We start from the raw sequence: 115,343 nt of genomic DNA on the forward strand, positions 1-115,343 counted from the left end.
TGCGATCAGTGCTGCGGTTGAAGACTATTTGAGTAAGAAATAAATTTAGTTAAATATAAGCTTTAAGTGTGATGAGAGGCCTGCAGTTTTGCGGGCTTTTTTATTGTGTTGTCCTAAAAGGTAAATAAATGAGCGGATGCCTGAATTTTATATGTGGTATTTAGTCAAAAATTTTATAGTGCATTGATATCACACAGGAAATAACGCTCAGCAACAGGTATACTATGCGCCAAATATTAAAACCTGATTTATAAGGAATCTATCGTGCTCGAAGCCTACCATAAACATGCTGAAGAACGTGCTGCAGAAAGTCTACCTCCATTAGCGCTTGATGCTCAGCAAGTTGCTGATTTAATAGAATTAATCAAAAATCCTGGAAAAGAAAATCCAGAAGAACTGATGGGGTTACTGGTGCATCGTGTACCACCTGGAGTTGATCAGGCGGCTTATGTTAAAGCAGCATTCTTATCAGCTGTGGCTAAGGGAGAGGTTAGCTGTGATCTAATTTCACGTGTAACAGCGGTTGAAATACTGGGTACGATGTTAGGTGGTTACAATATTCAGCCATTAATTGCCTGTCTTGATGATAGTGCAACGGCTACTGCGGCTGTTACTGCGCTTTCTCATACGTTGCTTATTTATGATGCGTTTCATGATATTGCTGAAAAGGCTAAAACCAATAAGTTTGCTCAGCAGGTAATAGAATCATGGGCGGCGGCGGAGTGGTTTGAAACTAAATCTGAAATGCCTAAGGAAGTTACGGTAACGGTTTATAAAGTACCGGGTGAAACTAATACGGATGATTTATCTCCAGCAACAGAAGCCTGGAGTCGTCCTGATATTCCATTGCATGCCAAGTCTATGTTAGTTGCTAAAATGGAAAACCCATTAGAAACAATTGACGAGCTTAAAAAGAAAGGTCACCCGATTGCATATGTAGGTGATGTTGTAGGTACAGGTTCTTCACGTAAATCGGCGATTAATTCTGTGTTATGGCACATGGGTGAAGATATCCCTTTCGTTCCAAACAAACGTGAAGGTGGTGTTGTATTAGGTGGCAAGATTGCACCGATCTTTTTCAATACTGCTGAAGATTCAGGTGCATTACCGATTGAGTGTGATGTTGAATCAATGGAAACCGGTGATGTTGTTACGATATTTCCATATGCCGGTAAAATCGAAAAAATGGATGGCACTGAAATTTGTAAATTTGATTTACGACCTTCAACGATGCCGGATGAAGTGCGCGCAAATGGCCGTATTGCATTAATTATTGGCCGTGGTTTAACAACCCGTGCACGTGAACATCTGGGGCTTCCTGCTAACGATACATTCCTGAAACCGGTAGATCCTGTAGATACAGGTAAAGGTTTTACACAGGCGCAAAAAATTGTGGGTCGAGCATGTGGTGTTACGGGTATTCGCCCCGGCACATATTGTGAACCTGTTATTACTACAGTTGGATCACAGGATACAACCGGTGCAATGACACGAGATGAGTTAAAAGAATTAGCCTGTTTAGGTTTTTCAGCTGACTTAGTTATGCAGTCTTTCTGTCACACTGCAGCTTATCCAAAACCGATTGATATAAATCTACAACATAACCTGCCAGACTTTATGCAATCACGTTCCGGCGTTTCACTTCGTCCAGGTGATGGCGTAATTCATTCGTGGTTAAATCGAATGATTTTGCCAGATACAGTGGGTACTGGTGGTGATTCACATACTCGTTTCCCAATGGGCATTAGTTTCCCGGCGGGTTCAGGTTTAGTTGCATTTGGTGCAGCATTAGGTGTTATGCCATTAGATATGCCTGAGTCGGTATTAGTTAGATTTAAAGGTGAAATGCAGCCCGGAATTACATTACGTGATCTGGTTAATGCAATTCCTTATGTTGCTATTCAAAAAGGATTATTAACGGTTGAGAAGAAAGGCAAAAAGAACGTCTTTAATGGCCGTGTATTAGAAATTGAAGGTTTACCTGATTTAAAAGTTGAGCAGGCATTTGAATTATCTGATGCATCAGCTGAGCGTTCAGCAAATGGTTGTTCTGTTCGTTTGAATAAAGAACCTATCATTGAATACTTAAAATCAAATATCACTTTATTAAAGTGGATGATTGCAAATGGTTACGAAGATCAGCGTACATTGCAGCGTAGAATTGATTCAATGCAGGCCTGGTTAGATAATCCTGAATTAATCGAACCAGATGCAGATGCGGAATATGCAGAAATTATCGAAATCGATCTGAATGAAATTAAAGAGCCGATTCTAGCCTGTCCAAATGATCCGGATGATGTGAAATTATTATCTGATGTTCAGGGTACAAAAATTGATGAAGTTTTCCTTGGCTCATGTATGACAAATATTGGTCATTATCGTGCTGCGGGTAAAGTACTTGATGGTATTTCAAATATTCCTACAAGAATGTGGATTGCACCGCCAACTAAAATGGATGAGCGCCAGTTAACCGAAGAAGGTTACTACAGCATTTTTGGTAAAGCGGGTGCGAGAACTGAAATGCCGGGTTGTTCATTATGCATGGGGAATCAGGCGCGAGTTGCAGATAACTCAACGGTTATTTCAACTTCAACACGTAACTTTCCGAACCGTTTAGGTAATAACGCAGATGTTTATCTGGCCTCTGCAGAATTAAGTGCGGTAACTGCAACACTGGGTTATCTGCCAACTGCGGCGGAATACATGGAAAAAGTAAAACACCTTGAACCGATGGCAGATGATATTTACCGTTATCTTAATTTCCATGAGATCGCTGAATATAAAGATGTAGCAGATAAAGTTATACCAGTAACATTGGCTTAATCTAATCTACCTATGAAAGCATTACTCTTTGTAGCAATGGGCGGGGCATTGGGTGCAGTGCTCCGCTATTCGATTTCATCAGGTATTTATAACTGGTTTGGTCGAAGTTTTCCTTATGGTACTTTGGTTGTAAATGTTATTGGTTCATTGGCAATTGGTTTGTTATCAGTATTGTTAATTGAAAAATTTAATGTGTCACAGGAAGTTAAACTGGGTTTAGTTGTAGGTGTGCTGGGAGCACTAACTACATTCTCTACGTTTTCCTGGGATACGGTTGATTTATTACAACAAGGATTAATTCAAAAAGCGTTGTTAAATGTTTTATTGAATGTTGTGGTTTGTATTAGTGCTGTTTGGGTCGGTACTGTTTGGGCTAAATCGATGGTTTGAAATGTTTCGTTATTCTCGAATGCTTTTGTCGGGAATGATGAATTAAATTAATATTTTTATAAAGAACAGAATTTAAAATGCTAGATCAAAAATTATTAAGAACAGACATAGACACTATCGCTAAAAATCTGGCGAAACATGGTTATGAATTAGATGTAAATAAATTTAATGACCTCGAAGTAAAACGTAAAGACCTGTCTGTAAAAACACAGGACTTACAAAATGAGCGTAATACAAAATCTAAAGGCATCGGTAAAGCCAAAGCTAATGGTGAAGATATTGCACCATTATTGGCAGAAGTATCAACATTGGGTGATGATCTTGATGCAGCTAAAAAACAGCTCGATGAAGTGCAGTTGCAAATTCATGAAATGATGATGGATATGCCAAATCTTCTGGATGATTCTGTTCCAGCGGGTAAATGTGAAGATGATAATATCGAAATCAGAAAATGGGGAGAGCCCGTTGTTTTAGATTTTGAAGCTAAAGATCATGTGGAGTTAGGCGCGCCTAACGACTGGTTAGATTTTGAAACTGCAACGAAACTTGCAGGCTCACGTTTTGTGGTTATGCATGGTGCTATGGCAAGAATGCATCGTGCGTTAATTCAATTTATGTTAGACCTGCATACTTCTGAGCATGGTTATGAAGAAGTTTATGTGCCTTATATAGTTAATACAGATAGTTTACGGGGTACGGGGCAGTTACCTAAATTTGAAGAAGATTTATTTAGCTTTACTGGTGAAAGTAATTATTACCTGATTCCAACAGCTGAAGTGCCTGTTACTAATATTGCAAGAGGCACTATTGTTGATGCCAAAGACATGCCGGTAAAATATACTTCGCATACCCCCTGCTTTAGATCAGAAGCAGGATCTTATGGCCGGGATACCCGTGGTATGATTCGCCAGCATCAGTTTGAAAAAGTTGAAATGGTACAACTGGTGAAACCTGAAGATTCCTGGGCAGCATTAGATGAATTAACAGGACATGCGGAAAAAATATTGCAGAAACTGAATCTGCCTTACCGTGTATTAACACTATGTGCAGGTGATACAGGTTTTTCAGCAGCAAAAACGTTTGATCTTGAAGTCTGGTTACCCGGGCAGCAGGCTTACCGTGAAATTTCATCCTGTAGTAATTTTATGGATTTTCAGGCGCGTCGTATGAGTGCCAGATGGCGTAACCCGGAAACAGGTAAACCTGAATTACTACATACGGTTAACGGTTCTGGTCTGGCAGTTGGACGTACATTAGTTGCGGTGCTGGAAAACTATCAGCAGGCAGATGGCAGTATTCATGTGCCTGATGTCCTACAGCCCTATATGGGTGGTGTGACGGTTCTGCAGCCCTAGGGCTAGGATGCCCCTGATTTGTTGATTTGCGCTATTATGGGATAAGAAAATAAGTTTTTATCCTTTATCAGGAGATGGGCGTGTTAATTATTAAATTAGACAAAGAAAATTCAATTGTTCTGATTGAACCTACTGGTTCACTGGATGTAAAAGACTTTCAGGCGGCAGCGGAAACTATCGATCCTTTTATTGAGAAGTGCGGCAAGCTCAATGGTCTTATTATTCACCGTGAGTCTTTTCCCGGGTGGGATTCGTTTTCTGCATTAGTTTCGCATCTTAAATTCGTAAAAAATCATCATACTCATATTAAACGTATCGCATTTGCTACTGATTCGGTAGTAGGGACGCTGGCCGAGTCTCTGGTTAGTCATTTTGTTGATGCTGAAATAAAACATTTTACTTATGCTGAGCTTGAACAGGCAAAACAGTGGATTCTTTCCTGAAATTAATTGTCAATTTTAAAATCAAAATGCAGTTTGGATCATTTATTGCTATGTTTAATATATCAATAAGCTATCTGTAATAAATGTGACTACCCATGATTAAAACAAATAAAGGCCGCTGGTATATAAAACAGGGAGAAAGTGTTCAGGGGCCATTTCCAAATAAACTCATTGGTTCGTATCTGATACTCGGCAGAATAACGCTGGATACATTAGTTAGTCAGGATAAGAATAACTGGTCTCCAGTTAGTGAATATTCTGCCATGGTGCCAGAGGTGGTAAAAGAAGCGGGCACCAAGCAGGGTGACCGTGCACTGATGCTGGCGCGTATTCGTGAAGACGAACGTAGCTCAAAGGTTAACGAAGATGATGATATTGATAATCGTCGTGAAGATGAAGAGCAGTTAATGCAATTACATCGTCAAATTCGAGACGATGTAATGAAGAGTTATAAAGTTAATTCGCATAGTCGTATTGTTTATATAGGTATAGTCGGTTTTCTATTGCTCACGTTTATTGGTTTATATATAAGTGATAGCAGAGATGATTTCAAACTGGCAGACTGTGATGCTCCAGCAAAACCGGGAATTAACTGGTCGGCCTGTAATAAACAGGGTGAAACATTGCGAAATCGTGACTTAAGACAGGTTAATTTCCGCAGTGCCAAGTTGCAGATGGCAGATCTGTCAGCGACTCAGTTACAGAGTGCAAATTTGGCTTATGCAGATCTCTCCCAGTCAATTCTCATTTCTGCGCAGTTACAGAATGCTAACCTTAAGGGAGCTAATTTACGCAAAGCAAATTTACAGGGAGCAGACCTGTCTGCTGCCAACCTTTCTTATGCCGAGTTGGTTGGCAGCAAGTTGCAGGGGGTAAATTTAAATCAGGCGATATTTGATCATGCAATCTGGGTAAATGGTGAGAAATGCCTGCCTGGTTCAGTGGGTGCCTGCCTGTTACCTGTTGAACAATAACATCCTTCCGGTGGCAATTAATTGCCGCCAACTTTCTGTCATTACCCGTTAATTGTATTCTTTTTTTGTAAAATTATACTAACAATATTCATTATCTGTATGTCTAACTTGTTGATAAATATTGATTAATTAATATACATGTTCGAGTTGGCACAATTGTCGCTTTATTGGTGATTAAGACTAAATCGGGAATTACCAACATGCAGAGCCAAACCTCAACACAGGAAATGATCAAAGAACTGAAAGAGGTCAAAAATATTTTTACAAATATTGAGAAGTCGGAGTCAAAAGGTTTTAGCCGTGAGCTAGAACAACAGGCAAGACTTGATCTGGCCGTTTCATTGCAAATGTCACTTGATGTGGACTGGGTGATTAACAAATTCATGGAACACATTCATTCATATCTTCTGTTTGATGGTTTTGCTTACAACTGTGCCGAACCTAATACACAAATTAAATATTCTCGTCAAAAGGGTCATCACTGTTCATATAATTTACATATAGAAGATGTTGATCTGGGTAAGTTAGAGTTATTCAGGGGACGTAAATTTGCGGAGTCTGAATTAGTGCTGCTGGAAAATATGCTGACTCTTCTGGTTTATCCGCTGCGTAATGCAATTGTACATAAACAGGCAGTGTTGTTAGCTCATTCAGATGCTTTAACCGGTGTAAAAAATCGCTCTACATTTAATGAATCTTTAGACCGTGAAATAAGCCTGGCTCAACGTCATGGTCAGGACTTCACAATGCTGGTAATCGATATTGATTTCTTTAAAAAAGTAAACGATATATTTGGTCATAAAGTGGGTGATGATGCATTGATACTGGTTGCCGATTCAATACAGCAATGTATTCGTACTACGGATATGTTATTCCGTTACGGTGGTGAAGAGTTTGTTGTTTTATTAGGTAATACGGATTGTGAAAGATCTTATATTATAGCTGATCGTATTTTAGAATCAGTTAGAGAAATTGAGCTGAAGGTAAAAGACATGCTTGTAGATCTAACAGTGAGCATTGGAATGGCATGCCTGAATATTCAGGATAATGGTGAAAGCCTGTTTAATAGAGCAGATACGGCAATGTATTCAGCAAAAAATGATGGCCGTGATCAAATTATAGTAGCCTGATGAATATATCGATGTATCATACTGATGCATCGATATGCAGTTTATTCTACTAACCCACTCTCGAGAAATATCAAAGAAGACCAATACAGGTCAGCTGGTTCAACAGCTCATTCCAGATACACAAATAATAATCTGGCAACGTACACAGCCAGATAAAAAATTATTACAATTAATTAAATCAGGTGCTACAGCACTTGTTTACCCCGCAGAAGAAACAACATTATCTGTTGATCCACAAAGTTTTGAAAATTTTATATTAATAGATGGTACCTGGCAGGAAGCACGAAAAATTTATAATCGTAGTCCTTATTTACATCCGCTTCCAAGAGTGCAGTTATCATCTGAAAAGGTTTCTAATTATAGTTTAAGGCGAAATCAGATTGAAGGTGGTTTATGCACGGTAGAGTGTGTTGCTGAACTGTTGAGAGAGAACTCATGCTCAGGTCTGGCAGACGAGCTGGATGTTTTATTTCATCAGTTTATGGCTAAAATTTAGTTGTAAACTATTGTCTGGAAACTATATCTTTACCTTCTCCCTGAATCGGATGTCTGTGTTTTTAATCCGTTAAAGTTTCTGATTTGATGGTTGTAAAATCGAGAGTAAAAATTATCTGATTGATTTTAAATCTTATATTAAGCATCATAAACAAATGAAATCTACTCCAGTGAATCCTGATCCAATTAAATTATACAGCGCTGAAGCGACGCGTAATCTTGACGCTATTGCCATTAATGAATTTAAAATTCCCGGTTACGAGTTAATGAAACGTGCTGGAAAAGCCACAATTAATCATTTGCAAAACACCTACCCTCTGGCAAAAGAAATACTTATATGTTGTGGTGCTGGTAACAATGCGGGTGATGGTTATGTCATTGCCAAGCTAGCCAAACTTGCAGGTTTAAATGTAAAAGTGATTAGTCTGGTAGAAACAGGCAAATTAAAAGGAGATGCAAAACTTGCCTGGCAAGACTGGAATTCTCAGGGTCAGCAATTAAGTCGGTTTTCAGATAAATTATTACAAAAAAGTGATGTGATTGTTGATGCCTTATTAGGTACCGGTTTGAAAAGACAGGTTGAAGGTGAATGGGCTAGCTTAATTAAGGCGATTAACAGTAGCGGCAAACCGGTCATTTCAGTTGACATACCTTCAGGGCTTTGTCCGGATACAGGGGCAATTGCTGCTCATGCTGTAAAAGCAAATTCGACGATGACGTTTATTGCTTTGAAAAAAGGCATGTTTACTCACCTGGCTGTGGATTATTGCGGAGAAATTTTATTTGATAACTTATCACTTCCGTCAGGTGTTTATAAGCGTCAGGATGAGCAGGCTCATTTACTGGACTGGGAATATCTGAAAAGACAAATTAAGGTTAGAAAATCCAGTTCACACAAACATCAGTTAGGGCATGTATTTATTCTGGGTGGGGACAAAGGAATGCCCGGAGCGATACGAATGGCAGCAGAAGCAGCACTCAGGTCGGGTGCAGGTCTTGTGACTGTTGTGAGTCATAAAGAGCATGTGGGTGTTTTACTGGCAGGGCGCCCTGAATTGATGTTAAGTGCAAGTGATGATGGCCATGTTTCACCAGATCTGCTTTCTAAAGCATCTTCAATTGTTATTGGGCCGGGGTTAACTGATAGTTTGTGGTCTCAGAATTTATTGTCTTCTGCACTGGAAAGTTCTGCCCCAAAAGTAATTGATGCCGGGGCTTTGCGTTTGTTAAGTGTAGAGGATGGACCACGTAATGACTGGGTATTGACGCCTCATGCGGGTGAAGCTGCGGCTTTACTTATTGACCATAACGCAGAGAAAGAGAGTTTGAATGCCAGTGCCATTCAGGAGTCGCGTTTTACCAGTATCGAAATGTTACAGTTAAAGTATGGTGGGCAAATTATTTTAAAAGGTGCGGGCAGTTTATTGTTATCACCTGATCAGCTGATTCAGCTGTGCCCCTATGGAAACCCGGGAATGGCATCTGCAGGAATGGGTGATGTATTAAGTGGACTCGTCGGCAGCTTAATTGCTCAGGGTTATGAGCTGTCGCTGGCAAGTAGTCTGGCTGTTTGTATTCATAGTATGGCCGGGGATATGGCTGCAGCAGATGGACAAACCGGTTTACTGGCAAGTGATTTATTTCCCCATATTCGACAGTTGATGAATACATAAAGTCATGATAAATAAACTGGAATTTTTTTTAAAAGATGAAACAGCGCAGCTAACGTTAGCTGCTTCTATTGCTACCAGCACGCAGCCAGGCACTGTCATTTTCCTTGATGGTGATCTGGGAACAGGCAAAACAACACTGGTTAGAGGCTTTTTGCACTCACTGGGTTTTACCGGGAATGTGAAAAGTCCAACTTATACGCTGGTAGAGCCATATCTTATTGGTAAACAACAGATATATCATTTTGATTTATATCGCCTGAGCACACCTGATGAGCTGGAATATGCGGGTGGCCGCGATTATTTTGACGGACAGTCTATCTGCTTAATTGAATGGCCTGAGAAAGCGGAAGGTTATTTACCCGAAGCGGATTTACTTTGTCAGCTTAGTTATAAAAATCAGGCAGGATTTCAGGGTAGAAGCTGTGTTCTCAGCGCAATTACTGACAAAGGTTTGTTTACCCTTGATGCTCTATCTAATTAATTAGATTAGAAATATCTCCTATCTTATTAAAATTGTTAATAAAAACATTAATTCATACTTGCATTTCTCAGGAAACTTGCCAAACTAGGTATTAGATTGATTAATATCCCGATGTGTATTTTTGTTGCATCGAAAAAATGAACAAATCACTTAACTCAGATGTTTTGAGGTGCAAGATGGAAAAACAGCGAAGAAAATTTTTATCACAGCTAACCAGCCAGCTTGCTGGTATAGGTACACTCGCTGCTGCACCGATTTTAACAAACGCTGCAAGCTCTTATACACAAGTTCAAAATATTCGTATTTCACGTGAGCCGAGTAAAACACGTCTCGTATTTGATCTTGATGGCGCGGTAGATTATTCCCTTTTTAGTATGCATAAACCAGAAAGACTGGTTATCGATTTAAAGCAGACGCGTTTAATGAATGCAGGCGTGCTTGAAGAATTACACAGTACACAACTTAAAGGTATTCGCACAGGTGTGCGTAAAATGCACGATTTACGTATCGTGTTAGACCTTAAATCTCGCACTACCCCTAATAGCTTTCTATTAGAACCGAAAGGTAATAATGGCTATCGTCTCGTAATTGATGTTAAAGAACAGGCGGGAAGTAGAAAACGAGAAGTTGTTCAGAAGAAAAAATTGAGAGATGTTGTTGTTGCAATTGATGCCGGGCATGGTGGAAATGATCCGGGTGCAACAGGTCGTTTAGGTACTCATGAGAAACAGGTTACCCTGCAGATTGCTAAACGTCTGAAGAAAGCGATTGATGGTACTAAAGGTATGAGAGGCGAGTTAATTCGACGCTCAGACCGTTTTATGCGATTACGCGAGCGAATTAAAAGAGCACATGAGCTGGATGCAGATTTAATGATTTCAATACATGCGGATTCATTTCCGGATGTGCGTGCCAGAGGTGCTTCCGTTTATGCATTATCAGTAAGCGGTGCAACATCTGAATCAGCTCGTTTACTTGCTGAAAAAGAGAATAAAGTTGACCTGTTATTTGGTGATGTGGATTTAAACCATAAAGATAAAATGGTGCGTCAGGTATTGCTCGATTTATCTTTAACCGGAACAATCGAGTCCAGTCTGGATATTGGCGATGAAGTATTAAAAGAGTTAGGTCGTGTTGGGCGTGTACATAAAAAGAAAGTACAGCAGGCAGGTTTTGCTGTATTAAAAGCACCGAATATTCCTGCTATTTTACTCGAAACGGCTTTTATCTCTAATCCTAAAGAAGAGCGTAAGCTGCGTAGCAGTGCGCACCAGTCCAAACTGGCAACAGCCATTTTACGTGGTGTGAATGATTACTTCTCTCGTAAAGCACCTCCTGGAACCTGGTTGTCTGAGGCACAGGAGCATTACACCATTAAACGCGGTGATACACTGGCCGGTATAAGTGATAAATACCATTTGCCTGTGTCGCATCTGCGAACACGTAATTCATTGCGTAATGATGAATTACGTGTAGGTAAAAAACTCTATATACCTGTTAGTTAATCAGATTTATTTCTTTGGTATATTGTGTCTTGTTAAGGAACGTCTCCCTCGGGGAAAGAGCATCTTTCCCGCTCTGTCCCCTTAACCCATACCACCAAGAACTGACAGAGTAGCCGACTCCGTTAAACTATTGATGGCATCACAACAGGGGACAGAGCGCCAAAAAATGGCGTTCTTTCCCCGATGGAGATGTGCCATAACAGTGTAAGCTTTGTCAGTACCCCATAATTGTTGAGGTGGGTATTAGCAACGCATCTTCTGTATCTTCATCTCCATTTTCTTTTTCTTATTCTCAAAACCTTGTTACACTCGCATTTTTCAAATGTAGCCTGTTATTCATGTCCAGTCGTATCCAGCAAATGCCTAACCAGCTTATTAACCAGATTGCCGCGGGTGAAGTGGTTGAGCGCCCTGCATCAGTTGTTAAAGAGTTACTGGAAAATAGCCTGGATGCAGGTTCGACTAAAATTGAAATTGATATTGAACAGGGTGGCACCAAGTTAATTCGTATTCGTGATAATGGTCAGGGTATTCATAAAGAAGACCTGGCACTGGCTTTATCTCGCCATGCCACAAGTAAAATTCGTAATCTTGATGATTTAGAGCATATAAAAAGCCTGGGTTTCAGAGGTGAAGCTCTACCCAGCATTGCATCGATTAGTCGAATGAGTATTACGTCTCGTCAGGTCAATTCAGATGGGTTCAAAGTTCAGGGTCAGGATGAGCAAAGTGCTGAAGTCTCACCCGCAGCACATAACTTTGGTACGACGATTGAAGTACGTGACCTGTTTTATAATGTACCCGCAAGACGTAAGTTTTTACGTACAGAAAAAACCGAATTTAATCATCTTGAAGATGTTGTTAAACGGATAGCGCTAAGTCATTTTAATGTTGAAGTGAGTCTAAGTCACAATCAACGAGTTATTAAACACTGGCGTGCGGCTAATGATCAGAAGTCGATGGAGCAGCGTATTGCTGAAGTATGTGGCAATGCGTTTATCGAACAGTCGCAATATATGTGTTTTGAAGCGGCTAATCTGAAATTACATGGCTGGATCGCTTTGCCCAGTTTTTCCCGTTCACAGGCCGACATGCAGTACTTCTTTGTAAACGGTCGTATTATTCGTGACAAACTGGTTACTCATGCAGTGCGTCAGGCATATCAGGATGTTCTTTATCACGGTCGCCATCCGGCGTATGTCTTATTTTTACAGCTTGATCCTGCCATGGTCGATGTGAATGCACATCCAACTAAACATGAAGTGCGGTTTAGAGAAGGGCGTCTGGTTCATGATTTTCTGTTTAGGGGGATTCATAAAGCACTGGCTGACGTGCGTCCAGAGGCTATTAATTCAGGGGAGCCTGATTCTGTTTCCAGTGAGTTAAATAATGTAAATTCAGTTATGACTCAACCTTTGCAAACATCACTTTCCGGTATTTCAAATTATGGCGGGCCAACTCGTCAAAATAGCATGTCGTTAGAGGTTAATGAGCAGATCCGGGCTTATGCAAATCTATCCAGTTCTAATATGTCAGGTGCTTTGCCTGCTAATGACTCACAACAGAACTCAGATGAATTAAATGAGATTCCACCTCTGGGTTTTGCGATTGCACAATTACACGGCATTTATATCTTGTCACAAACGGCAAATGGAATGGTGATTGTTGATATGCACGCCGCTCATGAGCGTATTACGTATGAGCGTATGAAGCAGGATATGCAACAGGGTGAACTGGCTTCACAGCCGTTGCTGGTGCCAATTAGCATGAGCCTGAGTGAGAAAGAAGCGAATTTAGCTGAAGAGCAAACAGGTATATTTACCGAGCTGGGTTTTGAGTTAGATCGTAGTGGGCCAGAATCTCTGCGTATTCGTCAAATTCCTGTTGTTTTAGCTCGAGCAGATGCTGAATCGCTGGTAAGAGATGTATTATCTGACTTATTAAGTTATGGCAGCTCGGAGCGTATTCGAAATGAAATTAATCATGTGCTTGGTACCATGGCCTGTCATGGTTCAGTGAGAGCCAATAGAAGTTTAACCATTCCAGAAATGAATGCATTGTTAAGAGATATGGAAACAACGGAGCGTAGCGGACAATGTAATCATGGCCGTCCGACCTGGACAGAATTTAGCTTAGATGCCATAGATAAATGGTTTATGAGGGGGCAGTGAACATAGTCGTAAGTCATCAGTCTTAAGTCGTAAGTCAAAGCCGGGGCGCCGCAGGCGCCTGAAAAAAGCTTTTGATTTTGACTTAAGACTTAAGACTTAAGGCTTAGGACTATTTTGTATGACCGACCTAATCATCCAGCGCCCAACCAACGCCCCGACTGACAGCCCGACTGTCATCATGATAATGGGCCCAACCGCTGCAGGTAAAACCGAGTTGGCGATTCGGTGTGCAGAACAATTCGGTTGTGAACTGATCAGTGTTGATTCGGCACTGGTTTATCGTGAAATGGATATTGGTACGGCTAAACCCAGTGCTGAGGAACTTGCTCGAGCACCTCATAAACTCATTGATATTATTGACCCCTCTGAGTCTTATTCTGCAGCCAGCTTTCGCGAAGATGCATTAAGCCAAATACAGTCCACCATCAGCCGGGGTAAAACGCCGGTGCTGGTGGGCGGTACAATGCTCTATTACAAAACTTTACAGGAAGGTTTGTCAGAGTTACCTGCGGCTGATGAGAGTATTCGAGCCCAGCTGGAAGAGGATGCGAAAGCATTTGGCTGGCAGGTAATGCATGATCGTCTGAAACAAATTGACCCGGTTTCTGCTGAGCGCATTCATCAGAATGATCCTCAGCGTATACAGCGAGCCCTGGAAGTATATGAAATAAGCGGTCGGACTCTAACTGATTTCTGGCAACAACAAAGCTCACAGTCTCTACCTTATAATCTTGTGAAAATAGCCTTTTTTCCTGAAGATCGTGATTTATTAAAACAGCGTATAGCAATGCGTTTCCATCAAATGCTGGAACTGGGTTTTATCGATGAAGTCAAAGCATTAAGACAGCGGGGGGATTTAAATCTTGAAATGCCATCTATGCGTTGTGTGGGTTATCGTCAGGTCTGGGAGCACCTTGATGGTTTAATGTCATATGACGAAATGACGGAGCGAGCAATTATAGCAACCAGACAACTGGCAAAAAGACAGCTGACCTGGTTACGTAAAGAGAAAAATGCTAACTTTTATGATGTAAATCAGGCCATTTATCTAAAAATACTGAAAAAACTTAAAAATTTACTATGATCTACATTCAAGGGCTTGAATTATGCATCAACGTCATTATATAAGTGCTTATTAATAATAAATAAACACGCTTCTTTAGAGCGTGTAAATATAAAATTACAACAAATTTTTGGGAGAAACACCATGCCAAAAGGGCAATCATTACAAGAACCCTTCCTTAACGCGCTACGTAAAGAACGAGTTCCCGTATCTATCTATCTTGTAAATGGTATTAAGTTGCAGGGGCAGGTTGAGTCATTTGATCAATTTGCTGTTATGTTGCGTAATACAGTCAGCCAGATGGTATACAAACACGCTATTTCTACTATTGTGCCTGCAAGAGCGATTCGCTGGGCTAATACCCATGATGATGACAATGGGGACAGTGGGAGCAATGGCGGCGGTAATATGTAATTACTGGATACAACCGCGTTATCTAAACGGCTACCTATGGGTAGCCGTTTTACGTATTGGTTTAAATAAAATTATTTTTATGTTTCATATCCATGGCGCGTCTCCCTCGGGCTCAGATTCGGCTTTTACGAGTCTGACCCCTGTTGTAAAATCACCAATAACCATACAGAGTCATTAACTACTCTGCCAGTCTGACAGGAATCAACACAGGGGTCAGACATTAAAAGGCGATATCTGACCCCGACTAAATCAGCTGGTAGTTAAGTAATACGTGTATAATGAACCCATCCTTTCTATATCTTAAAGAGAATTAACATTGTTCGATCGTCCCGGTATTGGCGAGCAGGCCATACTTGTTCACCTTGATCTCAACGCGGAAAGTCAGCGCGAATATATAACTGAATTTAAAGAGCTTGCGTTATCTGCAGGTGCGACTGTGCGCGATATCATTACTTCGCACCGTAAAACACCGGACGCCAAATACTTTATAGGTAAGGGTAAAGCAGAAGAAATAGCGCATTTAGTTGAAGCGGAAGAAATAGAGCTGGTGTTATTTAACCATGCTCTTAGTCCATCACAGGAAAGAAACCTGGAGGCATTGTTTCAATGCCGGGTATTAGATCGAACCGGCTTAATATTAGATATTTTTTCCCAGCGGGCGCGTACCTTTGAAGGTAAGTTACAGGTTGAACTGGCTCAGTTAAAGCATTTATCTACCCGTTTAATTCGAGGCTGGACTCACCTCGAACGTCAGAAAGGGGGTATTGGTTTACGCGGACCGGGTGAAACCCAGCTGGAAACGGATCGTCGTTTACTGGGTATGCGTATCAAGCAAATTAAAAAGCGTCTGGAGAAAGTGCGTAAGCAACGTGAGCAGGGCAGAATGGCCCGGCGTAAAGCAGAAGTGCCTACCGTTGCGTTTGTTGGTTATACCAATGCGGGTAAATCAACCCTGTTCAATGCCCTGACAAATGCGGAAGTTTATGTACAGGATCAGCTGTTCGCTACACTGGATCCGACGTTAAGAAGACTCAAGATAGATAATAGCTCCGAGATCATTCTGGCAGATACGGTGGGGTTTATTCGTCATTTACCTCACGATCTGGTTGATTCATTTCGCTCTACTCTTCAGGAAACAGAGCAGGCTCATTTATTGTTTCATATTATTGATGCCTCGGATGATATGCGTCTGGACAATATTCATGCGGTGGAAACGGTGCTGCAGGAAATTGGTGCGATGAAAGTGCCTCAGATTCAGATCATGAATAAAATTGACCGGCTTGAGATTGAGCCTCGTATTGATCGTGATGAGCAGGGGAAGGTTAAACGAATCTGGGTGTCTGCTATTGAAAATCAGGGGCTGGATCTGATACATCAGGTACTAGCTGAGCACTTTAAGCAGGATCTGGTTAAAGGCTCGTTATGTCTGTCACCGGCCGATGGAAGGGTAAGAGCGCTGCTCTATGGTATAAATGCAGTTGATGACGAGAAGGTGGATGAACAGGGGCAGTTTGTTCTGCAAATTAATATACCCAGACGAGATCTTCTTCAAATGGCCAGTCGGGAGTCAGTGCCTGAGCATTTACTACTACCGGATGATTATGTGGCACCGCTAGAAGATGTCTATTAACACCTTTATCGTAGGCTCTGCATCAGTTACATAGCTAAGTTCATAATATCTAATATGAAAATTGTCTACAACTCGTGGCCGCGAAGTCTCTATTCTTAAATAATTGCCTCACTCATGCCTTCTGTTTCTGTTACAGACAGGTTACAATCCGCTCTCTTAAAAATTGATTATAGCTGGAGTTGCTGATGGCTTGGAATGAGCCCGGTGGAAACAAGAATAAAGACCCATGGGGTAACCGTGGTGGTAACGATGGTCCGCCAGACCTTGATGAAGTGTTCAAAAAGTTCATGGATAAACTTAATGGTATATTAGGTAGTTCAGGTGGTTCTGGTCGCGGCACCTCTTCAGGTAGTAGCAAGGGTGGAATCATTGCATTAGTCGTCATTGCAGCGATCATCTGGTTAGCTACAGGTCTTTACAAGATTGCAGAGGCTGAGCGGGGTGTAGTATTAACATTCGGCAAGCACTCTTATACGGTTGAGTCTGGTCTGCACTGGCATATTCCAGCTCCGATACAGCAGGTACTTAAGGTGGATGTGAGTAATATTCACGAATATTCACTTAAGGGCACAATGCTGACTCAGGATCAGAATATCATTGATATTGAAATCACCGTGCAATATCAGGTAGGTAATGCTGAAGATTATTTCTTCGAAATGCGTAGCCCGGTTCGAACTCTTGGAGAAGCGACTGAAAGTGCATTACGTCAACACGTAGGCCGTAGCACCATGGATTATGTGTTTGGTGATGGTCGTGAAGATATCGCGATCAGCACACAGGAAACCACTCAGCAGATCCTTGATAGTTATAAATCAGGTTTACAGATTCTTCGTGTAAACATGCAGGAAGCAAAACCACCTGAAGCGGTTAAAGCCTCATTTGATGATGTAACCAAATCTGTGGAAGACGAAGACAAGTTAAAGAATCAGGCAGAAGCTTATCGTAATGAAATTTTACCTACCGCTCGTGGTGAATCTGCAAGAATGTTAGAACAGGCTAAAGCCTATAAGCAGGAAGTAGTTGCTCGTGCAGAAGGTGAAGCTAAACGTTTCACAAGCCTTTACAAAGAATATCGTAAAGCGCCTGCTGTTACCCGTGACCGTATGTATATAGAAACGGTTGAAGCAGTTTTATCTCAGTCCAGTAAAATTATGGTGGATGTTGAAGGTGGAAATAATATGATTTATTTACCACTGGATAAGATGTTACAAAATAGTGATGTCAGTGGAAATGCGGTGAAGAGAGCTGGTCGTTTAATTGATAATACACGTAGTAGTAATTTTGATAACACTGACTTTACAAACCGTTCGTCACGCTCAAGGGAGGCAAGATAATGAATAAAATAATTGGCATTATTGTAGCCCTCGTATTAATCGTAGCTTATACCTGCACATTCTTTGTTGATGAGCGTGAAAAAGCAATTCTTCTGGCATTTGGTAAAATTGATAAAGTGGGTTATGAACCCGGTATTCACTTTAAATTACCATTTCCATTTAACGAAGTTAAAAAGCTGGATGGTCGTGTTTTAACGATTGACCAGCGTCCGGTGCGTTTCCTGACTAAAGAAAAGCAACACATGGTTGTTGATTCATTTGTTAAGTGGCTCATTGTTGATGAAGCAGTTTACTTTACGGCTACATCTGGTGGTCGTGAGCAAAATGCAGCTTCATTGCTTTACCGTATGGTGGATGATGGACTTCGTAGTGAGTTTGCCAAGCGTACCGTGCAGGAAGTAATTGCTCAGGACAGAACGAAAATAATGACTGTCTTGACCAGTAATATTAATGCAAAAGCAAAAGAGCTGGGTATTAAGGTTGTTGACGTAAGAATCAAGCGAATTGATTTTCCTGAAAAAATTAGCCAGAACGTATATGAACGTATGCGTACAGAACGTGAACGTTTAGCCCGTGAAAATCGCTCACAAGGTGAAGAAGCGGCTACTCGTATACGTGCAGATGCAGATGCTCAAAGTCAGGTTCTGGTAGCAGAAGCTTTCCGTGATTCTGAAATTATGCGCGGTGAAGGTGATGCGCTTTCTACTGAAATTTATGCAAAGGCTTATGGCCGTGATCGTGATTTTTATCGCTTCTACAGAAGTATGGAAGCGTATAAGAGAACTTTTGCGAGCAAGGGTGATGTAATGCTGATTGACCCGGATTCGGAATTCTTTAAATACTTTAAGAGCGCCAACGGTAAATCAAAGTAATAAACGTTATTACCTGAGCCGGACAGAAATGTCCGGCTTTTGTGTGCATGGATGCACGGTATCTTAAAAATGCAGGAGCAATTTTTAAGGTGTGTGCATGAATACACGGTATTAACTTGTAGGAGCAAGCTTTAGCTCGCGATCAGGAATGCAATAATCTTATGTAATGGCATAAGAGTGAAGGGACTTAAAACAGCTAAATTTAAAGGTTTACAATGATAGCCTGGAACGAACTGCTTAGCGCGTTGGCACTGGTGTTAGTAATAGAAGGTATAATGCCTTTCATTAGTCCGAAAGGCTGGCGAGATACTATGTTACAGGCCAGCAGGTTAGAAGATAAAACACTGCGAACAATTGGTTTTGCCAGTATGTTGATAGGCGTAGTGTTTTTATATTTAATGCGTTAGCTAGAATTAAATCGCATTAACATAATGATTAGTATTATTTATTTTATTAAGAGATTTTTTAGAAATAATGAGTAACACAACATCAAATAATAGTTGGTTATTACCTCAGGGTATTGAAGAAGCCTTGCCTGCTGAAACTGCTCGTCTTGAAAGTTTGCGCAGAAATATACTCGATATATATTCAAGCTGGGGTTATCAGTTAGTGATGCCACCGATGATCGAGTTTCTTGATTCATTATTAACGGGTACGGGGCATGATCTTGATTTACAGACATTTAAATTAATCGATCAGTTAACCGGTCGTTTAATGGGTGTGCGAGCAGATATGACACCTCAGGTGGCACGTATAGATTCACACCAGTTAAAAAATGACGCACCGAATCGTCTTTGTTATGTAGGTACAGTATTGCGTACGCTACCAGATGGTTTTGGCAGCAGTCGTAGCCCGTTTCAGGCCGGTGTCGAATTATATGGTCACGGTGGAATAGAAAGTGATGTTGAAGTTTTATGCTTGATGGTAGAAACATTAAGGGCTTCTGGCATTAATGAAATATCAATTGATATTGGACATGTTGGTATCTATCGCGGCTTAACAAAGCAGGCTGGTTTTAATGACGAGCAGGAAGCAACTCTGTTTGAGATGATGCAGCGCAAGGCGATTCCTGAAATTCAGGCGTATCTTAATGCCCAGTCTATAGATAAGAAAGTGGCTGATATGTTAAATGCTTTGCCTGAGTTACATGGTGGTGAAAGTTGTTTACAGGACGCAGAAAAACAATTCTCAAATGCAGATGTTTCAGTTAAAGATGCGCTGAGTTATCTACAGCAGGCAGTTACAAAATTTAAACAGCGGGTTGGTGATGTTGCTATTCATTTTGACCTGTCTGAATTACGCGGTTATCACTATCACACAGGTTTATTGTTTGCAGCATATACACCGGGTGAAGGTCAGGAAGTGGCACGCGGTGGTCGTTATGATGATATCGGTGAAGTGTTTGGTCGAGCGAGACCTGCAACCGGTTTTAGTACCGATCTAAAAACGTTATTAAATTTATCACAGCAAAAAGTCGCATTAACATCAAATGCTATTTTTGCACCAGCTGATGATGACCCTGATTTATGGAGTGCGATACAGGAATTGCGTGCACAGGGTGAAAAAGTAATTCAATCTTTACCAGGTCAAAAAGGCGGAGCCAAAGAGCTTGGGTGTGATCAGGAGCTTAAACTGGCTTCTGGTAGATGGATTGTTGATTAATTGTATTATCTCAATGAAGGTTTAATCTGATGGGTAAGAATGTAGTTGTACTAGGAAGCCAATGGGGCGATGAAGGTAAAGGCAAAATTGTTGATTTGCTAACTGATCGCGCATCTGCGGTAGTTCGTTTTCAAGGCGGCCATAATGCGGGTCACACACTGGTAATCGGCGATAAAACAACCGTTTTACATTTAGTACCGTCAGGTATTTTACGTGACAATGTAATGTGTTTAATTGGTAATGGTGTGGTGTTATCACCTTCAGCATTATTTGAAGAAATGAACATGTTAGAAGCAGAAGGTATTCCTGCTAGTCAGCGATTGAAAATTTCAGAAGCCTGCCCTCTGATTATGCCGTATCACATTGCATTAGATCAGGCGCGTGAAATCGCCCGTGGTAAAAAAGCTATCGGTACTACCGGTCGTGGTATTGGCCCCGCATATGAAGATAAGGTTTCCCGTCGTGGTTTACGCGTAGGTGACTTATTAAATATGGAAACATTTGAAGAAAAATTAAAAGGTGTAATGGAGTATCACAACTTTGCACTGGTTAATTATTTCAAAGCAGAAGCGGTTGATTACCAGACGGTATTAGATGAAATCACGGGTATGCGTGACAAGATCGTTTCTATGATTGCTGATATTCCTGCAATGTTACATAACCTGCGTAAAGATGGCGCAAACATCATGTTTGAAGGTGCGCAGGGTACATTGTTAGATATCGATCAGGGTACCTACCCATATGTAACATCATCAAACTGTACTGCGGGTGGTGCATGTACTGGTTCTGGTGTTGGCCCATGTGATCTGGATTATATTTTAGGTATTACTAAAGCTTACACGACACGTGTTGGTGCAGGTCCATTCCCGACAGAGTTATTTGATGATATTGGTCAGTACCTGGGTGAAAAAGGTCATGAGTTTGGAGCAACAACTGGACGTGAGCGTCGTTGCGGCTGGTTCGATGGTGTAGCAATGCGTCGTTCTGCACAGGTTAATAGTATTACCGGTTTATGTATTACAAAACTGGATGTACTGGATGGTCTTGAAAAATTGATGATTTGTACTTCATATAATTACAATGGTGAATCTTTAGAGTTACCACCTGTAGGTGCTGATGCCATTGAAAAATGCGAAGCGGTTTATGAAGAAATGCCTGGTTGGTCTGAATCTACCGCTGGTGTACAAAATAGAGATGAACTTCCACAAAATGCACTTAATTATCTAAAGCGTTTAGAAGAAGTTGTTGGTATTCCTGTTGATATTATTTCAACCGGACCAGAGCGTGATGAAACAATTGTTCTGCGTAATCCGTACGAATAAATAAAAATTCATCATGTTGTTACAAAAGCCCTTTTTTAAGGGCTTTTGTGCGTTTAGGGGCGGCTGAAAGTGTCGTGACCTGATGGTGTATTGTCATTAAATGACCCGATCTAATTGTATTATTTATTTATCCTTATTCCAGTTAATAGAAACTGGAGCAAGTGAATGAATCTGGCAATCCAATATTTCGATCAAAATTCACCAGGTGTTATTATCGCGGGTCAAAAGGACGGTAGTGATGATCTGGGTGTTTATTACACAGGTGATCGACGTAACCTTGAAATACTTCGTGACCTGATTAATGAAGCAATTGATCAGTTGCAGGCAAAAGAAGACAAAGATTTGAATGAATTGTCATCGTGAATAAGGCGGATGCTGCTGTTATGGTACATATCCACCGGGGATAGAATGCCGTTTTTTGGCACTCTGTCCCCTGATTGATACCACCAAGAAATGATAGTGTAACGAGTCGGCTTCGTAGTGCTTTTGATGGCATCACAACATGGGACAGAGCGGTAAAGATGCTCTTTCCCCGAGGGATATGTGTCAGGGCAGTGCATGCTCTTAACAGTTAATGTTACTGAGAAATGTCTATTGAAGAGTACAAATAAAACAAACCCTAAACAAACGCTGCAGTAAATCTCTCAACAAACAAATCATAATCAGATGCAGGTAATTTGTTTATACCCGCAGCCGCTTTTCGGCCACCACCGGTTTCAAACTGCCTGCACAATTCATCTGCACCGGTTTTGTTATTCAGTGGCGCTCTCACGCTCACCAGAAAACTATCATCATTCTGATGGGTTAACATCGCGTGCGCACGGTCCTGATTTTCTGTCGCTAACTGATTGGCATACACACCACCTACTCGACGCGCCCATTTCTCATTGGGTAAAATAGTTATACTGTGATTATCTGTTTCATAGGCTGGTTTACAGCTTTCAACCTGTGTGACATCTTCTTTATAACCGCTTTCCAGTTTCTTATAGTTGTCGTTTGATTGAATAAATTCAAATGGGTTTTCATAATGGCTAATTATTCTATATAAATCATCGGGTGTGAAAATAAGGTCATCTAGTGATGAGCCATAACCATTGTAATTTATGCAGGTTCCTAGTAGCTCTAGCTGTTGCAACTGGGTGTCTGACAAGTTTAACGGTTTTGCAGCGCTGATGGCTGACTGGTGTAAATTATCACCAAACGCAGCAGTTACTGCCCAGGGTAAAAATCGATTGTTTAAATATGAATTTACTAACAGACTGGTGCATACATTCGGGTCGGTATTAATGTTTGCCTGCAGGTTTTCATGCTCTGGTATATCACCTGCAAAATGATGGTCGAAATATTGAATATTACAGCCGGTTTCCAGTAGTCGGTTTAAATCATCACGATTCTTATCCAGAGAGATATCCAGCACCAGAACCTGGCTTGCAGATTCAGTTTGCACTTTTTTAAGCAGATTAATGTCTCGTTTAACTCCTGTTACAAGCGTGCTTTCCAACGGGTTAGCCAGACGCATTTGGTGCAGGGCGCAGATGCCATCTGCATCACCATTAAAAATATCGAAATATTGCATTTGAAAGACTCTGTTTAAATAATTATTTTAAGTAGTCTATCAAAAATATGGATAGGAATTTACTTATATCAATAACTATTTTTATTCAGCTTATTGAGGTTTAACGGCCAATGGAAGCTGTTTTATAACTGAGTCAGCTATTTCTCCTTTTGCAGCCATGCTTAAAGCGCTTGATTCAAGAAAGAAATTAATCATTACCATTAATAATGTTGGCATGATTGCGATTCGTATAAATACAGTATGTAAAATATCCTGCATATTGGGATCGGGAGAGGCTGTCGATAACAGTAGCCCTAGTGTCATTAAACCTGCTGTTACGGCATATGAAATGAGTAACAGACGGTAACGGTTTAGGGCCAGTTTCCAGTGAGCATGTATAAACCAGTGGTCACCTGCTTGCAAATTTCTACTTTTAGTCAGGCTATAAAACATAATAGCGAGAGAAAATATTAAAGGTACTAATAAACCTGTAATACCAATTTCCAGTATCAGGGTTGCCGGTGTCATCAATAAATGAATTAACGCAAGATTTAATAAAAATATATTATGAGGTGTTTTTGCCTTATCAGCGGTGTATTTATCTAATTCTACTTGCATGGTTCAGAGATGCCCTGATTAACTTTATGAGCTTCGCTCTGATTATAAGGCTAAAGTAGTAATAAAATAATGATAAATGGCATTTTTACTGGAATTGATTCTGCCTCATGTCTGAGATAACTATAAAGTCATGAAGATGTTATAACCAATTACACAGGCTGTAACCATCAATATAACGTTCCAGAATCCTAGCGCTTTAATTTTTGTGGTTTTAGGTTTAGTTTTAATAAAACCAACTACACCAAGACCAGCTATAACCATGCCAATTTCTGCAAAAAATAACGTTAATAACATAGCTATCGGTATGTCGCTTTCCACGCCCCACTTAAAAGTATATGCGCTAAAGACGAGGGTTGATCCCAGTAAAATAACAAAGTTGGGTAAAATCGTTAAAAAAAACCAGACTTTTGATGAAGCATGAGTTTGCATGTTACTGTTATTAACCTTTATCCTGAGATTCAATTTGCATGTCAAAAGACGGAATATTCATCTTCGATATAAATACAAGTACAAAACCAACACTGATAAAGAAAAACGTTGATGCTAAAAAAGCAACAGCGATGGGATCGTTTATACTGTGTGTCTCAATTTTAAGATAAAGCCCGACTACACAGGCTATAGCGAGTATGAAACTAATAATGCCGACTACAAAAGATGTTTTTTGAAAGATGCTTTTTGTGTTCTTCATGTTAGACCTTTATGGTTAGATGCCAGTACTTTTTTGTAAACAGGCGTCGTGTTAAATTATTGACTGGTTAATTGCGCATACAGTAAGGGCAGGCGCTTGGGTAATTCAATTGGGTTTTTAATTACAACATAACTATTACTACCAAACAGGTAAGGTAAATATTCATTACCTTTTGTATCGATGGTTACACAAAATGGCTGTAAACCGGCTCTTCTGGCTTCAAGTATTGCCTGTCGGGTATCTTCAACTCCATAACGACCTTCATATTGATCAAGATCGTTGGGTTTTCCGTCGGTTAGAATCATTAGTAAACGGTTGCCCTGAGGTTGTTCAGTAAGTTGCTGTGTGGTGTAACGTATGGCAGCACCTAAACGTGTGTAATAGCCGGGTTTAATAGCATTAATTCTTCCACGGGTTATGCCGTTATATTTTTCATTAAATTTTTTCAATTGATGAATTCGAATCGGATCGCGTCTTCTTGACGAGAAGCCACATATTGAAAATTCATCACCGGTTGCCTGTAGGCTTTCGCCAAAAAGTAACAAAGTGTCTTTGATTACATCAATAATACGATAGTCGTTATTAAGCCAGCTATCGGTTGATAAAGATAAATCTGCAAGCAGGGTACAGCACATATCACGTTTACCGCTGCGCATTTCTCTATATAACTGATCGGCACTTGCCTGGCCGGCTTTTTTATCACTGGCAAACCGTATCCAGCGGTCGATATCAATTTCCTGGCCATCCTGTTGTCCATTACGCCATTCTCTTGCAGGTGCTAAAGCCTGAAACTGATTTTTGAGTTTTTTTGCGGTTGATTTTAAGTGGTCTGGCAGTTCGCTACTGCCCGGGTTTTTTATCTGTAGTTCTAGAATTCGGCAGTGGTCCTGTATCAGTTCTGCTTTTTTAAAATCCCATTCTGGTAGTAAAATTCCGTCGTTAATAACAATGTCATCTTCAGATGCTGATGGTAAGTCCAGATCAAATTTCAAACGTGAAGATGAAGCGCGTTGATTGTTAGTCACTGCAATTTCATCCATTTCTTTTGCAGCCGTTTCTGCACAATCTAAATCATCTTCATCATCAAGTGAACGATCTACAGCTGCATGTTCTCCCCAGGAAAAGATATTTTCCATTCTTACAGCAATTAACCCGGTGGTTTCTTCACTGGATTCAACTTCGCGGGCTTTTTTCCGCGCCATGTCTTTTACTTCTTTCTGTTTTTTGCTGTGTTGATTGTTATTGTCATTATCCCTGTTAATTGATTTTTTGTTTTGTTCCTGAGGCTGGTATAACCAAAGGGGTACATGTGCCGGGTCAAATTCTGTTTCGGGTAATTGCTGTATTTTTTCGGGATTTAGCAACGCATCACGAATGATTTCTTCTGCCAGTCGATCATTTTCTTCCAGTGTCTCCAGATCAGGGCGATTTTTAATGTGAGCTTTAACCAGACGATGGTATTTTGTTTTCAGTCCATTGTGTTGTAAAAGAGTTTGTTGACATAAAACCTGGTTGTAACTAATCCAGCTATCTATCTGAGATAATTTATCTTCAGGTATTTGAGAGCTAAGTCCTGCAAGCCAGAAATAGAGATCTTCATTTAATTTAGGATCTTCATAAACAGCAATATCTGATGGTAGATATAAAGAATCTTCATTACGCCAGCATGCCGTAATATAGCGGTGATTGCCCGCCATTTTTTGAACCCAGTTACGCTTATTGGTATGTTTTCGTTTATCTGCCAGTTCAATAGATAAACCATTATCTTTATTTAAGGCGCGTAAATAAATCAGTAACCGACCTTTAATATTACTCAGTTCAACCTTTGCTTCAGGAAAGGTCTGGTCAGTCACTTTATAAAGAATCTTATGCCAGAGTTCGCCTATTTGCTCTTCCATTACTTATCCTTCTTTATTTTAAGGGGCACAAAAACCGGACTGGTGCTACGTGCATTCTCATCGGGTTTTTCCCAGCTGAGTAATGAGTCTCCGCTTTGTACCTGTTCGCATGCTGATACACAGGCTAAACAGGTGGTGCAGGTAAATTTTTTACGTTTGCTGGTGCGGGTTTTAAGGCGCATAGGGCAAACGTTGTCACAGGCCTCATTGCAGTCTTTGCATTCGTCAGCACGAGTGCCATCAAATTGAATTGCTCTGGCGCTGTTGTTGCTCATCCAGGCTAAGCTTTGAAATATGCCCACAGCACAGGCAAAACGACAGAAAAAATGTCGTGCAAATGCAAATTCAATAGATAATAAAATAGTCGCTACACCAATAAATAATGACTGGTTAAATGTAAGCTGAAAATTAAATAAATTATGGTAAATCATTTTCGGCGGTAACAGGTATGTCATAAAACTGACTGCCCACAAAAAAGCAAAACCGATAATGGCTAAAAATGTAAATATTTTAAAAACTGGGTTGGTTTTTTGAATGCTGCCATCTGCCTGTTTCTCAGGGAGTTTTTTATTTTCCCATAGAGACGGTTTACCAATGGCACGGGTCATTAATTTGTTAATGGTTTCTACTACTGTGTAATGGGGGCATAACCAGCCACAATAGAGTCGGCCCCAGAAATAACTACTGATAATAAATGTACCGGCAAGTGCAAACAGGGGAATGAATACTCTGATGAGTATATTTAGTGCTGCTTCTGCTGCGCTGGCATCACCCTGTTGCCATTCAGTTAAACCCAGAGTCCAGTTAAAACCCAGTAAAATAAAATTACCCTCAATCAAATCAAGGCGAAAAATATCTAATACAGGCGCAAACATAAACAGAGCGAAGAAAGCTATTTGTCCTAAGTTTCGATAAGTTTGCGTTTTAGTTGTAGGGGCTAACATAATGTTTCGTATCCTGTCGTTCCTGCGTAGGCAGGAATCTAGTGCCTCTGGGTGAACTTAAGGCACTGGATACCTGACCTTGCAGGTATGACGGAAATTTATTTAATCCACAAATGCATCAACAATATCGTGTAAGGCTTTTAATGTGTCTTCATCATCGGTTAAAGGTTCAATAATGGCTGCTGTGCAGGCATCTCTAAATGGGAATCCGTCTTTAACCAGAGTTGCACAATAAATCAGTAATCGAGTAGATGCTGCTTCATCTAAATCATGATCTTTAAGTGAACGAAGTGCGCTGGCTATAGCAACCAGTTTTTCTGCATGTTCTCTTTCAATCTTTGTTTCATTAATGATGATTTGTGTTTCTAAATCTTCATTCGGGTAATCAAAGCTAATAGCGACAAAACGTTGTCGAGTTGAGGGCTTCATTCCTTTTAATAAATTCTGATAACCCGGGTTGTAAGATACAATCAGCATAAAATTATCAGGTGCATGTAAAATCTCACCGGTTCTATCTAAAGGTAAAATACGTCTGTCATCAGTTAGTGGATGTAATACCACAGTGGTATCTTTTCGGGCTTCTACTACTTCATCTAAATAACAGATTGCACCTTCACGCACTGCACGGGTGAGTGGGCCATCGTTCCAGTAGGTGCCAGACTCACTAATTAAATGTCGACCGGTTAAATCTGCACTGGTTAAATCATCGTGACAGGCAACGGTATAAAGTTGCTGATTCATTTTGGCCGCCATATGCTGAATAAAGCGGGTTTTACCACAACCGGTCGGGCCTTTTATTAAAAGAGGTAATTTGTTTTTAAATGCATATTCAAATAACTCCATCTCATTACCAGTTGGCTGGTAAAAGGGTATTTCATCATGTGAGTTTATAGATGTTGCTGCTTCGGTCATGATTGTGTCCTCTTAAAATAAGAATGCGATGGCGATAAAACCGCCGGTTAGTATTACCCACAGGGTAATAATCCAGCGCCAGAATCCTGAAACTGTATTCAGGTGCATAAAAAAATCACCAATTAACTGTACTTTTATAACAGCGATAGTTAGTAAGATAAGGAAAAATGTTTTCCCATCTATTTTTTCTGATATATCACCAACTATATCGGTTTGACCTAATAGCCAGGTAAATAAAGTAAGTAATAATAATGTGGTAAAGATAATATTATTAGTGCGATAGCTTTTTCCCATTGTTTATCTCCCGTTATCTCATGATATAAATTAATGGAAAAAGAATGAGCCATACCAGATCAACCATATGCCAGTATGCACCGCCCGATACCAGACCATCATGATTGTCAGCCGTGTATAAACCTTTGCGTGTGTTCAGCCATAAAACTACAAGAATCATAATGCCCAAAATTACGTGCATAAAATGGAAAAATGTAAGTGATAAATAAAACATATAAAAAAGGTTGGTTGTTAGATTAATGCCTTCACTCATATGGTGTGAATATTCTGTCATTTTCATAATTAAAAATGCACAACCACCAATGATAGATAAAAATAGAAAACGGGTGGATTTTTGTTGTTTATTTTCTTTTATTGCAATGATTGCACTAACCACAAAGTAGCTGCTGGTCAGTAGTGCAATGGTATTAAGCAGTGCAAGATCAGTATTCAATGTAGCCTGATACTGATTAAATAATTCGATGTTGCTGGCCCGTGTAAACGCGTAGGCGGCAAAAAAAACGGCAAATACCAGAAGTTCAGCGCAGATAAAAATCCAGAGTGCGAGATCGCCGGGTGGGTATTTGGTCTTGATGGTTTCTTGTATATACATGATTGTCTCGGTCAAGGGGGTAGACAGGGGTGGTGAGTTGATCGGCTTTTATTAAGCCGATCAACTACCTGTACTTCTTTTTACACTTTCTCTTCTACTGTTCTTTCTTCGCCTCCGATGAAGAAGCTATAAACATAGAGCAGTAGTCCGATAAGGAAGACAACACCTGCGCCTTCACGTAACCAGTAGAACAGTTCGATCTTGTCCTGTACTACCATGAATGACATGGGTTCATCTGAGAAACGTTGTAACCATACCTGCAGAATACCAGCACCTGTTAAGAACAGAGTGATGAATACCATAGAGATAGTCATTAACCAGAAAGACCACATTTCAGCTACCTGAGATGCTGCACTATTACATGCTTTACGACCACGTAGTAATGGCATTGCATAAGAAATGATTGCCAGTACGATCATTACATAAGCACCATAGAAGGCCATGTGACCGTGTGCCGCTGTAATCTGCGTGCCGTGAGTGTAATAGTTAACTGGAGCCAGTGTATGCATGAAGCCCCATACGCCTGCACCCAGGAATGCCATTACCGCTGTACCCAGTGCCCATAAAACTGCAGGCTGATTGGGATGATTTATGCGTCGTTTGTTTACCATATTGAAAGCAAACACGGTCATCATAAAGAACGGTATCGGTTCGAGTGCGGAGAATATAGATCCCCACCATAACCAGTACTCAGGTGCACCTATCCAGAAGAAGTGATGTCCAGTACCAATTAATCCAGTGATCAGTGCCATTGCGATAATGATATATAACCATTTTTCGATAATTTCACGGTCAACACCGGTAGTTTTGATTAATACAAAGGCCAGAATTGAAGCCATGATTAATTCCCAAACGCCTTCTACCCATAGATGAACAACAAACCACCAGTAGAACTTATCTTTAACCAGGTTATCTGGGTTATAGAATGAGAACAGGAAGAATATTGCTAAACCAGCTAAACCAATTAGTAGTACCAAGGTGATAACTGTTTTACGGCCTTTCAGAACTGTAAAACCAACGTTATACAGGAAGGAAAGAGCAACAATTACAATACCAATCTTGGTAATGGTCGGTTGTTCGAGGAATTCTCGACCCATAGTAGGTAATAAGCTGTTACCAGTCATTTCCGCAAGAGTTGAGTAAGGAACAAGTAAGTAACCTAAAATGGTTAAAGCACCTGCAACTAAAAATACCCAGAACATGAGTTTAGCCAGCATCGGACTATGCAGTTCGGTTTCGGCCTCTTCAGGTATCAAGTAGTAAGACGCTCCCATGAAACCAAATAGTAACCATACGATTAACAGGTTGGTATGCACCATGCGGGCAACGTTAAAGGGAATCTCAGGAAACATGAAGTCTCCCATGACATATTGCAAGCCCATAACCAGACCAAAAACGATCTGACCAACAAACAGGCCTATTGCAGCGATAAAGTACAGTTTTGCAACTGACTGTGATTCATATTTCATATTATCTCTACCTCTTAACCTTGAATATTAGGTGGCCAGTCGTTAGTGTTAATACCCGATGCATATTTCAGGAACTGGGCAATTGCTTCCAGTTCTTCATCATCAAAGTTGAACTGGGGCATGCTACGACGACCCGGTACACCTTCTTTAGGGCGACTCATAATGAATGCTTTGATTGCTTCAGTGCTATTTCCATAACGCTGATAAACATTACCCAGTTCAGGTGCAAAATATGCTCCTTCACCTAGTAATGAGTGACAACCAACACAGTTATTGACTTCCCATAACTCTTTACCATGTCGAACCGTATCAGTAAGGTTTTCGTGGTTATCACGCTCAGGCCAGGCTTCATGAGTCTGGTATGTGAGCGCGAGTAAGAGTAAGAAGAAGAACACGCTTCCACCATAAAAGATGTTACGTGCCATTGATTTTGTAAAAACCTCAGACATAGCGCAGTATCCTCGCTGTTATTATTATATATAAGGGTTTATATATTTGTGGCTATATTAGATAATGTTGGGAGGTAAGTAACATTGATATTTATCAAGCGAAAACCACACACTTTCAACTACTTATAATACTGAGCTGATATACTGCGGCTCTATTGTAAATACAAAAATAATACACTGGAGCAGGTGTGCTAACGCCATTACATAAAGAATTCGTTAAAAATATCCACCTATTTGATAACCTGAACGATAGCCAGCTTGCTGGTATCTGGGAACATGCGCATTTACACAAACTTAAGAAGGAGCAATCCCTGTTTTCTCAGGGGGATGAAGTTACCAGTTTCTATCTGGTTTTCAGTGGTCTGGTTAAACTGTTTCGAATTTCTGCTGATGGTCAGGAAAAGGTGATAGAGGTGGTTAATAGTGGTGAAACATTTGCTGAGGCATTGATGTTTCTGGAGCAACCTCATTTTCCTGTCTCTGCATCTGCGCTCAATGAAGCGGAAGTCATTGGGTTTGATGCCAGGTGTTTTTTACAGATGTTGAATAAAAATCCGGAAACCTGTCTGGTATTACTGGGTAAAATGAGTCAGCGAATTCGTGGACTAATACATGAAATTGACCACCTTAGTGTGCAGACTGGGCGAAATCGACTTGCTGCATACTTGCTTGAGCAGGCGGGTGATAGTGATAAGCTGCATTTGCAGATACCTAAATCAGTACTTGCATCACGTCTTTCAATTAAACCTGAAACTTTTTCTCGTATCATTAAACAGTTAAGAAACAGTGAAACAATACAGGTAGATGGCTCGGATATTACGATATTAGACAGAGATCAGATGGAAGATTTCGCAATGGTTTAAGCACCTGCTTATATAGTAAGTATAAAAACTAAAAAAATCATAAAATTGACCTTTGTTAAGGTTGTTCCAGATAATATTGAATAGTATTTTTTCCTTATAAAGGAGAGAGTATGATTTCTATTCGAGATGTAATGACTACAGATCACAAGCGTTGTGATGCGCTGTATGCGCAAGCTGAACTGTATGTTTCTAATAATGACTGGGAAAATGCGCAGATATTTGCAAACGATTTTATTGAAAGTTTGCTATCCCATTTCACACATGAAGAAGAAATCCTTTTTCCTGCATTTGAAGATGCTACCGGCATGCGTCATGGGCCAACAGAAATGATGCGCCACGAACATGAACAAATGAGAGCGCTTGTTAGCGAACTCGATATAGCATTAAAAGAAAAGAATCGAGATCGTTATATTGGCTTATCTGAAACACTTCTTATATATATGCAGCAACATAATATGAAAGAAGAGCAGATGCTTTATCCAATGATAGATACAGATTGTGCAGATAGAGCAGAAGAGTTAACAAAGGATATTATTAGTAAAACTAACCACGCGGCCTGATTATGTGTAAAGAAATTATACTGGATGTACATGAAATGCAGTCTCCCGAGCCTATGGAAGTTGTTATGAAAGGGCTTGAAAATTTAAAGCAGGGTGAGTATTTAAGAATGCTTCATCGTATGCAGCCTTTCCCGTTATATGATATTTTACTTGATAATGGATTCAGGTATAAAGTTACCGACGGAGAATATGGTTTTGATATTTATATGTGGTTTGCTAAAGATAAAAAAACCGGCGAATTAATAAAAAGTTTAATATAAAAATAATAAAATTTAAAAAACCTGGGGTCAACTTAAGGTAAAAACATTGAACTTCTTTAGTTAAAATTAATCTATATAACATGAATTATACCCAGCTATCACTGGATCAGGCTCCCGAACTCTGGACACCGTTACGATTTTTTATTAGTGCGCCAATTTTTGCTATAGCAGCTGTTATTTTATTATTATTTTCCGGGCCTGATGTTCTTCAGCATCGCTGGTTACCAGAAACTCTGGCAATTACTCATCTGTTAACTCTTGGTTTCATTAGCATGATTATGATGGGAGCAGTCTTTCAGTTGTTACCTGTTCTAGCAGGAAGTGAAATATATAAATCAAAAATTAGCAGTAAGATAATACACTTTCTGATGTTTTCAGGAGTGACATTGTTTTGTACAGGGCTTGCTATTTCTGAGCCGTTATTGATAAAACCGGGTCTGATTTTTCTGATTCCCGGTTTACTTATCTTTCTTATTCTCGCTTCATTGGGGTTGTATAAAGCAAAATCAAAATTTGCATCAGCCGTAAGTATGCGTTATTCAGTAAGCGCTTTATGGGTTGCATTATTGTTTGGTAGTTTATTAGCAATAGGTACAGCATGGGATTCTATGCCCTTATTAAGGCAGCTTACAGGTATTCATGTTCTGTGGGGTACTCTGGGCTGGGTTACCCTGATGATTGTAGCGGTTACCTATCAGGTGGTTCCTATGTTTCAGGTAACCAGTGAATATCCGGATATATTTAAGCGTTTTTTTTCTCTACTAATGTTTCTATGTCTTATTTTGTTGTCAGTGCAAATAGTAGCTGATTATTCAAAAACAATTATGATATCAATTGTTAGTCTCGCTATTGTTGCTTTTTCAGCAATTAGTATCAAACTATTATTACAACGTAAAAAAAGATTAAGTGATGCGAGTTTGTATTTCTGGTTAACAGGTTTATCTTCACTTGTAATATGTGTTTTTGTTTATAATTATAGTTATTATTTTGAAGTTAGTTTAAGTGTGTTTATTGGCTTTATTTTTTTTACGGGGTTTGTTTTTTCAATAATAAATGGCATGTTATTTAAAATTGTTCCCTTTCTTGTTTGGCTTCATCTAAATAGAAAACTGGCTTTTACTGAAAAAGGCCTGTCTGGTGTGCCCACTATGAATGAGGTGATTAGCCGTAAAAAGATGCTGCGACAATACTATTGTCATATGGCAGCGTTACTGCTAACGCTTTTAAGTTTTTACAAGGGGGCTGTGTTTTTCTACCCGGCAATGTTAGCCTGGTTATTAAGTCTGGGTTTATTGTTTACATATCTTTTACAGTCAGTTCGACTTTATTATGTGTCTCTAAAAAAATAACTTTCCTTATCGATTTAAAATATCAGCAAGTAACTGTCCATCGGCTGCTTTAAGGCTATGATCGGTTGGTGTTAGATAAACTTGAGCCTTACCTTGAAGGGCGGGTGCTCGATTAAGATCCTGACTATACTCAGGTACGATATTATCAGCTGCTCCCTGACGAACTATAGAATGGTATTGTATTTGCGGATGCTGCTGGTGATTTAACCAACCAATTAAACTGTTTAATGTTGCAGGTCGTAAATCAATTAATGCACCGCGAGAACTTTTCAGGTAACGATAATCATTTCCACCAATAAAGGTTTTAACAATATCCAGCCCCGGCCCTGGACAAAAAAAAGGCTTGCCTTCAATAATATCTAAACCTTCCAATGCACGTGGAGTACCCGTGTTTGGACTAGCAATTGTTATTAGTGAAATAATAGGCAGGTTACTCGCTTTAATTAATGCGAGTCGGGCAACAACACCGCCTGCAGAATGACCTGCTAAATTTATTTTTTCAGCTGGAAATAAAGTATGTATAAAATTTAATTCACCAAGCAGGTGGGATGCCTGTATATGTAAAGGTGCCTCAGCAGGCAGATGTACTCGATAAACCTTATTATCGGCTTTTTCACCATGAGCAGGAATATAGTTAATTTGGTAATTAGGTAATGAGATAACAATACCTGCATTATTCCATCCATTTGCTGCCAGAGTGGGAATGACACCACTTTGTATCCAGGTGTTGGCATTCGCTGACCAGCCATGTACCAGAACGAGAATTTCTGCATGTGAAATCGACGAGTAACTCAAAAAAATGAGTGTATATATTATTTTTTTAATTTTTTTCATAATCTTAGGTACTTGATGATTTTAATAACGACGTGACATCCAGTAAGCATCAACCCAGTAAGGGGTATTTAGTCTGGATTTCATTACTCCACGACTACTTGAGGCATGAATGAATTCGCCTTTACCTACATAGATACCCACGTGGCGAACTTTAAACCCTGTTTTAAAGAATACTAAATCTCCCGGTCGAAGGCTTTTCATCTTAACCTGTTTTCCTGATTCAGACATCAGCTGGGTAGTGCGGGGAATATTCTTATGTAGTTTCTGTTTATAAGCGATATGCACAAAACCTGAACAGTCTACACCGGTTTTTGACAGGCCGCCTTCGTGATATTTAACACCACGCCATTCATTATAATGAGCATAGAGTTTTTTTACTGTTGGCGAATCACTAGATGAAATATTGGCGGGTGGAGCTGAATATTTTTTCTGACCACAGGCGCCTAATGTATTTAATAAAACTAATATGAAAACGAGTCTAATCATGATTTGTATTTATTGCTGTGTTCAGTGGTTCAAAGTATAGCAGAATTGCACTGTTCATTGTTTAAATCGGAGCAGAATAAATTAAAGAATTAAGCTGTTATATATCTAAAGTAATGGGTAGTTGGTGTATGTTAGAACTCTACATTAAAACGTAAATAAAAGAATGCACCATTAAACCCATAAGGAGAAAATTGAGAATAAGGTATGATGCTGTTGTCGCCAAAAATAGGGCTGGTATCGTTATCTATTGTGTCCGGAACAGAGTCGAATATGTTGTGTCCACCTATAGATATGGCTGATATTTTTGTAAGCTGGTATGAGAGTTCAAGATCAGTCATCCACTGTGCTGAAAAAGTTTGTACATCATCTTTAAATTCACCTGCACGGATAAATTTGAGTAGAAAGTGATATTGTTTTTTACTCATATCACCTGTAAGAATGAAATTTTGTCGAGGCTGCGATGATTCAAGATCATCACGTTGGTCTGTTGCAAATATAACCTCATCACCATCTGGTTTGAGTATATCAGGTGTTTTTACATCACCTGTAATCTGTGTTTTATTTTGATGATATAATGCGCTTAACTTTATTTTGCTTCCCCATATTATTTCAGGGGTATAGTTTATTTCGATATCAAATCCATAAGTTTTAGTGTCTACGGCATTAGAAAAATAACGAGCTGCTTCAACGCCTGCGGCCTGTAAAATGGCAATTACTTCGGCAGATGATTCGCCTGGGTCCTGGCTGATTTCACCTGACAGTACAACTCTGTCATCTATTTCTGTATAGAAAAAATCACTTGAAACGGAAAGTCGATTTGAGGGTTGATATATGGCTCCAAGACTCAGATGATTAGATTTTTCTGCTTCAAGATCTGTCGCGCCTAGAGACTTAGCTAAAGGGTGATTAACTGAAAAAGTACCAATTTCAGTTAAATTATCATTAACGGTAATAGTTGCAGATGAAGTATAAAAACTTTGTTGTAAGCTAGGTGCGCGAAAACCGCTGCTGGCTGAGCTACGCAGCATTAAATCCCCATTAGCTTTATATGCAGCAGATAATTTACCATTTATGGTGCTACCAAAATCTGAATAATAATCATATCTAAGAGCAGCACCAGCAGACCACTTTTCATTAACTTGCCCTGAGAAATCGATATATGCGGCATAATTATTACGTGACTGGTCAACTTCATTTTCAGGTCTGAACCCGGGGAAGCCCTGAGCACCGGCACTGACGTTGTCACCTGTATTAGGTCCATCAAGAACGGTGCTGCCACCATGAACCCATGAGGCCTGTTCACCAGCAGAAATTTTATATGTTTCATGTCTTATTTCTAAACCGGAAGCAATATTTATGCTGTCTTTCATGTTTCGGTTAAATTTATTAAATAGATCAAGGTTTAATATTTGTAGTGTTGATTGAGTGCTTCCGCTATCAAAAGTAGTAGGTGATGATAGACCTATTGAAGTGTTTAAGCTGTTATTTACCTGAAAGGTATAATCACTTACGCCTGCGTTGTAACTTACATCCCAGCGAAAATCAGAATTTGTTTCATCTTTTATACCAAGTGTAATTGATGCATCTAAAATTTCCGGACTAATATGCGGTAGAAATCCATCCGGATAGATATTACGCACATTTCGATTATCCTGTGATGGCCTGAAAAAAGCACTGGCTTCACTTTCTCTGTAATCGAATAAAGCAAAGGCATAGTAACTAACATCTCCCGGTCCGGCTATTTCACTATTCATACTGAGTAATAAATCCTGCGTGTCAGCATCACCATAATGTGTTGTTACTGTTGGATCTGCATCGTTACGTGGATCTCCTGTGAAATATTGCTGTCGTGCATCTACTCCCGATCGATTGGTTTCTCCCCGGTCTCTTGCTTCAATTGTAAAATTAATAAAGCCATCAAATGCGAGTGGAATGGCATAATGTAAGTCTATTTGTTTAAGTCTTCCGTCACCTTCATCTGTTGTGCCTAATGTACTGGATATTTCATTAATATCGGTATCAGATTTTAATATAACATTAATTATTCCGGCAATTGCGTCAGATCCATATTGTGCGGCTGCACCATCTTTTAAAATTTCAATGCGATTTATTGAGCGTAAGGGAATCGTATTTAAATCAACGCCAGATGAACCACGGCCAATGCTGCCATTTACATTTAATAAGGTACTAGCGTGCATGCGTTTGCCATTAATTAAAACTAAAACCTGATCTGCTGCCATGCCGCGCAAGGTAAAAGGCCTGACATGGTCTGTGCCATCAGTGATAGATGGGAGAGGAAAATTAAAAGAAGGTAATAAACGTTGCAATACCTTGCTCAGCTCTGTGTAGCCTGTTTTATTCATCTGCTCAGCTGTAATAACATCTATTGGAACCATGCTCTGGTAAACGTCTCGTTGCTTATCACGTGTACCAATATTTACTTTGAGTTCAGTTTCTGTGTCCATTAATGTTTCAAGTGGTTGATCATATAAATCTTTGATCTCGTTTATGGGTTTGTCACGAGACACCGCCTGATTGCTTATAATAATCAGGGTTAAAAATGAAATTATTGAAACATGTTTATTCATAATCAATCTATAAGTGGATGGGTTATTTTAGAAATTGAAAGTAATCTTGAGCTTATTTTAAACCCCGAGTTCTTCGCTGAATTATGGTTAATTGCCAGACGAGTTTTCTGTTTTGCATTATAGAAATTTACAATCACACCATGGTCGCTAAATCCTCTGGTTTCTGAAACTGTCAGAATAGAATGTTCCTGTGCAACGGCAATAATATTTGTTAGTTCATTTTTGTGTGAAGCTGAAATAAATAAAAGGTGGCAGGAGTTTGTTTCATTTATTTTATTAATATAATGAAGGTGAACGGGTTTAGTCTTAATCAGTTTCGTGGAGTAGATTTCATCAAGTAATGTGCCAAATGGATGCTTGCCCAGAATGCAGAGGTCGAAGTGTGTTTTTGTTTCAGGGTGATTTGAAATATCCGGCCAATAGATAAACGATGGGATTTGCCCGAGCATGAGTCCACGTATCTGTGTTTCCAGTTCAGCACAGACTGGTTCTACCATAAGTGTTAACATTAAAAATAGAGCCATAACACTTGCTTTAAGCTTATAGCGAATGGTAGTTATCAATGTTAACTTACAGCTCATATTCTTATCATTTTTTGGGGCTATACCAACATATAGCTTACTATTAACCTAATTTACAGGTTTATTTGTCTTCTTTTTTAAGCTTATAGCTTAGGCATAATGCATACCTTATTTAGTGTTGAATTTTGTAGTGTAAATTACTGGCTTACCTGCTTTAGAATTTCTGCTAACTGTTTTGTGGCGGGGCCTGCCTGATTAAGGTTTGCATAGATAAGGTAAAGAATACTAGTGTGCTTTTGTCCCTCGTTTAAGGGAAGGTATTTAAGTTTTTTATTATTAATTGATGATTCAATTTCCTCTTCCAGTAACCAGCCGTAACCTAATCCATTACTAATAATTTTTTTAGCTGAATCCATGTTATTGACAGACCAGCGTTGTGAGTCGCTTACCCAGCCAGCATCTATTCCTTTGCTTCCAGAGTCGCTGACAATAACGTGTGTTTCACGTTTCAGGTCATCTGTTGTAATTTCCCTATTCAGTTTAAACAGAGCGTGCTCCGGGTGAGCTACGGCAACAAAATTTACCTGAGTTAACTTCTCACCTAGAAAACCCTTTGGTACGAACGGGCTAATCAGGAGGTCTGCTTTAGCCTCACGTAAAATATCTTCAGCACCGGATAAAACAACCTCCTGTAAGCGGATTCGTGTTTTATTACTTAAGGGCTTAAACAGCTTTAAAGCGCTCATTAACTGGTGGGTAGGGTAGGCCGCTTCAACAGCCAGTCTTATCTCGGCCTCCCAACCCTGTTCAAGGTGGTTCGCCTGTAATTCAATAGCACAGGCATCATCGATTAACTGACGTGATCTTTGTAAAAGAATCTTACCTGCTTCACTCAAAACCGATTTACGTCCCTCAATATGTAATAGTTTTATGCCTAGTTGATTTTGAAGTTTGTTTACAGAGTGGCTTACTGATGACTGGCTACGGTTTAACTGAAGTGCAGCCTTAGCGAAACCACCACAGTCAATAACCGCATGGAATGCGCGCCATTGATCAAGCGTAACTTTTGGTGTTCTCATCGCTTTATTATATATCTAAATATTAGATATATATAGCCTATTTTATGCGCTTTTTAATCTAAATATTAGGTTCATAATGTTATTCACATATTAAATATCTATTGGAGAAAAGACATGAATAATGTAATCGAATTAACAGGACGACTATTTCTAGGACATATTTTTTTATTGGCGGGTTTAAACAAGCTGGGAGAAGGATACGCTGGAACAGCAGGTTATATGGATAGTATGGGGGTTCCGGGTGCCTTACTACCATTGGTCATAGCGCTTGAGATTATTGGAGGTTTAATGGTGATTGTTGGCTTTAAAGTAAAATGGGCTGCTTATGCCTTGTCTGGATTTACTGTTCTTGCTGCAGTTATTTTTCATGCAAATCTGGCTGATCAGATGCAAATGATTCTGTTTATGAAAAACATTAGCATCACAGGTGGTCTGTTACTGTTATCCGTTCACGGCGCAGGGATGCTCAGTATCGATAATAAAATTAATAAATAAGCGAATTAACGTTGAAACTATTAGCAGGTAATAAATATGGGTATGTTGATAAAAGGTGAGCTAGTTGATAACTGGCTTGAAAAAGAAATAGATGACGGTGAATTTAAACGCATGGAATCGACTTTTCGTCATAGCGTGAAAGCGGATGGAAGTTCAGAGTTTGCTGCAGAAGCGGATCGTTATCATTTATATGTCTCTAATGCATGCCCCTGGGCGCATCGAACCGTAATTTTTAGAAAACTTAAGAAACTCGAGAAGATAATTGGCTTATCAGTTGTGGAAGCTGACATGTTTGATGATGGCTGGACTTTTGAAAAAAAAGGACAGTATTGCGATGACTTGTATGGTTTCAGGCATATGCATGAAATTTATACCTGTGCAGATAAAGAGTTTACCGGGCAAATAACAGTGCCTGTTCTATGGGATAAAAAACTGAAAACCATTGTAAATAATGAATCATCAGAAATTATTCGTATGCTGAATAAGGAATTTAATGAATTCACGGATGTGAAAACAGATTTTTACCCTGCAGAATTACGTGAACGTATTGATGCTATCAATCAGCCTGTTTATGACAATATTAATAACGGGGTATATCGTTGTGGTTTTGCTACTTCGCAGGAGGCATATGAAAAGGCATTTGATCGTTTATTTAATGAGCTGAATAATGTCGAAAAAATTCTGCAAAAGCAGAGATACCTGACAGGTAATGAGATAACAGAAGCCGACTGGCGTTTATTTACAACATTAATTCGGTTTGATGCGGTTTATGTTGGGCACTTTAAATGTAATTTAAAACGTATTGCTGACTATCCTGAGTTATCTAATTACCTTAGGGAGCTTTATCAGGTGGAAGGTATAGCAGAGACTGTGGATTTTGAATATATCAAAAGACATTATTATTATAGCCATACTAGTGTAAACCCGACACAGCTAGTGCCAAAAGGGCCTGAATTAAATTTTACCGAGCCTCACAACAGAGGTGATAAATTCGGAGAATAAATATGACTGTGAAAATACGTGATGTAACACTTGTGCCAGAAGGTGACGGGGTCGATGTTAAACGCCTTTTTCCTTTAAATGGATTTATGAATTTTGACCCTTTTGTTTTATGGGATCATTTTGACATCGGTCCGGGGCGTGGATTTCCTGACCATCCTCACCGTGGTTTTGAGGCAATTACCTATATGTTTAAAGGTGGTATGAATCATAAAGATAATTTGGGTAATGAATCGTTTGTTATACCCGGTGGGGCGCAACGGTTTACAGCGGGAAAGGGATTGATTCATTCAGAAATGCCGGCAGAAGATAACAATAGTAATGGCATCCAGTTATGGATTAACCTGCCTAAGAAATTGAAACAAATTGCCCCCTCTTACCAGCAGGTAAATGAAAGTGAATTCCCTGTGCTTGAAGTAGAGGGTGGACAGGTGAAAGTTCTGGTGGGTGAAAACTCACCACTTAAATTGAATACAGATGTAATTTACCAGCATGTGACGCTTAAAAATAAATCGAAATATACAGTAGACATAAAGCCTTCAATGCGGGGAATTATTTACCTGTTAAAGGGTGAGTTAGTTATTGGCAAATATAATCTGAAAGCCGATCAGGCTATGTTTATTGAAGATCTGTTTGTACTGGATATATCTGTGAAAGAAAATAGTGAATTTATGTTGTGTTTTGGTGTGCCTCATAATGAGCCGATACGTCAACATGGACCATTTGTTGACTAAAGTAGTCTTTTTTTGAAAAATGAAATTTATTTGTTAATATCATCATTCAAAAATATATTAATAATAAAATTCAATGAAAAAATTTATATTCATCATTATTTTAACGTTAACAACCAGTTTTATGTTTTCCCGGGATCATGCTTTAGATCATCTGGATCCCGGTATCGGGAAAACAATTATTGATACACACGTACATGTGGCCGGCCTGGGTTATGGGGATAGTGGCTGTTTTGTGAATAGCGAAATGCATGATAACTTTCGTTTCCCCGTATATCTGTGGGCTATGAATGTATCGGAAGAAGAGTTAGTTAAAAAGGGTGATCAGATATTAATAACCAGACTTAGTGAGAGTCTTTCACATTCCAGAAGTGTAAAACAGGCTGTCATTCTGGCTATGGATGGTTACGTGGACACCAGTGGTGAAAATGCAGGTAAACTGAATAAAACAAAAACACAGGTTTATGTGCCTAACGAGTACATAGCAAAAGAAACATCCCGTTATGATAATTTGTTATTTGGTGCAAGTATTCATCCGGGACGTAAAGATGCGCTGGCGCGTTTAAGAAAAGTAAAACAACAGGGAGCGGTACTGGTCAAGTGGATTCCATCCATAATGAATATTGATCCGTCAAATAAGCAATATAAGGAATTTTATGAATTAATGGCGGAGTTAAAAATGCCTTTATTAAGTCATGCGGGAATGGAGAAGTCATTCTCTCACGCGGTTGATGAGTATGCCGATCCCGAACGATTAAAATATGCTCTTGAGTTAGGTGTGACGGTTATCGCTGCCCATATTGCGACAACCGGTGAAAATGAAGGTCAGGATAATTTCAGCAGGATAATACCCATGTTGCATAAGTATCCGAATTTATATGCGGATATTTCAAGCTTAACGCAGATTAATAAGTTAAATTACTTATCACGTGCGCTGGAAGATGATGTCATTAAATCAAAAATGATCTATGGTACTGATTGGCCATTGCAGTTTTTTCCACTAATGTCGCCCTGGTATCATATCAATCATATAAGCATTAGTGATGCCTTTCATGTGGGTGGAATTCGTAATCAGTGGGATCGAGATGTAGCTTTGAAGAAAGCGCTACGAGTGCCTGATGATGTTTTTAAACGCTCAGTTATTGATTTAATAAAGTAGAGTAAACAACATATACATATCGCTTTATTCGTAAAATTGACTTATATCAGTTTAACGTACACGAATATTAGTTAACCTTTAAATTCAAACTCAACACAAATCCGAGGCTAAAAATCATGTCGACTGTTACCAAGGGCATCAGCATGCTGATAATGTCAGTATTGATATTAGGTTTGCTGGTAATGATAGTACTGGGCTTTATGCTTGGTTTTTCTCATCCACTACCCTGGATATTAATAGCTGTACTGATTGTTATTCCTATAATTCATGACAAATTAATCGCTACCCGTTTTGTTACCTGGCAGGATTCTTATAGTGTTGGTATAGATTCTATCGATACTGATCATAAAAAGCTGTTGGGTTTGATTAACCAGTTACAGTCGGCGGCACATTATAAAACAGATGATCAGATGATTGAAGATATCCTTAATCAGCTGATTGATTACACCCAGTATCATTTCACTAGAGAAGAGGGATTGATGAAGGAGTGTGACTATCCGGATTTTGATGCTCATAAACAGCAGCATGAAGATATGATTAAACAGGTAACAAAGTATGTTGATGAGTATCGTGTAGATAAAACACGCACGATTGAAGATGTTGCTGTCTATCTGAAAACCTGGCTGGTGAATCACATTAACGGTACTGATCAGAAATATACACCTTACATGAAGGGTAAGGTGCAGTAACTTCAAGGTTTCTACTCTGCCAACTTCTTGTGGTATGGGTTAAGGGGACAGAGCTTAAAAAGCAAGGTCTGTCCCCGAGTTTGACTAATTATGCGTTTCTTTCTTTTGCTAGATTCCAACTCAATTTTTCACCTGTTTTTATCATTTAATTCCAGCGTTTTAACAATAGTTCCCTCGAAAATCTTGTCATACATCAAAATAAGCTTATTTTCTAAAGTACAATAACCTATCTTGACGAAAGTCAAGGTTACAAAAGTGGTAATGGCTTCTACTCTATACCACCAGGGAGGTAGTTTATGCAAAGGCCGAGTTACGCTCTGTTTTTGAATGAATTACCGACTCAAGTACAACTGAACAGGTGTTATTGGGGTATTCAGGTTAGCGGCATCGACCTGTTTCAATAATATCGGCAGAACAACTTTTTATCCATCAGGAGAGAAGAAAAATGCAACGAAGACTTTTATCAAAATTAATAACTGCAACTGTATTGGCAGCCTCTGCCATTGCGGTAAGCCCTATTGCTGCGGCAAAGGCTAAGCAGCCAACCATGAGTGAGGCAGATTTTGAAAAAGCTGACTCACTATATTTTCAACGATGCGCTGGTTGTCACGGTGTTTTAAGAAAAGGTGCTACAGGCAAAAGCCTGGAACCTAAAAACACATTGAAAAAAGGCCAGAAGCGTTTAGAGAAAATTATTGCGCTGGGTACTGAAGGCGGCATGAATAACTTCGACGACATTATGTCGAAGAAAGAAATCAGCATGCTGGCAACGTATATTCAAATTGATCCACCTAAGCCACCAGAAATGTCTTTAGATTTAATGAAGAAACGCCATAAGGTATTTGTTCAGCCTAAAGATTATCCAAGTAAACCTCAGCATAACCGTAACTGGGAAAACTTCTTCCTTGTTATCGAACGTGATGCAGGTAAGATCGCCGTTGTTGATGGTGACAAGCATGAAATCGTAACGCATATCGATACGGGTTACGCAGTACATGTATTGAAAACTGTTGAACATCATGATTTCTTGAAAGCTAAAAATCCTGGTCGTTTCTGGTACATCATGGGTCGTGATGGTCTGATGACTAAAGTTGACCTTTGGGCGAAGCCTGAGAAGATGAAGGTTGCTTCAGTACAGGTTGGTTATGATGCACGTGACGTTGCCGTTTCAGGTGATGGTAAGTACGTAATCGGCGGTGTTTACTGGCCACCACATTTCGTTATTCTTGAAGCTGAAACTATGATGCCTATCAAAGTTGTTTCATCTCGCGGTGTAAACGTTGATGGTAACTATGTTGAAGAATCACGCGTAGCAGCAGTTTATGACACACCTATGGCACCTACCTGGATGGTTTCTATGAAGGAACTGGGTCAGATGTGGCAGGTTGATTATTCTGATATCGAGAATCTACGTATCGATAAAATTGATTCAGCTAAGTTCCTACATGATGGTTTCTTCGATCCAACCGGTCGTTATTTCCAGATTGCAGCGAATGCATCTGACAAGATGGTAATCATTGATACTAAAGAACGTAAGTTAGAAGCAATGATCGATGTTGATAAACTTCCACATCCTGGTCCTGGTGCAAACTGGATTGATCCTAAATGTGGTCAGGTATCTGGTACTACTCACTTAGGTACTGGTCTGGTAACGGTTTGGGGTAATGATCCTAAGGGCAATAAGAAAGCTGCCTGGAAAGAATGTTACACAGTTGAAACTGATGGCCCTGGTGTATTCTTAAGAACACATCCTAAGTCTAAGTATGTTTGGGCTGACCAGACTAAAACACCAGAACCTGAAATTCAGCAATCAGTACAGGTTATCGATAAGAAAACCCGTGAGATTGTTAAAACTATTCAGTTAACTACCAAGAAAGGTTATGCAGCGGTTCACTTTGAATTTAATGCTGACGGATCTGAAGTTTGGGTATCAATCTGGAATCGTTCAGATTCTTTGAAACCTAATGGTGAGATCGTTATCTTCGATGCTAAGACGCTTAAGAAGAAAGCTACCATTAAGGGCTTCTATGCTCCAACTGGTAAGTTCAATGTTTACAATCGTGTTAACCACGTAACGTAAAAGCAGTGCTTGATGGGCGGGTAGAGATACCCGCCCTCATTAAGTTAATAATTATAATTACTAATTCTGACGGACATTAATATGTTTACTCTTTACGGCAAGTTGCTTTCCAGAAAAATCATTATGGGCACCACAGTTGGTGTGGCTTTATTCTTTATGATTATCGGTGTTATTTTCTGGGGTGGTTTTAATACAGCAATGGAAGTAACCAATACACTGGATTTCTGTATCTCGTGTCATGAGATGGAAGAGAATGTTTATCAGGAATATAACAAAACGATTCATTACACAAATAGAGCGGGTGTAAGAGCAACCTGTTCTGATTGTCATGTGCCCCGTCCATGGGTTCACAAAGTAGTTCGTAAAATTCAGGCCAGTAATGAAGTGTTACATAAAGCGTTAGGCACCATAGATACACCCGAAAAATTTGATAATAAACGATTATATATGGCACAAAACGTATGGCGCACAATGAAAGAAACAGATTCTCGAGAATGTCGTAACTGTCATGACTTCTCAACTATGGACCCTGAAAAACAGAAGGGTCGTGCTAAGAAACAACACATTAATGCGATGAAAGAAGGTAATACCTGTATTGATTGTCATAAAGGTATAGCGCATAAGAGCGTGCATGATCAGATGGATGAAGACGAGATGGAAGCGTTAGAAGCGCCAAACCCTGACTTTATCAAGCCAATGCCACCTCAATGGGTTGCTTATTTAGAAAAGAAAAATACAAAGAAAAAACCAGCAGTAGTTGAAACAGTAGAAGTTGCTGAACCCGTAGCCGTAGCACCAGCAGTAAAAGAAGAAGCGCCTGCCGCACAGGAAAAACCTGCAGCTGCAGCACCTAAAGCCGCAACACCAGCAGTTACTTCATCTGCAGGTGGAAGCAGTGTGAACTGGTCTGGTGTACCAGCAAGGGAAGTGGTTTTATTCTACCCAGGTCAGTCTTCAATTGAATGGGTGCTAGGTCGTCAGCATGGTGGTAAGCGAGCCGTTAAGTCGGGTGATCGTTGCTTTGACTGTCATGAAGAAGAGTTAGCTGACATGGGCGCGAAGATCGTAGCCGGTGAAAAGAAAATGAAAGTGGGTAAAGACAAAAAACACGGTATGGAGCCCACTGTTATTCCAGGCAAACGAGGTAGTTTCCCTGTTAAGGTTCAGTCAACTCATGACGGTGAAAACCTGCATATGAGATTTGAATGGGCAGATTCAGAGCATACACCTGCACCGTTTGTTGACGGTGGAAAAATGGACCCTGACAACAAAGTTAAACTGGCAGTTATGTTTGCAACAGATGAAGTTGAGTATGCAGATAGAGCGGGTTGCTGGGGAACTTGTCATGCAGATATACGCAGCATGCCTTTCGAACCTGAGCAATCAGCTGTAGATGCTACATCGCTTAAAAATGCAAAAGACGGTGTAACTAAGTATCTAGCAGAAAGTCGTACTAAACTTGAGTTTAAAGGCCGTGGCGGAAAATCGTTAGGTGGCTGGGATAAACTTAAAGAAGAAGGCGAGCTTAAAGCAGAGTTTGATGCGGGACATTACATGGATATCGTTCGCTATAAAGCGGGAGAGAAAGTATCTGAAAATGGCCATGTATTAACCGAACGTGTGGCACATGATGGTCAGCAGGTTGAGTTTACTGCAAACCTTAATGGTGGTACCTGGACAGTTGAAATGACACGTAAACTGAAGTCTGATAAGCCTGGTGATATAAATATGGATACCGGTGCTGTTTATAACTTTGGTTTCGCAATACATGATGATTACACAACAGCCCGTTATCATCATGTATCAATCGGATATAAGTTAGGCTTTGATAATGCAGAAGCTGAGATTAATGCGGTTAAGAAGTAAAGTTATGTTGTCCTGAATGATAATTAGATCTGGTGTTTTGGCTTACCTGCAAGTAATCACTAATACCGATCAGTCATATTGTTCAGGATGACAACTTTTTTAAAGGTTATATTTTAAGAGGCTAGACATGAAATACAGTTTATATGCAATAGAGATGTTTTTAACATTGATGTTAATAATCGGTTTAGTGTTTGTCTTTCCAATATACCTCTATGCAAAAGATAATGTGGTAACGGTTGAAATCGTTAAGTATAAATTCATGCCACAGGAAATTACAGTTACACCAGGTACAACGGTGCGTTGGGTTAATAAAGAAAAACGTCAGTATCACAGTGTATGGTTTAAACAGTTAAATGAAGTTGAGCCTGATTACATATTTCCTGATGAGTCATACCAGAGAAAATTTGAAACTGCAGGTCTGTTTCCATATAGATGTGGCCCTCATCCTGAAATGACTGGTACTGTGAATGTTAAATTCTAAAGCATTAATATCACTGGTTGGGGCAGGTCCCGGCGATCCGGATTTATTAACACTTAAAGCTTACAAATTAATACAGCAGGCTGATGTAGTTGTTTATGACCGGCTGGTTTCTGAGGAAATTCAACAGCTCATACCTCATGGTGTAAAAAAAATATATGTCGGTAAAGCATCCGGCAAACATCATATGAATCAGGATGAAATTAATACATTACTGGTTACCCTGGCAAAAAAAGATAGAAAGGTTGTGCGATTAAAAGGCGGTGATCCATTTATCTTTGGTCGTGGCAGTGAAGAAGCGGCTTATCTGGTTAAACATGATATAGATTTTGAATATGTGCCGGGTATAACGGCAGCATCTGCCTGCAGTGCCTATGCAGGCATTCCATTAACTCATCGGGGTGTAGCATCCAGTGTTCGGTTAATTACCGGGCATTGTCGTGCAGATAAACCGCTTGATTTGAACTGGAAAAGTCTGGCAGATGAAGATACGACGCTGGTATTTTATATGGGGCTTGCGAGTTTGCCCCAGTTAAGAGAAAGATTAATAGAAGCGGGATTACCTGCATCTACACCTGCAGCGGCAGTAGAAAATGGCACTAAAGATGTGCAACGACGTTGTCTTTCAACATTGGATAATTTACCATCTGATGTTATTAAAATGTCTATTTGTTCTCCAGCTTTAATTATTATCGGTAAAGTTGTCGATTTTGCTGAAACATTAGACTGGTTTTCCCCCATTCAAGATAGAGATAAAGAAGAATTAGATGTTAAAACCAGGCAATATATCGCTGACGCTTAGTTTTTTCGTAACAGTGTTTTTTTCATCAGCTGCTATTGCTGATTCATTAAGTAATCGTCAATTAGAGCTTAAACATCTGATTAAGCATGATTGCGGCTCCTGTCATGGTATGACATTAAATGGTGGGCTGGGCCCGTCACTTCAAACTCATTCTCTAAAAGATAAACCCGATGAATTTCTTTTTATTACGATTAAAGAAGGTCGCCCCGGTACTCCTATGCCACCGTGGAAAAACCTGTTATCAGATGATGATATAAATATGATTATTAAGTTATTACGTAAAGGTAATAGTAAATAATTATCCAGTTTGTCATCCCTGAATGACGAGCAACTTAACTAAACAGAAGATGTTATGAAAAAAATACTCCCTCTAATACCACTATTATTCTTAACAGCCTGCTCTACGCAAAATCTGCGTGGTACTGGTGATATGGGGCTCATTATAGAGCGAGCCATAGGACAGGTTCAGCTTGTCGAGCACTCGGGTAATACGTCACTGGCGACTATAAAAGGTTTAGGTGATTTATCTCATGCTTCAATCGTGTATTCACGTGATGAACGTTATGGTTATGTCTTCGGCAGAGATGGTGGTTTAACTAAAATAGACATACTTGAGCAAAAAATTGTTAAACGGGTTATGCAATCTGGAAACAGTATTGGTGGAGCCATATCACAGGACGGTAAACTGATAGCCGTTTCAAATTACAAGCCCGGCGGTGTGAAAATTTTTAATTCAGATAGTCTGGAGCTGGTTGCAGATATTCCAGCTATTTATGCCGAAGGTAAGCAGTCTAAAACAGTTGGTTTAATAGATGCGCCTGGCCAGATATTTGCGTTTGGTTTGTATGATGCTGGAGAAATATGGGTTGTTGATATGAAAGATATCAAATCACCTGTTATTACTAAATTTAAAGATGTGGGTTCATTACCTTATGATGGTTTAGTTACACCGGATGGTCGATATTATATTGCAGGTTTATTTGGAGAAGATGGTCTGGCTATGCTGGATTTATGGCATCTTGAGAAAGGTGTGACCCGAATAATGAATCACTATGGTAAAGGTAAGACAAAATTACCAGTTTATAAAATGCCACACCTGGAAGGCTGGGCTAAGGCTGGTGATAAAATATTGCTGCCTGCCGTGGGGCAGCATGAAGTGTTAGTGATGGATCAGAACTGGAAACAGGTAAAAGCTATTCCGGTTCATGGTCAGCCGATCTTTGTTATGTCTCGACCTGATCATAAACAAATGTGGGTTAATTTCGCACATCCCAGAAATGACACGATTCAGGTTATTGATACCGAAACACTGAAAATAATTAAAACTTTAAAACCGGGAAAAGCAGTACTACATATGGAGTTTAGCCCCAGAGGGGAGCATGTGTGGATGTCAGTAAGAGATGAAAACCGGGTGGATGTGGTTGATACTGAAACATTTGAAGTGGTTAAAAGTTTAAAAGCGGATAAACCCAGTGGCATATTCTTTACTAATCGTGCCCATAAGATTGGGCTGTAGATATTATGATTAGTATTAAAGCGCTTTTAATCAGTGTGACTGCAATGATCTTTCTGGGTCTGACATTTGAACTGATATTTTTGTTTATAGATATTGGCTATAACATCCTGATGAAAAGTTATCCGGTGACTAAATCGGTCAGGCAACCTCTTTATTACCTGTTGATCTTTTCAGGCCTGTTTATTGTTATGTTTACCGGCGGTTTCCTGACTTCAATGTATGCAAAAAGATATGTAATTGCACATTCAGTGGTTGCTGCCACTATTGTTTGTGGCATTGCGCTTTATGCTACCAGCAGTGGTTATGATTTTACCTTACTGAGTGTTTTGTTCATCATCATTGGAATTGCTTTTACGTTATATGGAAATGTAGTTTACAAACGAAACAATGAAGAGCGTTCGGCTGAAGATATAAGGTAGTTACTAAATTTGCAGATGCTTCTTTTAAATGTAATGTATCAGCCTGTCCAGGTTATTACTCATCTGTAGAAACAGGTGTTTAGGGCTTATATCACCTTGATATAGATCAAAATATGATATATATCATAAAACTCATAATATCGTTATAAATCATAAGTTTATGACCAAATAATTCGAAAATAATATCATTTCACATCGTTCAACTTGTCTTAAGTCAAGGTTTAATTCCATGAAAACTGTAATTTTAAAGTCCATTGAAAACAGTTTCAGGGGATAAGTAACGTCATGGCACTCGATCAAATCTATGATCACGAAGAAATGCGCAAAATCGAACTCACTCAGCGTCTATTAAATGAGTTTCAGCATAACTTTCCTGTGACAAGTACTCCTTATGCAGATATCGCTGAGCGATTGAATGTTGATGAATCAACTATCCTTGAGTTACTCAAAGAGCTGGATGAAAAAAGCATATTAAGCAGAGTCGGCCCCGTTTTTCGTCCAAACAGGGTTGGTGTAAGTACGCTGGCTGCGATGGCGGTACCAGAGCATAAATTAGAACACATTGCTGATATTATAAGTTCATATCCGGCAGTTAATCATAATTATGAAAGAGAGCACCATTTTAATTTGTGGTTTGTTGTTACGGCTGAGAATCAGATGATTTTAGATAAAACACTCGAAGATATGGAGCTCAAAACGGATATACGTATTATGTCATTACCCATGGAAAAAGATTACCACATTGATCTTGGTTTCCCTTTAAAACTGGTTAAAGGAGGCCGTAGTCATGATTAATGAAAGACGCCTGATCTCTGTTTTACAAAAAGGCTTACCACTTGTCTCTCATCCATATGAATCTATTGCCAGAGAAATAAACAGTACAGAAGATGAGGTTATAAATTATATTCAACTGATGCAGAACAAGGGTGATATAAAACGCTTTGGTCTGGTTGTTCGACATCGAAAGCTTGGATATAAAGCCAATGCGATGGTGGTATGGGATATTCCCGAGCAACGTGTTGATGCACTGGGACAATGTTTTGGTCAATTTGATTTTGTGACACTGAGTTACCGTCGTCCCCGACATTTACCTGACTGGCCGTATAATCTATTTTGTATGATCCATGGGCAGGATAAAAAAGATGTTATGAATAATCTGTCATTGATGATTCAAAGTTGTGAAGTTCAGGATGTAAATCATGAGCTGTTGTTCAGTACTCGCTGTTTCAAGCAACGAGGTGCAATTTATATTCACTGTAATGATGATGAAGATGAAACTAAAACTGACAAGGTAGCTGTTTAGTGAATCTGCACGAGCACGACAGGATAATAATTAACCAGTTACAGGGAGGTTTTCCTATTTGTGAAAACCCATGGGGTGAGCTTGAAAAAACACTGGATATACCTGCCGATGAAATCATAACGCGTGTAGAACGCATGAAATCAGAAGGTTTGCTGAGTCGTTTTGGTCCCATGTATCATGCTGAAAAAATGGGAGGTGGATTGACCCTCGCAGCGATGAAAGTCAATAAGCAGCGCTATGATGAAGTGACAGAAATAGTGAATAGCTTTGCTGAAGTTGCACATAATTATGAACGTGAGCATGAATTAAGTATGTGGTTTGTTATTGCTACTGAAACACCGGAACAAATTCAACAGGTGATTGAAAAGATAGAACAAAAAACGGGTATTAGAGTATATAATATGCCTAAAAAGCAGGAATTTTTTCTTAATCTTAAGTTTGAGATTTGAATATGTTAGCAGCTCAACAAAACATAACTAAATATATTCTTGATGATGTAGATAGAAAAATAATATCGGCTACTCAGTCTGGTTTGCCATTAACACTTCACCCGTATCATGATGTTGCTGAACAGATCGGACTGGATGTTAAAACCGTTATTACACGTATGCAAAACATGACAGACCTGGGGATTATTCGTCGCACAGGTGTTGTACCCAATCATTATAAATTAGGCTTTAGATCAAATGGCATGAGTGTCTGGCAAGTGCCAGAAGAAAAGATTACGCAATTAGGTGAAAAAATAGGTTCGCTTGATTTTGTTAGCCACTGTTATCAACGCCCGCAATTTCTTCCTGAGTGGCCATACAACCTGTTTGCTATGGTGCATGGTACATCGCATGATGAAGTTCATGAAAAGGTTAAAAATATTGCAGAATTATTAGCAGATGACAATATAGCTCATCAGGTTTTATTTAGTACCCGAATCCTTAAGAAAACAGGTTTAAGAATATAAGGCACCAATATGTTCAGAATGACACAATTCATGAAATCACTGGCTGAAGATACACCGTTAGGGCCAGCACGAAAACCACCTGGCCCTGTTGTTATCTGGAACCTTGTGCGACGTTGTAATTTAACCTGCAAACATTGTTATTCTATTTCAGCTGATAAGGATTTTCCCGGAGAGTTAACCACCGAGCAGGTGTTTACTACAATGGACGATCTTAAACAGTTTAAGGTTCCCGTTTTAATTTTATCTGGTGGTGAGCCACTTTTGCGCCCGGACATTTTTGATATTTCACACCGCGCTAAAGAAATGGGTTTTTATGTAGGGTTGTCTACAAACGGTACATTAATTACAGAAGATAATATCAAACAGATAGCTGAAGTCGGATACGATTATGTCGGTATCAGTATAGATGGCATGGAAAAGACACATGATATGTTCAGGCGTCGTGAGGGAGCATTTAAAGAATCAATGCACGGGATTGACTTGTGTAAGGAAAATGGCATTAAAGTGGGGCTGCGCTTTACCCTGACACAGGATACAGTGCATGAGTTACCTGATATTTTGAATTTAATGGATGAGAGAGATATCGATAAGTTTTATCTTTCTCATTTAAATTATGCGGGTCGGGGTAATAAAAACCGTAAAGATGATGTATTTCATAAAATGACCCGTACGGCTATGGATTTATTATTTGATGTTTGCTGGGATCATATCCAGAGAGGCAACGAAAGAGAGTTTGTAACGGGTAATAATGATGCTGATGGCATTTACATGATGTTATGGGCTAAGAAAAATATACCCGAAATATTTGAAGGTAAAGAATCAGAGCTTATTACTCGCCTGGAAAACTGGGGAGGAAATGCGTCCGGTGTGAATATTTCAAATATTGATAATCTGGGTAATGTACATCCTGATACATTCTGGTGGGACTACAACCTGGGTAATGTTAAAGAAAGAAAATTTTCAGAAATATGGCAGGATACGTCTGACCCATTAATGGCTGGATTTAAGCAGGAACAAAGACCGTTAAAAGGGCGTTGTGCTGAATGTGAACATAAAGCTATATGTGGTGGTAATACGCGGGTAAGGGCTTATCAGTTGACCGGTGATCCATGGGAAGAAGATCCAGCCTGTTACTTAAGTGATGAAGAGATAGGTGTTGAATCTTCAGATAGACGAGTTGAAAATAGACCTTATGATGGGCGTTTGAAAGATATTAAGATTAGTCGAGCTTAGTATTTTTAATTTGTAACTATCTACGATTGTATTTTCATGTAAATATTGAACAGAATTTTTGAATCGAAATAAATAGTTATTTCGTCATCCCCGAACGCTTGTGTCGGGGATCCAGCGACTTTACAGGATATAAGGACACTAGATTCCCGATACAAACTTTGGGAATGACAGTGTTTTTATATGAATTTTACATTATGAAATTAATCACCCCCATATTCTTATTTGTTCTGACACTAACTAATATTGCTCATGCAAATGTTACACCTGAAACAAAAGAAAACTTTAAAACCCATTGTGCAAGCTGTCATGGTGAAAACAGATTAGGTCTTATGGGGCCTGCATTATTGCCTGAAAACTTAAAACGACTAAGGCAGAAAGCTGCTCATAAAGTGATTGGAGAAGGCAGGGTAGCGACACAGATGCCTTCATTTAAAGACAAACTCGATAAAACTGAAATACAGTCACTGGTTGATTATATTTATACTCCCCTGGCAGAAATTCCGAAGTGGAATATGGATGACATATTAACCAGTCAAATTATTTATCCTGAAGTGAAAAAATTACCAGCTAAACCCGTATGGGATGCTGATCCAATGAATATATTTCTTGTTGTTGAATTAGGCGATCATCATGTAACAGTTTTAAATGGGGATACATTTGAACCTGTTCATCGATTTGCTTCGCGTTTTGCATTACACGGCGGCCCGAAGTATTCACCGGAAGGGCGTTATGTCTATTTTGGTTCACGCGATGGCTGGATTACAAAGTATGACTTATATAATCTGGCGGTTGTTGCTGAAATTAGAGCCGGTATTAATATGCGAAATGTTGCAGTTTCAAGTGACGGAAAACATGTGATCGCTGGAAATTATCTACCTCATACTTTGGTGGTTTTGTCTGCTGATGATTTAACACCTGTAAAAGTCATACCCGTAAAAGATGCGGCGGGTAATAGTTCAAGAGTCAGTGCGGTATATGATGCAGCACCACGAAAAACATTTATTGCTGCACTTAAAGATATTAAAGAAGTGTGGGAGATATCATATGAAGATAATCCGCCAATGGGATTTGGTAAGTGGATGCATGACTACCGAGAAGGTGCGGGTGAAAATGCAAATAAATCAAAACAACGTGAAAAATTCCCTATACGAAAAATTAAAACAGAAGATTATTTAGATGATTTCTTTTTTAATCAATCATACGAGTTAATTATTGGTTCATCTCGAGATAAAGAAGCAAAAGTTGTTGATCTGGATTTAGGTCGCACAATAAAAACACTTGATTTGCAGGGGATGCCGCATATGAGCTCAGGTATTACCTGGGAGTATGAGGGTAATACTGTTTTGGCCACGCCTAATCTTAAAGAAGGGGTAGTGACTATAATTGATATGAAAACGTGGAAAACTATTAAACGCATTAAAACACTAGGTCCTGGTTTCTTTATGCGCAGCCATGAAAATTCAGCTTATGCCTGGGTTGATGTGTTTTTTGGGCCAAATAAAGAAGCGGTTCATATTATTGATAAATCAACACTGGAAATTGTAAAAACATTACGACCTGCTAAAGGTAAAACGGCTGCACACGTAGAGTTTGATAAAGATGGTGAGCATGTTTTGTTAAGCATTTGGGATATGGATGGTGAAGTTATTGTTTATGATGCGAAAACATTTAAGGAAATAAAAAGGCTGCCAATGAAGAAACCCTCAGGTAAGTACAATGTGTATAATAAAATAACCCGGTCTGCGGGTACGAGTCACTGAACGTTTACATTTTTTAATGGATGTTTAGATAAATCAAAGAGAGAGGGGTTTAGTCGAACTCTTCTCTAATACGTTGTAATAGTTTTTTTATGTTATATGGCTTATCTAATTTATTTTTATGTAAATTTTCATCATAATTTCTAATACTATTTGAATCACTATATCCACTTGCCATTTGTATTTTTATATCAGGATATTTTTCCTTAACAATTGATGCCAGTTTGTAACCGCTCATACCCGGCATGATCACGTCGCTTAGTAATAAATCAACATGTTCTGTTTCAAGTGTTTTTAATGCCTGCTCTGCATTATTAGCAGTTAAAACCTTATATCCATTAGAAAGTAATATTTCTTCTACAAGTAAACGTAATGAATCTTCATCATCTACAACCAATACTGTTTCATGGCCAGAAATTATTTTAGAGGAAGAAGGTAAGTTCTTGTCAGGTGTTACTAAATCGGGGTTATCCTCTGATGTAGAGTAGAGATATCGAGGTAAATATATTATAAATTCGCTGCCTTCATTAATTTTGGAGGTGACCTGTACCCCGCCTTTTGACTGTTGCACAAAACCATAAAGTTGACTCAGGCCTAAACCGATTCCTTTCTCTCCCTTGGTGGTATAAAAAGGATCAAATATTTTCTGCAATGTTTGTTCATCCATACCGCAGCCGGTATCGCTAATAGATATAGCGATGTAATCTCCCGGTGTGAGATCTAAAGCTTTAACTTCATTCTCATTTAGGCTCAAGTTGCGTGTTTTAACTGTTAATAAACCAATGTCTTCGATTGCGTGCATAGCGTTAATACTCATATTGAGTATGGCATCTTCTAAAGATGACTTGTCTATCCACGAGGGCCATAAGTTATCTTCTAAGTCATAGTTTAGTGTTATTCTTGCTGTTAAAGTTTTTTCCAGCATATGCCGGACATTATTAAGTAATTTGTTAATGTCAGTTATTTCAGAAGAAAAAATACTTTTTCTGGAAAAAGTTAATAGCTTCGAAGTTAGTTTTTTTGAGCGATTACCCGCTTTAATAATTTCAGTTAAATATTCCTCTGACTTTTCATTGTTTGAAGGTATATTGAGTAGAAGTTCAGAGTAACCGATAATCACGCCTAACATGTTATTGAAATCATGCGCTATACCACCTGTTAGCTTTCCCAGTGCATCCATTTTCTGAGTGCGTAATAGCAGGTCGTTCATGGTTTTAAATTCTGTTATGTCTTTGTCGACTCCTCGATAACCGGTTAAATCCCCATTGTCGTTGATAATAGGTACACCATTGGTGCGTAAATAAACATGTTCACCATTTTTGTGAATATTCCAGTTGTCCAGATCAGTAATTTTTTCATGGTTTTCAACTAGTTCTTTGAAGTAACTGGATACACGTTTACTTTCATTGCTGGACATTAAATCAAAGGGTGTTTTACCAATGATTTCATTTGATGAATAACCGAGTATATTTGAAACATTTTCACTTGCATATGTATATATCCCCAGGGAGTTCACTTCCCATATCCAGTCTCCTCCGCATAGGGCAATATCCTGAAATCGTTGCTTATTGTTGCTTAATTCATGATTAATCGATTGCTGATCCTGTAATGCAATGAATAAATTGTTCTGATAAAAATATAAAAGAAACCCTACGATAATCCCAGAAAAAATAATTAATATAATGAGTGCTTTCTGTATAAGATTAAAGAAAGTCTGGTCCGATTCTATTAGTGTTTTTATATCAAAAATGATGATGTCTATGTCATGTAACAGATTGATAAAGCTGGCATCATATTGTTGATCAATTTTGCTACCAACACCTGAGTTTTCAAATGAGTTATATCGAATACGTGTTATTTCACGAAATGCCTGTAATTTTTTCTCTACGGTTACTAATTTCAGATTAATAGCGTTATTTTCGACACCATTATCAATTGCGTGTAAAAACGTTTCGGCATGTCTAATATGGAACCAGACGGTGTTAATATCCTCGTTTCTATCACCTGACATGATTTCTTCAAACCAGAGATGTGCAACCGTAAGCTCCTGTTTGACTTCAATCGCAGATGCCACCAACGTTGAGTATTTTGAGACCATTCTATCTGCATAATGAACTGATATGAACGTAAGGAATACAAGCAGCAGAGTGACTGCGGCCATAGATAGAGGTAAAATGTTTTTTGATTTTTTTTTCATCTGTGATACATCAATAAATCCATTTATGCGAATGAAAGTTTTTCATTCGTCTTTAAGTCAATTATCTGCAAATTATAAATCGTTTCACGCATATTTTGACTTTAACTAGTATGTTTATGATCTCAATCATGTTTTTTCGTGATTCTTTTTCAATGTACACTTTGGTAGTTGAGCTGTCGTTTTTGGGCATTTGTTATGCGTATAAAACACACAGGTAATCTGCAATTTAATTCGCAAGATGCTTCATATGTTGGTTAAGTGTGGATTGACGTATATTTATTATCTACTGGTGAGGATATTTCTACTGTAGAAGCGCTGTTTTAGTTCTATACTCTATAAACTAGATCGGCACAGGATGATTATAAGTATATTAGCCGACGTTAAATCATGGTATTAAGTTTAATAGAAACAATGACATATCTATTTTATTATGTCGAACAGGGTAAATAGTGAAAGTAGTTAGTGGCCTTAAGCGTGTCATTCAATGGACGATTAATCTATCTCTAATAATCTTCAGTGTTATTAGTGTACAGCTGGTTCGTGCAGAAACGGTGCATCTGGCCGTTTTATACCCTGAAGCAAGCGGAAGTTACTCTAAAGTTTTCAAAAACATACTTGATGGTATTGAAGAGCTTGAAGATACCCATATTATTACTCGAGTTGTAACAAAAAAAACCCGCGCTGAAGATATAGATAACTGGTTGAAAAACAACCAGATTCAGACCGTTCTTTCCCTTGGACAGCGAAGTTATAAAATATCCAAACAGCTTGATAGTGGTTTGCCATTAACCATTGGTGCGTTAGTCGCTACACCAAATGGGCATGGTGGTATCAGTATGGATGGAAGCCCTGAAGTATTTCTGCATCATCTTGAAAATCTGGCTCCAGATGTGCAAAGGGTTCATGTTGTATATAGTGAGAAAAATACAGGCTGGTTAATCGAAATTGCAGAACAGGCCGCAGCAAAAAGAAATATAGAGCTGTTTTCTTATAAAGTCGAAAATCTAAAACAGGGTATTCAATATTACAATGAGATATTAACTAAAGTTGAAAGTAATAAAGACGCGATCTGGATTCCACTAGACAGGATTGTTCCAGATAAAGCGATATTACCAAAGGTTTTACAGGCTGCCTGGGAAAAAAATATTGTTATCTTTTCGAATAATCCGATACATGCAAAAAAAGGCACGTTATTTGCTCTGTTCCCTGATCATAAACTCATGGGAAAAAAACTCGCCAGTATTGCCGTTGAACAGGTTCGTGCAAAAGGAATATATAAGCTATTCCCAACCTCTGATTTAAAATTAGCTATTAACAAACGTACAGCCTCACATCTGGGGCTGAATTTTTCAAAAAGTAAACTACGTCAGTTTGACATAGTTTTTCCTACAAGATGAATCAGGGCTTATATAATGAACTGGTTTAAAAAGGGCTTTTTATCTCAATCGAGTTTTAGAAAGCAGTTATTTTATATCTTTACATTAAGTGTGCTCGGGCTTTCCATCGTTACTGCAATAACGTCGACCTTGTTTGCAAGTAATCAGATGCGAGATCAGATCATTAATGAAGGTATTCAGGTTACTTCTAATTTAGCATCTCAAAGCATGTTGGCACTATTATATGCCAGTGCTGAAAATGCTGAAGATGCTGCAATATCAGCATTAGCTTTTCCCGGTGTGGTTTATGTTCGTATATTAGATAGTAATTTTGATTTGTTATTAAGCAAAGGTAATATGAAAAATGAACCTTATGCCGTCATTCCTAAAAAATATCTAACGGATACTGCTCGAGTAGTTAGTGAGTCACCTAACGTCTGGCATTTCTTTGCGCCGGTATATACACCAGTTAATGATGAAAGTCCGCTTTATATAGATGATATAGGGGGTAAAGAATTAATTGGATCCGTTTATATCGTTGTTGATAAAGGTGCATTAAATAAAATACAGAAAACAATTTTTCTAACCAATATTGGTATTGCTCTGGTTGTTACTACCGTTATTCTTTTCTTGCTAGGCTTTGTATTAAAACGTGTGACTGAGCCATTACATAATCTTTCTAATACGATGCAGAACGCGAAGAAGGGTGATGTACAGGTTAAAGCAATATTAAAAGGACCAAAAGAAATCGTTCATATTGCCAGTGTGTTCAATGGCATGATGGAGGTGCTGGAAGATAAACAGGAGGCACTATTCAAAGAAAAAGAACGTGCACTGATTACGCTGAATTCAATTGCAGATGGGGTTATTACTACAGATATTGAAGGTAGAGTGCTTTATCTGAATCCGGTGGCGGAGCGTCTGACTGGTTGGAAACTGGAAGACGTTCATGGAACCGCACTGGATGATATTTTTCAGATGTTTGATGAAAAAAATCATCAGAAAGAAGATAACCCGATTTTAAAATGCATTAAGTATCGACAGGTGATAGTTTCAGAACAACATTGCATGTTCAGGCCTCGTGTAGGTGATGAAATATTTGTTGAAGATTCAGTTGCTTTAACTCGTGATAAAAATAACAGTATTACCGGTACTGTAATGGTGTTTCATGATGTGACTGAAACTCGAAATATGGCTCAGAAACTGACTTATCAGGCAACCCATGATTCATTAACGGGTTTAATTAATCGTGCTGATTTTGAGCGCCATTTATCAAGTGTATTAAGTAAAATTAATGATGGCACTGAGCATGCGTTATGTTATATGGACCTTGATCAGTTTAAAGTAATTAATGATACCTGTGGCCATATGGCAGGGGATCAGTTATTACAGAATATTTCTAATTTACTTTCCAGCCGTGTAAGAAAAGCAGATGATACGCTGGCCCGTGTAGGTGGAGATGAATTTGTTCTGTTATTAGAAAACTGCCCTTTAGATCAGGCTGAAAAAATAGCTAAATCTATGTGTGAAGCGGTGCAGGATTATCGTTATGTCTGGAATGATAACCCATTCACTATCGGTATCAGTATTGGTCTTGTACCCATTAATAATACCAGTCACGAGTTTCAGGATATTTTAAGTAAAGCAGATTCGGCCTGTTATATGGCAAAAGAAAAAGGTCGTAACCGGGTGCATACTTATCTGGTTGATGATGAAGAATTAATGCAACGACAGGGTGAAATGAATGTGGTGTCGAGCATTACGGAGGCTTATGAAAACGACCTGTTTCAGTTGTATTATCAGCCTATCGTAGCAATGGGTGAACTTGAGGAAAAAACCCAGCATTACGAAATATTAATTCGTATGTTAGATAGAGAAGGCAATATATTGCCTCCGGGTTTCTTCCTGCCTGCTGCAGAGCGTTATAACCTGGCACATAAGGTTGACCGTTGGGTGATACGTGCATCGCTTAACTGGCTCGCCAGGAACCCCATTCAGCTGGAAAATTTAAAATGTTGTGCCATTAATCTTTCGGGTATGTCTCTCAATGATGAAAAATTATTTGATTTTATAGATTTACAATTAAGAAAAACCAAAGTGCCGACAGACAAAATCTGTTTTGAAATAACTGAAACCGCCGCGATTACAAACCTCTCGAGAGCCACAGGTTTAATTGGGCGATTAAGAGAGTTAGGCTGTAAAACCGCACTTGATGATTTTGGTAGCGGCATGTCATCATTCGCTTATCTTAAAAATTTCCCGATTGATTATTTAAAAATTGATGGGGTATTCGTAAAAGACATTATTACTGACCCTATAGATAATGCGATGGTAAAATCCATTAACGACATTGGCCACGTATTAGGCCTTAAAACAATTGCAGAGTATGTGGAAGATGAAGAAATACTCAATAGATTAAAAGAATTAGGTGTAGATGAAGCACAGGGATATCACATCGCTAAACCACAGCCACTTGATGCATTAGCTGATGCTAATATTGAGAAGCGCAAAAATGAAAAAAATAATGTGGTTACATTGATATCCAGATAAATTAGCCTACGCTATATATACGAATAGAAAAACATACTAATAATTATAACTTAATGCCCATTAGAGGCTAAATGAATATTACCTGACAAGAATGGATGCGTTGTCGTTGGAGAAATTATTAATGAAACGCCGTTTACTTACCGCTTCCATATCAAGTTTATTGTTAACGACTGCATTATCTATATCAGCCCAGACTGAAAGTGAAGAAGATGATCTTTATCTGCTTTATGGTGACGATGAGATGATCAGTATTGCTACCGGGTTTTCTCAACCTATTTCTAAAGCTCCGTCAACAGCTACTGTTATTACAGCCGAAGACATTAAAGCGATGGGGGCACTGACGCTCGAAGAAGCACTCGAATCCGTTCCCGGTTTACATTATTCGTTATCAACCTTAACTTCACTTGGTCAATATAATATTAGAGGTATAAAAACAAGCATAACGCCTCAGGTTCTTATAATGATGAATGGTTATCGGATATCATCAGATTTATTAAGTGGTGTTTTTTCAGAAAGCTCTAAAATAAATATTAAAAATATTTCTCGAATTGAAGTTATTCGAGGTCCTGGCTCAGCAATTTATGGGGCAGATGCATTCTCTGGTGTGATTAATATTGTTACTAAAAATGCTAATGAGTTAAATGGTTTTAATACTGGTGTTAGAGCGGGCTCTAATGACACAAAAAATGTATGGGCACAATATGGTGGAGGGTTCGATAACGGATGGAGCCTGGCAATTAATGTTGAACATGCTCAACAAGGTAAGGACGACAGTCAATTTATTACAAGTGATTTCCAATCTAACCTGGATCCAATCCCATTCCTGGCTACATCAGCCTCATTAGCACCTGGTAGTCTGGATTATCGTTATGAGTCAACTACATACAATATTCATTTAGACAATGATAATTGGAAAATTGGCCTCGATGGTTGGGTGCAGAGAGATGTAGGGCAGGGTGCTGGTGTTGCTTTAGCTCTTGATTCGAATGGATATGGTGAATTTGATCAATATTTATTTTCGGTTGAATATAATAATAAGGATTTGGTGGAAGACTGGGAATTTACTAGTAAGTTGAGTTATCAGAGTGTTGATACACAATACAATTTTGATATTTTTCCTTCGGGCGCTAGCTTGTTAATTGGTGCCGATGGTAACGCTTTTTCAGCACCTAACGCGGCTTGCCCTGTAGATCCAGTATTTGGTCAAATGTGCGTAGTTCAATTTCCTGATGGTTTTCTCGGTAATCCCGGTAGAAAAAGTACGATACCTCAATTGGATTTAATAGCATTTTATGATGGGTTGGCTAAACATAATTTTCGTTTTAATGTTGGAGCAAAACAGGAAGAGTTAGTTGCCAATGAATCTAAAAACTTTGGGCCCGGAATAATAGATGGTTTAACTCCTGTAATTGATGGGACCTTAACCGATGTTACAGGTGATCAAAGTTCAATATATACCAGTGATGATAAAAGAACTATTAAGTATTTTTCTATGCAGGATGTATGGAGTATAGCTGCTGACTGGACATTTACGGCGGGTATTCGCTATGATGATTATTCAGATTTTGGTGGTACTACTAATCCACGATTAGCATTAGTCTGGAATACCTATGATAATCTAACTTCTAAATTATTATTTGGTAGTGCTTTCAGAGCACCTGCATTTTCTGAATTGAATAATAAAAATAATCCTGTAGCTATTGGTAATAGTGACTTAAATCCCGAAACAATTGACACGACTGAACTTGCATTTTCATACCAGCCATTAAGTGGACTTCATACTAATTTGAATATATACCATTTCACAACAAAAGATATGATTAGTTATACTGGTCCAGGAAACATTGCAGAAAATGCCAATAGTTTAGAAGGCAAAGGTTTTGAGTTAGATGCGGACTGGAAAATAAATAAACAATGGCGTTTATTAGGTAATTTCGCATATCAAAGTACTAAAGATGATGTGACTGATGTTCAAGGTGCATTTACACCACAACGTCAACTGTATGTGGATTTACGTTGGAAGTTTCTGTCTGACTGGGAGTTGTCAAGCCAGCTCAATTGGGTAGGTGATAGAGAAAGAGAGCTTACCGATGTCAGGGAAAGCATTGATGATTATACACTGGTTAATTTAACACTTAGAAGAAGAAATATTGCTGATAATATTGAAGCGGCAATTACTATTAATAATGTTTTTGATGAAGATGCTAGTGAGCCAACAAGTGAAAACACAATATCTGATGATTTTCCATTAAACGAACAAAGAATTTATTTTGAATTAAGTTACCATATAAATTAATAAAAAATATTACTACAGCTAATTAGAGTAAACTGATAAAATTTTATGGATAAAAAATCAGAAAAAAATCATGTTTATTCGCATAAAACAAATACAAGTATCTGGCATGAAGAGGCTGGCGTAGGCAATCCGTACGCAGTTGAAACATGCAGGTTGCATGGATATGATTTATTTGATTTATTAAAGTCGGCAAAGTTTGTTGACACCCTGTTTTTACTATTCACGGCAGAATTACCAACCCCTGAACAATCCCGGTTATTAGAAACACTCATGATCTTTCTGATTAACCCTGGCCCAAGACATAATGCCACTAGAGCAGCAATGAATGCAGGTGTAAGTAAGGCTGACCATGCACATATATTACCAATTGGTTTGATGGCACTGGGAGGGGAGCATCTGGGTTCTACGGAAGTCGAGCAATCAATTAACTTTTTTAATAGTAAAATTAACTTAGATCCTGAAGAGGTAGGTGACCAATTATTAAGTTCAGTTAATTTTTTAGAAGCTGGTGATAACCATATTGCTCCTGGATTTGGTTCAAGGTTTAATAGTATTGATAGTGTTGCAGAAAAAGCAGCTAAACATTTGGTCTTGCTGCCAGGTGCTGGTCATTCTCTAAAGTGGGGAAATCTATTTACTGATAAAATTTCTGGCGAAGGATTTAGCTGGTTAAATACAGGGGTTGCTGCCGCTGTATTTAATGATCTGGGCATAGGTGCAAGAGAGGGTGCCGGTTTATTTCAGTTAATGAGCGCGCCTGGATTACTTGCACATGGTTTAGAGCAAACACATAAACCTATTACTGCAATGCCTATGTTACAGGATGAAGACTATGTCATTGAAAAATAAAATGATAAATGTGAGTTACTGGGATGAACGCAGGGGTAAAATATTTAGCTCTGCTGGTGGCTGGAAGGGAGGGGTAGATGCATATAGTCATGGCCATTCTATTATGGATGAACTGCTTGGCCATGCATCTTACATGCAGATGATTATATTGAATGCTACAGGTAAACTTGTAGATGAAAATTTATCTAAATGGCTTGAAGGTAATTTTATTGGTATGAGTTATCCTGATCCGCGTATCTGGTGTAATCAGGTAGGGGCTTTATGTGGCTCATCTCGTACTTCTGTTACTGCTGCTACAGTGGCAGGAACTCTTGCTGCAGACTCTCGAGCATATGGTGGAAGTAAAACCTCCCTTCAGGGCATTCAATTTATACAAGATGCTTTGAAAGAGTATAAAGAGGGGAGTAGTGTTGAGACGATAGTTTCTAATTGCAAAATGAATAGAAATAATCGACCCGTAATAACAGGTTTTGCTCGGCCAGTTGATAAGAAAGATGAAAGAATAAAACCCCATGAAGATATGACTTCTAAACTGGGCTTTGCAGTAGGTGAACATTTGTCTCTTGCATATGAAATAGGACTTTATCTGGAAGAGAAATATAATTTGGGTATTAATATTGGTGGTTATACATCTGCATTCCTGTCTGATCAGGGTTTTACTGCAGAGGAGGTTTATCAAATAAAATCAATGGTTGTTGCAAGTGGTGTTACCGCATGTTTTATTGATGCTAAAAATAAAATTCCTGATTCTTTTTTGCCATTACGATGTGATGATATTGAATATAATGGCCATGCCCCGCGTGATTTACCGCGATTAAAATAACAGCTCACTAATACAAGAGATAAAAAAATGTGCGGCATTCTAAGTATATTTTCTACCAATCATGGAATCAGTGAAGAATCTGTTAAAGCAGGTTTAGATACCTTATATCACCGGGGGCCAGATCATCAAAGCTTCTGGATGTCTAATGATAAGCGAGTCGCTTTAGGTCACACTCGACTTAGCATTATTGATTTAAACACGGGTGATCAACCCATTTCAAATAGTTCAAATACCGTGCATCTGGTTGCAAATGGTGAATTTTATGACTTTGAGGAAATTCGTGACGATTTAATTAAAAAGGGTCATATTTTTAAAACTAAATCTGATAGTGAAATTGCTCTTCATTTATATCATGAGTATGGTACTTCATGTTTAAGTCATCTTCGTGGTGAGTTTGCTTTCTGTATATGGGATTCAAATAATCAGCAATTTTTTGCCGCACGCGATCGTTTTGGTATAAAGCCACTATTTTATGCGCAACACAATGGAAAGATTTATTTTGCATCTGAAATAAAGGCGTTACTTTCTGCAGGTGTACCAGCTATCTGGGATGAAGATGCATATGTTAGTAGAGCTTTCTTTTTTAGAGATCGAACATTATTCAAAAATATCCATCAAGTGCCTCCCGGACATTTTCTGATTGCTACCAATGGAGGCATTAGAATAATTAAATACTGGGATTTTGATTATTGTAAAACGGATAAATATACTCATTCAACAGATGAAAAAGAAATTATTGAAGATATTAAAGAAGAGTTAAATAATTCTGTAAAAACACGCTTACGTGCAGATGTACCAGTTGGTGTATATCTAAGTGGCGGGATCGATTCATGTGCTGTAATTGGTATGGCAGCAGAGCATCACAATCAGCCAATAGATGCATTTACCATTTCTTTTGATAATAAAGATTATGATGAAACTGACCTGGCTAGAGAAATGGCTGATAGAGTAGATGCTAAATTTAATTCTATAGCCGTTAATCAATTAGATTTAGCTGATAATTTTTCTGATGCAATTTGGCATAGTGAGGCGCTTTGTCTTAACTCACATGGTGTTGCTAAATATCTATTAAGTAAAGCCGTTAGTGAACAGGGTTTTAAAGTTGTACTTACGGGTGAAGGATCTGATGAAATATTCGGGGGATATTCCGCCTTTAGAAGTGACATGCTTTTATATAATTCAGAAAATCAGGATAAAACTATTACTCAGAAATTATTAAATGAATTAAAAGAACGGAATAAAGTGTCATCTGGTTTGCTTTTAGCTGTTGGTAAACCTGAAAATGTTGAGTTCATAAATAAAATGCTTGGTTTTGAACCTGCCTGGTTAATGCCATTGGCTGAAAGTATTGATCGACTAAAAGGCCTTTATAACTTAAGTACTCGTACAAATATGGGTAGTCTTCATCCAATTCATCAATTTCTATCTCATACAGATGTTACGAATCAAATACATGGAATAGAACCAGTACATGCTTCCATGTACTTATTATCAAAATCTGCTTTATGTAATTATGTGTTTCCTACATTAGGCGATAGAATGGAAATGGCACACTCTTTAGAGGGAAGGCTCCCTTTAATTGATCATAAAGTAGTTGAAAAAGTTACACAGCTACCGGTGTCTCTTAAGATAAAAGGAATCACTGAAAAATATATTTTAAGAGAAGCAACGAAGCCATATTTAATTGATAAGGTTTATAATCGGGAAAAACATCCGTTTCTTGCTCCTCCTTCTATATTAGATCCTGAAGATAAATTACATCAATTAGTACAGGATACATTGAGAGGGCCATTGTTAAAAAGTTTGCCCTTTTTTGATCAAAGGAAGATTATCAAGTACCTTGATGATCTTCCTAAGCTAGATAATAATATGAAAATCGGTGCTGAGGCTTTGTTGATGGAATTACTAAGTTTATGCATGCTTCAAAAACACTTTCATTAGTTTATGACTTATTCAAATAAGCTTACCATAACAGTTAATCTTCAATTGAATCATCACCCCGTCGCGAACCATTCCGACGATCCAGTACTTTCATTCTCGAGCCCATCGGCGGCACTTCTTCACCATCTATATACACATCTAACAGTGTAGGGCCATTTGAATTGCATATGGCATTAAAATCAAGATTCGAGAAATCTTCAGGTGTCTTAATAGTAAATGCCTGTGCCCCCATTGCTTGCGCAACAGCTGCATAATTAACGACAGGTAAATCAAAACCAATCGGTTCACCGCCACCTAATTTCTGACCGTGTTTTACCATGCCTAATGTATTGTCATTTAATACAACATAGATGACAGGTAAACTGTGTTGCACGGTAACAGTCAGTTCCTGGCCGCTCATCAGGAAACTGCCATCACCAGTAATGCAAACGACAGGTTCATCGGGTGCACCAAATGCGGTGCCTACAGATGCACCTACCGCCCAGGCCATGGCACCAAAGCCTAATGCAATACGGTAGTTTCCGGCCTGCTTTGGGTGTAGGTAATGAGTCGCCCAGGCCCAGCTATTTCCCGCATCAACAACGAAACGTGTGTTTTCAGGAAATCCTTTTACTAACTCTCCCATTAAACGTTGAGGTTTTATTGGTGTGTCATTAAGTAAATACGCTTCGGGTTTATCTACTTTAATATGTGCAGGAGCACAGGTAATAATATTATCTCCATTTAACCCCCGAATAATATTATGAATTTCCTGGGGTTTAACTGTTTCAAGTCGGTGAATTAAAGTGGCAAAAATCTGTATTAAATTAATAAAGACTGTATGTAAGTGTCCGTATACATGTAGACGCGCCATGGGGGATCGAGCAAAGTTCTCTGCGGTTTCTTCTATATGAATAAGTTTATTATTCATTAAAGCGTCCTTGTCCCAGCCACCAGTAGATATTTCACCCAGACTCGTTCCAACAGCCAGTACGATGTCTACCTCAGGATCAAGTAATGTATCCCTGGCAGTATCATGACCGGCAAAACCGAATACACCCTGATTTAGTGGATGGTATGCATCAACACAGCCTTTACCACTAGCAGTGGTTACAAAAGGTACACCTGCCATTTCAGCAAATTTCATAATCGCAGGCATGGCTTCAGCACTACCACCGCCTAAAAATAAAACAATTTTTTTAGCATCTATCAGGGTTTCACAAAGTGCATCCATACTTTCGTCATCCATGATTTCCGGATTACGTAACAGGTTGCAAAGTTTGAATGTAGAGTTGCCATCCCAGCTGCAGCTTAAAACATCCATAGGAATACTAATATGCACTGGACCCTGAGGTTCATGAAATGCCGATATTAATGCAGTAAATAACTTACCCTCTAATTGACTAGGGTGAGAAATCATGGTGTTGTAATTGGTGAAGTTTTCAAACATGGCAACCGTATCTATGCCATCACTTGAAGATTCCTGCAAACCGCGTTTTCCAAAGTTGGGCAAGGCCGTTTGTGCAGTGATAACCAGCATCGGAATACGATCGGCATAAGCAGACGCAACACCGGTAATTAAATTGGTTGTGCCGGGCCCGGTGGTGCCACAACAGACACCTAACTGGCCTGTTTCACGGGCGTAACCATCTGCCATAAAAGCAGCACCGGCTTCGTGTCGTGCTACAACAGATTTAACGGTTAAATGTCCGTCTTCTTCAGGTTCTCTTGCAGACCTTGCAAGTGCATTATATAGCGGCTCTATTGCGCCACCAGGTACACCAAAAATGTATTCAGCTTTAATTGAAGATAAATACGCCAGTATTAGATCAGCCAGTGTTTTTCCGGTATGAATTGAATCTCCCTGATTACCATCACTTTCTGAACTAGTCTGGCTCATTGTTGTTATTTTTTGAGACATTACTAATTCCTCCCCTGAATGAATATAGTCTATTAGCGCGATAACTTCATGTGAATTCTATTATTTGTGACCTGTATGGCATATATATTTATTTGCAATTTATCTACTGTTCAACTAATAGAGATAAGGCGTATTTTTATTTATAAACTGCGCTAAATGAAAAAATAAATGGAGATAAAAATGAAAAATATAAAAAACAAAGTGACGAAGACTGGATTTTCTATTGTTGCATTAATTACATCTAATATGGTGTTGGCAGGTCATTCTCAAACCGAACCGGTTGAGTATTTAATTGATTTTAAAATTAGCGGACAATTTACTGGCTTCACCCCCGAAGGATTACCTGTTTATACAATTAATGGCCCGGGTTTTGCGCCGTTATGGATTGCAGGATCAGGGGAGGTTACAGACTATACTCCCCATTGGCGCAAAACAGCTGATTTGGAGAATGGACAGATTACGTTTTCCGGGCAACCAACAGACCCGGTAATTCGATTTAGCTGTTTAACCGGTAGTTGTAATTTAAATTTAAAAGATGGTGCGGTATTAACATCTGATGCGGGTGTGCCTTTAGAAGGGCGTGCGATTAATATGTGGGGGCCGGTTGTAAATAGTCCTGATTTTGATCCGGTTGCGGGTATTAACCCGATTCGAATTATGGGCTGTGGTGGTTTAAAAGAAATAGCCGGTGAAGGTAAAGCTGCAGGGATGGTTGGTTCCATCTGTTTTAACGGTGTACTTAATTTTAATCAGAATGACCCAAGTCAGTTAACCGGGTCTTCCAAGTGCACGATTACTTTACATACGCCGGCGGATCCTTCGATTATTCCTTAAAGTATAGCCAGTTTGCTCACACAAAATTATTTCTAATTTTGTGTGAGCACAAAGGATGCTGCGTTAAACCAGAACAATATCTGCACGCATACTATATAGAACAAATAAAACTTCTTCCTGTTCACGTTGACCAACATTGTTTTTTGCCATTGCATCCAGTGCATCATCCAGTACAGCCATAAACTCAATGGCAGAAATATTCATGCCTTTATGTGTTGCTAACATATCTTTACCTTTATATACCTCGGGTCCACCTGTTCCCATAATAAAGAAAGTAGCAGCGCCATTTTTTAATGCGTTTACATCTGTACTTTTAAACCGGTTTGCTATAGCCGGGTTTTTTAAGTGATTTTCTACCACATCATTAGCAATATCAGTAATACCTGTCGTAGCGCCTAGTCTTTCGTAAAGTGAAGCAGTCATGCAAATCTCCTTGGGGGTATAAGCTTGTGCTCATACTGTTCTTATAGTGTGACTTAAATCTAACATTAATCATTTAAATCTGGAAGTACACAATCTGTACTGGCAAACTAATTCAGAATTATGATGTTAAAAGGTTTGTATATGAAGACATATGGTCAGTTTTGTCCCCTTGCGCAGGCTACACAATTGTTATGTGAACGTTGGACGCTTTTAGTGGTGCGTGAATTTATTGCGGGTAGTACGCGTTTTAACGAGTTACGTAAAGGCGTGCCATTAATGTCGCCTACTTTACTTTCAAGGCGATTAAAACAACTTGAAAGTGCAGGCGTGATTGAGCGTCAGGCAGAGAAAGGGGCGTATAAATTAACAGCTGCCGGTCATGAGTTACGTCCCATTGTGGAATTAATGGGGGCATGGGGGCATCGCTGGGTTAAAACAACACTGGGTGATGATGATCTGGATGCGAGCCTGCTTATGTGGGATATGCGTCGCAGTGTTGATGCTACGCAGTTTCCTGAGCACAGGGTTGTTGTGCAATTTGAATACCCGGATGCACCTAAAGGTGCCCGTGACTGGTGGTTAATCTCTGAAAATAATCATATTGATTTATGTTTGAATGATCCGGGGCATGAAGTAGATCTTATTATTCGTTCGTCATTGGCAACCATGACTGCTATATGGACATGTCAGTTAGAACTGAATATTGCGGTAAACAAGGGTGATGTGAACGTGCTAGGTGACCCTGAACTGGCTAAAAATCTACAGGCCTGGTTGCGTTCCAGTTTGTTATCACATTTGGGAACACAGGATAAATTGCCATCGTTAGATTGGGCATGATCTGTTAGAGCATATCTTTTACAGTAGCGACCTGCCATTTCGCCTGTTGTAAAAACCAGCTATCTTTTTTTATTAATAGCAGTTCAAACTTATAAACCTGTGCCCGGAGGCTGGTCAGGGCATTCGAATCTGCAATAATATTAGCTGCCATTGCGATGTGCAAAACGACAAATGCGTTGTTGTCATCTTGAAGTGTTATATTGTTTATTTTAGTTAACAGGTGAATATTTTGATTAAGATAAAAATAAGCCTGAGCTTTTTTAGCTAACTGTTTTTTGTCCAGTTTATTTTGATCACGATAGTTATCATCGATTAATTCTGCCAGGTCACTGAAACTTCTATTTTCTGCAGCTAGTTTTGCACTTTCAATATACTTTTTTATTTCATCTTCTGGAGATAGTTTTTCATCTGAGCATGATGATATAAAAATTGTAGTAAGCAGAAAAAATAATTTTAAGTTAAGTTTCATGAAACCAGTTTCCTGATATGAATCTGTAGGAGTTATTATGGTTATTGAAAAGAGGGGGCGCAACCAATTATAATTTTTCGTAACTACGTTCAATATACTGATCAACCAAACCCTGAAATTCAGCGGCAATATTATCGCCTTTTAGTGTGACTGTTTTTTTACCATCTTCATATACGGGCGCTACGGGTGTTTCACCTGTGCCGGGTAAGCTGATTCCAATATTGGCATGTTTGCTTTCACCGGGGCCATTTACAACGCAACCCATTACTGCAACCGACATGGTTTCTACACCCTGATACTGAGTGGCCCAAACCGGCATTTGTTCGCGTAGGTAAGTTTGAATTTGTTCAGCCAGCTCCTGAAAGTAAGTGCTGGATGTTCTTCCACAACCCGGGCAAGCCGTGACTAAAGGTACAAATGCACGCAGCCCCATGGTTTGTAAGATTTCCTGGGCAACAATCACTTCTTTGGTGCGAGCAGCCCCGGGTTCTGGCGTGAGTGAAATTCGAATAGTATCACCAATGCCTTCATGTAATAAAATAGCTAAAGCTGCAGTTGATGCAACGATGCCTTTTGACCCCATACCGGCTTCGGTTAATCCAAGGTGTAATGCATAATCACAGCGTTCAGCCATGGCACGATACACAGTCACTAAATCCTGCACATCAGACATTTTGCAGGAAAGAATAATTTTGCTTTTTGGTAAGCCCAGTTTTTCTGCTGTTTCTCCGCTTTCCAGTGCAGAGCGAATTACCGTTTCAAACATGATTTGTTTGGGTTCTTTAGGGCTGTCTGCTTTTGCATTTTCATCCATTAATTTTGCAAGCAGTTCCTGATCCATACTGCCCCAGTTAACGCCTATTCGAACCGCTTTATTATATTTAACCGCGATATCTATCATGGTGGCAAAATGTTCATCACCGCGTTTACCCCGACCTACATTACCGGGATTGATACGGTATTTATCCAGCGCTTCTGCACACCCCGGATGAGCCGTTAGTAATTTATGACCATTGAAATGAAAGTCACCAACCAGTGGCACATTAATACCCATGTGTTTTAAACGTGCTTTGATACCGGGTACAGCAGCGGCTGATTCCGTTTTATCAACCGTAATACGTACCATTTCTGAACCAGACGCTGCCAACTCGGCTATTTGATTTGCCGTTGCTTCTTCATCAGCTGTGTCCGTATTGGTCATAGATTGAACAACGATGGGAGAATCACCACCTACAGTGATATTGCCAACTTGCACCGCAATAGATTGACGTCTGGGCAGAAAAGGGTGTTTGTAGCTCATAATAAATCTATCGAATCCTGAATGTGGAAATAGGTCATAATAGTGTAGTTGTAAAAATCCTGTAGCTGCACCTGAAGGAGCACCTGCAGATAGATAGTATCATTTAAAAATAGTAAAGCGGAAAACGATTTGTTCAGATTAGGTTTAATAATTAACCCGGTTGCGGGAATTGGGGGCAGGGTTGCTCTTAAAGGTTCAGATGGTGAAGACATTCAACAACTGGCTCGTCAACGTGGAGCTGTTGCTTTAGCTGAATCGCGTATGCAACAGGCATTAGAAATGCTGGTTGATTATAAAAGTGATATTCATATCTATACAGCCGCAAATGAAATGGGTGAAAATCTCAGCCTGTCTCTGGGTTTTCAAACAACTGTCGTTAATCAGCTGAATAATACCCACACATCTGCCAGTGATACTGAAAAAACAGTTCAGTTATGTGTAGAGCAGGGTATAGATCTGCTTTTGTTTGCCGGAGGTGATGGTACTGCACGAAATGTTTATCATGCTCTGGAAAAGCTAAAGTCTGCACCTCCTGTTATCGGTGTGCCCGCAGGTTGTAAAATACACTCGTCGGTTTATGCAGTAACCCCGGTACATGCAGGTGAATTACTTGGTTTAATCATAAAAGGCCGTGCCCTGACGTTAACCGAAGCATCGGTTATGGATATAGACGAAGATGAATTCAGGCATGACCGGGTAAAAGCAAAATTGCATGGTTATTTAAATGTGCCCGCAGAAAATCAGTTTATGCAGAACATGAAAGAAGGTGGAATTAACCATAAGGAAATAACACTGCAGGATATCGCCGCTTTTATAGTAGAGACTATGGATGACGATGTTCTGTATTTAATTGGTTCGGGTACAACACCCAAAGCTATACTTGATGAATTACAGTTGCCTGCTACATTGTTAGGCCTTGATGCGGTGAAAGAGCATCAGCTAGTAATGGGTGATGTAGATGAATCTCAGATTCTTGAGTTACTTGAAAAGCATGAAAAAGTTAGTTTAATTATTACTATAATTGGAGGGCAGGGGCATTTATTTGGACGAGGTAATCAGCAAATTAGCCCTCAAGTAATCAGGCGTATTGGACTGGATAATATTGTTATTATCTCCACCCCTGAAAAAATTCATTCGTTAAACGGTCAGCCTATGCGGGTTGATACGGGGGATGAAGAATTAAATAAATCTTTATATGGCATGGTACCGGTGATTACCGGTTACGATGAGAAAATGCTTTATAGAATTGGCTAAGTTATTTTTGCCTTTGTGGCAATATTTTATAAAATAGGAAACATAATGAACGACGAAAAATTCAACTTTGACTTAATGGATTTTATCGCTCTGTCTCCCACTCCGTTTCATGCGGTAGAGGGAATGATATATAAACTGGAGTGTGCAGGTTATCAACGTTTATTTGAATCAGATAGCTGGCAGTTAGAAGAAAAACAGGGATACTACGTTACACGAAATGACTCATCTATAATGGCATTTAAACTGGGTGAAGATCCGGTCAGTAATGGCATTAATATGGTAGGTGCTCATACCGATAGCCCGTGTTTAAAAGTGAAACCTGAACCGGATATGTTGAAAAAAGGTTACTATCAATTAGGTGTAGAGGTTTATGGTGGTGCTTTATTAAATCCCTGGTTTGATCGTGACTTATCATTAGCAGGGCGAGTGAATTTTATTGATGAAAATGATGATTTAGATAGTATTTTAATTAACTTTGAAGATGCTATTGCGATTATTCCCAGTCTGGCCATTCATTTAGATCGTGAAGCGAATAAAGACCGTAGTATTAATTCACAAACAGATATACCCCCTGTACTTTTAAAATTGCCACCTTCAGAAAAAAAAGATAAACCGTCTTTTAAAGATATTTTATTACATAAAATTAAAGATGAAACGGGTGCAATAGAAGTGCTGGATTATGAGCTAAGTTTTTATGATGTTCAGCAACCCGCTTATGTTGGTTTACATCAGGACTTCATCGCCAGTGCACGTCTGGATAATTTACTCAGTTGTTACACCGGTTTAATGGCAATGACTGAAACCTGCAACCCGGGAAGTAAATTATTAATCTGTACGGACCATGAAGAAGTGGGCAGTGCATCAGCATGTGGAGCTCAGGGGCCGTTTTTACAGTCAGTGTTAGAGCGTATTGGTGGTAGTCATGAAAATACTGTACGCATGATAGATAAATCAATGATGGTTTCTGCTGATAATGCACATGCGGTACATCCTAATTTTGCTGATAAACATGATAATAATCATGGCCCTGAAATTAATCAGGGACCGGTGATTAAAACTAATGCTAACCAACGTTATGCAACGAACAGTGATACCAGTGCACTTTTCAAACAGTTATGCAAAAAAGCAGATGTGCCTGTGCAGTCTTTTGTTGTGAGAACTGATATGGCCTGTGGCAGTACAATCGGGCCGATAACAGCCAGTGAAACAGGAGTAAAGACGCTGGATGTAGGCGTACCAACATTTGCAATGCATTCAATCAGGGAACTTGCGGGACGCTGGGATGCCTATTACTTATTCAGAGTGCTAAAAGAGTTTTATAGTTGATATTTGATAATAGTTATCAGTAGGCATCATCCTGTTTATTAACTGGTAAGAGTGTGTTTTGTTTAGGTACATGTCACTCAGTCCCCGATGTATATGTTCCATAACAGAGTAATTGTTTTCAGGAAATATGATGAACAAACCCAATGCGCCATCCTGTGAACAGAACCAGCAGGTTATTTTAGATGTATTAAAAACACTGTTTATCGAGCCCGGTGATGTGCTTGAAATTGGTAGCGGCACAGGACAGCATGCGGTATTTTTTACTGAGTATTTACCCCATTTAATCTGGCAGCCCGGTGATCTTGAAGCCGAACATGCTGGAATGAAAATGTGGTTAGATGAAGTAATACATAATCGAATAAAGCAACCACTTGTTCTTGATGTTGATATGCCTTTCTGGTCTGTCGATAAAAAGGATTATATATTTACAGCAAATACCACTCATATCATATCTCTGGCACAGGCTGAAAAGATGTTATCTCATGTAGGTAAATATTTAAAACAAGGTGGATTATTTGCTCAATATGGTCCTTTTAATTACAACGGAAATTACACCTCAGAAAGTAATGCTAATTTTGATGTATGGTTAAAACAACGCAATCCATATAGTTGTATTAAAGATTTTGAAACTATTGAGAGTTTTGCTAATCAAAATGGCATGAAATTATTAAAAGATATTGAAATGCCAGCTAATAACAGAATACTGGTCTGGCAAAAAAATAGTTAAAATGTTTTTCTGTAGGAATTAGCCATTAAAATTTAAGTATGGCATAACGATCTTTAGTGTAATGTAATGTGAATTATTAAATAAAACTTATTTTATGAGACAGCAGGAGTAAGTTGTTCTTTAATTAGGCCGCTCGCATCACATTGTTACATTTTCGTTAGCTAAAGCTAACTTCTAAAAAATATTTTAATTGTGTATTTGGGGGTTAGACATGGAACTTGAACATAAATTAAAACTGTTTTATATAACATCAATATTCAGTATGTTATTTGCTGTACTGGGATTTAGTTATAATGCCTGGCGTATGGAGTTAACGGAAGATAATAATAATATTCGTACTGCATCGTTTGAAGTGTTAACACAACTATCTGAAATGGAACAGGTAATATATGCTGCCCATTATGATAAAAACATGGTTGATGGAAGCCCGAGAAAAGCCTGGGTTAAAGTTGGTTTAATCGTTGATTTAAGCAGTTTGATAAGCCCGCATGTCGAACGTGATTCAAATGATTTAAAGACACTATGGAGTGAATCCTGGCAAATGGTTAAGGATGATGAAACAGCAACACAAAATCTTGTTATGCAAATTGATAAGATTAGAGACAGTATAAAGCTTGCTTTAGGTGATCTTCAATAGTTGTACTACCGGGAGCTGAGTCAAATATTAATTAATATAGAGTAAGCTAATTTTATAGTTAATTAAGCTGTATTTTACTCCGACCCCAACCTCTGAAAATTATTCTCTCTTATTAATTACACTTCCAGCAAGTCAGCATCCAGCTCACCTCTTTTCTGCGCAAACTGTTTCACTTCATGTAATGGAATATGATCACCTTCATCATCTCCGTAATAGGCAGTTTGTACAATCCCTTTTTCATCAATTAGAAAATCTGCAGGCATAGCTGTCATGTCACCTTTAATGCGCCACGGAATATAACCCTTAAACATACTTAACATTAAACCGGGAAATCTGAATAACATGCCTTTAAAAACGCCTGAAATAGAATGTTCAACCTGATATAAACGATGAATTGAATTATCTTCATCAGCTAAAATTGGAAAAGGTGATTGATGTTTTGTGGCAAATTTCTGTAGGTTTTCTAATGAGGAATCAAATACAGCAACAACTTCAAAGTCATCACCGTAGCTGCCTTTTTCAACTTCTTTAATTATATTATGCAAACGTAAATTACAAAAAGGACATGACGCAAATCGATAAAAGGTCAGTAAATAACGTTTGCCTTTTAATCGTTCAAGTTTGAATTCTATATTACTTATATCAGTTAAATTAAAATCGGGTGCTTGCTGACCGGTCACTATTCTCATAACATAAATACTCATTTTGTAATTAAAAGGCCCCTGATTGTCGGGGAGACAAACAGGGGAATTGCTGGCAAAACTTTAATATAACAATGCAGACTAAAAACTTTTTATAATTCCTTCTATTTATGACTGATTTATATAAACAGGGTTACATCAGATTTTTGAGCTGTAGGTAAGAAACTTGCTGCACCAACCCATTCATCTACTTCGTCCATGAACTCATCCTGATTATGACCAAACATATCAACGGTCATCTGGCAGGCTAACATTTTAACTTCGGCTTCAAGGCATAAACTACGCAACTCTTCTACGCTTGCAATCCCTTTAACTTCAGTTGTTTTTTTCATCATGGCGGTTGCCATAGTTTCAAATCCGGGCATATTTCCCATAATGGCGTTTGGGATATTCATATTAATATTTTTTAACCATTCAGGACCTACAGGCATTTTCATCGGCATGGCCGGATTTCCCATAGGGCTCACGCTTAAGTTCAGGTTTTTTTTAAGTAGATCCAGGCCGTAAAAGGTAAAAAACATAGAAACATCCCAGCCTAAAGCTGCCGCAGTTGATGCCAGAATGAATGGAGGGTACGCCCAGTCCATTGTGCCCTTGGTTGCAATAATGCTCATAGAAGGTACGTGGTCGTCTTCTTCTTTTTGCCTGCGTTCTTCAAAACGTTGGTCAAACCAGTTATTTAATTCATCTTGAGTCATGCTGATTAAATCATTGCTGTTATCTATCTTTGCTGTGTTTGCGCTCATCTTTTGGCTCCTTCGGTTGCATTTGCTGACCGGTGGGTTAGTGGGGTAGCTACATCTTTTAGGGCGATATTTATGTTTGCCTTGAAAACTAAGATAGTTGTCTGACTATGAAATGTCAACAAAATTCAATAAGAATATTATGGATTGCTGATTTTTTGTTGAGATGAGGTGGGATGTGTCAGTTTTACACTGCTCTGGCACATCTTCATCGGGGATTGAGCATCTTGTTAGCTCTGTCCCCTGTTTTGAGACCACGAGGAATTGATAGTGTAGTGAGTTGACTCCGTAATACTCTTGATGGCATCAATACAGGGGACAGGGCGCAAAAAACGCGATCTTTCCCCGATGGAGATGTGTCATAACAGTCGGTTTTTACAGACTTTTTACAGGTTTAAATCTTGATATGGTTGACTTAGTGAGATGTTAAGTGACTGATTCTTATATGATTCCAGTGTGTCTAATAAGCTTGCTTGCCAGCTTACTTCCGGGTCATAACCGATTTGCTGATTGGTTTGCTTATTATCAATAACAGGACATTTAAGCATATCAATCATAGCGGGAGTAAATAGAGGCTGGTTACCTATTTTATGTGTCTTACCCTGTAGCCAGAGAATAGGGCTAGCAAGAGATGAAGGTAGCCCCGGTCTTAGAGGAGTTGCTTTAATTTGTTCATTAATAAACGACATTACATCGGTATGTGATGCTGTTTCGGGGCCGGTTATATTCAGACTATGATAACTGGACTCAAACGGTCCCAGTGCAGCCCGGACAAATGCCTGGCCAATATCATTACCATCAACTATTGGCAGATATCCTGATTTTCCTGTCACGTATGGAAGTATTGCCTGATTGCTACGCGCGAGGAGTAACGGCAAAAGCCCCATATTCAGTCGTTTACCCGAGTATAAACCAAGACGTAAATTTACAAACTGGCATCGAGGGTCCTGATAATTTCGTAAATATTCTTCTACAGCAATATGGCAGTTGATCATTGGCCAGTAAGCGCGGGGTTTGCCAGTTGCATCTGCATTGTTACGCTGGTTTATGCTAGCAGTATAGATACTACTCAAGTTTATAAACCGACTTACCCGCCATTCAATTGCGTGATTAATTAAGTCAAGAGTTGGTTCAAGATAGGTTTTATTACAGGTGTCTGCAGATTTTTCAAAACTACTCCAGCCTGCTGCATGACAAATAATATCAACGCCAACTAATACCCGGTCAAGATAGTCCGGGTCACGTAAATCTCCCTGACGTACTTCTCCTTTATAAGATGGAATTAGTTTTGATGGGGTGCGACAGGCGGCAACAATTTCCAGGTCCTGGTGTTGAATTTTCATCAGGGTTTCTAATATATGGCTACCTACAAATCCATTTGCTCCGGTGACGAGTATTTTTGTAATTAGTTTATTCCTGTAAAACGGTTTGAGTTATTAAATCATGAGTGAGTTTATCAGACAATTTTTTATAATAGTGATGCGTATCAGTTAGATGTGCTTTCAAGTAAACGCTCAAACTCATCGGCGGGTAATGGTTTGCTAAATAAATACCCCTGAGCATAATCACACTTTAAGTCTTTTAATAAACTCAGCTGTTGTTCTGTTTCAACACCTTCAGCTACTACTTTTAAGTTAAGCCCATGAGCCATTGCAATGGCAGCATTAACAAGTTCCAGATCTGCTTTGGAGTTAGTAATATCATTAATAAAACTACGATCGATTTTTAATACATTAAATGGATAACTACGCAGATAACTAAGGGATGAATAACCGGTACCAAAATCATCCATTGAAATTTTTAAACCTAATTTATGTAATTCATCGAGTGCAGTATCTATATAACTGTGTCCACTCATTAATACACCTTCGGTTATTTCCAGTTCAATTAAATGGTTTGGTAATCTGGATTGTTTAAGTGTTTTTTCTATGAAACTTACTAAATTAGGGTCTCTAAACTGACGGGGAGACAGGTTAATTGCAACATTATAATCGGTGTTATGTTTTTCCCGCCATATAGATGTTTTGTTAATAGCTTCAGTCAATACAAATTCACCAATGGGTAAAATTAATCCGGTTTGTTCTGCTACTGGTATAAACTCATCAGGTGAAACATTTTTTAGGGCCTTGTTATGCCAGCGCAATAAAGCTTCAGCGCCCATTATTTTTCCAGAACTGATATTCATTTTAGCCTGATAATATATTTCAAACTCTCCACGATCCAGAGCACCATGAATTTGCTCTTCCAGAGCAAGACGACGTAAAGCTTCCTTGTTCATTGCATCGGTAAAAAAGGTGTAAGTGTTGCGGCCATGATCTTTTGAGTTATACATGGCGGAGTCAGCGTTTCTCAATAACTCTGATGCGTCTTTACCATCGCCCGGGTAAATGGCAATGCCAATGCTGGCAGTTAAAATAAGCTCCCGGTTTTCAATTCTAAATGCTTTTCTGAACTGCTCCAGCAGGTTCTCGGCAATTGGCTGTGCATCCGTTGCATTAATAAGCCCGCCTAACAATATGATAAATTCATCACCACCTAGTCGTCCAACTGTATCCTGTGTGCGTACTACGCTATTAAGCCTATGTGCTGCTTCAATTAGTAAGTTATCACCTGTTTCATGCCCCAGTGTGTCGTTAACTTTTTTGAAATCATCAAGATCTAGAAAGAGTACAGCAACTTTTTCATCATTACGTTCAGTTTCATGTAATAGCTGTGACAAACGGTCTAGAGAAAGAAAACGATTTGGTAAATCAGTTAAAGTGTCGAAATTGGCCTGATGTAGTATTTTTTTGTCTGCTTTCAGTCTACTGGTTATATCAGTAATAGCTGCTGTCATTAAAAAATTTCCAGATAATTTTATTTTTGACAGACTTACTTCAATATTTAATTCATCACCATTTTTTTTATATACCGTAATTGGCTGTCTGGACATAGAAGAAACATAATCCTGATTGCTATTTTTATACTCATCTATTAATGAATTGTGAATATTGTGATGTGTAACAGGAAGAAGTTTATCAAGCGGATGGTTTATAACTTCTTTACCGCTATAACCAAAAGTTCTTTCTGCTGCTTTATTAAAAAGAACAATATTATAATGTTCATTTATTGCAATAATAGCGGTTGGGGAGAGCTCTAATAAACTATGATAACGCTCTTCACTATTGTGCAAGTTCTCTTCAGCAACTGAACGATGATATATTTCATTCTCAAGAACCAGATTTTTATGTGTTAGTTCGCTTTCAACAAAACGCCGGCTCTCGCTAAATAAAACGACTAACCAGGCAATAATTAAATAAAGAATAGATGAAATAAAAAACAGATTAATATAAACATTCTGTACTGCGATTAAATGTTTTTCATCAATACCATCAGCCCTTACCATGTAAGTTGTCCAGAGTATAAATCCGGTTGCGGTCAGCAGGCTGATTATAATAAGTAAAAAACTAATTAGTCTTCTAATGCCACCCTGTTGCATATGTTTTTCCAGCAGTGGTTCGACCAAGTTGATGGCTTTTTCTCGCAGGCTGAATTCAGGCTTGTCTTTGCAGCTGTCGTGGCAACGTGACTCCAGTGTGCAGCATAATGAACAAATATTAGACTGATACATTCTGCAGCTTGCCATATCTGTTGTGGCGTATTGAATTCCACATACACCGCATATGTGTGTAGGCTGATCGCTCAGGTTTAGACTTTCTCGTGCTATGTAGTATTTTCCACGGGTGATAATAGCGATTATTGGGCTAAGTATAAAAGCGATTACCAGTGCAATGATGGATGAAAAAGCCTGCATTTGTTCACCGAGTAAACCGGAAAATGCGATTACAGAAATGATAGAAGCTATTAAAGTACTAAAAACACCAACTGGATTTATTTTGAATAAATGAGCGCGTTTAAATTCGATCATCGGTGGACTAAGGCCCAGAGGTTTGTTAATAACCAGGTCTGCAACAATAGCGGCTATCCAGGCGATGGCAATATTTGAATACAGGCCAAGTATTTTCTCAAGCACATCAAATACGCCGATTTCCATTAAAATTAAAGCGATGGTTATATTAAATACTAACCAGACAACACGTCCCGGATGTGAGTGAGTGACACGTGAGAAAAAATTTGACCAGGCAAGTGACCCCGCGTAAGCATTGGTTACATTGATTTTAATTTGCGACAGAATAACAAATATAAAACTGATACTTAATGCAACAGAGGGGTTTTCGAAAACATAGGTGTACGCAGCGTTATACATGTAAATTGGTTCACGGGCCTCATATATAGATGCTCCACCCAGTAGTACCAGTGCCGCGAGCAGTATGCCACCAATCTGCTTTAAAAATCCCAGTACAACCCAGCCTGGTCCGGCAAGAATGACAGCAAACCACCACTTAAAACGGTTTTCTTTTTTCTTATCGGGCATAAAACGCAGGTAATCAACCTGTTCACCTATCTGAGCAATAAGTGCTAATGAAATACCTAATGCGAAACCAAAATGATAAAAGGAAAATTCTGAACTACCTGATTTTGTCCCGGAAAAATTAAAAAAACTGGTTAATAAGTCTGGCTCTTTTAACAGGATCATCACAAATGGCAATATCATTAATGTAAGCCATATAGGTAGAGTGATTAATTGCAGACGATTGATTGCGGTCATACCATAAAAAACAATCGGAATAATGATGATAGAGCAAAGGGCATAACCAATATATAAAGGTAACCCCGTGTAAAGCAGTAGAGCCTGAGCCATAATCGAGGCTTCAATCGCAAAAAATATAAAACAGAATGAGGCGTAAATTAAAGAGGTAATGGTAGAGCCCAGGTAACCAAAACCGGCAGCCCGGGTTAGCAGATCTATATCTATATTGTATTTTGCAGCATGGTAGCAAATAGGAAAACCCATAAGAAAAATTATGATTGAAGCTGCAAGAATGCCCCAGAATGCATTTTCAATACCATAGGTAATGGCGATACTGGCACCAATAGCTTCAAGAGCGAGAAATGAAATACTACCTAAAGCCGTATTGGCTACGAGAAACTCAGACCAGTTACGAAAGCTGGAAGGGGAGTAACGCAGGGCATAGTCTTCAATCGATTCAGCAGCTACAAACTTATTGTATTCGCGGCGTTTGATTTCGACATTAGATTGCTTGTTGTGTTTAGGCATATTTACTTATGTGAGAGCTAAGTAGGTTTTATGAGTGCCAGTGTTATAAGCAGGGCGCTCTTCAAAGGTGCATAGGTAATATATAGGTGTGAAACAGGCCTTTTGCAATGAACTTCAAGGCTACTGTCTTTATGTTTTGGTTTTATTCAAATGAATAAGTTTAAGTGTTTCTTCTAGTGCAAGTTGCTTAAAAAAACGGGGGGCGGAGTCAAAATAATTTATTTTAATGCTGGTTTTGAATATGTAGGGTATTACTATGATTGCGACTTCAAAATTAGTATTGAGAGTCAGGGCTCGTTTCGTATTGCTTGTGATATCGTCAGCTAAAGCTAATTCATACAAAGAACGTTTCTTTATAATTCAAGATTCAGGTAAACGAATGAATTTAACCGCTTCATCTAATACAAACTGCTTAAATTCCTGAGCCACCGGTGACAGGCGCTTTCCGCTACGTTGAACAATGTGCCAGTGACGTTGAATAGGGAAGTCTGTTACGTTAAGGATCGCGAGACGTTGGGTTTCCAGCTCTAGTTCTAATGTATGTATCGATACCAGTCCCAAACCCAGACCCGCTTCAACCGCCTGTTTAATGGCTTCATTTGAACTCATCTCTATACCAGTGTGAAAACTAACTTGATGTTCATCAAAGAAACGTTGAATAGCACCTCGAGTACCTGAGCCGCTTTCACGTACTACGAAATGTTCATCTTCAAAGCGTTCTAAAGGTATATTTTGCTCAGTAACAAGAGGGTGATTGGGAGGGGCGATAATAACTAATGGGTTTACCATAAAAGCTTCTGATTCAACCTCAACGCCTTCAGGTGGCTGTCCCATTATAACGAGGTCAGGTTCGTTGTTAGCTAACTGCTCTTGTAAGCTTTTACGGTTGGTGATGTCCAGGCTGATGGTGACATCTTTGTAACGTTGTGAAAATGCGGCGAGTAGGCGAGTAGCAAAGTGGCTAGCGGTGGTGGCAACAGATATAGCCAACTTACCACTGCTGCCTCCTTTTAGTTCTTCTAATACAATTTCTGCCTCATCTAACAGGTGTCCGATACTCTGGCTATAGGCAAAGATTTCTCGGCCCGCGTCGGTAAGATGCATTTTTTTACCTATTTGCTCAAATAAAGGAAGCCCAACAACCTCCTCTAACTGTTTGATTTGCATAGAAACACCGGGTTGGCTGAGGTGTAATTCCTTAGCGGCACGGGTATAACTTAAATGCCGCGCAGCGGATTCAAATACTTTCAGTTGTCGAAATGTGAGATTGAGAGCCATATGTGACAATTTGTGATTAATGTATAAGTATTAGCTTATCATAATAATCAAAAACTTTGAGTGTTATCTATGGTTACTAGGTTTTATAGTGGCCGTCCCTGATGAAAGGGGCTTAAATTTTAAGTCGCTGGAAGCAGCCCGAATTTTAAATAACTGAGGAGATCTAAATGGATCAGTCAGCACGTTATGCAGACCTAAGTCTGGATGAAGCAACACTTATAGCCGACGGCGGCCACATGTTAGTGGCTTACACTATGACACCAATGCCTGGTTTTGGTGGATATTTAGAAACTGCAGCTCACTTTGCAGCTGAATCATCTACTGGTACTAACGTTGAAGTATCTACTACAGATGACTTCACTAAAGGCCTTGATGCAATGGTATATGAGATTGATGAAGCTAAAGGCATCATGAAAATCGCATATCCTAATGACCTGTTTGATCGTAACGTTATTGATGGCCGTTCAATGGTTGTATCTTTCCTTACACTTGCTATTGGTAATAACCAGGGCATGGGTGATGTGCAATGTGCACAGATGATCGATTTCTACGTTCCTAAAGCAATGCTTAATTCTTTCGATGGTCCTTCAGTAGATATCACTGATATGTGGAATATCTTAGATCGTCCACGTGAAAACGGTGGTTACATCGCAGGTACTATCATCAAGCCTAAGCTTGGTTTACGTCCAGAGCCTTTTGCTGAAGCTGCATACCAGTTCTGGTTAGGTGGCGATTTCATCAAAAATGATGAACCTCAAGGTAACCAGGTTTTCTGCCCAATGAAAAAGGTTATTCCTTTAGTTTCTGATGCAATGAAACGTGCACAGGACGAAACTGGCGAAGCTAAAATCTTCTCTGCAAACATCACTGCAGACGATCACCACGAAATGTGTGCTCGTGCTGACTACATCTTAGAAACTTTCGGTTCAAATGCTCACGCAGTTGCATTCTTAGTTGACGGTTATGTTGGTGGCCCAGGTATGGTTACAACTGCACGTCGTAACTACCCTGGTCAGTATTTACATTATCATCGTGCTGGTCACGGTGCGGTCACTTCTCCTTCATCTGTACGTGGTTACACTGCATTTGTTCTTGCTAAGCTTTCTCGTCTTATGGGTGCGTCTGGTATCCATGTAGGTACAATGGGCTTCGGTAAAATGGAAGGTGGTTCAGACGATCGTAATATCGCATACATGATCGAACAAGATAGTGCTGATGGTCCGGTTTATCACCAGGAATGGCACGGTATGAAGCCAACTACGCCAATTATCTCTGGTGGTATGAACGCGTTACGTCTACCTGGTTTCTTCGAAAACTTAGGTCACGGCAACGTAATCAACACTTCTGGTGGTGGTTCTTACGGTCACATCGATTCTCCTGCAGCAGGTGCTAAGTCTTTACGTCAAGCATTTGAATGTTGGAAAGCTGGCGCTGACCCAATCGAATTCGCTAAAGAGCATAACGAATTTGCTCGTGCATTCGAGTCATTCCCTGGCGATGCAGATTCATTGTTCCCAGGTTGGAGAGACAAGCTAGGCGTTCACAAGTAAGAATAATTGGTGTATTTGTCGCTCTTTGCCATCCTCGGCGCCGCGACAACCCGTTCTTCGTGAACATAAAAAGACCCTCGCCACTTCGGTGGGGGTTTTTTTTCTCTAAAATAAACGAAACTCGTTTATAAACGTAAAAGCATTTAATTAATAATTGTTTTTACCTTTATTTTCGTAAAAGAATTTAGCACTAAATTTAGGAAACCATGCCATGACTGACGTAGATATCGAACAATATAAAGTAAAAGAAGAGCCATTTTACGGTGCTCAGGATGATGAGGTTGAGCTTTATGAAGCGGCTTATGAAGCGCGCTTGCCTGTAATGATTAAAGGTCCAACCGGTTGTGGTAAGTCTCGTTTTATTGAGCACATGGCATGGAAATTAGGTAAACCTTTAATTACTGTTGCCTGTAATGAAGATATGACGGCTTCTGATTTAGTCGGCCGTTATTTGTTAGATGCTAACGGTACACGTTGGTTAGATGGCCCGTTAACAACAGCTGCCCGTATTGGTGCAATTTGTTACCTTGATGAAATTGTTGAAGCACGTCAGGATACTACGGTTGTAATTCACCCATTAACTGACCATCGTCGCCAGCTTCCTTTAGATAAAAAAGGTGAGTTAATTGATGCGCACCCTGATTTCCAGTTAGTTATTTCATATAACCCGGGTTACCAGAGTTTGATGAAAGATCTAAAACAGTCTACAAAACAGCGTTTTACGGGTCTTGATTTTGATTACCCTGATACAGCTACAGAAGCAGGTATTGTAGAAAAAGAATCTGGTTGCGATGCAGAAACAGCTGCTAAATTAGTAAAAATTGCACACACTGCGCGTAACCTTAAAGGTCATGGTTTAGATGAAGGTATCTCAACTCGTTTATTAGTTTACGGAGCAACTTTAATGAGTAAAGGTATCGAAGCGAAAGCGGCATGCCGTATGGCAATGGTTCGTCCGATTACAGATGATTCTGATATTCGCAGTACATTAGATCACTCTATTGATAGTATTTTTGGTTAAAAAGATAAAAGCTTTTTGCTGTAAATAAACGCAAAATTCACAAATTTTGCTGATTAGATTGGTAAAAAGTTAAAACGTCATTCCCGAATGCTTGTGTCGGGAGTCTAGCGACTTTACTGTACTTAGGGTCACTGGTTCCCCGGCACAGGTATTACTTCGGGCTCCTGCTCTTCGCTTCACGGCCAGGCAGAGTCTGTTTAAATCTTTCCAGAAGATTTAATCGGGGATGAAAAATATAATTAACTGAATTGTATTTACTCGCATGTTATGCGGAAAAAACTATGACTGATATTGATATACAAAAATACCGTAGCAAGCTGAAATGTAATTTCGAGCAAATTGAAGAATGCTTTGACGATTACACTAACGATGCTTTACGTAATTTAAGTGAAGATGGCGTAGAAAAATATTTTGAAGGTGCTTCACGGGTTTGCATGATAGGCCGTGGCTGGGAGCCGGTTAGTATTTATCTGGAAGAAATGCCGGGTATTTCAAATAGTCTGGGTGAATCTGCTTTAGAACTTGTATCTCAATCTGTCTGGGATATGTCACGCACACCCAACGGTAATTCTATTCCGCCATTTATGCAGTGTTTACCAGAAGCGGCACGTCGTTTAGGTTCGCTTGAACAGATGGAGCATTTCCTGAAAATTATTTTTGATTTTATGGAAAGCACAACCGGTTCAATTCACGGTCATCATACTACTTTTGCAAGCCCGGGTTTACCTGAGTTATTAAAACAATCCCCGTATCTTTTAAATCAGTTATCACTCGAAGGTTTAAAAAACTGGGTTGAGTATGGTGCGCGTAATTACAATAATCATCCAGAGCGTCAAATAGATTATTTCAGTCTGCAATCAGCCGATAGTAGAGCCATGTTACAACGTGAGCGTCACGGCACATTGTTTATGGATAATCAGCGTCAGCTGGATATGTATCTACGCGGTATGTGGGAAGATGAATCATACTTTGTGCCTTATTCATTAGGTTTCGATGAGTTACGTAAACCTGTACCTTATTATGATAATTTAGGTATTCGTGTTCCTGATGTATATGATGATTTCGTTAGCGACTTAGGTGCTGTTTCGGGGCTTGACCGTTACCGTGTCACTATTGCTCACATTGCTGCTCACAGACGTTGGACTGATGTATTAATTGCAGATAACTTTAGCCCGTTTCAGCGTATTGCTATTGAGCATTTAGAAGACTCTCGCGTTGAGTATTTAATGCTTAAAGAATATCCGGGTTTGCGTAAGTATTTGTTAGCGCTTCACCCAAAACCTGTAGAAGGTGATTGTGATACGGAAAAAGAATCCTGTGTTCGCCATCGTTTAGCGATGTTGTCGCGCTCTATTCTCGATGAAGATCATGGTTACACAAATGAGCATGTTTTAGAATTTAGAAAACGTTTCTTTGATGTAGTTGAAAAAGACGGTGGCACTACAAAAGCTATGGTTGATATTGGCATCACCTTTACAACCCGGACGCGTTTACAAAGTGATCAGTTACCACATATTCGTTTTGAAAATACCGAAGTGGATTATCGTGATGATAATCGACACATGTGGGTGTTTATTGAAGAAAATGATGAAGCTGAAGATTACGAAAATAAGCAACAAAAGAAATCGGAAGAACTGGAAAATGAAGGTTTACCACCACGTCATTATCCAGAGTGGGATTACAATACTTCATCATTTAAACCAGACTGGGTAAGCCTGTACGAATCAATTCACCCGTCTGCTAATTCATCTGATATTGATAAAATTTTAGATAAACATGCGGCATTGGCAAAATTGTTAAAACTGATTCTCGATAAATTAAAACCCCAGCGTTTTGTGCGAGTGCGTTATCAGGAAGAGGGCAGTGAGTTAGATTTAGATATAGCGATACGTTCTCTAATTGATTACAAATGTGGTTCGCAACCTGATCCGCGAATAAACATGAGCCATAAACATGATGGTCGTGATATTGCGGTTATGATTTTACTGGATTTATCAGCGTCATTAAATGATAAACCGGATGGGTCAGATCAAACTATTTTACAACTAAGTCAGGAAGCGGTTTCATTATTAGCCTGGACAATTGATCAGTTAGGCGATAAATATGCGATCGCCGGTTTCCATTCTGATACCCGCCATAATGTGCGTTATTACCATCTAAAAGGTTATAGCGAAAAGTTTGATGACACGGTAAAAGGCAGGCTGGCGGCAATGGATGCGGGTTACTCTACTCGTATGGGCGCGGCTATTCGTCATGCCGGGCACTATCTGGAAGCTCAAACAGCTGAAAAAAAGCTTATGCTTATACTCACTGATGGTGAGCCAGCTGATATTGATGTTGAAGATTCTAAGTACCTGATTACAGATACTAAAAAAGCGGTTGATGAGCTTTCATCAAGAGGCATGAATAGTTATTGCATTAGTTTGGATAGAAAAGCAGATGATTATATTCAGGATATTTTTGGCGTGGGTGGTTATACTATAATTGATCATGTGGAAAAGTTGCCTGAAAAACTGCCACTATTATTTGCTTCACTTACCTCTTAAGAAGTCATATGAGTAACCTTGTAAAAGCCAGTGTTGTTTTTTGTTATAAAGGTAAGACGCATTCAGCTTCTATTACCATTGAGCTTGATGAGTATCTGCAGGTAAGTGACACGCTGCCAGAGCTATACCCCATTATTGCTAAAGCTAATAATTATGACCTGTATTCATATGAGTTTGAAATGATGCAGGCGCAAAGTATTGTTTTTAGCGAAGCAACGGGGCTGGTTGCTGAGTTTATAACAGATGGTCTGTTAGATATTGAGGCTTTTGTTCAGGCATGGAAAGATTTACGGTGTATGGATGCATTAGTGAAAATTGCCGATGATGTCTTGTCTGTAGATGATTTAGAAAAAAACCTTGATCTTAAACGGGCATTGTTGGAAGCTTACAGGTTGGGGCAGGCAAGTTGTGTTAGTGAGTCATCGGCTACTGATCCATTATTAGAGTTATAATATAAAACTCATTCTTCCATATTTTTTGAGATTACTGTGAAAAAAACATTCAAATTAACCAGTGAAAAAATCAAACCTGAGCGTCAGGTTGATGCCGTAAAGCATGAGATTAAAAAATATCTCAAGCGCGAACGCAAAAGAGATTTGGGTGAAGGTGTAGATTATCTGGATTTTGATTGCAAGTTCGGTGCTGATGAAGCGAATAGTGAAGTGATTCATCTGGCTGAAATCAATAAATCGATTGACTGGGCTGTAGCTGAAAATCTTGAATCGTTTTATCTTGAAGTGATCGCTAAACCCGGTTATCGAAATAAACAACCACAAGTATGAGCCTTTCTGGTTCATATGCTTCTATCAAAAAGTTTTCTTTAAAATTCAGTTAAATGTTGTGTCTAGTTTCTTTTAGTGCTTGAGGCATAATCAAGGTTTTCTCTTCTTTTTAGTTTTAGCCACTTTGAATGATCTAATTCATAATTTAATTCATCGGTTCCCGATGAAAGCTAATCTTCATTAGTTTTCAGTCACTTAGCCCCATTTTTTCTTTTACACCACAAAAAACATTAGCTTTAAAGCCTACCTTTCATCCGATTTGAGCGATTTGAGCGATTTAAAACTTGAATAATCACTTAAAAGTCCTATTATCGTACTTATAGTAATTAAATCGCTCAAAACGATCATTACGCAAATATCGCTAAAAGCATGAATGTAAGTAATTGATTTGGTCGTTATTTGGTATATCGAGGAAAAGGCTGTGACAGATAGCATAAAAGGTAAAACATATTTAACCCCTAGTGAAGTGGCTGATTTGTTGATGGTGTCTTCGGCTGCGATAAGAAGATGGGCTGCGTTGGGTGAATTAAAAGCATTAACTACACCGGGTGGGCATAGACGGTTTTTACCTGAGCATGTTAAAGAATTTGCAAAAAGCAGGAATATAGTAATAGACCAGAATGAGAACGAGATAGAGCAAGGCATAAGGGTTCTGGTTGTAGATGATGATAAGCAGTTTTCTGGTTATTTAATGAAAATGTTAGGTCGCTATCCTGGAAAGCTGTTACCTGAACTGGCTGAAAATGGTTTTGAAGCAGGTATTAAAGTACATGATTTTAATCCAGATGTGGTTCTACTTGATTTGATGATGCCTGGAATGGATGGTTTTCAGGTGTGTGAGCAATTAAAAAGTGATGATCAAACACAAGACGTACGTGTAATAGCGATGACCGGTTATCCATCAGCATCAAATACCAAAAATATTCTTCAGGCAGGTGCAGAAGTATGTTTACCAAAGCCGATTAACAGAAAGGTGTTGTTAAAACATCTTGGTTTGAAATTGACAGAATCAGCTTAATGTTAAATACAGTTTATTGATGGTTTGTAGCCATAATTTGAAAATTATAACTACAATTAATTAGCTTTATTAAAGATAGGAGACATCACATGAGTCAGCAGGATCAGCAAGCCGTTAACTGGAAGGCCGGCATTGAATGCACCGTGTATCAGGTGAGTCAGCTAGAAAATGAAATTTCAAATTTGATGCTTCTTAAAAAACCGATGATATTTGATTTATCAAAAGTAGAAGAATTTGATGCCAGCTTTATTCAATTGCTCCTGGCCGCTCAGCTGCAGGCAAAAAAAGACAACCTACAATTATCAGTTGAAGGCGCATCTGAAGCGTTAATTGAACTGGTTAACGGCATTTATTGTCAGCCTGCATTATCCGGCTTGCCTGAAATCAGCGAGGAGTCTGATCATGTCTCTTGATGAAAACACACAAATATTTGTAACTGAAAGTCATGAGTTACTAGAGGATATGGAGTCAGCTTTACTTGATCTTGAGCGTTCACCTAACGATGCAGATTTAATAAACCGTGTATTTAGAGCCGCTCATACTATCAAAGGTTCTTCAGGGTTATTTGGCTTTGATCATATTGTTGAATTTACACATGTAGCAGAAAATTTACTCGATGATGTACGTAATTGCCTGGTGCCTGTATCAGGTGATTTGATTAGTTTATTTATGAGAGTAAAAGATCATATCTCATTATTAATTCAGAGCGTTGTTGATGACTCTGAAGTCAATCAGGAGGAAAACAAGGCTTTACTTGAAATGCTTAATGCATTTAAAGCGGGTTCTGGTGATGCAACGGGTGTTGTTTGTGAAAATAATGCAAACGATTCTGATGCGGGTGAAGACCCCGATGAAGATGTTAAAGGTAAAGTAAAAAGTGAAGACTGGCATATTTCAATACGTTTAGGTATCGATACCTTTCGTCAGGGTTTTAATCCCCAGGTAATGTTTAATCAGATTAAAGAACTAGGTGAAATTAAAAAGGCCAGATTAGTCACTGAAGTTATACCGTTATTAAATGATGTTAATTCAGAAAGCTGTTTTATGGGCTGGGAAATTATACTTACTTCAAGTGAAGATAAAAATACTATCTCTGAAGTATTTGAGTTTTTTGATGACGCCAAAATTGATATCTTACCGCCAAAATCTCATATTAATGATTATAAGGAAATGATTAAAAATTTACCTGATGATGATCTAGTGATTGGGCAGATTTTAGTAGAGATAGGTGCATTAACAGAAAATGAACTGCAGCAAGCGCTAAATCAGCAAAAAGAAGAGGGCGGTTTAACCGGTGATATTCTGATTGAGCAGGGATCAATACAGCCTGAAGTGGTTGATACTGTTGTTGAAAAACAGAAAAAAATACGTAATGAAAAACAGCGAGAGTTAAGTTTTGTTCGAGTTGACTCCGAAAAACTGGATGTACTGGTTACGCTTGTGGGTGAGCTGGTAATTAGTGGCGCAAAAGTATCACAAATGGCAGAGCACAGGGAAGACGATGAGTTAATAGAGTCTATGGAAGAGATGATGACAACGCTTGAAGAAATGCGTGAATCCGCTTTAGGTTTACGAATGGTTCCTATTGCCAATACGTTAAATCGATTTAATCGAGTTGTACGTGATATTTCAAAAGATTTAAATAAGAAAATTCGTCTTGAAATAACAGGTGGTGAAACAGAGCTTGATAAAACAGTTATTGAGAGAATAGGTGATCCGTTAACTCATTTAATTCGAAACTCAATGGATCACGGAATCGAATTACCTGCAGAACGAGTACTGGCGGGAAAAGAAGAAGAAGGCGTGATACACCTTAAGGCCTTTCATGAAACCGGCACAATAGTAATAGAGGTGATAGATAACGGTAAAGGCCTTGATGCAGAGAAACTGTTTTCTCTTGCCAAAGAACGTGGCCTGGTTAAAGAAGGTGATGATCTATCAGATAAAGAAATTTATAACCTGATATTTGAACCGGGTTTCTCAACAGCAAAAACAGTCAGCAATATCTCTGGTAGAGGGGTTGGCATGGACGTTGTAAGGCGAAATATAGAGGCGCTACGCGGTAGTGTTGCAATTAATTCTGAAAAAAATATAGGTACAACAATCTCAATTCGTTTGCCCTTAACGCTTGCAATTATTGACGGCTTCCATGTTCGGGTTGCTGATGAGTCATTCATTATTCCTCTTGATATGATCGATGAATGTGTAACCCTGACAGAAGATCAAAAAGAAGAAGTTAAATCGCATAATTATATTAATTTACGTGAAGAAGTATTACCGCTTATTCGAATGGATGACTACCTTGGTATTCAAAATAGCCATGCCAAAACATCACGTATAAATGTTGTTGTTGTTCAGTTTGCGGGTAAAAAATTAGGTTTACTTGTTGACGAGCTCGATGGTGAAGCTCAGGCAGTAATCAAACCACTTGGACGCGTTTTCCAGGGGGTAAGAGGATTTGCCGGTTTTACTATTCTGGGTAGTGGACAGCTAGCATTGATTATGGATATTCCAGATCTTGTTAAATCGGCAATACAACGAGAAAAGACAGAGCATAAAAATCAATATCGCCCCCAAGAAGATATAGAAGTTACTAAACCATTAATACACTAAAGTTAAATTTGAGGGTACGGCCATGAATATTATTAATAATCTCAATATAAGAAACAAGTTTATCTTGATGTTGGTGTTTCCAATTGTCGGCTTGTTATATTTCTCTATTGTTGAAATTATTGCAGAGTATAAAGTCCTTTCTGAAATGGAAAAAATAGAAAGTTTATCTGCCTACGCCGTTAGAGCGAGTAATCTGGTGCATGAATTGCAGAAAGAACGGGGTATGACAGCGGGTTATATTGGTTCAGCAGGTAAAAAGTTTTCTGTAAAACTACCGTCTCAACGTTTAAATACGGATAAAAAGCTCGCTGAGTTGAAAACATATCTAGGTCAGCATGATGTTAAAAGCTATGGTGGCGAGAGCCTGGCTCAGGCTGTTAATGCGTTATTGAATGATCTGAACCAGTTGCAGGATAAGCGAGCTGCAGTTACTAATTTAGATATTAAACTTAAAAGTGCAATTAGTTTTTACACTGGGTTAAATAAGAAAACCCTTGAATCTGTTGAAATGATTGCAAGTATCAGTACAAATTCTGAAATATCAAGATTGTCTTCAGCTTACGTTAATTTTCTGCAGAGTAAAGAGCGTGCGGGTATTGAGCGAGCTGTTCTTTCCGGAACATTTGCAGCTGGAAAATTTACCTCAGGAATGTATGAAAAGTTTTTACAGCTGGTTGTAGAGCAGGATACATATATGAATGTATTTAAGTCTTTTGCAAATGCTGGCCAGTTAACATTTATTGATGATGTAATGAAAGGTAAGGCTGTAGATGATGTTACTCGTTATCGTGGTATTGCTAGAGATGCTCAACTGCGCATTAATGGATTTAATGAAGATGCAGGTGAGTGGTTTAAAGCAGCAACAGGGCGTATTAACCTGCTTAAGTCAGCTGAAGATCACTTTGCAAAAGATATGAGTGGTCGTGCAGATGAGTTGTACGCGGCTGCAAATGCAAACTTTATGTCTGCCCTGACGGTGGCGATAGTGGTAACGGTTATAACATTTATATTTACCTTTATTATTATGCGAGGCGTATCCAGTGCATTGAAAGACGCGCTTATCAGAATGAAAGATATTGCGGAAGGTGAAGGTGACCTTACTCAACGTATCGAAATTAAATCCACAGATGAAATCGGTCAGTTGTGTTCAGCGGCTAATGCTTTTATTGAAAAAATTCATGGTGTGATCAGTAATGTTAAAAGCAGTGCGACAGGGTTAAGCGATGCAGCCAATCAGGTTAGCAGCGCTTCACAGAATTTATCCAGTGGTTCATCAGAACAGGCTGCCAGTGTTGAGGAGACGTCTTCTTCTCTTGAGGAAATGAGCGCAACAGTTAATCAGAATGCGGATAATGCAAAACAAACGGAAGCGATGGCAACAACGGCTTCCGGTCAGGCAGATGAAGGTGGTACACAGGTTGCTGAAACGGTTGTGGCAATGAAAGATATAGCAGAAAAAATTGCCATTATCGAAGACATTGCATACCAGACTAATCTTCTGGCACTTAATGCCGCTATTGAAGCTGCACGTGCAGGTGATCATGGTAAAGGTTTTGCAGTCGTTGCCTCTGAAGTTCGTAAGCTGGCAGGTCGAAGTGAGTCTGCTGCAGGTGAAATTAGTTCACTTGCTAAGAGCAGCGTTGCGGTAGCGGAAGGCGCAGGGCATTTGCTTGAAGAAATAGTACCCAGTATTAAGAAAACTGCGGATCTTGTGCAGGAAATTAGTGCCTCTTCTGAAGAGCAGGCAGCGGGTATAGGTGAAGTAAATGGTGCTATGGGACAGCTTGATACGGTGACCCAGAATAATGCAGCACTTGCTGAAGAATTATCGGCAACAGCAGAAGAAATGAGCGCGCAAACTCAGGCGCTGAGCGACATGATGAGTTTCTTTACGGTAAGTGATGATGCAGGAATGACTACACCGGTGACCGTATATGACGATAGAAGTCAAACGCCGGTATCTACTCCATCTAATGTTAGACCTCAGGCTAGCTTTGATAGCTCTGAGAGCATACCGGACGGATTTCAGCGTTATTAATAAAATATGATCTGTTTATAAATTGAAGTAATTTTAAGGCCCCCTTAAAGGAGATAAATTATGTTTAACAATGTAACAATAAAAGCAAAGATAATTATGTTGAGTACCTTTTTAACCATTGTAGGAATGGTCATAGGTGTGTATGCAATAGTTTCCGTCTCTAAAGTATCACAGGAAATAGATGATGTTGCTAATCTCGATATGCCATTAACTGAAATGGTTACTAAAGTTGTAGAGCATCAGCTTGAGCAGGCAGTTTATTTTGAACGTGCATTACGCTTTGGCGAGCAGGTAGGCTCTGAAGATCATGCGGCTGAGAATTTAAAACACTCCATTGCTCAATTTGACAAAATTAATAAAAAAATAAAAGAGGAATTTAAACAGCTTGAAGAGAAGTTAGGTGAGGCAATTGAAAACAGTCACACTGAAATGGATAGAAAAGAATTTGAGAAGCTTTTAGATGAGGTGACGGCGGTTGATAAGAAGCATCATCATTATGAGCAGCAAGTTCATGAAGCTTTCTCTTTAGTAAAGTCGCGTCATTTTCATGAAGCAAATGTAATCGCGGAAGAGATTGAAAAAGAACAGGATGAGTTAAGCCATGAAGTTGAAGCTGTATTAACTGAAATCGGAAAATTTACTCATAACGCTTTATTGAGAATAAGTGAAGAAGAGCATGAAATGATACGGGTTATCATTATCATTGTTGTTTTGACTACCATATTTTCAGCGGTGCTTAGTTTATTGGTAATCAGGTCTATAGCTAATCCTTTACAGGCAGCTCTAACTCGAATGATTGATATATCACAGGGTGAAGGCGATTTAACTGCACGTATTGAAGTCAATAATAAAGATGAAGTTGGTCATTTATCTCTTGCGATTAATGATTTTATAGAAAAAATTCACGGTGTAATAAGTAATGTTAAAACCAGTGCTGATGGATTGGCGGATGCTGCTAATCAGGTAAGTGACTCATCACAAAGTCTTGCAAGTGGCTCATCTGAACAGGCAGCGAGCGTTGAGGAAACTTCTTCATCACTTGAGGAAATGAGCGCAACGGTTAATCAAAATGCAGATAATGCTAAACAGACTGAGAATATGGCTGTAGATGCATCTAATAAAGCAGAAAAAGGTGGTGAGGCTGTTACTAAAACAGTGACTGCAATGAAAGATATTGCGGGAAAAATTGCCATTATTGAGGATATTGCTTACCAGACTAATTTGCTTGCCTTAAATGCAGCGATTGAAGCAGCCAGAGCAGGTGAACATGGAAAAGGATTTGCTGTTGTTGCTTCCGAAGTACGTAAACTGGCGGGAAGAAGTGAAACTGCTGCAGGAGAGATAAGTGGTCTGGCAAATTCAAGTGTGTCAGTTGCTGAATCTGCTGGAAATTTACTGGAAGACATTGTGCCAAGTACTAAAAAGACTGCTGATCTCGTACAGGAAATATCAGCTTCATCAGAAGAGCAGGCAAGTGGTATAAGCGAAGTAAATGGTGCAATTGGACAATTAGACACAGTTACCCAGAATAATGCGGCTATTGCAGAAGAGCTATCAGCAACCGCTGAAGAAATGAGCTCACAGACACAGGCGCTTCAAGATATGATGAGTTTCTTTACTGTGCATGAAGATAGTAATGCCGGTGATTTTTTAATGGCTAATAAAGCTATGCAGCAAAAAAATAGTGCAGTAGTTAATAGTTCTTCTGTGGCACAGGATAATGTTTCTAATGAAGATATTCCTGAAGGTTTTGAGCGTCATTAGACGATTTTGTATTTTAAAAGAATAGCTGAAAATCAGATAGGTGATGATATGGTAGAAACAACAGATAGTATTGACCTGGATAGCACCGAAGACGCCAGTCAATTTTTAACATTTAAACTGTCAGGTGAAGAGCTTGCGGTGCCAATAATGCAGGTGAAGGAAATTATTGAATACGATGAACTCACCAATGTGCCAATGGTGCCCGAGTTTATTGCAGGCGCCATTAACCTGCGCGGAAGCGTTGTTCCGGTCGTTAATCTGGCTATTAAATTTGGACTGGAGCCGTGTGAAATAACACGTCGTACCTGTGTCATTATAATGGAAATTGATATAGACGGTGAACATTCTGTAATGGGCATGCTTGTTGATAAAGTACTGCAGGTTATAGATATAGCTGATGAAAATATAGACCCAGCGCCATCATTTGGTGCACAGATTAGAACAGATTTTATTCGTGGTATGGCGAAGCTGGAAGATCGATTCATTATTATTCTGGCTATAAATAAAGTCTTGTCTGTTGAAGAAATTGCGGTTGTTGGAAATATTAATGACGATGGCTCTTCTGAAGTAACTGTGGATTGATATTAGATATGCAGCTTGAAAACTCTCATAATACTGATAATCAGCAGGCCATATCCAGTAAAGCCTTTTCCGGCTTTAAAAAGTTGATTTTTGAATCGGCTGGAATAACGATGTCTGATGCAAAAAAATCGCTGGTGGCCGGTCGTTTAGGTAAGCGTTTACGTATATTAAATTTGCAGAGTTATGATGACTACCTTAAGTATTTAACAGTAGGTGAAGGCGTTAATAACGGAGAGTTTCAGATTTTTGTTGATTCGTTAACAACGAATGAAACTTATTTTTTTCGTGAACCACAACATTTTGATTTTTTAAAACAGGAAATACTTAAAAAACATAAGCCGGATCAGCTGTTACGAATTTGGAGTTCAGCGAGTTCTTCCGGTGAAGAAGCTTATACATTAGCGATGATACTTGCGGATGAACTGGGTATTGATGCTAAATGGGAAATTTTAGGCACAGATATTTCTACAGAGATGATTAGCTCTGCTAAGCAGGCTATTTATAATGAACACAGGGTTCGTCTTGTTCCTAAAGATGCGCGTCATAAGTATTTGTTAAAAGGTACAGGAAGCAATAAAGGCTATGTTGCTGTTGTTCCTGAGCTTAAGAAGCATGTTCGTTTTGAACATTATAATCTGGTTGATTCTCCCCTTAGAAAGGAAATGTTTGATGTTATATTCTGTCGTAATGTATTGATATATTTCAGTCAGGAAACCAAAAAAATTGTAATGCAGCGTTTATACAAACAGTTAAAGCATGGTAGTTATTTAATGACAGGGCACTCTGAGTCACTGCATGGAATGATTTCTGAGTTACGCAGTGTAAAACCTTCGGTTTATCTTAAAACGGGTAATGTTTAATGAGTGATGTTATTAAAGTAATGGTGGTTGACGACTCGGCACTGGTAAGAAAGGTGATGACAGATGTTTTGAGTAGTGATCCTGGTATTAAAGTGATTTCTCAGGCTCCAGATCCAATTTTTGCAATGCAGAAAATGAAGAAAGAAATGCCTGATGTTATTACGCTGGATATAGAAATGCCACGTATGGATGGTATTACATTTTTACAGAAATTAATGACTGAAAATCCATTACCCGTGGTGATTTGTTCTAGTTTAGCCAGAGAAGCCGCAGATACAACATTAAGTGCATTAAGAGCCGGTGCAGTAGATATCATTACTAAACCTGAAATTGGTGTTAAAGGGTTTATTCAAGATTCATCTATTCAAATTATTAATGCGGTTAAGGGTGCAGCAAAAGCAAGAGTTAAAAAACGTGCATCCGGTCATATAAATGTAGCGCCAAAACAGAATGCTGATGCGATTTTATCTAAGGGAAGTATTAATACTAAGGCAATGAGCGAGACCACGGATAAGCTTATTGCTATAGGCGCATCTACCGGTGGAACTGAAGCTTTAAGAACCGTGTTAGCTGGCATGCCAGCCATTTCACCTGGCGTTGTTATTGTGCAACATATGCCTGAAAAATTCACGACTGCATTTGCAGGGCATTTAAATGAAATTAGCGCGATGGAAGTGCGTGAAGCAAAAAATGGCGACAGATTAAGAAATGGCGTTGCATTACTAGCGCCTGGTGGTAAACACATGCTGCTTAAACGAAGTGGTGCACAGTATCATGTTGATGTTGTTGATGGACCTTTAGTCAGTCGGCATAGACCATCAGTGGATGTGCTGTTTAGATCAGTAGCCAGATTTGCAGGTGCCAATGCTACCGCATGTATTTTAACGGGCATGGGTGATGATGGTGCTACGGGATTGAAAGAGATAAGAGATGCAGGAGGTAGAACCTTCTCTCAGGATGAAGAAACATCTGTTGTTTATGGAATGCCCAAAGAAGCCTGGAAACGGGGTGCATCTGAAAGACAATTGGCATTAGGTGATGTGGCATTTGCATTGCTTAAAACAAGCCAGGAAAAAGTTAAAAAGAAGTAATTAATATATAGGAGAAAGAATATGGGTAAGAAAATTTTATTTGTAGATGACTCGGCTTCAATGCGTCAGATTGTGGGTATGGCAATATCAGGAGCTGGTTATGAAGTAACAACAGCAGAAGATGGTGCCGATGGCGTATCGAAAATGGATCAGGATAAATTTGATCTTATTATATCTGATGTCAATATGCCGAACATGAATGGTATTGAAATGCTTAAGGCGGCTAAACTGAATCCTAAGAATAAATTTGCGCCTGTGATTATGCTAACAACTGAGGCTGGTGATGATATGAAACAGCAGGGAAAAGCAGCAGGAGCGAAAGTATGGGTTGTTAAACCATTTAAACCTGACCAGTTACTTGGTGTTATTAAAAAGTTAATTGGTTAATTAAATGGCGGTTCATCAATCATATGAAAGGTATTGGGATAGTCGTTTCAAACGGCAAGCTGTGAAAATATTACCAGGTGATTACTTCGTAACTAATGGTAAAGAAATGATAGTAACAGTTCTTGGATCGTGTATATCAGCATGTGTTCATGATGAGTTACTAAAGGTAGGTGGTATGAATCACTTTATGCTCCCGCAGAATAAAAGTTATAAAAACAATAATCATCATATTGATGTTATTGATGATAGTAAAGCGGCTCGATATGGAAATGTGGCAATGGAACGGCTGGTTAACGACATAATAAAATTGGGTGGTAGCCGGCATAATATGAAAGCTAAAATATTCGGAGGAGGTCGCATTACTAATGCCAGAACGGATATAGGTTTAGATAATATAGATTTTGTACGTGAGTATCTGGATATAGAAAATATAGAGATTTTAAGTGAAGATGTGGGTGATATATACCCAAGAAAAGTGTATTACATACCCGAATCAAATGAAGTGTATGTGAAAAAAATTGAGAGAATGAATAATGATACGATCATGGTTCGAGAGAATAATTATATTAAGTCGTTAAAAAAGACGGAAACAGAAAGTCAGGTGTTTTTTCTTTCGGACTGAAAGTTTATTAAGCAAACATAATATAACAGGTAAAACTGGAATAAGTTTATGAATATATTAACGGAAATAATTAAAAATTCTCAGGCGATGTTAGGAAAAAATATGCGATATGTTTTTCTATCATGGTCTTTAGGTGTGGTGTTGATGATTGCCACAGCGTATATGGTTGTATCAGGTTCAGATGCAAAAACGGTGTTGATTATTTTATCATCAGCTGTGATTAGCTGGATAACAGGGAATTATATATTATTGTCAAAAACTGTCGCGTATAAAAATAACGAAGAGCATGAAACTCAGGTTGAACAGCAGCTTGTATCTGAATATGAAACAATTATGGATGACTCTGATAGAGAGCAATCGATTCAGTTTGAACAGATGGAAGATGAATTAAGCAGAGTTAAGTCAATACAGGGCGACGCTATATCAGGCATGATTACAAGTTTTCAGGGGCTTGAATCGCAGTCACATGTACAGCTTGATGTTGTTACAAGATTAATTTCTTTGTTAACAGAAGATAGTGATAGTGATTCAAAAAGTTTCAGAGAAGAGGCTTCTGAAATGATAGCTATGTTTTCATCGAGCATACAGGAAATGAGTAATGGAAGTATGCACATGGTTGAAGCAATGAACACGATGGCGGTTAATATAAATGAGATAGAAAAATTATTATCTGAGATTGATGGTATAAGTTCACAGACAAATCTTCTTGCACTAAATGCCTCAATTGAGGCTGCCAGGGCGGGTGATGCAGGGCGCGGCTTTGCCGTTGTTGCAGACGAGGTGCGTGGTTTGTCTCAAAGAAGTAGTCAGTTTAGTGGTGAAGTACGAAAAAATTATATGGAAATAGAGAAAACCATGAATGAGGCGAAAGATATTGTTGGTGCATTAGCTGCAGGTGATCTGACATTGGTAATGAAATCCAGAAATAGAATGGATGAAATGATGGAGGAATTAGAGCAAACAAATGAACAAATTAGTAATGAGCTACAAAATGTATCAAGTATTTCTTCTGAAATAAGTAGTGATGTTGAATTGGCTCTTCAGTCAATGCAGTTTGAAGATATGACTAATCAGTTGATTGAACACATGAAGAAACGTGTGGAAACATTACGTGGTTTCTCTAATGCGTCTTCAAGTCTTAGGCATGATTTTAATATAGTGAAATCAAGTGATATAGCAATGCATTTAGATGAACACTTAAGTAAGTTGCGTTTGACTATGGCAAATGCTCATGAATTATCAGAGCAGACAATTAAGAACCCGGTACATCAGGAAAGTATGGATGATGGCGAGATTGATTTCTTTTAAGGTGATGTTATGAAAAAAATACTAGTGGTTGATGATGAAGCACCTGTTAGAAAAATGTTACGTAGTATGTTTAAGAATGATAATTATGAAATTGTCGAAGCTGATAATGGCGTGACAGCTAAAGCTATGTGTCTTAAAGGTGATATTGACCTGATAATTACAGATATAGTTATGCCTGAAAAGCATGGTGTTGATCTGGTAATGGAATTGAAAAAAGAAGTTCCAGATTTGCCAATTATAGCTATATCTGGTGGTGGAGGTGTAAGCGGCCGATTTGATTATCTTGAAATTGCTAATCTTATGGGGGCTGACAATATATTAAGAAAACCATTTGAAGCTAAAGACCTAAGAGATATAGTGCATGATGTATTAGGTAATAAGCATGAGTAATACAGAAAATGAAGAATCAATTGATTTATTCAAACAAGCACTAGAAGCTACAGCTGATGGAGTTGTTATTACGCATGGTAACGGAAATATTTTATGGGTAAATCATGCTTATGAAAGGCTAACAGGTTATTCATTAAGTGAAGTAAAAGGTGTTAATCCTCGCATTTTAAAATCGGGTAAACAGGATCCGGTATTTTATAAGGATTTATGGTCTACTATTTCTTCAGGAAAAGTATGGAATGGAGAGTTATGGAATAAACGAAAAGACCATAGTTTATATCTTGAAGAGCAAAGCATTACACCTGTGTTAAATGAGAGTGGCGCAGTTACCCATTATATTGCAATAAAAAGAGATGTGACGAATCAGTTTCAACTGCAAAACCAGTTAAATAAAGCGCAAAGAATTGAAGCAATTGGTAATTTAACTGCAGGTGTTGCACATAATTTCAACAACAAATTAGCTAGTATTCTAGGTTATGCAGAACTGGCAAATGAAGAAGTTCAACAGTATTCAAATGAAGAGTTGATCGATTATCTAAATGAAATTATGGTTGCCGGAAAACTGGCAAGAGATCTTGTTCGTCAAATGATGTCTTTTAGTCGTAATGATATACATGAAATTAAATCTGTACAACTTTCAGAAGTAATTAAATCAACAGTAAAAATACTTTCTTCTACTTTACCATCATCAGTGAAAATACTTACACAATTACATGATGTTCCTGATGTAAGTGTTGATCCAGTACGTATGCATCAAATGATTCTAAGTCTTGCTGTAAACTCTAGTGATGCTATGGATGGTAAAGGTGTAATTATTATTGGCGTATATGAGGAGTCGGTTAAAAGTGAGATGTGTAATTCATGTCATGAAACCTTCTATGGTGATTATGTTGTTCTAACTGTGCAGGATACAGGTAAAGGTATTAGTTCTGAAGATATAGAAAAAATATTTCTTCCATTTTTTACTACCAGACAGAACGAGGGAGGTACGGGTATGGGGCTATCTGCTTTACATGGAATGATTCACGATCAGAAAGGTCACGTGCAGGTAGAGTCAACCCTTGGTCAAAGCACCGAGCTTAAGCTTTATTTGCCTGTTGCTCATACTGCCACAGGCAATATTGAGGTAAATACTGAAGAGTCTCAAAATGCTATAGACAAAAATGTAAAAGAGCACATTAGTATTATGGTTGTTGATGATGAGGCTTCAGTAGCAAATGTACTGGCAGAAATATTAAGGCATTACGGATATTACATTGAAGTTGAAACTAATAGTAAAAGTGCATTAATAAAGTTTTCTGAAAATCCGTCCAAGTACGATTTGTTAATTACAGATAAAGAGATGCCTCACTTAGATGGTATTGAATTATCTAGATTAGTTTCAGATATAAATAAAAGTGTTCCAGTTTTATTAATGAGTGGGCATAGTTCGGAAAAAGATGAGCATTATTCAGAAAATATAAAGACGGTCCTAACTAAACCATTTGAAACAACAGAGTTAATAGAAGTTATAAAAAACATTATTTTGTAACTTAGAGAAATAATATGGTGAAAACAGGCTCAGGTTTATATCTAAATTTGATTATTATCTTAGGTACAGGGACAAGTTTCCTGTTAGGTTTAATGGTCCTGTTTGGCTGGTATACGAATAACTCGTCACTGATTCAGGTGAGTCCTGAGTTTGTTCCTATGCAATATAACACAGCTCTGTGTTTTGTTTTAAGTGGCTTAAGTGCTTATTCTATATTTAAAAGAAAGAATGTTATTGCCTCTATGTTTGCATTTGTAACTATATGCATAGCTATTTTGACCCTGTCTCAATATGTGTTAATTACTGATTTTGGCATAGATCAGTTCTTTATGCAGCATGCTATTACAGTTAAATCATTTTATCCTGGTCGTATGGCCCCTGAAACTGCCTTTAGTTTTATTATAGTAAGTAGCTCATTGATTTTACTTAATTCTGGGTCTTTAAAGCATATCAATATGCCATTAATTTGTGGTGTTTTAGGTTCGTTATTAATAGGAGTTTCCCTTGTAGCACTTTCTGGATACATGTTAGCGCTTGATGAAGCATATGGTCTTGGTGATTTAACACAGATGGCTGTTCATACTTCATTAGGTTTTGTATGTTTGGGTATCGCTATTACTGGTCTTGCCTGGAAAGAAAGTGATATGGATGTTTCGTATTTGCCTTCATGGTTTCCTGTGATACTAGGTGTAGGTGGTTTTGTTATTGTATTTAGCATATGGCTTGCACTTGAATCGCATAACAAATCTTTAGTTATTGAATATGCTAATTATGCACATCTAAATAAACTTAATGATTTATTTCTTGTTATGGGAATACTGTTAGCTATTCTATTTTCAGTATTATCTTATTACGTTCAAGTAGCTAGAAATAGGCAGGAATTATTTAGAGTTATTAATAATAGGCTAACTACACAGATACACGAACGTAATGTTGCAGTTAATGAGCTTGCAGAAAGTGAGGAGAGATGGAGCTTTGCACTAGAAGGAAATAAAGATGGGGTATGGGACTGGAACTTAATATCAAATGAAATATATTTTAGTTTTCAGTTTAAAGAAATTCTGGGTTATCAGGATGATGAGATTCAAAATGATTTTGAAGAATGGGATAAACGTATACACCCAGATGATAAAGTAGAAACTTATGAAGAGCTGGATAAATATATTGATGGAGCTATACCATCTTTCGAGATTGAACATAGATTATTATGTAAAGATGGTTCTTATAAGTGGGTTCTTGACAGGGGAATGGTGGTTTCATGGGCAGATGATAATAAACCGGAGCGTATGATAGGGACCATATCTGATATAACGAGACGAAAACTACTTGAAGAAGAAAGTGTAATACTGATTCATGATAAAGGTGAGCGCGTAAAAGAAATTACCTGTATGCACGCTGTTACTGAGTCAATACAAAGTCGTTTGTCTTTAGAAGAGGTTTTTCAGGATACGGTTGATTCAATACCTGCTGGCTGGCACTATCCAGAATTTACCCGGGCCAGGATTACTTTTGATAAAATTGAATATGTTTCTGAAGTTTTTGATGATACACAATGGATGCAATCCAGTGATATTGTTGTTAGTAATAAAGTGAGAGGTAAAATAGAGGTATTTTATATTAAAGAATTTTCTGAACTTTATGAAGGGCCATTTTTAAAAGAAGAACGTGAATTAATTAATAGCCTGTCATCTAAGCTGGGTCGGGCAGTTGATCTTAAAACAACAGAAGAAAAATTAACTAAATCTAGAAGACTGTACGTAACGTTGAGTCAGATTAATCAGGCTATTGTAAGAGAGAGTGACAAGAATAAGCTTTTTCAGATAATAAGTGATATTGTAATTGAGTATGGAGAATTCAAATTTGTCTGGTTCGGTCTGATTGATGAATCTACAAAACAGATAAATCCAGTAGCATATAGTGGAAATGGTACTGAATATATTAAAACTATTAAATTGTCACTCACTGATGATTTAACTAAAGCCTGTCCAGTGGTAAGTTCTATTATTAATGAGAAGAGTACTGTTCTTAATGACCTTGAAAATGATCCTGATTTTTCACCGTGGCGTGAAAATGCTCTGAATAAAGGTTATCTTTCGTTAGCTTCTTTTCCATTCAGTTTAAAAGATGAAATAATTGGTGCATTTAATGTCTATTCTGAGTCACGTAATTTCTTTGATGATGATGAAATCAACCTGCTCGAAAAAGCAGCTAACGATATTACATTCGCTCTGGAAAAAATAGAAGATGAAAAAAATCGTAAGTTAGCAGAAAAAAAGGCACTACATAGTGGTAAGTTACTGAATTCTGTATTTCAGGTAATACCAGATTTATTCTTTTTATTAGATAAAGACGATTTCATATTAGAGTTTAGAAGTGGGAATAGCTCTGATTTATATGTTAAACCTGATAATTTTATTGGTAAGAGAATGCAGGATGTTATTCCTGAACCAGTTGCTAGTCAATTTGAAGAGAAGTTATTATTAGCCCGAGATAGTGGTGTGCTTGTTGCATTTGAATATGAGCTTATAATTGCACAGCAACCCAGGTACTGGGAAGCTCGTATTAGTCGTTTACCAAATGAATCTCAGGTAATTGCTATTGTTCGTGACATTACAGACAGTAAGAAAACAGCAGATAATATACGTGCCTATTCTCAACACCTTAAGTTATACCAGGAACAAACACCTTTGGCTGCTATTGAGTGGAATACGGATTTCCAGGTTATTGACTGGAATGCAGCAGCAGAAGAAATGTTTGGTTACACATTAGATGAGGTTAAAGGACGTGATTTTGTTGATATTATGTTGCCAGCGAGTGCGATAATCGATGTTAAAAAAATATGGGAAGATCTTATCTCTCAAACAGGTGGCAATAAAAGTATCAATGAAAACTTGACTAAGGATGGCCAGATAATTTTATGTGAATGGCACAATACTCCGTTAAGAGATGAATCTGGTAAGGTGATTGGAGCCGCCTCTTTAGTATTAGATGTTACGTCTGAACATAAATCAAAACAGGCGTTACTAGAAAAAGAACGGGAACAGCGGGAAATACTTAATTCAATGGTAGATGCGGTAATTACAATTGATGAAAATGGATGTATAGAGACATTTAATCAAACCGCTGAAACTTTATTCGGATATAAATTTGATGAAATAAAGGGGAAAAGTATTAATTTATTAATGCCTGAAATTCATTCAAATAAACATGACGGATATATAAAAAAATATATTGCGACAGGAAACAAGAAAGTAATTGGGCTTAGCCGTGAAGTTGAAGGTGTAAACAAAAACAAACAAATTATACCATTACGTATATCTGTTGCCGAATTACCCGTTAGTGTTGATGGTAAACATCGATTTATAGGTAGTTGTCAGGATCTAACTAATATAAAACAGCAGGAAGAAAAGTTACGTCGTACACAAAAAATGGATGCACTGGGTAAACTAACTGGTGGCATTGCTCATGATTATAATAATATGTTAGGTGTTATTCTTGGGTATTCTGATTTACTAAAAACCATGCTTGTAGATCAACCAAAATTAGCAGATTATGCTAGTCAAATTAATTATGCAGGGAAAAGGGGGGCGAAGTTAACTAAAAAACTATTGTCATTCTCTAGAAAAGGTAATCCTGAAGCAACTAAATTAAGTATAAATACTATACTATTAGAACAGCAGGACATGTTAGAGAAAACGCTGACAGTTCGTATTAAATTACTCTTTAATCTAGCTGATGATGTCTGGCCAATCTATCTTGATCATAATGATCTCGAAGATGCGATTCTTAATATGAGTATTAATGCCATGCATGCGATGCAAGATAAAACATCTGCTGCCTCGTTAACTATTACTACGCAGAACGCTTCTCTTAATGATCTGGAAGCACAACTGCTTAATATACCTAGCGGTGATTATGTTCAGCTGAGTCTTTTGGATACAGGGTGTGGCATGGATGAGTTAACTCAGGAAAAGTTATTTGATCCATTCTTCTCTACAAAAGGGGATAAAGGTACAGGGCTTGGCCTTTCTCAGGTGTTTGGATTTGTTAAACGAGCTGGTGGCGTTATAAATGTTACTTCGCAGCTAAATTATGGAAGTGAATTTGTTATTTATTTTCCACGTTATCAGGAGTCTGGTGAAAGCTTTGATGAATTAAATGAGATTGAAACTAGTTTTCAGGGTAAAGGTTCTATCCTTGTCGTGGATGATGAAGCTGCATTAAGGGATCTTGCTTCAGTTATGTTGCGACAAAATGGATATGAGGTTATAAGTGCTGAAAATGGTAGAATTGCATTAAGTATATTAGAGAAAGATAATTTTGATCTAATGATTTCAGATATTGTAATGCCGGAAATGGACGGTTATGAATTAGCTACAATTGTTCAAAATAAATATCCAGAAATTAAAATTCAATTAGTAAGCGGATATAATGATGAAAGTTCTAATAAAGATATAGATATAAATTTGCAATCAAATTTACTGCGTAAGCCTTATGAGTCTAAAGAGTTATTAAGGAATATTAGAGTTTTATTAAGTAGCGATGTTGCTAATGAATTAACAACAAAGAACAAAAGTATCAAGGCTATTGAATGGAGTGATGTGTATAGTGTAGGTATTGAAGATATTGATAATGATCATAAAAAATTACTATTACTTCTTAATCGATCTATAACTATTGCGAATAATCATCTTTCATCAAATGAGCTAGGTGGTATTCTTGATGAGTTAATTGATTATACTCAGTATCATTTCAAGCGCGAAGAAAATATTATGGAAGAAAATGGCTACCCTCAATTTGATAAACATAGGAAAGTACATGAACTAATTGTCAGGGAAGTTCAGCATTATAAAATTAAATATGATCAAGGCGAATTATCGGTAGAAAAATTTTTAGAATTTCTAAGTGTATGGTTAAAAGATCATATACTGGGCCTGGATAAATCAATAGGTGAGTATATCAAGGGAAAAAATACAGGTAACTCGCATGGGCGTGAAGAGTTGTAGGAGTATTACATCATGAATGAACAAACCATTTATATTATTGATGATGAACAACAGACAGTGGATCTATTAGCTGAGTATGCTCGATTGTTAGGATGTAAGGTATGTGTATATACAGAGGCAGTAAAATTTTTTGAAGAAGCTGACTCATGTGATGATAACGCTATTTTGGTATTAGATTTAATTATGCCCGGAATGGACGGGGTGGAAGTCATGCGTCAGATGGTGGAAACGGGGAAAATAGTTCCATTGATACTGATGAGTGGTTATGATTCTGGGGTTCTCCATTCAGCTGAACAACTCGCTAAAGCATATTCACTGGATATTATTGCGACAATAAATAAACCTGTTGAGTTTAAACTATTTAAAAATATTTTAGAGAAATATTCAAAAATTGAACGTCAGTCGTATTCACGATCAGAGTTTAAAATTGAAGTATCTGATTTGGAGACAGCCTTAAAAGATGATCAGCTAGTTTTACATTATCAACCACAAATAGATGTTAAAAGTGGCTCACTCGCAGGTGTAGAAGCGCTTGTGAGATGGCAACACCCTCAACATGGTTTAATCTATCCTGATTCATTTATTTCCATGGCGGAAGATAATGGCCTGATTGGTGACCTTACTTCTCAGGTTATTAAGCAGGCTATGGAGCAGTCCCTCTATTGGAAATCAAGGAAACTGGTGCTTCAGGTATCGGTTAATGTATCAGCTGATAACATTACGTCACTTTCTTTACCCGAATTATTAAGTAGTATGTTGGATACGCATCAGTTAGACCCAACAATGTTGACGCTTGAAGTTACTGAAAGTGCTTTAATGGGAGAGTTAATTACTTCTCTTGATATTCTGACCAGATTGCGAATGAAGGGTATAGAGCTTTCAATAGATGATTTTGGTACAGGTTATTCATCTCTTTCACAGCTCTATCGTATGCCATTTACCGAGCTTAAAGTTGATCAGAGTTTTGTTATGAATATGCAGCATGATCATGAAGCAAGAGGTATTGTGAAAACCTGTATAACTCTGGGGCATGAACTCAATATGCATGTTGTTGCAGAGGGCGTAGAAGATAAAGAAACCTTCCTGTTATTAAAAGAAATGGGGTGTGATATTGCCCAGGGTTATTATTTTGCCAAACCTATGCCCGCTGAGAATTTGATAAGCTGGAATGATAGCCGTAATCAGGCGGAATCTGAAAATACCTGATATATTTATTAAATTAAAGTTACGGTTTTTAAGTTTTATTATGCTATAGCTAAAGTAAAATTAAACTCTGCTCCCTGTTCAGGTTTGCTTTCTACCCAGACTTTTTGTTTATGCAGTTCAATTATTTTTTTAACAATACATAAACCAAGCCCGGCATGACCATCTTTACGTTCTGGCGTATGTGCCTGATGAAATTGTTCAAATACCAGTGCTTGTTGTTCTACAGGTATTCCCTGACCTGTATCAATTACTTTAACAGTTAAACTTCCATCTTCCGGGGCTGCGATGCTAACTGTGATATGGCCATTTGTGTTGCTATAATAAATAGCATTGTTAATTAAATTGTCTAATACGCGTTCAATTAAACCTATATCGGCCAAAACGACAGGGTTATCTGTTTCAGAAATTATGTTCAGTTTTATGTTCTTTTTCTGAGTATTAATTTCAAATTTGGCTAAGACATCATAGACAAGTTCGAGTACAGGAAAACTCTCCATAATGGGCTGGTGTTCACGTGCATCCAGTTTAGCTAATTCAAACAAACCATCTATTAATTTTTGTAAACTATTAGCCTGTTTACTTGTTGTTTTTAGATATTTTTTTCGATCATTATCAGATAAATTGTCATATTTTATGGTTAAAGTTTCAAGGTAACCCTGTATTGATGCCAAAGGAGTTCGTAAATCATGTGAAATGTTAGCTACCATTTCACGGCGTAAATTATCCTGTTGCTTTAGAGCTGACCATTGTTTATGAATGTGTAACGTCATACGAGCAATATATTTTTCCAGTTCACTTATTTCATCCGGGATTATCAAATTTGATACACAAAAACCGGATGTGCTAGCAGATGAGAAATCATTGCTAACAAAATTGGCCACATTTTCCTGTAAGTTTTTTATACGGTAAGTTATTCGATAGAATAAAAAAAGTCCCAAAAGTAACCCCATTAGTAAGCTGCCAGTCAATACCATTCCACCAAGATAAATGATAGTGTTTTGTGATTGTGTATTAATGGCTTTAGTTAATTCTTCTCCCTGAAGCACGACATATAAATATCCTTCCGGATTTGATTTGTCAGGTATGGCTGTAACTGAAAATGATTTTTTAGTTTCGTGTGAACGAGGGTCATCACCTAATATATTTAGTTGTTCTGGTTTTTCAATGCGTTGTCTGACCGGGTTAAGATTAATTGAGTTGCGTTTTACTTTTCCCGGCTCGGCAGAATAGGCAAGAATATTACCATTTAAATCCAGATAGTATATTTCAATGCTGGGGTTAATAGTCATATATTGCATGAATGTTTCTTTCATAGCTTTTTTATCAATTTTACCGTCATGAACTATTTTTTTATCGTTAACAAGGTTAAGAGCAAGATTATGGTTAATTAGTTGTAAACTGGACTGATTAATTTGCTGCAGCATATAGCTGGCAAAAATAGTATAGGATAAACCAACTACTAGCAGAATAAGACCAAGGCCAGCTGCCATTTTAAAGTAAAGTGTGTGAATGAAAGAGGTTTTCATAATTAGTTGCTTATTTTGTTAATATTGTTGTTTCTTCAGATGGTAATGGTCTTGAACTCTTAAAGTATTGTTTTCATTTAGAAATGTTCGAGGATGTAGATTTGAATGTTATAAACTTTTATGCAGCAGACGCTATAAACTGATAACCCACTCCCCAGATAGTTTTAATAAACTGTGGTGTTCTAGGATCAGTTTCAAGCTTACCTCTTAAACGGTTTATGTGGGAATTTACGGTGTGCTCATAACCTTCATGCCCATATCCCCAAACTTTATCAAGTAGTTGCATACGATCAAATACCTGACCAGGGTGTTTAGCAAAATGTAGTAATAGATCAAATTCTTTGGCGGTTAATACGAGGTGTTGTTGATGTTTAATTACTTCGCGTGTTTGAGTGTTTATGCTTAAATCTATAAATTCAAGTTTTTCAGAACGGATTGATTTAACTGACATAGCATCATGACGGCGTATTAAAGCTTTAACTCGTGCAACCATTTCCATCAGGCTGAAAGGTTTTGTTAGATAATCATCTGCACCTGATTCAAGGCCTAGTACTCTATCGATTTCAGAAGAGCGTGAAGTGAGCATTAATATAGGAGTATATGTTTTACTCGTATTACGAATTTTTTTACAAATATTAATACCGTTCATACCCGGCAACATAATATCAAGAATAATAAGGTCGTAATCACTTTGTTTGATTTTGTTCCAGCCATCTATGCCGTCGTAGTAAGTATCTACCTGTATGCCAATATCACTCAGGTGTAATTTTATCAGGTCAGATATATCTCGGTTGTCTTCTACAACTATTACTTTTTTATTCTTCATCATGATTTAATCGTCGCTACAGTTTTACAGCTGTAGCGACGATATCCTTCTCTTTGTAAATTAAAGTGCAGTTACTACAATTCGAAGAGTTGGGTTGTCGAACTTATCAGCACTGTTAAGTGTAGAGTTGGCAAAGTTATCATCAGCCGACACTATTCCACCATGAGCGGTTACAACAGAAGTTACATCATCACGGGATGCATTAAATCCTTCTCCGCCATCAGATGGGCCTGGGATGGTGCCACTTAATTCACTGTTAAACTCGGTACCCGCATCATAAACATGGGTGTAGTAAACACTAGTCTGACCGGGTTCAAGCTCAACAAGTTCAATTCCATTTAAACCACTAAAACCATCATTGGTATTAATTAACATACCTGCGATAGACAGGTTCTTAAATGTATCGTTAACGGCTTCTAAGTTGAACTGCATGCTTTCACCCGGGAACAGGGGGGAAGAGCTGCTATATTGAGGGTTGCCTCGTCTCAGATTTAATAAACCGCTGCCATCACCACCTTCAGCCATTACTTCAAGTTCTTCACTGGCCTGTTCACCAATTTTCCAGAAGCTGAAGTTTTTATTGTGTAGCATTGCTACAGGAGGTGACAGTGGCTGACCATTAGTTATATTGGTTATGCTGATTTGATATTCCTGCATTTGATCGTGATTACATGCAGAAAGAGTCAGTAGCATTGCCCCTGCCATAGAGGTGTTAAGTAAAACTTTAGATGCAAATTTTTTCATTCGCTTATCTCCTATTTAACTTCAACAACCAGACGGGCTACAGGGTTCAACCAACGGTGTACGCGACTATCAATATCACTTATACCGCCTGTCGCATCTGTATCACCAATTACGCCACGGTGAATATGTATGTTG

Annotated in this window: 105 protein-coding genes (1 of these 105 running past the window's edge); 74 read left to right on the forward strand and 31 right to left on the reverse strand. The window is 38.6% G+C overall.

From position 1 onward, the window contains the following. Positions 1–264: 264 nt before the first annotated feature. The 20 genes from acnB to DIZ80_01490 all read left to right on the forward strand — a co-directional run bounded on the left by acnB (position 265) and on the right by DIZ80_01490 (position 22,100). Positions 265–2,823 carry a bifunctional aconitate hydratase 2/2-methylisocitrate dehydratase gene (gene acnB, locus DIZ80_01395; protein ID RDH85612.1) on the forward strand — a complete coding sequence of 853 codons (2,559 nt, stop codon included), beginning with the start codon at positions 265–267 and terminating at the stop codon, positions 2,821–2,823. Positions 2,824–2,835: 12 nt separating this feature from the next. After that, a complete protein-coding gene (crcB, locus tag DIZ80_01400; protein ID RDH85613.1) occupies positions 2,836–3,213 on the forward strand; it encodes a fluoride efflux transporter CrcB in 378 nt (125 codons plus the stop codon). Positions 3,214–3,290: 77 nt separating this feature from the next. Beyond that, entirely contained in the window at positions 3,291–4,568 is a 1,278-nt protein-coding gene (locus tag DIZ80_01405) for a serine--tRNA ligase (protein ID RDH85614.1), read from the forward strand. Between the two features lie 80 nt (positions 4,569–4,648). Next, a complete protein-coding gene (locus tag DIZ80_01410) occupies positions 4,649–5,011 on the forward strand; it encodes a hypothetical protein (protein ID RDH85746.1) in 363 nt (120 codons plus the stop codon). A 95-nt stretch (positions 5,012–5,106) separates the two neighbouring features. Then, positions 5,107–5,985 carry a hypothetical protein gene (locus tag DIZ80_01415; protein RDH85615.1) on the forward strand — a complete coding sequence of 293 codons (879 nt, stop codon included), beginning with the start codon at positions 5,107–5,109 and terminating at the stop codon, positions 5,983–5,985. 200 nt (positions 5,986–6,185) lie between these two features. Next, positions 6,186–7,115, forward strand: a complete 930-nt coding sequence (locus DIZ80_01420; protein RDH85616.1) for a GGDEF domain-containing protein — start codon at positions 6,186–6,188, stop codon at positions 7,113–7,115. Positions 7,116–7,149: 34 nt separating this feature from the next. Further along, entirely contained in the window at positions 7,150–7,611 is a 462-nt protein-coding gene (locus tag DIZ80_01425) for a DTW domain-containing protein (GenBank protein ID RDH85617.1), read from the forward strand. 154 nt (positions 7,612–7,765) lie between these two features. After that, positions 7,766–9,283, forward strand: a complete 1,518-nt coding sequence (locus tag DIZ80_01430) for a bifunctional ADP-dependent NAD(P)H-hydrate dehydratase/NAD(P)H-hydrate epimerase (GenBank protein ID RDH85618.1) — start codon at positions 7,766–7,768, stop codon at positions 9,281–9,283. A gap of 4 nt (positions 9,284–9,287) precedes the next feature. After that, entirely contained in the window at positions 9,288–9,764 is a 477-nt protein-coding gene (locus tag DIZ80_01435) for a tRNA (adenosine(37)-N6)-threonylcarbamoyltransferase complex ATPase subunit type 1 TsaE (protein RDH85619.1), read from the forward strand. A 137-nt stretch (positions 9,765–9,901) separates the two neighbouring features. Further along, entirely contained in the window at positions 9,902–11,269 is a 1,368-nt protein-coding gene (locus tag DIZ80_01440) for an N-acetylmuramoyl-L-alanine amidase (protein RDH85620.1), read from the forward strand. Positions 11,270–11,607: 338 nt separating this feature from the next. Then, positions 11,608–13,440 (forward strand): DNA mismatch repair endonuclease MutL, encoded by a 1,833-nt coding sequence (locus DIZ80_01445; GenBank protein RDH85621.1) that lies wholly within the window; start codon positions 11,608–11,610, stop codon positions 13,438–13,440. A 118-nt stretch (positions 13,441–13,558) separates the two neighbouring features. Further along, positions 13,559–14,524, forward strand: coding sequence for a tRNA (adenosine(37)-N6)-dimethylallyltransferase MiaA (locus DIZ80_01450; GenBank protein ID RDH85622.1), 966 nt, complete (start codon positions 13,559–13,561; stop codon positions 14,522–14,524). Between the two features lie 123 nt (positions 14,525–14,647). Further along, positions 14,648–14,917 (forward strand): RNA chaperone Hfq, encoded by a 270-nt coding sequence (locus DIZ80_01455; protein RDH85623.1) that lies wholly within the window; start codon positions 14,648–14,650, stop codon positions 14,915–14,917. A gap of 316 nt (positions 14,918–15,233) precedes the next feature. Next, positions 15,234–16,547 carry a GTPase HflX gene (locus tag DIZ80_01460; protein RDH85624.1) on the forward strand — a complete coding sequence of 438 codons (1,314 nt, stop codon included), beginning with the start codon at positions 15,234–15,236 and terminating at the stop codon, positions 16,545–16,547. Positions 16,548–16,732: 185 nt separating this feature from the next. After that, positions 16,733–17,881, forward strand: a complete 1,149-nt coding sequence (gene hflK, locus DIZ80_01465) for an FtsH protease activity modulator HflK (protein ID RDH85625.1) — start codon at positions 16,733–16,735, stop codon at positions 17,879–17,881. Next, entirely contained in the window at positions 17,881–18,753 is an 873-nt protein-coding gene (gene hflC, locus DIZ80_01470) for a protease modulator HflC (protein ID RDH85626.1), read from the forward strand. Before hflK ends, hflC begins: the two co-directional genes overlap by 1 nt. Positions 18,754–18,968: 215 nt before the next feature. Beyond that, the gene (locus DIZ80_01475) at positions 18,969–19,160 is read left to right on the forward strand and encodes a DUF2065 domain-containing protein (GenBank protein RDH85627.1); all 192 of its coding nucleotides are present in this window, start codon (positions 18,969–18,971) and stop codon (positions 19,158–19,160) included. Between the two features lie 67 nt (positions 19,161–19,227). Beyond that, a complete protein-coding gene (locus tag DIZ80_01480) occupies positions 19,228–20,415 on the forward strand; it encodes an ATP phosphoribosyltransferase regulatory subunit (GenBank protein ID RDH85628.1) in 1,188 nt (395 codons plus the stop codon). 29 nt (positions 20,416–20,444) lie between these two features. Further along, positions 20,445–21,737: an adenylosuccinate synthase gene (locus tag DIZ80_01485; GenBank protein ID RDH85629.1), complete on the forward strand. Its 1,293-nt coding sequence runs from the start codon at positions 20,445–20,447 to the stop codon at positions 21,735–21,737. A gap of 165 nt (positions 21,738–21,902) precedes the next feature. Continuing rightward, positions 21,903–22,100 carry a hypothetical protein gene (locus DIZ80_01490; GenBank protein ID RDH85630.1) on the forward strand — a complete coding sequence of 66 codons (198 nt, stop codon included), beginning with the start codon at positions 21,903–21,905 and terminating at the stop codon, positions 22,098–22,100. Positions 22,101–22,356: 256 nt separating this feature from the next. On the opposite strand, the gene DIZ80_01495 is transcribed toward DIZ80_01490, so the two are convergent. The 11 genes from DIZ80_01495 to DIZ80_01545 all read right to left on the reverse strand — a co-directional run bounded on the left by DIZ80_01495 (position 22,357) and on the right by DIZ80_01545 (position 31,156). Beyond that, positions 22,357–23,313, reverse strand: coding sequence for an acetyltransferase (locus DIZ80_01495; protein RDH85631.1), 957 nt, complete (start codon positions 23,311–23,313; stop codon positions 22,357–22,359). 90 nt (positions 23,314–23,403) lie between these two features. Then, the gene (locus DIZ80_01500) at positions 23,404–23,910 is read right to left on the reverse strand and encodes a hypothetical protein (protein ID RDH85632.1); all 507 of its coding nucleotides are present in this window, start codon (positions 23,908–23,910) and stop codon (positions 23,404–23,406) included. A gap of 120 nt (positions 23,911–24,030) precedes the next feature. Then, complete coding sequence (locus DIZ80_01505; protein ID RDH85633.1) at positions 24,031–24,339, reverse strand: hypothetical protein; 309 nt, start codon at positions 24,337–24,339, stop codon at positions 24,031–24,033. Between the two features lie 10 nt (positions 24,340–24,349). After that, positions 24,350–24,598 carry a hypothetical protein gene (locus DIZ80_01510; GenBank protein RDH85634.1) on the reverse strand — a complete coding sequence of 83 codons (249 nt, stop codon included), beginning with the start codon at positions 24,596–24,598 and terminating at the stop codon, positions 24,350–24,352. A 56-nt stretch (positions 24,599–24,654) separates the two neighbouring features. Next, a complete protein-coding gene (locus tag DIZ80_01515) occupies positions 24,655–26,496 on the reverse strand; it encodes a nitric oxide reductase (GenBank protein ID RDH85635.1) in 1,842 nt (613 codons plus the stop codon). Further along, positions 26,496–27,440 carry a 4Fe-4S binding protein gene (locus tag DIZ80_01520; GenBank protein RDH85636.1) on the reverse strand — a complete coding sequence of 315 codons (945 nt, stop codon included), beginning with the start codon at positions 27,438–27,440 and terminating at the stop codon, positions 26,496–26,498. Before DIZ80_01520 ends, DIZ80_01515 begins: the two co-directional genes overlap by 1 nt. 102 nt (positions 27,441–27,542) lie before the next feature. After that, positions 27,543–28,352 carry an AAA family ATPase gene (locus tag DIZ80_01525; GenBank protein RDH85637.1) on the reverse strand — a complete coding sequence of 270 codons (810 nt, stop codon included), beginning with the start codon at positions 28,350–28,352 and terminating at the stop codon, positions 27,543–27,545. Between the two features lie 12 nt (positions 28,353–28,364). Then, the gene (locus DIZ80_01530; GenBank protein ID RDH85638.1) at positions 28,365–28,646 is read right to left on the reverse strand and encodes a hypothetical protein; all 282 of its coding nucleotides are present in this window, start codon (positions 28,644–28,646) and stop codon (positions 28,365–28,367) included. Between the two features lie 13 nt (positions 28,647–28,659). Continuing rightward, a complete protein-coding gene (locus DIZ80_01535; protein RDH85639.1) occupies positions 28,660–29,238 on the reverse strand; it encodes a cytochrome-c oxidase in 579 nt (192 codons plus the stop codon). An 80-nt stretch (positions 29,239–29,318) separates the two neighbouring features. After that, positions 29,319–30,707, reverse strand: coding sequence for a nitric-oxide reductase large subunit (locus DIZ80_01540; GenBank protein ID RDH85640.1), 1,389 nt, complete (start codon positions 30,705–30,707; stop codon positions 29,319–29,321). Positions 30,708–30,721: 14 nt separating this feature from the next. Further along, positions 30,722–31,156, reverse strand: coding sequence for a cytochrome C (locus tag DIZ80_01545; protein RDH85641.1), 435 nt, complete (start codon positions 31,154–31,156; stop codon positions 30,722–30,724). 188 nt (positions 31,157–31,344) lie between these two features. On the opposite strand from DIZ80_01545, the gene DIZ80_01550 reads away from it, so the two are divergent. The 4 genes from DIZ80_01550 (at position 31,345) to DIZ80_01565 (ending at position 34,188) form a co-directional block, all read left to right on the forward strand. Continuing rightward, positions 31,345–32,019: a Crp/Fnr family transcriptional regulator gene (locus DIZ80_01550; GenBank protein ID RDH85642.1), complete on the forward strand. Its 675-nt coding sequence runs from the start codon at positions 31,345–31,347 to the stop codon at positions 32,017–32,019. A 110-nt stretch (positions 32,020–32,129) separates the two neighbouring features. Further along, positions 32,130–32,579: a hypothetical protein gene (locus DIZ80_01555; protein ID RDH85643.1), complete on the forward strand. Its 450-nt coding sequence runs from the start codon at positions 32,130–32,132 to the stop codon at positions 32,577–32,579. Positions 32,580–32,581: 2 nt separating this feature from the next. Further along, positions 32,582–32,839 carry a hypothetical protein gene (locus DIZ80_01560; protein ID RDH85644.1) on the forward strand — a complete coding sequence of 86 codons (258 nt, stop codon included), beginning with the start codon at positions 32,582–32,584 and terminating at the stop codon, positions 32,837–32,839. An 80-nt stretch (positions 32,840–32,919) separates the two neighbouring features. Then, a complete protein-coding gene (locus DIZ80_01565; GenBank protein RDH85645.1) occupies positions 32,920–34,188 on the forward strand; it encodes a hypothetical protein in 1,269 nt (422 codons plus the stop codon). A 6-nt stretch (positions 34,189–34,194) separates the two neighbouring features. Here the strand turns inward: DIZ80_01565 and DIZ80_01570 are convergent, their stop codons facing one another. The 5 genes from DIZ80_01570 to DIZ80_01590 all read right to left on the reverse strand — a co-directional run bounded on the left by DIZ80_01570 (position 34,195) and on the right by DIZ80_01590 (position 39,696). Further along, complete coding sequence (locus DIZ80_01570; GenBank protein ID RDH85646.1) at positions 34,195–35,022, reverse strand: hypothetical protein; 828 nt, start codon at positions 35,020–35,022, stop codon at positions 34,195–34,197. A 21-nt stretch (positions 35,023–35,043) separates the two neighbouring features. Next, positions 35,044–35,511 carry a glycoside hydrolase gene (locus DIZ80_01575; protein ID RDH85647.1) on the reverse strand — a complete coding sequence of 156 codons (468 nt, stop codon included), beginning with the start codon at positions 35,509–35,511 and terminating at the stop codon, positions 35,044–35,046. A gap of 128 nt (positions 35,512–35,639) precedes the next feature. Next, positions 35,640–38,096 (reverse strand): TonB-dependent receptor, encoded by a 2,457-nt coding sequence (locus DIZ80_01580; protein ID RDH85648.1) that lies wholly within the window; start codon positions 38,094–38,096, stop codon positions 35,640–35,642. 2 nt (positions 38,097–38,098) lie between these two features. Next, positions 38,099–38,677: a hypothetical protein gene (locus tag DIZ80_01585; GenBank protein ID RDH85649.1), complete on the reverse strand. Its 579-nt coding sequence runs from the start codon at positions 38,675–38,677 to the stop codon at positions 38,099–38,101. Positions 38,678–38,814: 137 nt separating this feature from the next. Continuing rightward, positions 38,815–39,696, reverse strand: coding sequence for a LysR family transcriptional regulator (locus tag DIZ80_01590; protein ID RDH85650.1), 882 nt, complete (start codon positions 39,694–39,696; stop codon positions 38,815–38,817). A 114-nt stretch (positions 39,697–39,810) separates the two neighbouring features. Here DIZ80_01590 and DIZ80_01595 point away from each other — a divergent pair, with 114 nt between their 5' ends. The 18 genes from DIZ80_01595 (at position 39,811) to DIZ80_01680 (ending at position 56,181) form a co-directional block, all read left to right on the forward strand. Continuing rightward, positions 39,811–40,191 carry a DoxX family protein gene (locus tag DIZ80_01595; protein ID RDH85651.1) on the forward strand — a complete coding sequence of 127 codons (381 nt, stop codon included), beginning with the start codon at positions 39,811–39,813 and terminating at the stop codon, positions 40,189–40,191. A gap of 36 nt (positions 40,192–40,227) precedes the next feature. Beyond that, positions 40,228–41,193 carry a glutathione-dependent reductase gene (locus DIZ80_01600; protein RDH85652.1) on the forward strand — a complete coding sequence of 322 codons (966 nt, stop codon included), beginning with the start codon at positions 40,228–40,230 and terminating at the stop codon, positions 41,191–41,193. A 2-nt stretch (positions 41,194–41,195) separates the two neighbouring features. Continuing rightward, a complete protein-coding gene (locus DIZ80_01605) occupies positions 41,196–41,924 on the forward strand; it encodes a hypothetical protein (GenBank protein RDH85653.1) in 729 nt (242 codons plus the stop codon). Between the two features lie 73 nt (positions 41,925–41,997). Then, the gene (locus DIZ80_01610; GenBank protein ID RDH85654.1) at positions 41,998–43,080 is read left to right on the forward strand and encodes a metal-dependent hydrolase; all 1,083 of its coding nucleotides are present in this window, start codon (positions 41,998–42,000) and stop codon (positions 43,078–43,080) included. A 116-nt stretch (positions 43,081–43,196) separates the two neighbouring features. Further along, complete coding sequence (locus tag DIZ80_01615; protein RDH85655.1) at positions 43,197–43,769, forward strand: hemerythrin; 573 nt, start codon at positions 43,197–43,199, stop codon at positions 43,767–43,769. A 445-nt stretch (positions 43,770–44,214) separates the two neighbouring features. Beyond that, positions 44,215–45,849: a nitrite reductase gene (locus DIZ80_01620; protein ID RDH85656.1), complete on the forward strand. Its 1,635-nt coding sequence runs from the start codon at positions 44,215–44,217 to the stop codon at positions 45,847–45,849. An 81-nt stretch (positions 45,850–45,930) separates the two neighbouring features. Beyond that, positions 45,931–47,715, forward strand: coding sequence for a cytochrome C552 (locus tag DIZ80_01625; GenBank protein ID RDH85657.1), 1,785 nt, complete (start codon positions 45,931–45,933; stop codon positions 47,713–47,715). A 154-nt stretch (positions 47,716–47,869) separates the two neighbouring features. Beyond that, positions 47,870–48,196 carry a plastocyanin gene (locus DIZ80_01630; GenBank protein ID RDH85747.1) on the forward strand — a complete coding sequence of 109 codons (327 nt, stop codon included), beginning with the start codon at positions 47,870–47,872 and terminating at the stop codon, positions 48,194–48,196. Next, positions 48,183–48,995, forward strand: coding sequence for a uroporphyrinogen-III C-methyltransferase (cobA, locus tag DIZ80_01635; GenBank protein ID RDH85658.1), 813 nt, complete (start codon positions 48,183–48,185; stop codon positions 48,993–48,995). The genes DIZ80_01630 and cobA overlap by 14 nt, the downstream gene beginning before the upstream one ends. Then, complete coding sequence (locus tag DIZ80_01640; protein ID RDH85659.1) at positions 48,961–49,293, forward strand: hypothetical protein; 333 nt, start codon at positions 48,961–48,963, stop codon at positions 49,291–49,293. Before cobA ends, DIZ80_01640 begins: the two co-directional genes overlap by 35 nt. Before the next feature lie 54 nt (positions 49,294–49,347). Then, the gene (locus DIZ80_01645) at positions 49,348–50,511 is read left to right on the forward strand and encodes a protein nirF (GenBank protein ID RDH85660.1); all 1,164 of its coding nucleotides are present in this window, start codon (positions 49,348–49,350) and stop codon (positions 50,509–50,511) included. 5 nt (positions 50,512–50,516) lie between these two features. Then, positions 50,517–50,930: a hypothetical protein gene (locus tag DIZ80_01650; protein ID RDH85661.1), complete on the forward strand. Its 414-nt coding sequence runs from the start codon at positions 50,517–50,519 to the stop codon at positions 50,928–50,930. Positions 50,931–51,248: 318 nt separating this feature from the next. Next, a complete protein-coding gene (locus tag DIZ80_01655; GenBank protein RDH85748.1) occupies positions 51,249–51,725 on the forward strand; it encodes an AsnC family protein in 477 nt (158 codons plus the stop codon). Then, the gene (locus DIZ80_01660; GenBank protein RDH85662.1) at positions 51,718–52,233 is read left to right on the forward strand and encodes an AsnC family protein; all 516 of its coding nucleotides are present in this window, start codon (positions 51,718–51,720) and stop codon (positions 52,231–52,233) included. Before DIZ80_01655 ends, DIZ80_01660 begins: the two co-directional genes overlap by 8 nt. 5 nt (positions 52,234–52,238) lie before the next feature. Continuing rightward, positions 52,239–52,682, forward strand: coding sequence for an AsnC family protein (locus tag DIZ80_01665; GenBank protein RDH85749.1), 444 nt, complete (start codon positions 52,239–52,241; stop codon positions 52,680–52,682). Between the two features lie 2 nt (positions 52,683–52,684). After that, positions 52,685–53,188, forward strand: coding sequence for a protein nirH (locus DIZ80_01670; GenBank protein RDH85663.1), 504 nt, complete (start codon positions 52,685–52,687; stop codon positions 53,186–53,188). Between the two features lie 9 nt (positions 53,189–53,197). After that, entirely contained in the window at positions 53,198–54,421 is a 1,224-nt protein-coding gene (nirJ, locus tag DIZ80_01675) for a heme d1 biosynthesis radical SAM protein NirJ (GenBank protein RDH85664.1), read from the forward strand. 194 nt (positions 54,422–54,615) lie between these two features. Then, entirely contained in the window at positions 54,616–56,181 is a 1,566-nt protein-coding gene (locus tag DIZ80_01680; protein RDH85750.1) for a cytochrome C oxidase Cbb3, read from the forward strand. 49 nt (positions 56,182–56,230) lie between these two features. On the opposite strand, the gene DIZ80_01685 is transcribed toward DIZ80_01680, so the two are convergent. After that, positions 56,231–58,375 carry a hypothetical protein gene (locus tag DIZ80_01685; protein RDH85665.1) on the reverse strand — a complete coding sequence of 715 codons (2,145 nt, stop codon included), beginning with the start codon at positions 58,373–58,375 and terminating at the stop codon, positions 56,231–56,233. A gap of 449 nt (positions 58,376–58,824) precedes the next feature. Between DIZ80_01685 and DIZ80_01690 the strand changes: the two genes are divergently transcribed. The 6 genes from DIZ80_01690 (at position 58,825) to asnB (ending at position 68,210) form a co-directional block, all read left to right on the forward strand. After that, entirely contained in the window at positions 58,825–59,772 is a 948-nt protein-coding gene (locus DIZ80_01690) for a hypothetical protein (protein ID RDH85666.1), read from the forward strand. 15 nt (positions 59,773–59,787) lie between these two features. Beyond that, on the forward strand, positions 59,788–62,301 hold the full coding sequence (locus DIZ80_01695) for a GGDEF domain-containing protein (protein ID RDH85667.1): 2,514 nt from the start codon (positions 59,788–59,790) through the stop codon (positions 62,299–62,301). Positions 62,302–62,392: 91 nt separating this feature from the next. Continuing rightward, on the forward strand, positions 62,393–64,597 hold the full coding sequence (locus tag DIZ80_01700; GenBank protein ID RDH85668.1) for a TonB-dependent receptor: 2,205 nt from the start codon (positions 62,393–62,395) through the stop codon (positions 64,595–64,597). A gap of 45 nt (positions 64,598–64,642) precedes the next feature. Then, positions 64,643–65,446, forward strand: coding sequence for a citrate synthase (locus DIZ80_01705; GenBank protein RDH85669.1), 804 nt, complete (start codon positions 64,643–64,645; stop codon positions 65,444–65,446). Next, positions 65,430–66,269, forward strand: a complete 840-nt coding sequence (locus DIZ80_01710; protein RDH85670.1) for a hypothetical protein — start codon at positions 65,430–65,432, stop codon at positions 66,267–66,269. The genes DIZ80_01705 and DIZ80_01710 overlap by 17 nt, the downstream gene beginning before the upstream one ends. A gap of 27 nt (positions 66,270–66,296) precedes the next feature. After that, positions 66,297–68,210, forward strand: a complete 1,914-nt coding sequence (gene asnB, locus DIZ80_01715) for an asparagine synthase (glutamine-hydrolyzing) (GenBank protein ID RDH85671.1) — start codon at positions 66,297–66,299, stop codon at positions 68,208–68,210. A gap of 34 nt (positions 68,211–68,244) precedes the next feature. Here asnB and DIZ80_01720 read toward each other — a convergent pair whose 3' ends face one another. Continuing rightward, entirely contained in the window at positions 68,245–70,089 is a 1,845-nt protein-coding gene (locus DIZ80_01720; GenBank protein RDH85751.1) for an acetolactate synthase, read from the reverse strand. A gap of 201 nt (positions 70,090–70,290) precedes the next feature. Between DIZ80_01720 and DIZ80_01725 the strand changes: the two genes are divergently transcribed. Then, positions 70,291–70,944 (forward strand): hypothetical protein, encoded by a 654-nt coding sequence (locus tag DIZ80_01725; GenBank protein ID RDH85672.1) that lies wholly within the window; start codon positions 70,291–70,293, stop codon positions 70,942–70,944. Positions 70,945–71,007: 63 nt separating this feature from the next. Here the strand turns inward: DIZ80_01725 and DIZ80_01730 are convergent, their stop codons facing one another. Beyond that, positions 71,008–71,367: a group 1 truncated hemoglobin gene (locus DIZ80_01730; GenBank protein RDH85673.1), complete on the reverse strand. Its 360-nt coding sequence runs from the start codon at positions 71,365–71,367 to the stop codon at positions 71,008–71,010. A gap of 141 nt (positions 71,368–71,508) precedes the next feature. On the opposite strand from DIZ80_01730, the gene DIZ80_01735 reads away from it, so the two are divergent. Beyond that, the gene (locus DIZ80_01735) at positions 71,509–72,204 is read left to right on the forward strand and encodes a transcriptional regulator (protein ID RDH85752.1); all 696 of its coding nucleotides are present in this window, start codon (positions 71,509–71,511) and stop codon (positions 72,202–72,204) included. A gap of 4 nt (positions 72,205–72,208) precedes the next feature. Here the strand turns inward: DIZ80_01735 and DIZ80_01740 are convergent, their stop codons facing one another. Beyond that, complete coding sequence (locus DIZ80_01740) at positions 72,209–72,673, reverse strand: hypothetical protein (protein ID RDH85674.1); 465 nt, start codon at positions 72,671–72,673, stop codon at positions 72,209–72,211. A gap of 67 nt (positions 72,674–72,740) precedes the next feature. Beyond that, positions 72,741–73,973 carry a 4-hydroxy-3-methylbut-2-en-1-yl diphosphate synthase gene (ispG, locus tag DIZ80_01745; GenBank protein RDH85675.1) on the reverse strand — a complete coding sequence of 411 codons (1,233 nt, stop codon included), beginning with the start codon at positions 73,971–73,973 and terminating at the stop codon, positions 72,741–72,743. A 129-nt stretch (positions 73,974–74,102) separates the two neighbouring features. On the opposite strand from ispG, the gene DIZ80_01750 reads away from it, so the two are divergent. The 4 genes from DIZ80_01750 (at position 74,103) to DIZ80_01765 (ending at position 77,917) form a co-directional block, all read left to right on the forward strand. Further along, positions 74,103–75,227 carry an ATP-NAD kinase gene (locus tag DIZ80_01750; protein RDH85676.1) on the forward strand — a complete coding sequence of 375 codons (1,125 nt, stop codon included), beginning with the start codon at positions 74,103–74,105 and terminating at the stop codon, positions 75,225–75,227. A gap of 45 nt (positions 75,228–75,272) precedes the next feature. After that, positions 75,273–76,553: a M18 family aminopeptidase gene (locus tag DIZ80_01755; GenBank protein ID RDH85677.1), complete on the forward strand. Its 1,281-nt coding sequence runs from the start codon at positions 75,273–75,275 to the stop codon at positions 76,551–76,553. Between the two features lie 127 nt (positions 76,554–76,680). Beyond that, the gene (locus DIZ80_01760) at positions 76,681–77,280 is read left to right on the forward strand and encodes a methylase (protein ID RDH85678.1); all 600 of its coding nucleotides are present in this window, start codon (positions 76,681–76,683) and stop codon (positions 77,278–77,280) included. Positions 77,281–77,491: 211 nt separating this feature from the next. Then, a complete protein-coding gene (locus DIZ80_01765; GenBank protein RDH85679.1) occupies positions 77,492–77,917 on the forward strand; it encodes a hypothetical protein in 426 nt (141 codons plus the stop codon). Between the two features lie 116 nt (positions 77,918–78,033). Here DIZ80_01765 and DIZ80_01770 read toward each other — a convergent pair whose 3' ends face one another. The 6 genes from DIZ80_01770 to DIZ80_01795 form a co-directional block, all read right to left on the reverse strand. Continuing rightward, on the reverse strand, positions 78,034–78,621 hold the full coding sequence (locus DIZ80_01770) for a hypothetical protein (protein RDH85680.1): 588 nt from the start codon (positions 78,619–78,621) through the stop codon (positions 78,034–78,036). Between the two features lie 116 nt (positions 78,622–78,737). Further along, positions 78,738–79,316: an NADH-quinone oxidoreductase subunit F gene (locus tag DIZ80_01775; protein ID RDH85753.1), complete on the reverse strand. Its 579-nt coding sequence runs from the start codon at positions 79,314–79,316 to the stop codon at positions 78,738–78,740. A 431-nt stretch (positions 79,317–79,747) separates the two neighbouring features. After that, a complete protein-coding gene (locus tag DIZ80_01780) occupies positions 79,748–80,767 on the reverse strand; it encodes a hypothetical protein (protein ID RDH85681.1) in 1,020 nt (339 codons plus the stop codon). Between the two features lie 80 nt (positions 80,768–80,847). Next, positions 80,848–84,519 (reverse strand): hypothetical protein, encoded by a 3,672-nt coding sequence (locus tag DIZ80_01785; protein RDH85682.1) that lies wholly within the window; start codon positions 84,517–84,519, stop codon positions 80,848–80,850. 129 nt (positions 84,520–84,648) lie between these two features. Continuing rightward, positions 84,649–84,861 carry a hypothetical protein gene (locus DIZ80_01790; GenBank protein ID RDH85683.1) on the reverse strand — a complete coding sequence of 71 codons (213 nt, stop codon included), beginning with the start codon at positions 84,859–84,861 and terminating at the stop codon, positions 84,649–84,651. A gap of 18 nt (positions 84,862–84,879) precedes the next feature. Continuing rightward, entirely contained in the window at positions 84,880–85,797 is a 918-nt protein-coding gene (locus DIZ80_01795) for a LysR family transcriptional regulator (protein RDH85684.1), read from the reverse strand. Positions 85,798–85,964: 167 nt separating this feature from the next. On the opposite strand from DIZ80_01795, the gene DIZ80_01800 reads away from it, so the two are divergent. The 20 genes from DIZ80_01800 to DIZ80_01895 all read left to right on the forward strand — a co-directional run bounded on the left by DIZ80_01800 (position 85,965) and on the right by DIZ80_01895 (position 112,112). Beyond that, a complete protein-coding gene (locus DIZ80_01800; GenBank protein ID RDH85685.1) occupies positions 85,965–87,347 on the forward strand; it encodes a ribulose 1,5-bisphosphate carboxylase in 1,383 nt (460 codons plus the stop codon). Between the two features lie 211 nt (positions 87,348–87,558). Beyond that, entirely contained in the window at positions 87,559–88,368 is an 810-nt protein-coding gene (locus DIZ80_01805; GenBank protein RDH85686.1) for an AAA family ATPase, read from the forward strand. A 281-nt stretch (positions 88,369–88,649) separates the two neighbouring features. Further along, on the forward strand, positions 88,650–90,914 hold the full coding sequence (locus DIZ80_01810; protein RDH85687.1) for a hypothetical protein: 2,265 nt from the start codon (positions 88,650–88,652) through the stop codon (positions 90,912–90,914). Positions 90,915–90,922: 8 nt separating this feature from the next. Next, positions 90,923–91,366, forward strand: a complete 444-nt coding sequence (locus DIZ80_01815) for a hypothetical protein (protein ID RDH85688.1) — start codon at positions 90,923–90,925, stop codon at positions 91,364–91,366. 36 nt (positions 91,367–91,402) lie between these two features. After that, positions 91,403–91,696 (forward strand): hypothetical protein, encoded by a 294-nt coding sequence (locus DIZ80_01820; GenBank protein ID RDH85689.1) that lies wholly within the window; start codon positions 91,403–91,405, stop codon positions 91,694–91,696. Positions 91,697–92,117: 421 nt separating this feature from the next. After that, on the forward strand, positions 92,118–92,714 hold the full coding sequence (locus tag DIZ80_01825) for a DNA-binding protein (protein ID RDH85690.1): 597 nt from the start codon (positions 92,118–92,120) through the stop codon (positions 92,712–92,714). A gap of 89 nt (positions 92,715–92,803) precedes the next feature. Beyond that, complete coding sequence (locus tag DIZ80_01830) at positions 92,804–93,127, forward strand: hypothetical protein (protein RDH85691.1); 324 nt, start codon at positions 92,804–92,806, stop codon at positions 93,125–93,127. Then, the gene (locus DIZ80_01835; protein ID RDH85692.1) at positions 93,117–95,327 is read left to right on the forward strand and encodes a chemotaxis protein CheA; all 2,211 of its coding nucleotides are present in this window, start codon (positions 93,117–93,119) and stop codon (positions 95,325–95,327) included. The genes DIZ80_01830 and DIZ80_01835 overlap by 11 nt, the downstream gene beginning before the upstream one ends. A 22-nt stretch (positions 95,328–95,349) precedes the next feature. Further along, positions 95,350–97,365, forward strand: a complete 2,016-nt coding sequence (locus DIZ80_01840) for a hypothetical protein (protein ID RDH85693.1) — start codon at positions 95,350–95,352, stop codon at positions 97,363–97,365. 60 nt (positions 97,366–97,425) lie between these two features. Beyond that, the gene (locus tag DIZ80_01845; protein RDH85694.1) at positions 97,426–99,129 is read left to right on the forward strand and encodes a methyl-accepting chemotaxis protein; all 1,704 of its coding nucleotides are present in this window, start codon (positions 97,426–97,428) and stop codon (positions 99,127–99,129) included. Positions 99,130–99,177: 48 nt separating this feature from the next. Further along, entirely contained in the window at positions 99,178–99,711 is a 534-nt protein-coding gene (locus DIZ80_01850) for a chemotaxis protein CheW (protein RDH85754.1), read from the forward strand. An 8-nt stretch (positions 99,712–99,719) separates the two neighbouring features. Further along, on the forward strand, positions 99,720–100,571 hold the full coding sequence (locus DIZ80_01855; protein ID RDH85695.1) for an SAM-dependent methyltransferase: 852 nt from the start codon (positions 99,720–99,722) through the stop codon (positions 100,569–100,571). A 20-nt stretch (positions 100,572–100,591) separates the two neighbouring features. After that, positions 100,592–101,662: a chemotaxis response regulator protein-glutamate methylesterase gene (locus DIZ80_01860; GenBank protein ID RDH85755.1), complete on the forward strand. Its 1,071-nt coding sequence runs from the start codon at positions 100,592–100,594 to the stop codon at positions 101,660–101,662. Between the two features lie 21 nt (positions 101,663–101,683). Next, the gene (locus tag DIZ80_01865) at positions 101,684–102,049 is read left to right on the forward strand and encodes a two-component system response regulator (GenBank protein RDH85696.1); all 366 of its coding nucleotides are present in this window, start codon (positions 101,684–101,686) and stop codon (positions 102,047–102,049) included. A 4-nt stretch (positions 102,050–102,053) separates the two neighbouring features. After that, positions 102,054–102,671, forward strand: a complete 618-nt coding sequence (locus tag DIZ80_01870; GenBank protein RDH85697.1) for a chemoreceptor glutamine deamidase CheD — start codon at positions 102,054–102,056, stop codon at positions 102,669–102,671. Between the two features lie 48 nt (positions 102,672–102,719). After that, positions 102,720–103,979 carry a hypothetical protein gene (locus DIZ80_01875; GenBank protein ID RDH85698.1) on the forward strand — a complete coding sequence of 420 codons (1,260 nt, stop codon included), beginning with the start codon at positions 102,720–102,722 and terminating at the stop codon, positions 103,977–103,979. A gap of 9 nt (positions 103,980–103,988) precedes the next feature. After that, entirely contained in the window at positions 103,989–104,369 is a 381-nt protein-coding gene (locus tag DIZ80_01880; GenBank protein ID RDH85699.1) for a response regulator, read from the forward strand. After that, positions 104,362–105,900 carry a hypothetical protein gene (locus DIZ80_01885; GenBank protein RDH85700.1) on the forward strand — a complete coding sequence of 513 codons (1,539 nt, stop codon included), beginning with the start codon at positions 104,362–104,364 and terminating at the stop codon, positions 105,898–105,900. Before DIZ80_01880 ends, DIZ80_01885 begins: the two co-directional genes overlap by 8 nt. A gap of 14 nt (positions 105,901–105,914) precedes the next feature. Then, positions 105,915–110,906, forward strand: coding sequence for a hypothetical protein (locus DIZ80_01890; GenBank protein ID RDH85701.1), 4,992 nt, complete (start codon positions 105,915–105,917; stop codon positions 110,904–110,906). A gap of 12 nt (positions 110,907–110,918) precedes the next feature. After that, positions 110,919–112,112, forward strand: coding sequence for a hypothetical protein (locus DIZ80_01895; GenBank protein RDH85702.1), 1,194 nt, complete (start codon positions 110,919–110,921; stop codon positions 112,110–112,112). Positions 112,113–112,150: 38 nt separating this feature from the next. Here DIZ80_01895 and DIZ80_01900 read toward each other — a convergent pair whose 3' ends face one another. The 4 genes from DIZ80_01900 to DIZ80_01915 all read right to left on the reverse strand — a co-directional run. Next, the gene (locus DIZ80_01900) at positions 112,151–113,638 is read right to left on the reverse strand and encodes a sensor histidine kinase (GenBank protein RDH85703.1); all 1,488 of its coding nucleotides are present in this window, start codon (positions 113,636–113,638) and stop codon (positions 112,151–112,153) included. Between the two features lie 118 nt (positions 113,639–113,756). Further along, entirely contained in the window at positions 113,757–114,467 is a 711-nt protein-coding gene (locus DIZ80_01905) for a DNA-binding response regulator (protein ID RDH85704.1), read from the reverse strand. Between the two features lie 57 nt (positions 114,468–114,524). Further along, on the reverse strand, positions 114,525–115,208 hold the full coding sequence (locus DIZ80_01910; protein ID RDH85705.1) for a hypothetical protein: 684 nt from the start codon (positions 115,206–115,208) through the stop codon (positions 114,525–114,527). A gap of 11 nt (positions 115,209–115,219) precedes the next feature. Next, on the reverse strand, positions 115,220–115,343 hold the 3' end of the coding sequence (locus DIZ80_01915; GenBank protein ID RDH85706.1) for a hypothetical protein. 575 nt of this gene lie beyond the right edge of the window; only the last 124 of its 699 coding nucleotides appear in the window; its start codon lies beyond the right edge, outside the window — the gene reads right to left on this strand; it ends in the stop codon at positions 115,220–115,222.

It is taken from the genome of endosymbiont of Galathealinum brachiosum (genome assembly GCA_003349885.1).
Lineage (GTDB): Bacteria > Pseudomonadota > Gammaproteobacteria > SZUA-229 > SZUA-229 > SZUA-229.

Bases quoted from the DNA above. Each gene is read 5' to 3' on its own strand.
- DIZ80_01620 (RDH85656.1), top strand. From the start codon at position 44,215: ATGCAACGAAGACTTTTATCAAAATTAATAACTGCAACTGTATTGGCA.
- DIZ80_01570 (RDH85646.1), bottom strand. From the start codon at position 35,022: ATGAAAAAAATTAAAAAAATAATATATACACTCATTTTTTTGAGTTAC.
- DIZ80_01555 (RDH85643.1), top strand. From the start codon at position 32,130: ATGATTTCTATTCGAGATGTAATGACTACAGATCACAAGCGTTGTGAT.
- DIZ80_01650 (RDH85661.1), top strand. From the start codon at position 50,517: ATGATTAGTATTAAAGCGCTTTTAATCAGTGTGACTGCAATGATCTTT.
- DIZ80_01415 (RDH85615.1), top strand. From the start codon at position 5,107: ATGATTAAAACAAATAAAGGCCGCTGGTATATAAAACAGGGAGAAAGT.
- DIZ80_01900 (RDH85703.1), bottom strand. From the start codon at position 113,638: ATGAAAACCTCTTTCATTCACACACTTTACTTTAAAATGGCAGCTGGC.
- DIZ80_01880 (RDH85699.1), top strand. From the start codon at position 103,989: ATGAAAAAAATACTAGTGGTTGATGATGAAGCACCTGTTAGAAAAATG.
- DIZ80_01450 (RDH85622.1), top strand. From the start codon at position 13,559: ATGACCGACCTAATCATCCAGCGCCCAACCAACGCCCCGACTGACAGC.
- nirJ (RDH85664.1), top strand. From the start codon at position 53,198: ATGTTCAGAATGACACAATTCATGAAATCACTGGCTGAAGATACACCG.
- DIZ80_01495 (RDH85631.1), bottom strand. From the start codon at position 23,313: ATGCAATATTTCGATATTTTTAATGGTGATGCAGATGGCATCTGCGCC.
- DIZ80_01615 (RDH85655.1), top strand. From the start codon at position 43,197: ATGTCGACTGTTACCAAGGGCATCAGCATGCTGATAATGTCAGTATTG.
- DIZ80_01765 (RDH85679.1), top strand. From the start codon at position 77,492: ATGGAACTTGAACATAAATTAAAACTGTTTTATATAACATCAATATTC.
- DIZ80_01850 (RDH85754.1), top strand. From the start codon at position 99,178: ATGGTAGAAACAACAGATAGTATTGACCTGGATAGCACCGAAGACGCC.
- DIZ80_01865 (RDH85696.1), top strand. From the start codon at position 101,684: ATGGGTAAGAAAATTTTATTTGTAGATGACTCGGCTTCAATGCGTCAG.
- DIZ80_01705 (RDH85669.1), top strand. From the start codon at position 64,643: ATGGATAAAAAATCAGAAAAAAATCATGTTTATTCGCATAAAACAAAT.
- DIZ80_01695 (RDH85667.1), top strand. From the start codon at position 59,788: ATGAACTGGTTTAAAAAGGGCTTTTTATCTCAATCGAGTTTTAGAAAG.
- DIZ80_01560 (RDH85644.1), top strand. From the start codon at position 32,582: ATGTGTAAAGAAATTATACTGGATGTACATGAAATGCAGTCTCCCGAG.
- DIZ80_01505 (RDH85633.1), bottom strand. From the start codon at position 24,339: ATGCAAACTCATGCTTCATCAAAAGTCTGGTTTTTTTTAACGATTTTA.
- DIZ80_01540 (RDH85640.1), bottom strand. From the start codon at position 30,707: ATGAAATATGAATCACAGTCAGTTGCAAAACTGTACTTTATCGCTGCA.
- crcB (RDH85613.1), top strand. From the start codon at position 2,836: ATGAAAGCATTACTCTTTGTAGCAATGGGCGGGGCATTGGGTGCAGTG.
- DIZ80_01565 (RDH85645.1), top strand. From the start codon at position 32,920: ATGAATTATACCCAGCTATCACTGGATCAGGCTCCCGAACTCTGGACA.
- DIZ80_01405 (RDH85614.1), top strand. From the start codon at position 3,291: ATGCTAGATCAAAAATTATTAAGAACAGACATAGACACTATCGCTAAA.
- DIZ80_01710 (RDH85670.1), top strand. From the start codon at position 65,430: ATGTCATTGAAAAATAAAATGATAAATGTGAGTTACTGGGATGAACGC.
- DIZ80_01845 (RDH85694.1), top strand. From the start codon at position 97,426: ATGTTTAACAATGTAACAATAAAAGCAAAGATAATTATGTTGAGTACC.
- DIZ80_01640 (RDH85659.1), top strand. From the start codon at position 48,961: ATGTTAAAACCAGGCAATATATCGCTGACGCTTAGTTTTTTCGTAACA.
- DIZ80_01700 (RDH85668.1), top strand. From the start codon at position 62,393: ATGGATGCGTTGTCGTTGGAGAAATTATTAATGAAACGCCGTTTACTT.
- DIZ80_01475 (RDH85627.1), top strand. From the start codon at position 18,969: ATGATAGCCTGGAACGAACTGCTTAGCGCGTTGGCACTGGTGTTAGTA.
- DIZ80_01725 (RDH85672.1), top strand. From the start codon at position 70,291: ATGAAAAATATAAAAAACAAAGTGACGAAGACTGGATTTTCTATTGTT.
- DIZ80_01860 (RDH85755.1), top strand. From the start codon at position 100,592: ATGGTGGTTGACGACTCGGCACTGGTAAGAAAGGTGATGACAGATGTT.
- DIZ80_01770 (RDH85680.1), bottom strand. From the start codon at position 78,621: ATGAGTATTTATGTTATGAGAATAGTGACCGGTCAGCAAGCACCCGAT.
- DIZ80_01430 (RDH85618.1), top strand. From the start codon at position 7,766: ATGAAATCTACTCCAGTGAATCCTGATCCAATTAAATTATACAGCGCT.
- DIZ80_01585 (RDH85649.1), bottom strand. From the start codon at position 38,677: ATGAGCTGTAAGTTAACATTGATAACTACCATTCGCTATAAGCTTAAA.
- DIZ80_01735 (RDH85752.1), top strand. From the start codon at position 71,509: ATGAAGACATATGGTCAGTTTTGTCCCCTTGCGCAGGCTACACAATTG.
- DIZ80_01795 (RDH85684.1), bottom strand. From the start codon at position 85,797: ATGGCTCTCAATCTCACATTTCGACAACTGAAAGTATTTGAATCCGCT.
- DIZ80_01810 (RDH85687.1), top strand. From the start codon at position 88,650: ATGACTGATATTGATATACAAAAATACCGTAGCAAGCTGAAATGTAAT.
- DIZ80_01740 (RDH85674.1), bottom strand. From the start codon at position 72,673: ATGAAACTTAACTTAAAATTATTTTTTCTGCTTACTACAATTTTTATA.
- DIZ80_01680 (RDH85750.1), top strand. From the start codon at position 54,616: ATGAAATTAATCACCCCCATATTCTTATTTGTTCTGACACTAACTAAT.
- DIZ80_01875 (RDH85698.1), top strand. From the start codon at position 102,720: ATGAATATATTAACGGAAATAATTAAAAATTCTCAGGCGATGTTAGGA.
- DIZ80_01510 (RDH85634.1), bottom strand. From the start codon at position 24,598: ATGAAGAACACAAAAAGCATCTTTCAAAAAACATCTTTTGTAGTCGGC.
- DIZ80_01600 (RDH85652.1), top strand. From the start codon at position 40,228: ATGGGTATGTTGATAAAAGGTGAGCTAGTTGATAACTGGCTTGAAAAA.
- DIZ80_01655 (RDH85748.1), top strand. From the start codon at position 51,249: ATGCGCAAAATCGAACTCACTCAGCGTCTATTAAATGAGTTTCAGCAT.
- DIZ80_01805 (RDH85686.1), top strand. From the start codon at position 87,559: ATGACTGACGTAGATATCGAACAATATAAAGTAAAAGAAGAGCCATTT.
- DIZ80_01420 (RDH85616.1), top strand. From the start codon at position 6,186: ATGCAGAGCCAAACCTCAACACAGGAAATGATCAAAGAACTGAAAGAG.
- DIZ80_01910 (RDH85705.1), bottom strand. From the start codon at position 115,208: ATGAAAAAATTTGCATCTAAAGTTTTACTTAACACCTCTATGGCAGGG.
- DIZ80_01445 (RDH85621.1), top strand. From the start codon at position 11,608: ATGTCCAGTCGTATCCAGCAAATGCCTAACCAGCTTATTAACCAGATT.
- DIZ80_01480 (RDH85628.1), top strand. From the start codon at position 19,228: ATGAGTAACACAACATCAAATAATAGTTGGTTATTACCTCAGGGTATT.
- DIZ80_01535 (RDH85639.1), bottom strand. From the start codon at position 29,238: ATGTATATACAAGAAACCATCAAGACCAAATACCCACCCGGCGATCTC.
- DIZ80_01785 (RDH85682.1), bottom strand. From the start codon at position 84,519: ATGCCTAAACACAACAAGCAATCTAATGTCGAAATCAAACGCCGCGAA.
- DIZ80_01835 (RDH85692.1), top strand. From the start codon at position 93,117: ATGTCTCTTGATGAAAACACACAAATATTTGTAACTGAAAGTCATGAG.
- asnB (RDH85671.1), top strand. From the start codon at position 66,297: ATGTGCGGCATTCTAAGTATATTTTCTACCAATCATGGAATCAGTGAA.
- DIZ80_01630 (RDH85747.1), top strand. From the start codon at position 47,870: ATGTTTTTAACATTGATGTTAATAATCGGTTTAGTGTTTGTCTTTCCA.
- DIZ80_01720 (RDH85751.1), bottom strand. From the start codon at position 70,089: ATGAGCCAGACTAGTTCAGAAAGTGATGGTAATCAGGGAGATTCAATT.
- DIZ80_01485 (RDH85629.1), top strand. From the start codon at position 20,445: ATGGGTAAGAATGTAGTTGTACTAGGAAGCCAATGGGGCGATGAAGGT.
- DIZ80_01670 (RDH85663.1), top strand. From the start codon at position 52,685: ATGTTAGCAGCTCAACAAAACATAACTAAATATATTCTTGATGATGTA.
- DIZ80_01815 (RDH85688.1), top strand. From the start codon at position 90,923: ATGAGTAACCTTGTAAAAGCCAGTGTTGTTTTTTGTTATAAAGGTAAG.
- DIZ80_01870 (RDH85697.1), top strand. From the start codon at position 102,054: ATGGCGGTTCATCAATCATATGAAAGGTATTGGGATAGTCGTTTCAAA.
- DIZ80_01685 (RDH85665.1), bottom strand. From the start codon at position 58,375: ATGAAAAAAAAATCAAAAAACATTTTACCTCTATCTATGGCCGCAGTC.
- DIZ80_01760 (RDH85678.1), top strand. From the start codon at position 76,681: ATGATGAACAAACCCAATGCGCCATCCTGTGAACAGAACCAGCAGGTT.
- DIZ80_01855 (RDH85695.1), top strand. From the start codon at position 99,720: ATGCAGCTTGAAAACTCTCATAATACTGATAATCAGCAGGCCATATCC.
- DIZ80_01730 (RDH85673.1), bottom strand. From the start codon at position 71,367: ATGACTGCTTCACTTTACGAAAGACTAGGCGCTACGACAGGTATTACT.
- DIZ80_01595 (RDH85651.1), top strand. From the start codon at position 39,811: ATGAATAATGTAATCGAATTAACAGGACGACTATTTCTAGGACATATT.
- DIZ80_01520 (RDH85636.1), bottom strand. From the start codon at position 27,440: ATGTTAGCCCCTACAACTAAAACGCAAACTTATCGAAACTTAGGACAA.
- DIZ80_01525 (RDH85637.1), bottom strand. From the start codon at position 28,352: ATGACCGAAGCAGCAACATCTATAAACTCACATGATGAAATACCCTTT.
- DIZ80_01425 (RDH85617.1), top strand. From the start codon at position 7,150: ATGCAGTTTATTCTACTAACCCACTCTCGAGAAATATCAAAGAAGACC.
- DIZ80_01830 (RDH85691.1), top strand. From the start codon at position 92,804: ATGAGTCAGCAGGATCAGCAAGCCGTTAACTGGAAGGCCGGCATTGAA.
- DIZ80_01905 (RDH85704.1), bottom strand. From the start codon at position 114,467: ATGATGAAGAATAAAAAAGTAATAGTTGTAGAAGACAACCGAGATATA.
- DIZ80_01580 (RDH85648.1), bottom strand. From the start codon at position 38,096: ATGAATAAACATGTTTCAATAATTTCATTTTTAACCCTGATTATTATA.
- DIZ80_01515 (RDH85635.1), bottom strand. From the start codon at position 26,496: ATGGAAGAGCAAATAGGCGAACTCTGGCATAAGATTCTTTATAAAGTG.
- cobA (RDH85658.1), top strand. From the start codon at position 48,183: ATGTTAAATTCTAAAGCATTAATATCACTGGTTGGGGCAGGTCCCGGC.
- DIZ80_01660 (RDH85662.1), top strand. From the start codon at position 51,718: ATGATTAATGAAAGACGCCTGATCTCTGTTTTACAAAAAGGCTTACCA.
- DIZ80_01885 (RDH85700.1), top strand. From the start codon at position 104,362: ATGAGTAATACAGAAAATGAAGAATCAATTGATTTATTCAAACAAGCA.
- DIZ80_01605 (RDH85653.1), top strand. From the start codon at position 41,196: ATGACTGTGAAAATACGTGATGTAACACTTGTGCCAGAAGGTGACGGG.
- DIZ80_01625 (RDH85657.1), top strand. From the start codon at position 45,931: ATGTTTACTCTTTACGGCAAGTTGCTTTCCAGAAAAATCATTATGGGC.
- hflC (RDH85626.1), top strand. From the start codon at position 17,881: ATGAATAAAATAATTGGCATTATTGTAGCCCTCGTATTAATCGTAGCT.
- DIZ80_01755 (RDH85677.1), top strand. From the start codon at position 75,273: ATGAACGACGAAAAATTCAACTTTGACTTAATGGATTTTATCGCTCTG.
- hflK (RDH85625.1), top strand. From the start codon at position 16,733: ATGGCTTGGAATGAGCCCGGTGGAAACAAGAATAAAGACCCATGGGGT.
- DIZ80_01800 (RDH85685.1), top strand. From the start codon at position 85,965: ATGGATCAGTCAGCACGTTATGCAGACCTAAGTCTGGATGAAGCAACA.
- DIZ80_01500 (RDH85632.1), bottom strand. From the start codon at position 23,910: ATGCAAGTAGAATTAGATAAATACACCGCTGATAAGGCAAAAACACCT.
- DIZ80_01645 (RDH85660.1), top strand. From the start codon at position 49,348: ATGAAAAAAATACTCCCTCTAATACCACTATTATTCTTAACAGCCTGC.
- DIZ80_01895 (RDH85702.1), top strand. From the start codon at position 110,919: ATGAATGAACAAACCATTTATATTATTGATGATGAACAACAGACAGTG.
- DIZ80_01840 (RDH85693.1), top strand. From the start codon at position 95,350: ATGAATATTATTAATAATCTCAATATAAGAAACAAGTTTATCTTGATG.
- DIZ80_01545 (RDH85641.1), bottom strand. From the start codon at position 31,156: ATGTCTGAGGTTTTTACAAAATCAATGGCACGTAACATCTTTTATGGT.
- DIZ80_01530 (RDH85638.1), bottom strand. From the start codon at position 28,646: ATGGGAAAAAGCTATCGCACTAATAATATTATCTTTACCACATTATTA.
- DIZ80_01455 (RDH85623.1), top strand. From the start codon at position 14,648: ATGCCAAAAGGGCAATCATTACAAGAACCCTTCCTTAACGCGCTACGT.
- DIZ80_01590 (RDH85650.1), bottom strand. From the start codon at position 39,696: ATGAGAACACCAAAAGTTACGCTTGATCAATGGCGCGCATTCCATGCG.
- DIZ80_01440 (RDH85620.1), top strand. From the start codon at position 9,902: ATGAACAAATCACTTAACTCAGATGTTTTGAGGTGCAAGATGGAAAAA.
- DIZ80_01610 (RDH85654.1), top strand. From the start codon at position 41,998: ATGAAAAAATTTATATTCATCATTATTTTAACGTTAACAACCAGTTTT.
- DIZ80_01890 (RDH85701.1), top strand. From the start codon at position 105,915: ATGGTGAAAACAGGCTCAGGTTTATATCTAAATTTGATTATTATCTTA.
- DIZ80_01435 (RDH85619.1), top strand. From the start codon at position 9,288: ATGATAAATAAACTGGAATTTTTTTTAAAAGATGAAACAGCGCAGCTA.
- ispG (RDH85675.1), bottom strand. From the start codon at position 73,973: ATGAGCTACAAACACCCTTTTCTGCCCAGACGTCAATCTATTGCGGTG.
- DIZ80_01490 (RDH85630.1), top strand. From the start codon at position 21,903: ATGAATCTGGCAATCCAATATTTCGATCAAAATTCACCAGGTGTTATT.
- DIZ80_01775 (RDH85753.1), bottom strand. From the start codon at position 79,316: ATGACTCAAGATGAATTAAATAACTGGTTTGACCAACGTTTTGAAGAA.